General features: G+C 72.0%; 108 protein-coding genes and 2 pseudogenes (1 of these 110 cut by a window edge). 53 read left to right on the top strand and 57 right to left on the bottom strand.

Going from position 1 to position 111,607, the window contains the following annotated elements; translation table 11 throughout:
* The 3 genes from ACFV57_RS26870 to ACFV57_RS26860 form a co-directional block, all read left to right on the top strand.
* On the top strand, positions 1–43 hold the 3' portion of the coding sequence (locus ACFV57_RS26870) for a purine-nucleoside phosphorylase (protein WP_385237470.1). Its footprint begins 779 nt before the window's first position; only the last 43 of its 822 coding nucleotides appear in the window; the start codon falls outside the window, past its left edge; the stop codon is at positions 41–43.
* A 127-nt stretch (positions 44–170) separates the two neighbouring features.
* Positions 171–1,844, top strand: coding sequence for a phospho-sugar mutase (locus tag ACFV57_RS26865; RefSeq protein ID WP_385237468.1), 1,674 nt, complete (start codon positions 171–173; stop codon positions 1,842–1,844).
* Between the two features lie 187 nt (positions 1,845–2,031).
* Entirely contained in the window at positions 2,032–3,303 is a 1,272-nt protein-coding gene (locus ACFV57_RS26860; RefSeq protein ID WP_385237466.1) for a hypothetical protein, read from the top strand.
* Between the two features lie 19 nt (positions 3,304–3,322).
* On the opposite strand, the gene ACFV57_RS26855 is transcribed toward ACFV57_RS26860, so the two are convergent.
* From ACFV57_RS26855 to ACFV57_RS26845, 3 genes are all read right to left on the bottom strand, one after another.
* Positions 3,323–3,970: a PH domain-containing protein gene (locus ACFV57_RS26855; protein ID WP_385237464.1), complete on the bottom strand. Its 648-nt coding sequence runs from the start codon at positions 3,968–3,970 to the stop codon at positions 3,323–3,325.
* A 91-nt stretch (positions 3,971–4,061) separates the two neighbouring features.
* Complete coding sequence (locus ACFV57_RS26850; protein ID WP_385237459.1) at positions 4,062–4,715, bottom strand: class F sortase; 654 nt, start codon at positions 4,713–4,715, stop codon at positions 4,062–4,064.
* The gene (locus ACFV57_RS26845) at positions 4,706–5,812 is read right to left on the bottom strand and encodes a hypothetical protein (protein ID WP_385237456.1); all 1,107 of its coding nucleotides are present in this window, start codon (positions 5,810–5,812) and stop codon (positions 4,706–4,708) included. Before ACFV57_RS26845 ends, ACFV57_RS26850 begins: the two co-directional genes overlap by 10 nt.
* Positions 5,813–6,146: 334 nt before the next feature.
* On the opposite strand from ACFV57_RS26845, the gene deoC reads away from it, so the two are divergent.
* Genes deoC through ACFV57_RS26830 form a run of 3 tightly spaced genes read left to right on the top strand, consistent with a single transcriptional unit; the run spans position 6,147 to position 9,457 of the window.
* Positions 6,147–7,142, top strand: coding sequence for a deoxyribose-phosphate aldolase (deoC, locus tag ACFV57_RS26840; RefSeq protein WP_385237505.1), 996 nt, complete (start codon positions 6,147–6,149; stop codon positions 7,140–7,142).
* A gap of 4 nt (positions 7,143–7,146) precedes the next feature.
* Positions 7,147–8,583 (top strand): aldehyde dehydrogenase family protein, encoded by a 1,437-nt coding sequence (locus tag ACFV57_RS26835; RefSeq protein ID WP_385237453.1) that lies wholly within the window; start codon positions 7,147–7,149, stop codon positions 8,581–8,583.
* Complete coding sequence (locus ACFV57_RS26830; protein WP_385237450.1) at positions 8,576–9,457, top strand: aldehyde dehydrogenase family protein; 882 nt, start codon at positions 8,576–8,578, stop codon at positions 9,455–9,457. Before ACFV57_RS26835 ends, ACFV57_RS26830 begins: the two co-directional genes overlap by 8 nt.
* A gap of 101 nt (positions 9,458–9,558) precedes the next feature.
* On the opposite strand, the gene ACFV57_RS26825 is transcribed toward ACFV57_RS26830, so the two are convergent.
* Positions 9,559–9,906, bottom strand: coding sequence for a hypothetical protein (locus tag ACFV57_RS26825; protein WP_385237447.1), 348 nt, complete (start codon positions 9,904–9,906; stop codon positions 9,559–9,561).
* Positions 9,907–10,096: 190 nt separating this feature from the next.
* Between ACFV57_RS26825 and ACFV57_RS26820 the strand changes: the two genes are divergently transcribed.
* A complete protein-coding gene (locus ACFV57_RS26820) occupies positions 10,097–10,771 on the top strand; it encodes a uridine kinase (RefSeq protein WP_385237443.1) in 675 nt (224 codons plus the stop codon).
* 140 nt (positions 10,772–10,911) lie between these two features.
* Here ACFV57_RS26820 and ACFV57_RS26815 read toward each other — a convergent pair whose 3' ends face one another.
* Positions 10,912–11,712, bottom strand: a complete 801-nt coding sequence (locus tag ACFV57_RS26815) for a SigE family RNA polymerase sigma factor (RefSeq protein WP_385237439.1) — start codon at positions 11,710–11,712, stop codon at positions 10,912–10,914.
* 250 nt (positions 11,713–11,962) lie between these two features.
* Between ACFV57_RS26815 and afsQ1 the strand changes: the two genes are divergently transcribed.
* From afsQ1 to ACFV57_RS26790, 5 genes are all read left to right on the top strand, one after another.
* Complete coding sequence (gene afsQ1, locus ACFV57_RS26810; protein ID WP_004571966.1) at positions 11,963–12,640, top strand: two-component system response regulator AfsQ1; 678 nt, start codon at positions 11,963–11,965, stop codon at positions 12,638–12,640.
* Positions 12,637–14,433, top strand: coding sequence for an ATP-binding protein (locus ACFV57_RS26805; protein ID WP_385237435.1), 1,797 nt, complete (start codon positions 12,637–12,639; stop codon positions 14,431–14,433). Before afsQ1 ends, ACFV57_RS26805 begins: the two co-directional genes overlap by 4 nt.
* Positions 14,430–15,122, top strand: a complete 693-nt coding sequence (locus ACFV57_RS26800; RefSeq protein ID WP_385237432.1) for a hypothetical protein — start codon at positions 14,430–14,432, stop codon at positions 15,120–15,122. The genes ACFV57_RS26805 and ACFV57_RS26800 overlap by 4 nt, the downstream gene beginning before the upstream one ends.
* 119 nt (positions 15,123–15,241) lie before the next feature.
* Entirely contained in the window at positions 15,242–15,793 is a 552-nt protein-coding gene (locus ACFV57_RS26795; RefSeq protein ID WP_385237429.1) for a VanZ family protein, read from the top strand.
* 49 nt (positions 15,794–15,842) lie between these two features.
* Complete coding sequence (locus ACFV57_RS26790) at positions 15,843–16,049, top strand: PspC domain-containing protein (protein ID WP_385237426.1); 207 nt, start codon at positions 15,843–15,845, stop codon at positions 16,047–16,049.
* Between the two features lie 117 nt (positions 16,050–16,166).
* Here ACFV57_RS26790 and ACFV57_RS26785 read toward each other — a convergent pair whose 3' ends face one another.
* A complete protein-coding gene (locus tag ACFV57_RS26785) occupies positions 16,167–16,448 on the bottom strand; it encodes a hypothetical protein (RefSeq protein WP_385237423.1) in 282 nt (93 codons plus the stop codon).
* Between the two features lie 139 nt (positions 16,449–16,587).
* On the bottom strand, positions 16,588–17,748 hold the full coding sequence (locus ACFV57_RS26780) for an adenosine deaminase (RefSeq protein WP_385237420.1): 1,161 nt from the start codon (positions 17,746–17,748) through the stop codon (positions 16,588–16,590).
* 103 nt (positions 17,749–17,851) lie between these two features.
* On the opposite strand from ACFV57_RS26780, the gene ACFV57_RS26775 reads away from it, so the two are divergent.
* The gene (locus ACFV57_RS26775) at positions 17,852–18,619 is read left to right on the top strand and encodes an alpha/beta hydrolase (protein ID WP_385237417.1); all 768 of its coding nucleotides are present in this window, start codon (positions 17,852–17,854) and stop codon (positions 18,617–18,619) included.
* A 93-nt stretch (positions 18,620–18,712) separates the two neighbouring features.
* On the opposite strand, the gene ACFV57_RS26770 is transcribed toward ACFV57_RS26775, so the two are convergent.
* Positions 18,713–19,747: a LysR family transcriptional regulator gene (locus ACFV57_RS26770; RefSeq protein WP_385237414.1), complete on the bottom strand. Its 1,035-nt coding sequence runs from the start codon at positions 19,745–19,747 to the stop codon at positions 18,713–18,715.
* Positions 19,748–19,782: 35 nt separating this feature from the next.
* Here ACFV57_RS26770 and ACFV57_RS26765 point away from each other — a divergent pair, with 35 nt between their 5' ends.
* Positions 19,783–21,117 carry an MFS transporter gene (locus ACFV57_RS26765; protein WP_385237411.1) on the top strand — a complete coding sequence of 445 codons (1,335 nt, stop codon included), beginning with the start codon at positions 19,783–19,785 and terminating at the stop codon, positions 21,115–21,117.
* A 60-nt stretch (positions 21,118–21,177) separates the two neighbouring features.
* Here the strand turns inward: ACFV57_RS26765 and ACFV57_RS26760 are convergent, their stop codons facing one another.
* The 14 genes from ACFV57_RS26760 to ACFV57_RS26695 all read right to left on the bottom strand — a co-directional run bounded on the left by ACFV57_RS26760 (position 21,178) and on the right by ACFV57_RS26695 (position 36,905).
* Positions 21,178–21,771: a Uma2 family endonuclease gene (locus tag ACFV57_RS26760; protein WP_385237408.1), complete on the bottom strand. Its 594-nt coding sequence runs from the start codon at positions 21,769–21,771 to the stop codon at positions 21,178–21,180.
* A gap of 92 nt (positions 21,772–21,863) precedes the next feature.
* Complete coding sequence (locus ACFV57_RS26755; RefSeq protein WP_385237405.1) at positions 21,864–22,205, bottom strand: DUF3140 domain-containing protein; 342 nt, start codon at positions 22,203–22,205, stop codon at positions 21,864–21,866.
* Positions 22,206–22,210: 5 nt separating this feature from the next.
* On the bottom strand, positions 22,211–22,435 hold the full coding sequence (locus ACFV57_RS26750) for a DUF2945 domain-containing protein (RefSeq protein WP_385237403.1): 225 nt from the start codon (positions 22,433–22,435) through the stop codon (positions 22,211–22,213).
* 111 nt (positions 22,436–22,546) lie between these two features.
* Positions 22,547–23,824: a thymidine phosphorylase gene (locus tag ACFV57_RS26745; protein ID WP_385237400.1), complete on the bottom strand. Its 1,278-nt coding sequence runs from the start codon at positions 23,822–23,824 to the stop codon at positions 22,547–22,549.
* A 167-nt stretch (positions 23,825–23,991) separates the two neighbouring features.
* Positions 23,992–24,402 (bottom strand): cytidine deaminase, encoded by a 411-nt coding sequence (locus ACFV57_RS26740; RefSeq protein ID WP_385237397.1) that lies wholly within the window; start codon positions 24,400–24,402, stop codon positions 23,992–23,994.
* Complete coding sequence (locus ACFV57_RS26735; RefSeq protein WP_385237394.1) at positions 24,399–25,682, bottom strand: ABC transporter permease; 1,284 nt, start codon at positions 25,680–25,682, stop codon at positions 24,399–24,401. The genes ACFV57_RS26740 and ACFV57_RS26735 overlap by 4 nt, the downstream gene beginning before the upstream one ends.
* Positions 25,679–26,809 carry an ABC transporter permease gene (locus ACFV57_RS26730; RefSeq protein ID WP_385237391.1) on the bottom strand — a complete coding sequence of 377 codons (1,131 nt, stop codon included), beginning with the start codon at positions 26,807–26,809 and terminating at the stop codon, positions 25,679–25,681. The genes ACFV57_RS26735 and ACFV57_RS26730 overlap by 4 nt, the downstream gene beginning before the upstream one ends.
* On the bottom strand, positions 26,806–28,317 hold the full coding sequence (locus tag ACFV57_RS26725; protein WP_385237389.1) for an ABC transporter ATP-binding protein: 1,512 nt from the start codon (positions 28,315–28,317) through the stop codon (positions 26,806–26,808). The genes ACFV57_RS26730 and ACFV57_RS26725 overlap by 4 nt, the downstream gene beginning before the upstream one ends.
* Positions 28,318–28,643: 326 nt before the next feature.
* Positions 28,644–29,675, bottom strand: a complete 1,032-nt coding sequence (locus ACFV57_RS26720; RefSeq protein ID WP_385237386.1) for a BMP family protein — start codon at positions 29,673–29,675, stop codon at positions 28,644–28,646.
* Positions 29,676–30,506: 831 nt separating this feature from the next.
* The gene (locus tag ACFV57_RS26715; RefSeq protein WP_385237503.1) at positions 30,507–31,730 is read right to left on the bottom strand and encodes an amidohydrolase; all 1,224 of its coding nucleotides are present in this window, start codon (positions 31,728–31,730) and stop codon (positions 30,507–30,509) included.
* Positions 31,731–31,857: 127 nt separating this feature from the next.
* Positions 31,858–33,132 carry a hypothetical protein gene (locus ACFV57_RS26710; RefSeq protein ID WP_385237383.1) on the bottom strand — a complete coding sequence of 425 codons (1,275 nt, stop codon included), beginning with the start codon at positions 33,130–33,132 and terminating at the stop codon, positions 31,858–31,860.
* A 183-nt stretch (positions 33,133–33,315) separates the two neighbouring features.
* Complete coding sequence (locus ACFV57_RS26705; protein ID WP_385237380.1) at positions 33,316–34,248, bottom strand: N-acetylneuraminate synthase family protein; 933 nt, start codon at positions 34,246–34,248, stop codon at positions 33,316–33,318.
* 21 nt (positions 34,249–34,269) lie between these two features.
* Positions 34,270–35,523, bottom strand: coding sequence for a cytidylyltransferase domain-containing protein (locus ACFV57_RS26700; RefSeq protein WP_385237377.1), 1,254 nt, complete (start codon positions 35,521–35,523; stop codon positions 34,270–34,272).
* Between the two features lie 53 nt (positions 35,524–35,576).
* The gene (locus tag ACFV57_RS26695) at positions 35,577–36,905 is read right to left on the bottom strand and encodes a DUF6716 putative glycosyltransferase (RefSeq protein ID WP_385237374.1); all 1,329 of its coding nucleotides are present in this window, start codon (positions 36,903–36,905) and stop codon (positions 35,577–35,579) included.
* Between the two features lie 187 nt (positions 36,906–37,092).
* On the opposite strand from ACFV57_RS26695, the gene ACFV57_RS26690 reads away from it, so the two are divergent.
* The 3 genes from ACFV57_RS26690 to ACFV57_RS26680 are packed head-to-tail and all read left to right on the top strand — an operon-like array spanning position 37,093 to position 40,684.
* Positions 37,093–38,070: a glycosyltransferase family 2 protein gene (locus ACFV57_RS26690; RefSeq protein ID WP_385237372.1), complete on the top strand. Its 978-nt coding sequence runs from the start codon at positions 37,093–37,095 to the stop codon at positions 38,068–38,070.
* The gene (locus ACFV57_RS26685) at positions 38,070–39,464 is read left to right on the top strand and encodes an alpha-2,8-polysialyltransferase family protein (protein WP_385237369.1); all 1,395 of its coding nucleotides are present in this window, start codon (positions 38,070–38,072) and stop codon (positions 39,462–39,464) included. The genes ACFV57_RS26690 and ACFV57_RS26685 overlap by 1 nt, the downstream gene beginning before the upstream one ends.
* Entirely contained in the window at positions 39,461–40,684 is a 1,224-nt protein-coding gene (locus tag ACFV57_RS26680) for an acyltransferase family protein (RefSeq protein WP_385237366.1), read from the top strand. Before ACFV57_RS26685 ends, ACFV57_RS26680 begins: the two co-directional genes overlap by 4 nt.
* Positions 40,685–40,719: 35 nt before the next feature.
* Here the strand turns inward: ACFV57_RS26680 and ACFV57_RS26675 are convergent, their stop codons facing one another.
* The gene (locus ACFV57_RS26675; protein ID WP_385237363.1) at positions 40,720–41,394 is read right to left on the bottom strand and encodes a TetR/AcrR family transcriptional regulator C-terminal domain-containing protein; all 675 of its coding nucleotides are present in this window, start codon (positions 41,392–41,394) and stop codon (positions 40,720–40,722) included.
* A 68-nt stretch (positions 41,395–41,462) separates the two neighbouring features.
* Here ACFV57_RS26675 and ACFV57_RS26670 point away from each other — a divergent pair, with 68 nt between their 5' ends.
* Positions 41,463–42,983 carry an FAD-dependent monooxygenase gene (locus ACFV57_RS26670; protein ID WP_385237360.1) on the top strand — a complete coding sequence of 507 codons (1,521 nt, stop codon included), beginning with the start codon at positions 41,463–41,465 and terminating at the stop codon, positions 42,981–42,983.
* Here the strand turns inward: ACFV57_RS26670 and ACFV57_RS26665 are convergent.
* The gene (locus tag ACFV57_RS26665) at positions 42,964–44,178 is read right to left on the bottom strand and encodes an MFS transporter (RefSeq protein ID WP_385237357.1); all 1,215 of its coding nucleotides are present in this window, start codon (positions 44,176–44,178) and stop codon (positions 42,964–42,966) included. The two genes, ACFV57_RS26670 and ACFV57_RS26665, sit on opposite strands and share 20 nt — an antisense overlap.
* A 54-nt stretch (positions 44,179–44,232) precedes the next feature.
* Here ACFV57_RS26665 and ACFV57_RS26660 point away from each other — a divergent pair, with 54 nt between their 5' ends.
* Positions 44,233–45,057 (top strand): AraC family transcriptional regulator, encoded by an 825-nt coding sequence (locus tag ACFV57_RS26660; protein ID WP_385237354.1) that lies wholly within the window; start codon positions 44,233–44,235, stop codon positions 45,055–45,057.
* Here the strand turns inward: ACFV57_RS26660 and ACFV57_RS26655 are convergent.
* Together ACFV57_RS26655 and ACFV57_RS26650 are read right to left on the bottom strand one after the other, a co-directional pair.
* Positions 44,993–46,390, bottom strand: coding sequence for a gluconate:H+ symporter (locus ACFV57_RS26655; RefSeq protein WP_385237351.1), 1,398 nt, complete (start codon positions 46,388–46,390; stop codon positions 44,993–44,995). The two genes, ACFV57_RS26660 and ACFV57_RS26655, sit on opposite strands and share 65 nt — an antisense overlap.
* 91 nt (positions 46,391–46,481) lie before the next feature.
* Positions 46,482–47,006 (bottom strand): gluconokinase, encoded by a 525-nt coding sequence (locus tag ACFV57_RS26650; protein ID WP_385237348.1) that lies wholly within the window; start codon positions 47,004–47,006, stop codon positions 46,482–46,484.
* 135 nt (positions 47,007–47,141) lie between these two features.
* Between ACFV57_RS26650 and ACFV57_RS26645 the strand changes: the two genes are divergently transcribed.
* The gene (locus ACFV57_RS26645; RefSeq protein ID WP_385237345.1) at positions 47,142–47,849 is read left to right on the top strand and encodes a FadR/GntR family transcriptional regulator; all 708 of its coding nucleotides are present in this window, start codon (positions 47,142–47,144) and stop codon (positions 47,847–47,849) included.
* 91 nt (positions 47,850–47,940) lie between these two features.
* On the opposite strand, the gene ACFV57_RS26640 is transcribed toward ACFV57_RS26645, so the two are convergent.
* Positions 47,941–49,662, bottom strand: coding sequence for an alpha-keto acid decarboxylase family protein (locus tag ACFV57_RS26640; protein WP_385237342.1), 1,722 nt, complete (start codon positions 49,660–49,662; stop codon positions 47,941–47,943).
* 93 nt (positions 49,663–49,755) lie between these two features.
* Between ACFV57_RS26640 and ACFV57_RS26635 the strand changes: the two genes are divergently transcribed.
* On the top strand, positions 49,756–50,235 hold the full coding sequence (locus ACFV57_RS26635; RefSeq protein WP_385237339.1) for a MarR family winged helix-turn-helix transcriptional regulator: 480 nt from the start codon (positions 49,756–49,758) through the stop codon (positions 50,233–50,235).
* 16 nt (positions 50,236–50,251) lie between these two features.
* On the opposite strand, the gene ACFV57_RS26630 is transcribed toward ACFV57_RS26635, so the two are convergent.
* Entirely contained in the window at positions 50,252–50,461 is a 210-nt protein-coding gene (locus tag ACFV57_RS26630; protein ID WP_073758983.1) for a hypothetical protein, read from the bottom strand.
* A gap of 225 nt (positions 50,462–50,686) precedes the next feature.
* On the opposite strand from ACFV57_RS26630, the gene ACFV57_RS26625 reads away from it, so the two are divergent.
* On the top strand, positions 50,687–51,547 hold the full coding sequence (locus ACFV57_RS26625; protein WP_385237334.1) for a L,D-transpeptidase family protein: 861 nt from the start codon (positions 50,687–50,689) through the stop codon (positions 51,545–51,547).
* A 308-nt stretch (positions 51,548–51,855) separates the two neighbouring features.
* Here ACFV57_RS26625 and ACFV57_RS26620 read toward each other — a convergent pair whose 3' ends face one another.
* From ACFV57_RS26620 to ACFV57_RS26610, 3 genes are all read right to left on the bottom strand, one after another.
* Positions 51,856–52,947 (bottom strand): hypothetical protein, encoded by a 1,092-nt coding sequence (locus tag ACFV57_RS26620; protein ID WP_385237331.1) that lies wholly within the window; start codon positions 52,945–52,947, stop codon positions 51,856–51,858.
* On the bottom strand, positions 52,947–53,726 hold the full coding sequence (locus ACFV57_RS26615; protein WP_385237501.1) for an RNA polymerase sigma factor: 780 nt from the start codon (positions 53,724–53,726) through the stop codon (positions 52,947–52,949). The genes ACFV57_RS26620 and ACFV57_RS26615 overlap by 1 nt, the downstream gene beginning before the upstream one ends.
* Before the next feature lie 459 nt (positions 53,727–54,185).
* Complete coding sequence (locus ACFV57_RS26610) at positions 54,186–55,811, bottom strand: glycoside hydrolase family 20 protein (RefSeq protein WP_385237329.1); 1,626 nt, start codon at positions 55,809–55,811, stop codon at positions 54,186–54,188.
* Positions 55,812–56,049: 238 nt separating this feature from the next.
* Between ACFV57_RS26610 and ACFV57_RS26605 the strand changes: the two genes are divergently transcribed.
* The 5 genes from ACFV57_RS26605 (at position 56,050) to ACFV57_RS26585 (ending at position 60,295) form a co-directional block, all read left to right on the top strand.
* On the top strand, positions 56,050–56,652 hold the full coding sequence (locus tag ACFV57_RS26605) for a 2-oxo-4-hydroxy-4-carboxy-5-ureidoimidazoline decarboxylase (protein ID WP_385237326.1): 603 nt from the start codon (positions 56,050–56,052) through the stop codon (positions 56,650–56,652).
* 229 nt (positions 56,653–56,881) lie between these two features.
* Positions 56,882–57,262, top strand: a complete 381-nt coding sequence (gene sdhC, locus ACFV57_RS26600; RefSeq protein WP_003985924.1) for a succinate dehydrogenase, cytochrome b556 subunit — start codon at positions 56,882–56,884, stop codon at positions 57,260–57,262.
* Positions 57,263–57,271: 9 nt separating this feature from the next.
* On the top strand, positions 57,272–57,742 hold the full coding sequence (locus tag ACFV57_RS26595; protein WP_030181769.1) for a succinate dehydrogenase hydrophobic membrane anchor subunit: 471 nt from the start codon (positions 57,272–57,274) through the stop codon (positions 57,740–57,742).
* Between the two features lie 25 nt (positions 57,743–57,767).
* Positions 57,768–59,522, top strand: coding sequence for a succinate dehydrogenase flavoprotein subunit (gene sdhA, locus ACFV57_RS26590; protein ID WP_385237321.1), 1,755 nt, complete (start codon positions 57,768–57,770; stop codon positions 59,520–59,522).
* The gene (locus ACFV57_RS26585; protein WP_385237318.1) at positions 59,522–60,295 is read left to right on the top strand and encodes a succinate dehydrogenase iron-sulfur subunit; all 774 of its coding nucleotides are present in this window, start codon (positions 59,522–59,524) and stop codon (positions 60,293–60,295) included. Before sdhA ends, ACFV57_RS26585 begins: the two co-directional genes overlap by 1 nt.
* Before the next feature lie 65 nt (positions 60,296–60,360).
* On the opposite strand, the gene ACFV57_RS26580 is transcribed toward ACFV57_RS26585, so the two are convergent.
* Positions 60,361–61,242 carry a hypothetical protein gene (locus ACFV57_RS26580; protein WP_385237315.1) on the bottom strand — a complete coding sequence of 294 codons (882 nt, stop codon included), beginning with the start codon at positions 61,240–61,242 and terminating at the stop codon, positions 60,361–60,363.
* A 177-nt stretch (positions 61,243–61,419) separates the two neighbouring features.
* On the bottom strand, positions 61,420–61,866 hold the full coding sequence (locus ACFV57_RS26575; protein ID WP_385237313.1) for a MerR family transcriptional regulator: 447 nt from the start codon (positions 61,864–61,866) through the stop codon (positions 61,420–61,422).
* Between the two features lie 80 nt (positions 61,867–61,946).
* Here ACFV57_RS26575 and ACFV57_RS26570 point away from each other — a divergent pair, with 80 nt between their 5' ends.
* From ACFV57_RS26570 to ACFV57_RS26560, 3 genes are all read left to right on the top strand, one after another.
* On the top strand, positions 61,947–62,783 hold the full coding sequence (locus tag ACFV57_RS26570) for an alpha/beta fold hydrolase (protein ID WP_385237311.1): 837 nt from the start codon (positions 61,947–61,949) through the stop codon (positions 62,781–62,783).
* A gap of 176 nt (positions 62,784–62,959) precedes the next feature.
* Positions 62,960–63,988: a TetR family transcriptional regulator gene (locus ACFV57_RS26565; RefSeq protein ID WP_385237308.1), complete on the top strand. Its 1,029-nt coding sequence runs from the start codon at positions 62,960–62,962 to the stop codon at positions 63,986–63,988.
* 117 nt (positions 63,989–64,105) lie between these two features.
* Positions 64,106–65,494: an alpha/beta hydrolase family protein gene (locus ACFV57_RS26560; protein WP_385237305.1), complete on the top strand. Its 1,389-nt coding sequence runs from the start codon at positions 64,106–64,108 to the stop codon at positions 65,492–65,494.
* A 95-nt stretch (positions 65,495–65,589) separates the two neighbouring features.
* Here ACFV57_RS26560 and ACFV57_RS26555 read toward each other — a convergent pair whose 3' ends face one another.
* From ACFV57_RS26555 to ACFV57_RS26540, 4 genes are all read right to left on the bottom strand, one after another.
* Positions 65,590–66,093, bottom strand: a complete 504-nt coding sequence (locus ACFV57_RS26555; RefSeq protein WP_385237302.1) for an FBP domain-containing protein — start codon at positions 66,091–66,093, stop codon at positions 65,590–65,592.
* 74 nt (positions 66,094–66,167) lie between these two features.
* Positions 66,168–67,355, bottom strand: coding sequence for a S8 family serine peptidase (locus tag ACFV57_RS26550; RefSeq protein WP_385237299.1), 1,188 nt, complete (start codon positions 67,353–67,355; stop codon positions 66,168–66,170).
* A gap of 167 nt (positions 67,356–67,522) precedes the next feature.
* The gene (locus ACFV57_RS26545) at positions 67,523–68,989 is read right to left on the bottom strand and encodes a hypothetical protein (protein WP_385237296.1); all 1,467 of its coding nucleotides are present in this window, start codon (positions 68,987–68,989) and stop codon (positions 67,523–67,525) included.
* 51 nt (positions 68,990–69,040) lie between these two features.
* Complete coding sequence (locus ACFV57_RS26540) at positions 69,041–69,352, bottom strand: hypothetical protein (RefSeq protein WP_385237293.1); 312 nt, start codon at positions 69,350–69,352, stop codon at positions 69,041–69,043.
* A gap of 436 nt (positions 69,353–69,788) precedes the next feature.
* On the opposite strand from ACFV57_RS26540, the gene ACFV57_RS26535 reads away from it, so the two are divergent.
* From ACFV57_RS26535 to ACFV57_RS26520, 4 genes are all read left to right on the top strand, one after another.
* Complete coding sequence (locus ACFV57_RS26535; RefSeq protein ID WP_385237290.1) at positions 69,789–70,460, top strand: hypothetical protein; 672 nt, start codon at positions 69,789–69,791, stop codon at positions 70,458–70,460.
* 210 nt (positions 70,461–70,670) lie between these two features.
* Entirely contained in the window at positions 70,671–70,928 is a 258-nt protein-coding gene (locus ACFV57_RS26530) for a WXG100 family type VII secretion target (protein ID WP_385237287.1), read from the top strand.
* A 15-nt stretch (positions 70,929–70,943) separates the two neighbouring features.
* Positions 70,944–72,179, top strand: coding sequence for a putative T7SS-secreted protein (locus ACFV57_RS26525; protein ID WP_385237284.1), 1,236 nt, complete (start codon positions 70,944–70,946; stop codon positions 72,177–72,179).
* 119 nt (positions 72,180–72,298) lie between these two features.
* Entirely contained in the window at positions 72,299–73,348 is a 1,050-nt protein-coding gene (locus ACFV57_RS26520) for a hypothetical protein (RefSeq protein WP_385237281.1), read from the top strand.
* A 116-nt stretch (positions 73,349–73,464) separates the two neighbouring features.
* Here ACFV57_RS26520 and ACFV57_RS26515 read toward each other — a convergent pair whose 3' ends face one another.
* Positions 73,465–73,743 (bottom strand): SCO4848 family membrane protein, encoded by a 279-nt coding sequence (locus ACFV57_RS26515; RefSeq protein ID WP_385237278.1) that lies wholly within the window; start codon positions 73,741–73,743, stop codon positions 73,465–73,467.
* Here ACFV57_RS26515 and ACFV57_RS26510 point away from each other — a divergent pair.
* Positions 73,742–75,187, top strand: a complete 1,446-nt coding sequence (locus ACFV57_RS26510) for a D-alanyl-D-alanine carboxypeptidase family protein (RefSeq protein WP_385237275.1) — start codon at positions 73,742–73,744, stop codon at positions 75,185–75,187. The genes ACFV57_RS26515 and ACFV57_RS26510 overlap by 2 nt on opposite strands.
* A gap of 80 nt (positions 75,188–75,267) precedes the next feature.
* Here the strand turns inward: ACFV57_RS26510 and ACFV57_RS26505 are convergent, their stop codons facing one another.
* The 4 genes and pseudogenes from ACFV57_RS26505 to ACFV57_RS26490 all read right to left on the bottom strand — a co-directional run.
* Entirely contained in the window at positions 75,268–76,392 is a 1,125-nt protein-coding gene (locus tag ACFV57_RS26505) for a YihY/virulence factor BrkB family protein (protein ID WP_385237272.1), read from the bottom strand.
* Positions 76,393–76,401: 9 nt separating this feature from the next.
* Positions 76,402–76,977 carry a GtrA family protein gene (locus ACFV57_RS26500; protein ID WP_385237498.1) on the bottom strand — a complete coding sequence of 192 codons (576 nt, stop codon included), beginning with the start codon at positions 76,975–76,977 and terminating at the stop codon, positions 76,402–76,404.
* A gap of 20 nt (positions 76,978–76,997) precedes the next feature.
* Positions 76,998–77,972 carry a decaprenyl-phosphate phosphoribosyltransferase gene (locus ACFV57_RS26495; protein WP_385237269.1) on the bottom strand — a complete coding sequence of 325 codons (975 nt, stop codon included), beginning with the start codon at positions 77,970–77,972 and terminating at the stop codon, positions 76,998–77,000.
* Positions 77,973–78,163: 191 nt separating this feature from the next.
* Positions 78,164–78,634 (bottom strand): annotated as a pseudogene (locus ACFV57_RS26490) (phosphatase PAP2 family protein); the annotation flags it as partial.
* Positions 78,635–78,890: 256 nt separating this feature from the next.
* Here ACFV57_RS26490 and ACFV57_RS26485 point away from each other — a divergent pair.
* Both ACFV57_RS26485 and ACFV57_RS26480 read left to right on the top strand, forming a co-directional pair.
* Positions 78,891–80,318 (top strand): FAD-binding oxidoreductase, encoded by a 1,428-nt coding sequence (locus ACFV57_RS26485; protein ID WP_385237266.1) that lies wholly within the window; start codon positions 78,891–78,893, stop codon positions 80,316–80,318.
* 140 nt (positions 80,319–80,458) lie between these two features.
* Entirely contained in the window at positions 80,459–81,214 is a 756-nt protein-coding gene (locus tag ACFV57_RS26480; protein ID WP_385237263.1) for a decaprenylphospho-beta-D-erythro-pentofuranosid-2-ulose 2-reductase, read from the top strand.
* Between the two features lie 113 nt (positions 81,215–81,327).
* Here the strand turns inward: ACFV57_RS26480 and ACFV57_RS26475 are convergent, their stop codons facing one another.
* Together ACFV57_RS26475 and trpS are read right to left on the bottom strand one after the other, a co-directional pair.
* Positions 81,328–81,909 carry a 2'-5' RNA ligase family protein gene (locus ACFV57_RS26475; RefSeq protein WP_385237261.1) on the bottom strand — a complete coding sequence of 194 codons (582 nt, stop codon included), beginning with the start codon at positions 81,907–81,909 and terminating at the stop codon, positions 81,328–81,330.
* A 151-nt stretch (positions 81,910–82,060) separates the two neighbouring features.
* The gene (gene trpS / locus ACFV57_RS26470; RefSeq protein WP_385237258.1) at positions 82,061–83,074 is read right to left on the bottom strand and encodes a tryptophan--tRNA ligase; all 1,014 of its coding nucleotides are present in this window, start codon (positions 83,072–83,074) and stop codon (positions 82,061–82,063) included.
* Positions 83,075–83,264: 190 nt separating this feature from the next.
* On the opposite strand from trpS, the gene ACFV57_RS26465 reads away from it, so the two are divergent.
* Entirely contained in the window at positions 83,265–84,686 is a 1,422-nt protein-coding gene (locus ACFV57_RS26465; protein WP_385237255.1) for a cytochrome P450, read from the top strand.
* A gap of 35 nt (positions 84,687–84,721) precedes the next feature.
* Here the strand turns inward: ACFV57_RS26465 and glyA are convergent, their stop codons facing one another.
* Positions 84,722–85,999 carry a serine hydroxymethyltransferase gene (glyA, locus tag ACFV57_RS26460; protein WP_385237252.1) on the bottom strand — a complete coding sequence of 426 codons (1,278 nt, stop codon included), beginning with the start codon at positions 85,997–85,999 and terminating at the stop codon, positions 84,722–84,724.
* A 254-nt stretch (positions 86,000–86,253) separates the two neighbouring features.
* Between glyA and rocD the strand changes: the two genes are divergently transcribed.
* Complete coding sequence (gene rocD / locus ACFV57_RS26455) at positions 86,254–87,468, top strand: ornithine--oxo-acid transaminase (protein WP_385237249.1); 1,215 nt, start codon at positions 86,254–86,256, stop codon at positions 87,466–87,468.
* 96 nt (positions 87,469–87,564) lie between these two features.
* Here rocD and ACFV57_RS26450 read toward each other — a convergent pair whose 3' ends face one another.
* A complete protein-coding gene (locus ACFV57_RS26450; protein ID WP_385237246.1) occupies positions 87,565–88,749 on the bottom strand; it encodes a glutathionylspermidine synthase family protein in 1,185 nt (394 codons plus the stop codon).
* Between the two features lie 40 nt (positions 88,750–88,789).
* Positions 88,790–89,176 (bottom strand): hypothetical protein, encoded by a 387-nt coding sequence (locus tag ACFV57_RS26445; protein WP_385237243.1) that lies wholly within the window; start codon positions 89,174–89,176, stop codon positions 88,790–88,792.
* A gap of 126 nt (positions 89,177–89,302) precedes the next feature.
* On the opposite strand from ACFV57_RS26445, the gene ACFV57_RS26440 reads away from it, so the two are divergent.
* Positions 89,303–90,256, top strand: a complete 954-nt coding sequence (locus ACFV57_RS26440; protein ID WP_385237495.1) for a hypothetical protein — start codon at positions 89,303–89,305, stop codon at positions 90,254–90,256.
* Between the two features lie 582 nt (positions 90,257–90,838).
* Here the strand turns inward: ACFV57_RS26440 and ACFV57_RS26435 are convergent.
* Positions 90,839–91,402, bottom strand: coding sequence for a TetR/AcrR family transcriptional regulator (locus ACFV57_RS26435; RefSeq protein ID WP_385237240.1), 564 nt, complete (start codon positions 91,400–91,402; stop codon positions 90,839–90,841).
* A gap of 137 nt (positions 91,403–91,539) precedes the next feature.
* On the opposite strand from ACFV57_RS26435, the gene ACFV57_RS26430 reads away from it, so the two are divergent.
* From ACFV57_RS26430 to ACFV57_RS26420, 3 genes are all read left to right on the top strand, one after another.
* A complete protein-coding gene (locus tag ACFV57_RS26430; RefSeq protein WP_385237237.1) occupies positions 91,540–91,734 on the top strand; it encodes a hypothetical protein in 195 nt (64 codons plus the stop codon).
* A 69-nt stretch (positions 91,735–91,803) separates the two neighbouring features.
* Positions 91,804–92,874: an aldo/keto reductase gene (locus ACFV57_RS26425; protein WP_385237232.1), complete on the top strand. Its 1,071-nt coding sequence runs from the start codon at positions 91,804–91,806 to the stop codon at positions 92,872–92,874.
* Between the two features lie 69 nt (positions 92,875–92,943).
* A complete protein-coding gene (locus tag ACFV57_RS26420; protein ID WP_385237229.1) occupies positions 92,944–93,690 on the top strand; it encodes an SDR family oxidoreductase in 747 nt (248 codons plus the stop codon).
* Between the two features lie 38 nt (positions 93,691–93,728).
* Here the strand turns inward: ACFV57_RS26420 and ACFV57_RS26415 are convergent.
* Positions 93,729–93,911: pseudogene (locus tag ACFV57_RS26415) on the bottom strand (DUF4158 domain-containing protein); the annotation flags it as partial.
* Between the two features lie 82 nt (positions 93,912–93,993).
* Positions 93,994–95,430 carry a PLP-dependent aminotransferase family protein gene (locus ACFV57_RS26410; protein ID WP_385237226.1) on the bottom strand — a complete coding sequence of 479 codons (1,437 nt, stop codon included), beginning with the start codon at positions 95,428–95,430 and terminating at the stop codon, positions 93,994–93,996.
* Between the two features lie 47 nt (positions 95,431–95,477).
* Between ACFV57_RS26410 and ACFV57_RS26405 the strand changes: the two genes are divergently transcribed.
* From ACFV57_RS26405 to ACFV57_RS26395, 3 genes are read left to right on the top strand one after another with little or no spacing between them, the layout of a single operon-like run.
* Positions 95,478–95,948: a carboxymuconolactone decarboxylase family protein gene (locus ACFV57_RS26405; protein WP_385237223.1), complete on the top strand. Its 471-nt coding sequence runs from the start codon at positions 95,478–95,480 to the stop codon at positions 95,946–95,948.
* Positions 95,948–96,412: a carboxymuconolactone decarboxylase family protein gene (locus ACFV57_RS26400; protein WP_385237492.1), complete on the top strand. Its 465-nt coding sequence runs from the start codon at positions 95,948–95,950 to the stop codon at positions 96,410–96,412. Before ACFV57_RS26405 ends, ACFV57_RS26400 begins: the two co-directional genes overlap by 1 nt.
* Entirely contained in the window at positions 96,409–97,152 is a 744-nt protein-coding gene (locus ACFV57_RS26395) for an isocitrate lyase/phosphoenolpyruvate mutase family protein (RefSeq protein ID WP_385237220.1), read from the top strand. The genes ACFV57_RS26400 and ACFV57_RS26395 overlap by 4 nt, the downstream gene beginning before the upstream one ends.
* A 46-nt stretch (positions 97,153–97,198) precedes the next feature.
* On the opposite strand, the gene ACFV57_RS26390 is transcribed toward ACFV57_RS26395, so the two are convergent.
* Positions 97,199–97,942, bottom strand: a complete 744-nt coding sequence (locus ACFV57_RS26390; RefSeq protein ID WP_385237217.1) for a Clp protease N-terminal domain-containing protein — start codon at positions 97,940–97,942, stop codon at positions 97,199–97,201.
* A gap of 97 nt (positions 97,943–98,039) precedes the next feature.
* On the opposite strand from ACFV57_RS26390, the gene ACFV57_RS26385 reads away from it, so the two are divergent.
* From ACFV57_RS26385 to ACFV57_RS26375, 3 genes are all read left to right on the top strand, one after another.
* Complete coding sequence (locus ACFV57_RS26385) at positions 98,040–98,642, top strand: TetR/AcrR family transcriptional regulator (RefSeq protein WP_385237214.1); 603 nt, start codon at positions 98,040–98,042, stop codon at positions 98,640–98,642.
* Positions 98,643–98,678: 36 nt separating this feature from the next.
* Positions 98,679–99,461 (top strand): hypothetical protein, encoded by a 783-nt coding sequence (locus ACFV57_RS26380; protein ID WP_385237211.1) that lies wholly within the window; start codon positions 98,679–98,681, stop codon positions 99,459–99,461.
* A gap of 355 nt (positions 99,462–99,816) precedes the next feature.
* Positions 99,817–101,544, top strand: a complete 1,728-nt coding sequence (locus tag ACFV57_RS26375) for a mycolysin (RefSeq protein WP_385237209.1) — start codon at positions 99,817–99,819, stop codon at positions 101,542–101,544.
* Positions 101,545–102,168: 624 nt separating this feature from the next.
* Here the strand turns inward: ACFV57_RS26375 and ACFV57_RS26370 are convergent.
* Positions 102,169–102,534 (bottom strand): hypothetical protein, encoded by a 366-nt coding sequence (locus ACFV57_RS26370; protein ID WP_385237206.1) that lies wholly within the window; start codon positions 102,532–102,534, stop codon positions 102,169–102,171.
* A 96-nt stretch (positions 102,535–102,630) separates the two neighbouring features.
* Between ACFV57_RS26370 and ACFV57_RS26365 the strand changes: the two genes are divergently transcribed.
* Positions 102,631–103,467: a helix-turn-helix domain-containing protein gene (locus ACFV57_RS26365; protein ID WP_385237203.1), complete on the top strand. Its 837-nt coding sequence runs from the start codon at positions 102,631–102,633 to the stop codon at positions 103,465–103,467.
* A complete protein-coding gene (locus ACFV57_RS26360; protein ID WP_385237200.1) occupies positions 103,464–103,664 on the top strand; it encodes a DUF397 domain-containing protein in 201 nt (66 codons plus the stop codon). Before ACFV57_RS26365 ends, ACFV57_RS26360 begins: the two co-directional genes overlap by 4 nt.
* A gap of 308 nt (positions 103,665–103,972) precedes the next feature.
* Here the strand turns inward: ACFV57_RS26360 and ACFV57_RS26355 are convergent, their stop codons facing one another.
* On the bottom strand, positions 103,973–105,295 hold the full coding sequence (locus tag ACFV57_RS26355; RefSeq protein ID WP_385237197.1) for a tetratricopeptide repeat protein: 1,323 nt from the start codon (positions 105,293–105,295) through the stop codon (positions 103,973–103,975).
* Positions 105,296–105,432: 137 nt separating this feature from the next.
* Here ACFV57_RS26355 and ACFV57_RS26350 point away from each other — a divergent pair, with 137 nt between their 5' ends.
* Both ACFV57_RS26350 and ACFV57_RS26345 read left to right on the top strand, forming a co-directional pair.
* Entirely contained in the window at positions 105,433–106,005 is a 573-nt protein-coding gene (locus tag ACFV57_RS26350; protein ID WP_385237194.1) for a hypothetical protein, read from the top strand.
* A gap of 137 nt (positions 106,006–106,142) precedes the next feature.
* Positions 106,143–106,808 (top strand): class I SAM-dependent methyltransferase, encoded by a 666-nt coding sequence (locus ACFV57_RS26345; RefSeq protein ID WP_385237191.1) that lies wholly within the window; start codon positions 106,143–106,145, stop codon positions 106,806–106,808.
* Positions 106,809–106,894: 86 nt separating this feature from the next.
* On the opposite strand, the gene ACFV57_RS26340 is transcribed toward ACFV57_RS26345, so the two are convergent.
* From ACFV57_RS26340 to ACFV57_RS26325, 4 genes are all read right to left on the bottom strand, one after another.
* Positions 106,895–108,058, bottom strand: a complete 1,164-nt coding sequence (locus tag ACFV57_RS26340; RefSeq protein ID WP_385237188.1) for a trypsin-like serine peptidase — start codon at positions 108,056–108,058, stop codon at positions 106,895–106,897.
* A gap of 355 nt (positions 108,059–108,413) precedes the next feature.
* Complete coding sequence (locus ACFV57_RS26335) at positions 108,414–109,121, bottom strand: response regulator (protein WP_385237185.1); 708 nt, start codon at positions 109,119–109,121, stop codon at positions 108,414–108,416.
* A 13-nt stretch (positions 109,122–109,134) separates the two neighbouring features.
* Positions 109,135–109,656, bottom strand: coding sequence for a hypothetical protein (locus tag ACFV57_RS26330; RefSeq protein ID WP_385237182.1), 522 nt, complete (start codon positions 109,654–109,656; stop codon positions 109,135–109,137).
* A gap of 201 nt (positions 109,657–109,857) precedes the next feature.
* Positions 109,858–111,522, bottom strand: coding sequence for a sensor histidine kinase (locus tag ACFV57_RS26325; RefSeq protein ID WP_385237180.1), 1,665 nt, complete (start codon positions 111,520–111,522; stop codon positions 109,858–109,860).
* Between the last annotated feature and the right edge of the window lie 85 nt (positions 111,523–111,607).

Genomic DNA, 111,607 nt, shown 5'->3' with positions numbered 1-111,607 from the left:
CCGCATGGGCAGCCTGCTCGCCCAGGTGCTCGGCAAGCTCTGAGCAACCGCCCCGGCGCGGCGCGCGCGACCCGGTGCCCGCGCGCCCGCCGGTCGAACAACCACGCGGAATGGGTAAGCGTTAACGCGCCGAGCGCTTCCCCCACCGCAACCAGAGGCAGGAGCATCACGTGGCAACCGATTCCGCGGAGCTGATCAGCCGGGCGAAGGCATGGCTGGCCGAGGACCCCGACCCCGAAACCCGCGAGGAGCTGGGCAAGCTCATCGACGCCGAGGACCTGGACGAGCTGTCCGCCCGGTTCGCGGGCACCCTGCAGTTCGGCACCGCCGGGCTGCGCGGGGAACTGGGCGCGGGTCCGATGCGGATGAACCGCGCCGTCGTCATCCGGGCCGCGGCCGGGCTGGCCGCGTACCTGAAGGACCAGGGACAGGCGGACGGCCTCGTCGTCGTCGGATACGACGCCCGCTACAAGAGCGCGGACTTCGCGCGGGACACCGCGGCCGTGATGGTGGGAGCGGGCCTGCGCGCCGCGGTGCTGCCGCGCCCGCTGCCGACCCCTGTCCTGGCCTTCGCGATACGGCACCTGGGCGCCGTCGCGGGCGTCGAGGTCACCGCCAGCCACAACCCGCCGCGCGACAACGGCTACAAGGTGTACCTCGGTGAGGGCTCGCAGATCGTGCCGCCCGCCGACGGCCTGATCGCGGAGCGGATCGCGGCCGTGGGGCCGCTGGACGGCGTGCCGCGGCCCGAGGAGGGCTGGGAGGTGCTGGGCGAGGACGTCCTCCAGGCGTACCTGGCCCGTACGGACGCGGTGCTCACGCCGGGCTCGCCGCGCGACACCCAGGTGGTCTACACGCCGATGCACGGCGTCGGCCGGGACGTGCTGGTGGCCGCCTTCGCACGGGCCGGGTTCCCGGCGCCGACGGTGGTCGCCGAGCAGGCCGAGCCGGACCCGGACTTCCCGACCGTGGCCTTCCCCAACCCGGAGGAGCCGGGCGCGATGGACCTGTCCTTCGCGACGGCGCGCTCCGTGGGGCCGGACATCGTCGTCGCCAACGACCCGGACGCGGACCGCTGCGCCGTCGCCGTGCCGGCCCCCGGCACCGAGGACGGCTGGCGGATGCTGCGCGGCGACGAGGTCGGCGCGCTGCTGGCCGCGCACCTGGTCAGCAAGCAGGCGGCCGGCACCTTCGCCACCACGATCGTCTCGTCCACGCTGATGTCGCGGATCGCCGCCGGGGCGTCGCTGCCGTACGAGGAGACGCTGACCGGCTTCAAGTGGCTGGCCCGCGTGGACGGCCTGCGGTACGCGTACGAGGAGGCGCTGGGCTACTGCGTCGACCCCGAGGGCGTACGGGACAAGGACGGCATCACCGCCGCCCTGCTGATCACCGAGCTGGCGGCCGAGCTCAAGCAGTCCGGCCGCACGCTGACGGACCTGCTGGACGACCTGGCCCTGGAGTTCGGCCTGCACGCCACCGACCAACTGTCGGTCCGCGTCGAGGACCTGTCGCTGATCGCGTCGGCCATGCGCCGGCTGCGCGAGCAGCCGCCGGCCGCGCTGGCGGGCCTGGCCGTGTCGTCCTCCGACGACCTCTCCCAAGGGACGGACACGCTGCCGCCCACCGACGGTCTGCGCTACTACCTCGCGGGGTCGGAGCAGGACGGCGTCGAGGGCGGCCGGGTGGTGGTGCGGCCCAGCGGCACCGAGCCCAAGCTGAAGTGCTACCTGGAGGTCGTGGTGCCGGTCGCCGACGCCCAGGGGCTGGGCGCGGCGCGGGCCAAGGCCGACGCGGTGCTCGGCGCGATCAAGGCGGACCTGTCGGCGGCGGCCGGCATCTGACCCGATCGCGCACGGCTGTCACGTAGGAGTGGGCCCCGGGACCGCAAGGTTCCCGGGGCCCACTCCTTTCCCCCGTACGGGTGGCAGCCGTACTGCACCTGACGCAGCGCGCCCGCCCGGCCGGCCGCGCTCCGGGACAGTCTGATCTGGTCCGACAACCTGCCCAGCCCTCCCAGGAGTTGCCGCAGTGTTCCCGACCCCGACCGCGTCCGGCCCGGCCGCCGCGACCGCCGCGCCGACTGCGCCCTCCTCCTCCCGCGGCCCCGCCGTACGAGCGGCCGGGAACCTGCTGCGCCGCGCCGGCCCCGCACTCCTCGGCTACACCGCCGTACGGCTGCTGGGCACTCTCGTGCTGATGAAGTGGGCGCACCTCCAGCACCGCGGTCTGTGGCCGCTCCTGGCCAACCGGTGGGATTCCCGCTGGTACCTGGGCATCGCGGAGCACGGCTACTCGTACGCGTTCGACGAGAACGGCTTCAACGAGAGCAACCTCGCCTTCTTCCCGCTGTATCCGGTGGTGGTGAAGGCCGTCGCGGGGGTGACGCCCGGCTCCCGCGCGTCCGTGGGACTGGCCGTCGCGGCCGGCTGCGCGCTGCTGGCCGCCTGGGGGATCTTCGCGGTGGGTGAGCGGCTGTACGGGGCCCGGGTCGGCACCGTGCTGGCCGTGCTGTGGGGTGCCACGCCGGTCGCCGCCGTGCAGTGGATGGGCTATACGGAATCGCTGTTCACCGCGCTGGTGGCCTGGTCCCTGTATGCCGTGCTGTCCGACCGCTGGGTCGCGGCCGGCGCCCTCTGCCTGCTCGCCGGTCTCACCCGCCCCACCGGCCTCGCACTCGTCGCGGCGGTCTGTGTCAGCGCCGTCGTCGCCCTGTGGCGGGTGCGCCGCGCCGCCGCGCCTGAGCCGGTCACGCGTACGGCTACGACTACGGCCGCGCCCCTGCCCCCGGACCGCCGCCGGGTCCGCCGGATCGTCCTCGGCATGCTGCTGGCGCCGCTCGGCTGGCTCGCGTACGTCGGGTGGGTGGGCCTGCGCCTGGGGCGCGCCGACGGCTACTTCGCGGTCCAGCGGCAGTGGACGAACCAGTGGGACGGCGGTGAGCAGACGCTGCGCGCGTTCCGCGACACCTTCATCTACCCGTCACACCCGCAGTTCTTCCTGGTCGTGGTGGCCCTGGTGCTGCTGGTGTCGGTGGCGCTCTACCTGCTGTGCGTGTGCGACCGGCAGCCCCTGCCGCTGCTGGTGTTCAGCGGTGTCCTGCTGCTGGTCGTCCTGGGCAGCGGCGGTGTCTTCTTCCCCCGGGCCCGTTTCCTGCTGCCCGGATTCCCGCTGCTGCTCCCCCTGGCGCTGGCGATCGCCCGCGCGCACCGCCGTGTGGCCGTGCTGGCCCTGTCGGCGGCCGCGCTGGGCTCGGCGTACTTCGGCGCGTACATGACGCTGGTGTACGGAGGGCCGCCCTGACGGGCCGCCGCGCCCGCGCCTACAGCGCGACGAGCACCGCCAGCGCCACCGCGCCCACGACGCACGGCACCAGCACCTCGTACGCCCACTTGACCACCGGGCCGCCCTGCGCGCCTTCCCGCCCGGCGCCGCGCTCCCGGAGCTCCCGGAGTTCGTCGAGCGACCGGTCGGCGGTGGCGCGCGGCACCTCCGTCCCGCCTCCCGTGGAGGTGCCCGGGTGCAGCTCGTAGTGACGGCCGACCGCGCCGCCCGCCGCGCGCTGCGCCTTGCGGTTCGCCTTCTTGCGCTGCCGCAGCGACACCGGGATCGACCAGAGCTGGTACTTCGTGCCGTCCGCCGTGAAGACCTCGCTGGAGAACGACGCCCGCAGGTCCGCGACCGCCGCCCAGGGCAGCGTGATCGTACGGAACGGATTGCGCACCACCAGCCGGTCCGCGCCCGCCCGCACCAGCGGACGCAGCGTGAAGGCGACCACCAGCGGCACCACGAACAGCAGCCCGGCCACCGCCGTCAGCTTGGTGTGCGCCTCGCCGCGCACCACCGCGTCACCGCCCAGCCAGGCGGCCAGCGCGAGCAGCAGCACCCCGGCGGCGAGGGCGGCGGGCGAGCGGTAGCTGCGGTCCGCGTACTGCTCCTGTGGTGTGGAGGACTGTCCGGGCGTCGTCATGCTGCCGATTCTGCCTGAGCGTCCGGAAGCCGGACATTGCGTTACGGCATCATTCGTACGCCGGGGGCGCCGCCCGTACGGCGGTCCCGCGTCAGGCCGTCACCAGATCGGCGTAGAGCACGATGTTGTCCGGCCGGTGGCCGTCCACCAGGCCGCCGCCGCAGGTGACCAGGCGCAGCTCGGGCCGGTCGGTGTCGCCGTAGACCCGCTGGGTGGGGAACGCCTTCTTGTCGACCTGCTGGAGCGCGCGGACGGCGAAGACCGCGGTGCGGCCGTCCGCGCGGTCGACGTAGATCCTGTCGCCGGTCGCGATGCGGCCGACGTTCCTCAGTACGGCCGGGCCCTCAACGGTGTCGTAGTGGCCGATGAGGACGGCGGGGCCGGTCTCGCCGGGGGTGACGCCCCGGTCGTACCAGCCGATCCGGTCGGCCTGCGCGACGGACGGCACCTGGACCGTGCCGTCGGCGGCGAGGCCCAGGTCGAGGACCGGGCGGGTGTCCACGCCCGCGGCCGGTATGCGGACGCGCACGGGGCGGGCGGCGGGCAGGGCGGCCGGTGCCGTCGCGCGCGGGGCCGCGGTGGGGACACCGGCGTTCGCGACGTGTACGGACGGCGCGGCGCGTGAGGCGCCGCCGTCCAGGACACCCCGGGTGATCAGTGCGCCGCCGAGCACGAGGAGAAGCAGACAGGCCGCCGTCGGCAGACGGCCCGTCCGGCGCCGCTCGGGGCGGCGGCTCAGCACCACGTCCCCTCGGACTGCCGGCGGCGGCGCACCGCGAAGACGACGCCCGCGGCACCGGCCGCGGCGAACGCGCCGCCCGCGGCGAACAGCGGGGTGGTGTCCGGCTGCTCCGGGCCCTCGTAACCGGCGGCCACGGCGCCCTTGGGCAGAACCTTGGTCTGGCTGCCGGCCGGGGTGGCCTGCGCGCCGATGGCGCCCGCGGGCTTGCTGCCGGCCGGCTTGGCGGCGTGCGAGGGCTTGGCGGCGTGCGAGCCGCCGGCCGTGCCGCCCTTGCCGGCCGGAGCGGCCTGGGCGCAGCCCTTGGGCAGGGCGGGGTAGTTGGCGATGCCGGGCGGGTAGCTGCCGCCCTGCATCTTGAAGCGGAGCTTGGGGTGGGCGCCGTACGGGCTGATGATCTTCGCGCCGAAGCGGGCCAGGGTCGGGTGCGCACGGTCGAGGGAGGCGCCCGGCACCTTCTTGCCCGTACCGTCCTCGAACGTCGCCCCGGGCCCCTGGGGGCCGCGGGTCAGTACGGCGAGGCTGCCGCCGCCGATGGCCACGCGGCGGGTGACGGTGCAGCTCCGGTGGCCGCCGGGGGCCTTGCCGCCGGTGAGCTCGTGGGCGGAACCCGGCTGCCCGCCGCTCTCGCCCGCGGTCTTCTTCCCGCCGGTGACGAACCCGCCGGACTTCGGCAGCGCGTAGGTCCTCGGACCGCCGGTGCCGCCGCTGACGTGCAGCTTCGGGGCCGGGCCCGAGGCGCCGTCCAGCCGCAGGGACAGTCCCTTCAGGTGCGCGCTCGGGTGGGCGCGGTCGAGCAGGCCGAGCACCCGCACCAGATACCAGTCGCCCGGCTTCCACTGCGGGCCGACGTAACGGATCCACGCCTCGGGTCCGCCGGCGGACGGCACGTTGCGCAGCACGGCCACCATGCCGTTGCCGATGGCGACCGGCTGTCCCGCGTAGCGGGCGGCGCCGTCGGCTGCGGGCTTGCCGGTGACGGCCGTCACGGGGGAGGCGGGCGAGGCGGCGAGGGCACCGGAGGCGGAGCCGAGCACGGCGGCCCCCAGCGCGGCGGACGCGACGGCGGCGCGCAGCGTGCGGCGAGCGGACTGTGCGGTCATGGGGAACCCCCGTTGAATGGTCGGTCGTTCGGCGACGAGACCACATCCGCCGCCCTTCGTACGGAAGGCCGGAAAGTGCTGCGGTGCGGTGCGGCAGTAATGACGGTAGGGGACGGCCGTGACGACCCGTCCGCTGTTGTGTAACGGTCGCCGCACAGAAGCCCATCACTCCCCGGCGTACCTGTTACAGAAGGCCTGCGTACAGCTGTTGCACGGCCCCCGCGGACCGTTACAAAGGCAGGCGCCGGACGCCGGCGGGACGGGCGCCGCGCCCGTATCCGTCCACAGGGGGGTGACATGCAGCTACGCGCGTAGATATGCTCCCCTCGTGACCATGCCCACCACTGTTCCCGCATACGGCAAGGAAGCCGCGGGGCGTCTGGCGTCGATGGCGGACGTGACCGCCTCCGACGGTGCGCTGCGCCGCTTCCTGCACGGCCTCCCGGGCGTCGACGCGGTCGGCCTCCAGGCCCGCGCCGCGACCCTCGGCACCCGCTCGATCAAGACCACGGCGAAGGCGTACGCCATCGATCTCGCCATCTCGATGATCGACCTGACGACGCTCGAAGGAGCGGACACCCCGGGCAAGGTCCGGGCCCTGTGCGCCAAGGGGATCAACCCCGACCCCTCCGACCGCGGCACCCCCAAGGTCGCCGCGATCTGCGTCTACCCCGACATGGTGGCGACGGCCAAGGAGGCCCTGACCGGCTCCGGCATCTCCGTCGCCTCCGTCGCCACCGCCTTCCCGGCGGGGCGGGCCGCGCTGCCCGTCAAGCTGGCCGACACCCGTGACGCGGTCGCGGCCGGCGCCGACGAGATCGACATGGTGATCGACCGCGGCGCCTTCCTGTCCGGCCGGTACATGTCCGTCTTCGAAGAGATCAAGCAGGTCAAGGAGGCGTGCCGCCGCGAGGACGGCTCGTACGCCCACCTGAAGGTGATCTTCGAGACCGGCGAGCTGCAGACGTACGACAACGTGCGCCGGGTCTCCTGGCTCGCGATGCTCGCGGGCGCCGACTTCATCAAGACCTCGACGGGCAAGGTGGCCGTCAACGCCACCCCGCCGGTGACCCTGCTGATGCTGGAGGCCGTCCGCGACTTCCACGCCACGACCGGGGTACAGGTCGGTGTGAAGCCGGCCGGCGGCATCCGTACGACCAAGGACGCGATGAAGTACCTGGTCATGGTCAACGAGACGCTGGGCGAGGAGTGGCTGACCGCCGACTGGTTCCGCTTCGGCGCCTCCAGCCTGCTCAACGACCTGCTGATGCAGCGCCAGAAGCTCAGCACCGGCCGCTACTCCGGCCCCGACTACGTCACGGTGGACTGAACCGATGAGCTCAGCATTCGAATACGCACCGGCGCCCGAGTCGCGCGCCGTCGTCGACATCGCGCCGTCCTACGGCCTGTTCATCGACGGCGAGTTCACCGACGCGGCCGGCGGCAAGGTCTTCAAGACCGTCTCGCCCGCGAACGAGGAGGTCCTCTCCGAGGTCGCGCAGGCCGGCTCCGAGGACGTGGACCGGGCCGTCAAGGCCGCCCGCAAGGCGTTCGAGAAGTGGTCGGCGCTGCCCGGCGCCGAGCGCGCCAAGTACCTCTTCCGCATCGCGCGGATCATCCAGGAGCGCTCCCGCGAGCTGGCCGTCCTGGAGTCGCTGGACAACGGCAAGCCGATCCGCGAGTCCCGCGACTCCGACCTGCCGCTGGTCGCCGCGCACTTCTTCTACTACGCGGGCTGGGCCGACAAGCTGGGCCACGCGGGCTACGGCACCGACCCGAAGCCGCTGGGCGTGGCCGGCCAGGTCATCCCGTGGAACTTCCCGCTGCTGATGCTGGCGTGGAAGATCGCCCCGGCGCTGGCCTGCGGCAACACCGTCGTCCTCAAGCCCGCCGAGACCACGCCGCTGTCCGCGCTGTTCTTCGCGGACATCTGCCGCCAGGCGGGCCTGCCCAAGGGCGTCGTCAACATCCTCACCGGCGACGGCTCGACCGGCGCCGAGCTGGTCGCGCACCCGGACGTCAACAAGGTCGCCTTCACCGGCTCGACCGAGGTCGGCAAGGCGATCGCCCGTACCGTCGCCGGTACGGACAAGAAGCTCACCCTGGAGCTGGGCGGCAAGGCCGCGAACATCGTCTTCGACGACGCGCCGATCGACCAGGCCGTCGAGGGCATCGTCAACGGCATCTTCTTCAACCAGGGCCACGTCTGCTGCGCGGGCTCGCGCCTGCTGGTGCAGGAGTCCGTGCAGGACGAGCTGCTGGCGGCGCTCAAGCGCCGGATGAGCACGCTGCGCGTCGGCGACCCGCTCGACAAGAACACCGACATCGGCGCGATCAACTCCGCCGAGCAGCTGGCCCGCATCACGGAGCTGGCCGACGCGGGCGAGGCCGAGGGCGCCGAACGCTGGGCCCCGGCCTGCGAGCTGCCCGACGCGGGCTACTGGTTCGCGCCGACGCTGTTCACCGGCGTCACGCAGGCCCACCGCATCGCCCAGGAGGAGATCTTCGGGCCGGTGCTGTCGGTGCTCACCTTCCGTACGCCGGAAGAGGCGGTCGCCAAGGCCAACAACACCCCGTACGGCCTGTCGGCGGGCGTCTGGACGGAGAAGGGCTCGCGCATCCTGTGGATGGCGAGCAAGCTCCGGGCGGGCATCGTCTGGTCCAACACGTTCAACAAGTTCGACCCGGCCTCGCCGTTCGGCGGCTACAAGGAGTCGGGCTTCGGCCGCGAGGGCGGCCGGCACGGTCTGGAGGCGTACCTCGATGTCTGATCGCTTGAGCGTTCTCAAGACCTACAAGCTGTACGTCGGGGGCAAGTTCCCCCGGTCCGAGAGCGGGCGGGTGTACGAGGTGACCGACGCAAAGGGCAAGTGGCTCGCCAACGCCCCGCTGTCCTCCCGCAAGGACGCCCGGGACGCGGTCGTCGCGGCCCGTAAGGCGTTCGGCGGCTGGTCCGGCGCCACGGCCTACAACCGCGGCCAGATCCTCTACCGCGTCGCGGAGATGCTGGAGGGCCGCCGCGAGCAGTTCGCCGCCGAGGTCGCCGACGCCGAGGGCCTGTCGAAGGCCAAGGCCGCGGCGCAGGTGGACGCGGCGATCGACCGCTGGGTCTGGTACGCGGGCTGGTCCGACAAGGTCGCCCAGATCGCGGGCTCCGCGAACCCGGTCGCCGGGCCGTACTTCAACCTCTCCTCCCCGGAGCCGACCGGCGTGGTGGCCGTGCTGGCGCCGCAGGAGTCGTCGTTCCTCGGCCTGGTGTCGGTGATCGCCCCGGCGATCGTCACGGGCAACACGGTCGTGGTCGTCACGAGCGAGAAGTCCCCGCTGCCCGCGCTGTCGCTGGGCGAGGTGCTGGCCACCTCCGACCTGCCCGGCGGTGTGGTCAACGTACTGTCCGGGCGCGGGGGCGAACTGGGCGGGCCGCTGGCCGCGCACCAGGACGTCAACGCGATCGACCTGGCGGGCGCGGCGGCCGACGCCGAGCTGGTCAAGGCGCTGGAGACGGCCGCGGCCGACAACCTCAAGCGCGTCCTGCGCCCACAGGCTGTGGACGGCGCGTCCGCCGACTGGACCGCCGACCCCGGTACGGAACGGATGCTGGCCTTCCTGGAGACCAAGACGGTCTGGCACCCGATGGGGGTCTGACCCCCGGCCGCGGGCACCCTCGCCCGCGGGAACCCGCCGCCGCCCGCCCTCATCCGTCCATGGGGGCGGGCGGTCCGCGTTCCGCCGTGCGCCCGGCGTCCTCAACCGGGCAGCAGGCCCACGACCTTGCCGACCAGCGGCAGATCCTCCAGCGCGGCGCCGCCCGCGATCGGGTCCGTGACGATGCCCGTGGTCAGCGGCTTGAAGTCGGCGATCTGGGTGCCGATCTTGTTGGTCAGCGGGTCCGCCGCGGTGCCCGCCAGCGGGTCCAGCTTGAGCTTCTTGATCGGGCCGACGCCGCCCGCCACGGCGTGCAGCAGCGCTCCCGTCAGCGCCTGCCGCGCCTCCTTGTTCGGGTCGCCGTGGCCCGGTTCCGCCGCGCCCGCCGGTGCCGCGCCGGCCGCCGCGAGGGCCGCGGCGGCCACCGAGAGCGCCAGCCCTACGCGCATCGTGGAACGCGGTACGCGGCGCCGGTGCCGGGGACGTGCGTAAGAGGCCATGTGCCACCTGCCTGTGCGTTGTGACGTAACGTTATGTGCGTAATCGAACGATCGCTTAGCGTAGTTGAGGCAGGCCGGGGCTTTCCAGCGCGGGCGCGCCGCGTAACCCTCACGGCCCAATGCGCGACAATGGCTGCCCGTGAGCTCCCACACCGCCGCCCGGCCGCCCGCCGCCCGGGTCGTCCTGCTGACCGGCCCCTCCGGCTCCGGCAAGTCGTCCCTCGCCGCCCGCAGTGGCCTGCCCGTGCTCAACCTCGACGACTTCTACAAGGAGGGCACCGATCCGACGCTGCCGCTGCTGCCCGACGGCGGCGGCGCCGACTGGGACTCACCGCTGTCGTGGGACGCGTCCGCAGCCGTCGCCGCGATCGCGGAGCTGTGCCGTACGGGGCGCACGGCCGTACCGGTGTACGACATCTCCGCCAGCGCACGGACCGGCGAAACGGTTCTGGAGCGGGGCGACGCGCCCCTGTTCGTCGCCGAGGGCATCTTCGCGGCGGACATCGTCGAACGCTGCCGTGCGGCGGGCCTGCTGGCCGACGCGCTGTGCCTGCGCGGCCGCCCCACCACGACGTTCCGTCGGCGGCTGGCCCGCGACCTGCGCGAGGGCCGCAAGCCGGTCCTCTACCTGCTGCGCCGCGGCCTGCGCCTGCTGCGCGCCGAGCGCGCCATCGTCGCCCGGCACACCGCGCTGGGCGCCCACCCGTGCGCCAAGCCGGAGGCGCTGGCGCGGATAGCGGCGGCGCGGACTCCGGACGGCGGGGCCGCCCCGGCCCCGCGGATCACCGAGAGCCCCACGGAAGTCTGCGCCTGAACGGAGCGCGGGGCCCGCACACAGCGGGCCCCGATGGCGAAGGAGCGGATTCGCCCCGGACCCCCCGGCCGGCCGAACCCGCTCCTCATCCCCCCGTATCCCCCCTCGGTTCTCCCCCGTGTCCCCCGCTTTCCCCGCCCTCAGGCCACCAGCTCGCCGAAGGACTCCTGCTCGTCACGGCCGAAGCTGAGGACATCGTCCTCGCGCAGCCGGCGCAGCGAGCGCCAGATGCTGGACTTCACCGTGCCGACACTGATGTTGAGAATGTCCGCGATCTCCGGGTCCGTACGGCCCTCGTAGTAGCGCAGCACCAGCATCGTGCGCTGCGTCTCGGGCAGCCGGGCCAGCGCCTGCCACAGCACCGCGCGCAGCTCCGTGCCGCGCATCGCGTCCGCGTCCCCGGCCGTCTCCGGCAGCTCCTCGGTCGGGTACTCGTTCAGCTTGCGGCGGCGCCACGCGCTGATGTGCAGGTTGGTCATCGTGCGGCGCAGGTAGCCGCCCAGCGCCGCCTTGTCGCTGATCCGGTCCCACGCCCGGTAGGTCGAGAACAGCGCACTCTGCAGCAGGTCCTCGGCCTCGAAGCGGTCACCGGTCAGGTGGTAGGCGGTGGCGTACAGGGAAGCGCGGCGCTCCTGGACGTAGGCGGTGAACGCCGCGGCGGCGTCCCCCGTTTCCTCCGCCTGCGACGCGGAGCGCCGTTCCCCCGTGCCTTCCCTGTACGCCGGTCCGCCGGCGGAACCGCCGTCGCCCCCGTCGGTTCCCCCGTGCCCCCCGTCATGCTGCGTCATCGCGTCGATCGCGACCATGTAAGGGATGCGATGACGTCCGGTGCCGCGAGCGCACCCCCGCCCGCCCACGGCACCGGACTTCTCGGCGGCCCGGCCGACATCGTGCAGACGCGTGATGACTGCGCTGGTAGTGGTGCTGTGCAGTGTGTTCATCGCGCGCCCCCCGTCGGTAGACCCTGCTCTTGGTTCGTGATGGGAAAAGCCTGCCGGAGCAGTTTCATGACGCTGTCTGCCGTCTGTCACAGCCCTGTCACAGCGGGAGGGTCGGGGTGTGCGCACCGCCCGCACACTCCCCGGGCGCCGGGCGAGTCGGGGGCGGGGCCCGGTACGGGGCGGGGTACCGGCACCGCGCGGACACCGCGCCGGTCGAAGTCGTGGTCGCCCATGGGCCAGAATGGCCGGTGTGCCTTTCCTGTTGCTGATCGAGGACGACGACGCCATCCGCACGGCCCTCGAACTCTCCCTGTCACGCCAGGGTCACCGTGTGGTGACCGCGGCGACGGGCGAGGACGGCCTGAAGCTGCTGCGCGAGCAGCGCCCGGACCTGATCGTGCTGGACGTGATGCTGCCGGGCATCGACGGTTTCGAGGTGTGCCGGCGGATCAGGCGTACGGACCAGTTGCCCATCATCCTGCTGACCGCCCGCAACGACGACATCGACGTGGTCGTCGGGCTGGAGTCCGGCGCGGACGACTACGTGGTCAAGCCGGTGCAGGGCCGGGTGCTGGACGCCCGTATCCGGGCCGTGCTGCGGCGCGGGGAGCGCGAGTCCAACGACGCGGCGACGTTCGGTTCCCTGGTCATCGACCGATCGGCCATGACCGTCACCAAGAACGGCGAGGACCTCCAGCTGACCCCCACCGAACTGCGCCTGCTGCTGGAGCTGAGCCGCCGCCCCGGGCAGGCACTGTCCCGGCAGCAGCTGCTGCGGCTGGTGTGGGAGCACGACTACCTCGGTGACTCGCGCCTGGTGGACGCGTGTGTACAGCGGCTGCGGGCGAAGGTGGAGGACGTGCCGTCCTCGCCGACCCTGATCCGTACGGTCCGTGGTGTCGGCTACCGGCTGGACACCCCACAGTGACGAAGCGCTCGCCCGGTCCGGACACGGACCGTGAGGACGGCCCGCCGGGCGGGGCCCGGCAGGGCGCGGGCAGGAAGGACGAGGACGTGGCGGGCCGTACGGGCGCCGAAGCGGCCGGGGACGGCGAGGGCGCGCCGAGGCGCCCCTCCTTCGCCCGGCGGTGCGTGCGGGCGCTCGGCCTGCTGCGCTGGACCAGCCTGCGGTTGCGGCTGGTCGTCGTCTTCGCGCTGGTCGCGCTGACCGCGGCGGTCTCCGCCTCCGGCATCGCGTACTGGCTCAACCGCAACACCGTGCTGGACCGCACCCAGAACTCCGCCCTCAACGACTTCCGCAAGTCGCTGGAGGACAGCACCCGTTCGCTGCCGCTGCGCCCGCGCTGCGCGGAGCTGCAGGACGCCGCGCGGCAGATGGCGGGCGGGCCGCAGAACTACGCCGTCCTGCTCGTCGCGCAGGGCGAGGACGGCAAGCAGTGCGCCGCGTCCACCGACAAGGACCTCCTCACGCCCCGCACGGTGCCCAAGTCGCTGACGACGGCGGTCAACGAGAAGCGCGCGCTCGACGACGGCAACAGCGCCCCGTACCACATGTACTGGCAGCGCAAGGAGCTGCACGACACCCCGTACCTGGTCGCCGGGGCCCGGATGAACGGCGGCGGACCGACCGGCTACATGGTCAAGTCGCTGGCCACCGAGCGGCAGGACCTCAACTCGCTGGCGTGGTCGCTGGGCATCGCCACGGCGCTGGCCCTGGTCGGCTCGGCGCTGCTCGCGCAGGCCGCCGCGACCACCGTGCTGCGGCCCGTGCAGCGGCTGGGCCACGCGGCCCGGCAGCTGGGCGAGGGCCGGCTGGACACCCGGCTGCGGGTGACCGGCACCGACGAACTCGCCGACCTCTCGCGCACCTTCAACCGTACGGCCGAGCGCCTGGAACAGCGGGTGGCGGAGCTGAGCGGACGCGAGGCGTCCTCCCGCCGGTTCGTCGCCGACATGTCGCACGAGCTGCGCACGCCGCTGACGGCGATCACCGCGGTCACCGAGGTGCTGGAGGAAGAGGAGGACTCCCTCGACCCGATGATCGCGCCCGCGGTGAAGCTGGTGGTCGGCGAGACCCGGCGGCTGAACGACCTGGTGGAGAATCTGATGGAGGTGACCCGCTTCGACGCGGGGACGGCGCGCCTGGTGCAGGACGACGTGGACGTCGCGGACCAGGTGACCGCGTGCATCGACGCGCGGGCGTGGCTGGACGCGGTGGAGCTGGACGCCGAGCGCGGCATCGTGGCCCGCCTGGACCCGCGCCGCCTCGACGTCATCCTCGCCAACCTCATCGGCAACGCGCTCAAGCACGGCGGCTCGCCGGTCCGGGTGTCCATCCGCACCGAGACCACGCCGGACGGCAAGGATCTGCTGATCCGGGTACGGGACCACGGGCCCGGCATCCCGGAGGAGGTCCTGCCGCACGTCTTCGACCGCTTCTACAAGGCCAGCGCGTCCCGGCCGCGGTCGGAGGGCAGCGGCCTGGGCCTGTCGATCGCACTGGAGAACGCCCATATCCACGGCGGCGAGATCACGGCGGCGAACTCGCCGGAGGGCGGCGCGGTCTTCACCCTGCGGCTGCCGGTGGGGACCTCCGACCCGCTGACGGACCCGGCCCAGGACGCGGGCACCGACGCGGACGCCGGTCCCAGTGGCACGGGGCCCGGGGAATCCAAGGAGTCAAGGGAGCCCAAGGAGTCGAGGGAGCCCGGGGAGCCCAGGGAGCCCCGCGGCGACGCGGAAGGCGGTGACGGCCGATGACACGGCACATCCGTACCCGTATCCCCAGCCGTACGCGCACCCGCACCCCGTCCGGCACCCGGACCCGGCTCCGCCCCCGGCGCCGGGCCGCCGCGCTGACGGCCGTGGCCCTGGCCGCCCTCGTGCCGGCCCTCGCGAGCTGCGGCATCCGCGGTACGTCGGTCCCGGTCGACGCCGGGAACGCGCCCTCACGCGTCAGCTGCAAGGTTCCTGCAGGCTCCGTGGCCCCCGCGCAGCCCGACAGCTCCCCCGTCACGGTCTACCTGGTGTGCAGTTCGACACTGGCGCCGGTGGAACGGGCCGTGACGTATCCCAAGCAGAAGCCCGCCGACCGCCTCCAGACGGCCCGCGCCCTGCTGGACGAGTTGCAGGAGCAGCCGGGGCCGGTCGAGGAAGAGGCCGGGTTCAGTACGGCGGTGCCCGAGGACCTGGAGGTCGGCGGGCCGCGCGCGGGCGATCCGCAGGGGACGCTGCGGCTCAGTGCCCGGCCGGAGGATCTGCCGTCGTACGCGCTGGCCCAGATCGCCTGCACCTTCGGCGAGAGCGCGGCTCTGGGCCGGACGCACGCCGCGGTGCTGGGCGGCCCCGGGGACGCCCGTCCGCAGCGCTTCGCCTGCACGGCGGACGTGCGGACCGATCCGGAGAGCGCGCAGAGCGCCGGCTGGGGCAGCCCCGTACCGTCCGGCTGACACCGCGCGGGGGCGGCGGAACCGGCAGCGATACGCGGCGGTACGGACGGCGGAACCGGCTGCGGTACGGGCGGCGGCCTTACGGAACCACGGCTGCCGGTCGGTGCGTCCTGCCCTGTGTGCAGGGTCTTGGTCGCGGCGGTACCGCCGCCCTCCGTATACGCGCAGCGGGAGCCGTCCTCCTCGTCGCGCATCTGCTGATCGTCGGCTGGCTGACGCTGCGCCCCCGTACGGTCCCGTGGGTGCCCGCCGCGAACCTCCGGCCGCTGGCGACGATCCGCGCCGAGCTGGCGCACGGCCCGTGGGAGGCCGTGCAGAGCCTGGGGGGCGCGGTGCTGCTGCTGGCGCCGCTGGGCATCCTGCTGCCGATGGCAGCGGGGCGCCTGAACGTTTCTCCGCTGGGCTCCCTGACGCGTACGGTCTTCACCGGCGCGATGGTCTCGCTGGGCATCGAGCTGCTGCAGGCCGGGGTGCCCGGCCGGGTCTTCGACGTGGACATGGTGCTGCTCAACACCACCGGGGTAGTACTCGCGCACCTGCTGGTCGTACCAGGGTGGCGGTCCCGGCTCCGCCGCAGGGAGGACACCCCCGCCCGGCCCACCCCCACGATGGCCAGGGTGCATATCGCACCGCAGGCCGACGCCCTGTCGGGCTCCCGGACCTACCTTTGAGACATCGGGGCACACGGTCCCGAACCCGGTCGAGAAGGAGTCGAGACCCATGGCCGCCGCACTGGTCCGCCCGCGTAACAACAGGATGATCGCCGGAGTGTGCTCGGGGCTGGCGCGGCGCTTCGGCACCACACCCGCCACGATGCGCGTGATCTTCCTTCTCTCGTGTCTGCTGCCCGGCCCGCAGTTCCTGCTCTACCTGGGCCTGTGGCTGTTCATACCGTCGGAGGACAAGGCCCGCAGCACCGCCTGGTAGCCGGCCAGGGCACCGCACCCGGGCCGGGAAGCCCGGGGCGCCCGCACACATGGCCGTGCCCCGGACCGTACGCGCAGTACGGTCCGGGGCACGGCCATGTCCCGCTCCGGGACGGGCTCAGCCGATGGGCAGGGCCTTGGTGATGCCGCCGGCGGGCAGGCCGCCGAGCAGGTTGCCCTTGTTGTTGGCCTTCAGGTTGTGCTCGGGGCCACCGTGGTCGCCGGTGATGCCCTTGGTGGTCTGCTCGACCGGCAGGCTCTGCAGCGCTCCCGAGACGTTGCCCGGCACGCTGCCCGGCACGTCGGCCGTCGCGGCGGCGGAGGCCGTACCGGCAGCGGAGGCGGCGAAGGCGACACCGAGAGCGGCGGCACCGAGGGTCTTGACGGTTCCCTGCTTCATGGAAAGACATCCTTGTGATGGGAGTTCGACCGGCATCGGAATCTAGTGACGCCACCGACACGCCGCAAACACCCGCGGGGAACGGAAAACGGCCGACACTTGACACGCCGGCCGTTCGTTTTTCCCGTTCCCGCACCCGTTACTCGGAGCGATAGTCGCTGATCACCGCGGGCTCGGTGTCCACCTGCCGGAACAGCCACTCGGACCGCAGTTCCGCGTATCCGGGCTTGATGACATCGTTGATCATCGCCAGGCGTTCATCGAAAGGAATGAACGCGCTCTTCATCGCATTGACGGTGAACCACTGCATGTCGTCGAGCGTGTATCGAAATGTCGTGACCAGGTGCTCGAATTCCCGGGACATGCTCGTACCGCTCATCAGACGGTTGTCGGTGTTGACCGTCAGCCGGAACTGGAGCCGGCGCAGCAGGCCGATCGGGTGCTCCGCGTACGAGGTCGCGGCGCCGGTCTGGAGGTTGGAGGTGGGGCACATCTCCAGCGGGACGCGCTTGTCCCGTACGTAGGAGGCGAGGCGGCCCAGCTTGACCGTGCCGTCGTCCGCCACCTCCATGTCGTCGGTGATACGCACGCCGTGGCCCAGGCGGTCGGCGCCGCACCACTGGAGCGCCTGCCAGATCGACGGCAGGCCGAACGCCTCGCCCGCGTGGATCGTGAAGTGGTTGTTCTCCCGCTTGAGGTACTCGAAGGCGTCGAGGTGGCGGGTGGGCGGGAAGCCGGCCTCCGCGCCCGCGATGTCGAAGCCGACGACGCCCAGGTCGCGGTAGCGGTTGGCGAGTTCGGCGATCTCCAGGGCGCGGGCCGCGTGCCGCATGGCGGTCAGCAGCGCGCCGACGCGGATGCGGTGGCCGGCCGCGCGGGCGCGCCGTTCGCCCTCACGGAAGCCCTCGTTGACCGCCTCGACGACCTCTTCGAGGCTCAGGCCCTGCTCCAGGTGCTGCTCGGGCGCGTACCGGACCTCGGCGTACACGACGCCGTCGGCGGCCAGGTCCTCGGCGCACTCGGCCGCCACCCGCGTCAGGGCCTCGCGGGTCTGCATGACGGCACAGGTGTGCGCGAAGGTCTCCAGATAGCGTTCCAGCGAACCGGAGTCGGCGGCCTCGCGGAACCAGACGCCGAGCTTTTCGGGGTCGGTCTCGGGCAGGCTCTTGTAGCCGGTCTGGCTGGCCAGCTCGACGATGGTGGCCGGGCGCAGGCCGCCGTCGAGGTGGTCGTGCAGGAGCACCTTGGGCGCGCGGCGGATCTGGTCACCGGTCGGAAGGGTGGTGGTCTCGCTCGTCATCTCGGCACTGTAGCGCCTACGCGCGTAGAGCTTCACGAACGATACGCAACGGTGACCCGTACACGGGGTGGCCCGCACGCCGCCTTCTGCCATCGTTTCGGTCATGGCTCAGCAAGCGTTGCCGGTGCGCGGTGCCCGGCTCGGGAAACCGCGGGGAGCGGCCGGAGCGGGACAGGCGGTGTGCGGCGTCGCGCTGTTACTGCCCGAGGGCGGCCCTTCGGGTACCCGGCGGCCCTCCCCCTTGACCACCCTGGCGGCCCGGCCGCTGGCCGCCCGGCTGGCCCGCGCGGGACGGCACGAGGGCCTGGTGGCCCATGTCGTGCACTACCGCTGCCGTGGCTGGAACGGCGCGGCGGCCCACCCGGCGGCGGACGCCGCCTGGGCGCTGGAGGAAGTGGTGCGGCGCTACGGGGACGTCCCGGTCTGCCTGGTCGGTACGGGCATGGGCGCGCGCGCCGCGCTGCACGCCGCGGGCCATCCGGCGGTCAACTCCGTACTGGCGCTGGCCCCGTGGATTCCCGACCTGGGCCCGGAGGGGGTCGACTCCGTTCCGGTGAAACAGCTCGTCGGCCGGCATGTGCTGCTCGTACACGGCACGAACGACGAGCGGACCGACCCGGACCTGTCCTATCGCTACGCGGAGCGCGCCAAGAAGATCAACCGGGACGTCTGCCGCTTCGAGGTCCACTCGGACGGCCACGCCCTGTACCAGCACCGCTCCGAAGTCCTGTCCCTGGCCGCCGACTTCATGATGGGCTCGCTCTTCGCCCACGGCTACGCCCGGCCGGTGGCGGACGCGCTGGCGGCGCCGCCGCCGCTGGGGCTGCGGATGCCGCTGGCGGCGGGCTTCGGGGAGTCGCTGAAGCACTGAGGGCGGCCGGCTCGGGGCTGTCCCTTCCGGGGCAGTGGGTCCGTACGCGCTCCCCTTGCGCGGCGGTGCGTCCGTACGTGTTCCCCTCCCCGCTCACCGGGGAATCAACTGCCCCCGCCGCCCCAGCAGGAACTTCTTGAACGCCGCCACCGGAGGCGTGTCCGGGTGGCCCTCCAGCCAGGCCAGGCCGATCTCGCGGACCGCCCGCGGGGCCGTGACCGTCAGCTCGGCGACCCCCGGGCGCGGCACGGCCGGCGGCGGCAGCAGCGCCACCCCGAGACCGGCGGCGACCAGCCCGCGCAGCGTCTCGGCCTCCTCCCCCTCGAACGCGATCTTCGGGGTGAACCCGGCCTCGGCGCACAGCGCGTCGGTGATCCGGCGCAGCCCGTACCCCGGCTCCAGGGTGACGAACAGCTCCCCCGCGGCCTCGGCCAGCCGTATCCGCTTCCGGCCCGCCAGCGGATGGTCGTCCGGCACCACCAGCCGCAGCTTCTGCTCGTCCAGCCGGCGGGCGACCAGGTCGGGATAGTCCGGCACGGGCGAGGTCAGGCACAGGTCCAGATCACCCGCGCGCAGCCGCTCGATCATCGCCTCGCCGTAGTTCTGGACGAGCTGGAAGCGCACCCGCGGATGGTCGGCGCGGAAGGTGCGGATCAGACCCGGTACGGTCTCCGAGCCCATGGTGTGCAGGAAGCCGAAGGCGACCTTGCCCGCTGTGGGGTCGGTGTCGGCCCGTACGGACTCCGTGGCACGCTCGACGTCCAGCAGCGCGCGCTCGGTGGAGGCCAGGAAGGCGCGGCCCGCGGGTGTCAGGGAGAGCGTCCGGCCGTGCCGGGCGAAGAGCGCCACGCCGAGGTCGCCCTCCAGGCGGACGATGGCGCGGCTGAGCGTGGACTGCGGCATCCCCAGTTCGTGCGCGGCGCGCGTGACGTGCTCGTGGCGCGCGACGGCGGCGAACTGCGCGAGCCGGGGCGTCAGGGCCAGCGCCCAGGAGTCGGCCCCGAGATCCGCGGTCTCCGTCGGCTCGCCCGACCGCCCCCGCGTGTCTTTTCTGTTTCCGGCGTGCGTCAGAGACCGCCCTGAACTGCTGTCATGTGCCACAGCATCGATTATGGCGTTTCTATGCATTGGACGCATGAGACAGGTGAGCTTACGTTCGGATCATGCCTCCCGCTGATACCGGGGCGTCGGCAACCGTGCGCGCCGACGCCTCCGCACAGTCGTCCCCCGCTCCCTCCGCGCCGCCCGCCGCCGACGCGCGCCCGGCCGCCGACCCCGAGGCCGCCAAGCTGCACCCGGGCGGCCCCGGCTACCGCCGGATGAGCTTCGCCCTCTTCGCCGCCGGCGTCGCCACCTTCGCGCTCCTGTACTCGACGCAGGCGCTGCTCCCCGCGATCTCCGCCGACCTCGCCGTCACGCCCGACCAGGCCAGCTGGACCGTGTCGGCCGCGACCTTCGGCCTGGCCCTGGCCGTCATCCCGCTCAGCGCGCTGTCCGAACGCTTCGGCCGCCGCACGATGATGACCGCCTCCCTGTCGGTCGCCGCGGTGATCGCGATGCTGGTGCCGTTCGCCCCCGACCTGGGCTGGCTGGTCGCCCTGCGCGCCGTCCAGGGCGTGGCGCTGGCCGGGCTGCCGGCCTCCGCGATGGCGTTCCTCGCCGAGGAGGTACGGGCCAAGGCGCTGGTCGCCGCGATCGGCCTGTTCGTGGCGGGCAACAGCATCGGCGGCATGTCGGGCCGGATCGTCACCGGCTGGGTGGCCCAGGCCTGGGGCTGGCGCGCCGCGCTCGGCGCGGTCGGGCTGATGGCCGTGGTGTGCGCGGTGGCCTTCCGCCTGCTCGTCCCCAAGGCCCGGCACTTCAGCGCCCGCAAGGTCGGCCCGCGCGCGCTGGCCCGCACGCTCGGCGGCCACCTGTCCGACCCGCTGCTGCGCCGCCTGTACGGCATCGGCGCGCTCTTCATGACCGTCTTCGGCGCGGTCTACACGGTCATCGGCTACCGCCTGGTCGACGAGCCCTTCAACCTGCCCCAGGGCATCGTCGGCTCGATCTTCCTGATCTACCTCGTCGGTACGGTCTCCTCCGCCGCCGCGGGCCGCCTGGTCGGCCGCGTCGGCCGGCGCGGGGCGCTGTACCTCGCGGTCGGCACCACGGCGACGGGCCTGCTGCTCACCCTCACCGCGTCGCTCGCCGCGGTCCTGCTCGGCCTGGTCCTGATCACCGCGGGCTTCTTCGCGGGCCACGCGGTCGCGTCGTCCTCGGTCAGCCGCGCCGCGAAGACCGCTCGCGCGCAGGCGTCGGCGCTGTACCAGTGCGCGTACTACATCGGCAGCAGCATCGGCGGCGCGCTGGGCGCGATGGCGTTTTACGCGGGCGGCTGGGAGGCCACCGTGGCGCTCGGCCTGGCCGCGATGGTCGGCGCCGCGTCGATCACGCTGTACGCGACGCGGAAGGCGGCGGCGGAGCGCCGCGTACCGCACGTACAGAAGGCCGCGTAACGGCCACCCGGAACCCGAAGGGCCCGCTCTGCCACCTGTCCTGGTGGGGCGGGCCCTTCGTCATCCGACGGGGAACAGTGAGGTGTCGACGGTGACGTCGAACGGCGCGGGCAGGCGCAGTTCGTCGCCGTATTTCACCATCTCCAGCACCCGGTACGAGCCGCCCTCCGGCTCGCCGTACAGGGTCGCGGTCGGCCTGCCGGAGTGCCAGGGGTCCAGGAGGAGGTAGCGGGGGACGCCGGTGGTGGCGTAGGCGTGGAGCTTTTCTACGCGGTCGTGGTTCGCGTTGGACCGAGAGGTGATCTCGACGATGAGCTGAGCCACGTCGGCGGTCTGGCGCTCGCGCGGACGTGGCAGCAGCTTCTTCGGAATGACGGCGAGGTCGGGGATGAACAGGCCCTGTTTGCCGGGCGCCGCGAGCCCTTGGGTCTGGTAGATCCCCCAGTCCCTCGGGATGACGGTGTACAGCAGCCGCTGAAGCTCGTCCGCGGTGTCGTTGTGGTCGCTCTCCGGCGGTGGTGCCACGGTGACGATCCCCTCGATGATCTCCACCTTGCAGCCCTCCGGAGCATTGGTCTGCTCCCAGGTGCGAAGCGCCTCGTCCCAACCGGGCGTGCCGGTATGTTGGGGGCGCTCGGCGATGACTGCTGCCATGGTGTGCTCCTCTATCGGTACGTCACCGATCCCAGCATGCCGAATGGACGGGGCCTGGTCCATCGACATCGTTCATCCGAACGGGAAGATCGCTACCCCTTAAGCGGATCACGCCCCCAGTTCATCAACGAATACCGCCACGTCGACTCCTTCACATCCCCCGAAGGCTTCTGCGCGAGATGGCGGTGCACGTACCCCGTCACCTTGCGCATGTGGGCGTAATCGTCGTCCGAGAGGTCCGCGCGCTTGGTGCGCAGCAGTGAAACGATCCGGCGGCCGGACTCGTGGCCCACCGACTCGCCGCCGCCCTTGTGCTGCCCGGCTTCCTTGGACTCGTCCTTCTTCAGCCACGTCTCCAGCTCGGACGGGGACATGTTCACCGCGTCCTTGAAGTCCTGCCAGACGGTGTCCTGGTCGTCCTTCGTCACGGCCATGGCCGTCAGGAGTCCTTCTTCTTCAGGGCGCCGGGCTTGTGCACGGCGGAGCCGCCGGACTTCTCGCTGCGGACCTTGTACTGCGGTTCGTCCGGCGACGCGTCCACCGTCCGCCCCGCCTCCTCCGTACGCCCCGTGATCTTCTTCTCCACCTTGCCCACGGCTTCGCCGCCGTGGCTCTTCCAGGTGACCTTGTCGCCCTTGCCGAAGCCGTCCTTCTTCTTCGCCATCGCCGGTCTCCTCCCGGTCAGGTCCTTCCAGGACATCACCGGACGGGGCGCGGCGCGCGTCGGGCGCGCCCCGGAGAGGAGCGCGCCCGACGGCAGCGGTGGGGTGCGGTATCAGCCGATGCGGTCCAGGACGACCGGGCGCGGGGTGAAGTCCGTGCCCGGCGGGGCGATGAGGACGCCGCCGTCGAGGGCCTCCAGGGCGTACGGGAGCTTTTCGGGGGTGTCGGTGTGGAGGGTGAGCAGGGGCTGGCCCTCCTTGACCTCGTCGCCGGGCTTGGCGTGGAGTTCGATGCCCGCGCCCGCCTGGACCGGGTCCTCCTTGCGGGCGCGGCCGGCGCCCAGGCGCCAGGCGGAGACGCCCACGGCGTACGCGTCGAGGGTGGTGAGGACGCCGGACGCGGAGGCGTTGACGGTGTGCTGTTCGCGGGCGACCGGGAGCGGGGCGTCGGGGTCGCCGCCCTGGGCCTGGATCATGCGGCGCCAGTGGTCCATGGCGGAGCCGTCGGCGAGGGCCTTGGCCGGGTCGGCGTCCTTCAGGCCGGCCGCGTCGAGCATTTCGCGGGCGAGCGCGAGGGTGAGTTCGACGACGTCGCGCGGGCCGCCGCCGGCCAGCACCTCCACCGACTCGCGGACTTCGAGGGCGTTGCCGGCGGTCAGGCCGAGCGGGGTGGACATGTCGGTGAGCAGCGCGGAGGTCCGTACGCCGTGGTCGGTGCCGAGTTCGACCATGGTGGTGGCCAGTTCGCGGGCGTCCTCGATGTTCTTCATGAAGGCGCCGGAGCCGACCTTGACGTCCAGGACGAGCGAGCCGGTGCCCTCGGCGATCTTCTTGGACATGATCGAGGAGGCGATGAGCGGGATGGCCTCGACGGTGCCGGTGACGTCGCGCAGCGCGTACAGCTTCTTGTCGGCGGGGGCCAGGCCGTCGCCCGCCGCGCAGATGACGGAGCCGACCCGGTCCAGTACGTCCATCATCTCGGCGTTGGACAGCAGGGCGCGCCAGCCGGGGATGGCCTCCAGCTTGTCGAGGGTGCCGCCGGTGTGGCCGAGGCCGCGGCCGGAGAGCTGGGGTACGGCCGCGCCGCAGGCGGCGACCAGGGGCGCGAGCGGCAGGGTGATCTTGTCGCCGACGCCGCCGGTGGAGTGCTTGTCGGCGGTGGGGCGGGCCAGGGCGGAGAAGTCCATCCGCTCACCGGAGTCGATCATGGCGGCGGTCCAGCGGGCGATCTCCGTACGGTTCATGCCGTTGAGGAAGACGGCCATCGCCAGGGCCGACATCTGCTCGTGGGCGACCTCGCCGCGCGTATAGGCGTCGATGACCCAGTCGATCTGCTCCGGGGTCAGCTCCTGCTTGTCGCGCTTCGCGCGGATGACCGAGATGACGTCCATCTGGGCTTCCTTTCGTGGAACGGCCGGCTCAGCCCGTCCCTGTACCCGGGAACGACGCGGCGAGCGGGCCTGAACAGTTCTACACGCATAGAGCCCGGAGATCGAGGGTCCCGGACGGTCCCGCACACCCGTACGGCGGTACGGGACCAAGGTCCCCGGAGAGGCCGCTAACGGCCCAGGTGCTGGGGGCCGAACGCGTCGGGGAGCAGGGTGTCCAGGCGCCGGACGCCCGCCTCCCCCGCGTCGACCAGCAGGTCGGGCCCGCCGTGCTCGTACAGCAGCTGGCGGCAGCGGCCGCACGGCACCAGCAGCTCGCCCCGGCCGTCCACGCAGGTGAACGCGGTCAGCCGGCCGCCGCCGGTCGCGACCAGCGCGGAGACCAGGCCGCATTCGGCGCACAGGCCGAGTCCGTACGAGGCGTTCTCGACGTTGCAGCCGACGACCGTACGGCCGTCGTCGACCAGGGCCGCCGCGCCGACCGGGTAGCCGGAGTACGGGGCGTACGCCCGGGACATCGCGTCCCGGGCCGCCTCGCGGAGCTCGTCCCAGTCGACCGGCACCTGTCCATCGTGCGTCATGTGCCCTGCCCCCGCCGGTACGGCCTGCCATTGGCCTTCGGGGGCCGCAGCCGCTGCGCGAACAGGGCCAGCACCAGCAGCGTGGCGATGTACGGGCTGGCCTCGACCAGCTCCAGCGGCACCGCGTCGGTCGCGAAGTACCAGAGCACGAGGAGCACGGCCGCGGCGCCGGAGACCGCCGCCTGCGCGCGCTTGGCGGCACGCAGCCGGAACAGCGCCAGGACGGCGAGCAGCGCCGCCAGGCCGAGCAGCAGCGCGTGCACGGTCGGGCCGCCGCTGCGCAGCTGCATGGCGTCCATGAAGCCGAACAGTCCCGCGCCCATCGCGACGCCGCCGGGCCGCCAGTTGCCGAAGATCATCGTGGCGAGGCCGATGTAGCCGCGGCCGCCGGTCTGGCCGTCCTGGTAGAAGTGCGTGCTGATGGAGAGGAACGCGCCGCCGAGCCCGGCCAGCGCGCCGGAGACCAGCACGGCCGCGTACTTGTACGTGTAGACGTTGACGCCCAGCGACTCGGCCGAGACCGGCGCCTCGCCGCAGGAGCGCAGCCGCAGGCCGAAGGACGAGCGCCACAGCAGGTAGAAGGTGCCGACGAAGAGCAGGACGGCCAGCACGGTCAGCCAGGAGACGTTGGTGACCAGGCCGCCGAGGATGCCGGCCACGTCCGAGACGAGGAACCAGTGGTGGTTCTCGACCGTCTGGAGCCAGTCCGAGAGGCCCGGGATGCTGAACGTCGGCATGTCGGCCATCGGCGGCGACTGCTTGTCGTTGCCGCCCGCCCGCATCGCCGCGCTGCCCTCCGCGCCGAACCACAGCGTGGCCAGGTACTGCGTCGCGCCGAGCGCCAGGATGTTGACCGCGACGCCGGAGACGATGTGGTCGACGCCGAAGCCGACGGTGGCGATCGCATGGATCAGACCGCCGAGCGCGCCGCCGAGGATGCCGACGGCCGCGGCGGCCCACGGGCCGTGCTGCCAGCCGACCCAGCCGGCCGCGAACGAGCCGAGCATCATCATGCCTTCGAGGCCGATGTTGACCACGCCGGCCCGCTCGGCCCACAGGCCGCCGAGACCGGCCAGGCCGATCGAGGTGGCGGCGGCGAGCGCCGCGCTGAACTGACCCGCCGAGGTCAGGTCGTCGGTGCCGGTGACCGCGCGCAGCAGGGACACCGCGACGATCGCCCCGGCGATGATCAGCAGGATGACCGGGTAGGTCAGCTTGCGGCGACTGCCGCCGGACGCACCGGCGCCGGGCCGGGCCGCGGGCTTGAGTTCGGTGCTCACGCGGTCGCCTCCGCCTTGTCGTTCTCACCTGGGTTGGTACGGGCCTGGGCGGCCAGTTCCTCGCCGACCTTGCGCTGCTGGGCGCGCAGCCCGTACCGGCGCACGATCTCGTACGCGATGACCACGCACAGCACGATCACGCCCTGGATCACGCCGACGATCTCCTGCGCGTACCCCTCGAACTCCAGTCGGGAGCCGGTGCGGTCGAGGAACGCCCACAGCAGCGCGCCGAAGGCCATGCCCACCGGGTGGTTGCGGCCCAGCAGCGCGATGGCGATGCCGGTGAAGCCGATGCCGGCCGGGAAGTCGGTGCCGTAGTTGAAGGACTCGCCGAGCAGCGTCGGCATGCCGACCAGGCCCGCGGCGGCGCCCGACAGCAGCATGGAGATGACGATCATCCGCTTGACGCTGACGCCGCTCGCCTCGGCGGCCGGCTCGGAGGTGCCCACCGCGCGCAGGTCGAAGCCGAAGCGGGTGCGGTTGAGCACGAACCAGTAGACGAAGCCGGCCAGCGCCGCGATCACCACGAAGCCGTACACCGGCTTGGGGTCGGTCGGGAAGGTGAAGAAGTGGCTGGACTCCGGCAGGAACCTGGTGTGCAGGAGGTTGCCGTCCTTGATGGCGAGGCGGCCGTCCTGGAGGAAGTAGCCGATCACCGAGGCCGCGATGGCGTTCAGCATGATCGTGGTGATCACCTCGCTGACGCCGCGCGAGGTCTTCAGTACGCCGGCGATGCCCGCCCACAGCGCGCCCACCAGCATCGCGATCACGATGAGCAGGATGATCTGGAGCGCGCCGGGCAGCGCGATCGCGCCGCCGACCGCGGCGGCCGCGAAGGCCGCCAGCCGGTACTGCCCGTCCACACCGATGTTGAACAGGTTCATCCGGAAGCCGATGGCGACCGCCAGCGCCGACAGGTAGTACGGCACCGCCTTGTTGACGATCCAGACCTGGCTGTCGCTGTAGTGGCCGTAGTCGGCCATGATCCCGTAGGCGCGCAGCGGGTTCTCGCCCGAGGCCAGGAAGACCAGCGAACTGATGACGAACGCGGCGGCGATGGCCAGCAGCGGCGCCGCGAGCGCCAGCAGCACCTTGTCCTTGGTGAACGACCTGGTCAGCGTCTTCACTCCCGGTCACCACCCTCGCGCGTGTCAGCGTCTTCAGCGGTGAGGTGACCGCTGGCGGCACCGGTCATGGCCGAGCCCAACTCCTCCGGGGTGATGGTCGCGGGGTCGGCGTCCGCGACCAGCCGGCCCCGGTACATCACCCGCAGGGTGTCGGAGAGCCCGATCAGCTCGTCCAGGTCAGCAGAGATCAACAGGACCGCCAGGCCCTCCCGGCGCGCCGCGCGGATCTGCTCCCAGATCTGCGCCTGCGCGCCGACGTCCACGCCGCGCGTGGGGTGGGCGGCGATCAGCAGCTTGGGGTGGTGGCTCATCTCCCGGCCGACGATCAGCTTCTGCTGGTTGCCGCCGGACAGCGAGGCCGCCGTCACCTCGATACCGGGCGTCCGTACGTCGTACTCGGCGACGATCCGCTCGGTGTCCTTGCGCGCCCCGGCCAGATCCAGCAGCCGGCCCTTGCTGTTGGGCCGCTCGGTGACGTGGCCCAGGATGCGGTTCTCCCACAGGGGCGCCTCCAGGAGCAGGGCGTGCCGGTGGCGGTCCTCGGGCACGTAGCCGATGCCGCCCTCGCGGCGCCTGCGCGTACTGGCCCCGGACAGGTCCTGTCCGTCCAGCGTCACCGCGCCGCCGTCCAGGGCGCGGGTGCCCATGATCGCCTCGACCAGTTCGGCCTGGCCGTTGCCCTCGACGCCGGCGACGCCGAGCACCTCGCCCTTGTGGATGGTGAAGGTGATCCCGTCCAGCACGGTCCGTACGACCCCGTCGGAGTCGGTGGCCGTCAGCCGCAGGTCCTCGACGCCCAGCATCGGCGTGTCCGTCACCGTCGACTCGCGCGTCTCCGGCGACGGCAGCTCGCTGCCCACCATCAGCTCGGCGAGCTGCTTGGGCGTGGTCTTCGACGGCTCCACGGACGCGACGGTGGTGCCGCGGCGGATGACCGTGATGTCGTCCGCGACGGACAGCACCTCGCCCAGCTTGTGCGAGATGAAGATGACGGTCAGGCCCTCGGACTTCAGCTCCCGCAGGTTGTCGAAGAGCGCGTCCACCTCCTGCGGGACGAGGACCGCGGTCGGCTCGTCGAGGATGAGCGTACGGGCGCCGCGGTAGAGGACCTTGAGGATCTCCACCCGCTGGCGGTCCGCGACACCGAGGTCCTCTACGAGGACGTCGGGCCGTACGCCGAGCCCGTACGCGTCGGAGATCTCCATGATCTTGGCGCGGGCCCTGGCGGCGATGCCGTGCAGCTTCTCCGCGCCGAGGACGACGTTCTCCAGGACGGTGAGGTTGTCGGCCAGCATGAAGTGCTGGTGCACCATGCCGATGCCGCGGGCGATGGCGTCCGCGGGGGTGCTGAGCGCCGCCTGCTCGCCGTCGAGCGTGATGGTGCCCTCGTCCGGCTTCTGCATGCCGTAAAGGATCTTCATCAGCGTGGACTTGCCCGCGCCGTTCTCGCCGCACAGGGCGTGCACGGTGCCGCGGCGCACGGTCAGATCGATGTCATGGTTGGCCACGACACCGGGGAAACGCTTGGTGATACCGCGGAGTTCGACGGCTACGGGGCTCGGCTGGGCCGAGCGGCTGATCGTGGGTGCTGCGTTGATGGCGCACTCCCCTCGGGGATTTGTGTCCTGGACATGTCCTGGGCGGACGGCGTGTTCCGGGCGGACGGCGGTGGCGGTCGCCGGTCGCGGTCGCCGTCGTCGCCGAGGACGCGGGCGCGGGTACGGGTACGGGTACGGTACGGCCGCGGGTGGTTCGGCCGTGGTACGGGGCCGCGGCCGCGGTGGGGGCAGGCCGGTGCCGGGCCGCGGTGCGGTCCGGCACGGTCGGCGCCCTGCTACGGCGTCTCCTTGACCTTCACCTTGCCCTCGACGATCTTCTGCCGGGCGGCGTCGATCTGCGGCTGGATATCCTTGATGAAGCCGCCCGACGTGGCGAGCGTGACGCCCTTCTTCTTCATGTCGTACGCGTGCACGCCCGTCAGCGGCTTCTTGTCCTCGACGCTCTTGATCAGGTCGTAGACCGCCACGTCGACGTTCTTGACGACGGACGTCAGGATGCAGTCCTTGTACTTCGCCAGCCCCGGCTGCAGATACTGATCGGAGTCCACGCCGATCGCCCAGGCGCCCTTGCGCTTGCTGATCGCCTCGATGGCGCCCGCGCCCGACTGGCCGGCCGCGGAGTAGATCACGTCGATCCCGCTGTCCAGCATGCCGCCGGCCTTCGCCTTGGCCGCGGCCGGGTCGTTGAACCCCTTGTCGTTGTTCGGGTACAGGTACTGCGAGGTGACCTTGGTCTTCGGGTCGGTGTCCCGTACACCTTGCTCGAACCCGGCCTGGAACTTCTGGATCAGCGCGTTGTTCACGCCGCCGATGAAGCCGACCTTGTGGTTCTTGCTCTTGAGCGCGGCGGCGACGCCCGCCAGGTACGAGCCCTCGTGCTCCGCGAAGACCATCGCGTCCACGTTCTTGCCCTGCGGCACCGCGTCGACGACCCCGAACGTGGTCTCCGGGAAGTCCTTGGCGACGTTCTCGATCGACCGGCTGTAGGCGAAACCGACGCCTATGACCGGGTTGTACCCGGCCTCGGCGAACGATGTGAGCCGCTGCTCACGGTCCGCCTCCGTCTCGCCGTTCTTCGCGGTGAGCATCTTGACGTTGACGCCCAGCTTCTTCCTGGCGTTCTCGGTGCCGCGGGCGGCCGCTTCGTTGAAGGAGTGGTCGTCCCGCCCGCCGATGTCGAACGCGAGCCCGACACCGGCGTGGCTGGCCCGGTTCGCCTCGGCGAAGCTCTGGCCGCAGGCGGTGGCGGTGACCGCGAGAAACGCGGAGGCGCTGGCCGCGGCGGCAAACCTGGTGACGCGACGCAAGGCCTGTCCCTTCGCTGATAGCGCCCACGGTGGCGCTGGCTTGACGGGAGATTAACGCGCGTAGACCTGGCGCAAAACCCTTCGCCATGTGGCCGTTATCTGATTGTTCCTCCCCGGGGGCGGGGGCCCGGTTCATGGGTTCACGTTGTGGGGGTGTGCGGTTTGCGCTTCGCGCGGGGGTTGCGCTGTCGCGCGGGTCGCGTTGGATTCGTTCTGGGGGCGGGGGTGCGCAGGGGGCCAACTCCTCGACACCGTGCACGGCGACGGGGACGTAGTAGTGAACCCAGATACCCGGCTGCTCTGCGGGGATGGCCCCCTACGCACCCCCTCCGGCCGGTTTGGCGCGTGCGGGACAGCTGGGGGGGAAGATTTCGATCACCCTGGTCGGCGCCCCACCATGCGGTGAGGCTCGCGGTGCGAGAGGGGCGGGAGGCCTGCCCACCAGCCGGGGAGGGGGACGGGCCCCTGGGGCTCCCCACCCCGCCCGCCCCGCTCCGCGCGGCGAGCCCACCCACTGCGCTCCGCGCAGCGGAACCGCCCCTGTGCTCCGCGCAGGGGCCCCGGGCCCGGTCCAGCGCTCCGCGCCGGACCGGGCTGTGTGGTTCCCAGCCACGTCGTACGGATAGTCGCCCACGGCGCGGGGCTCGGGTCCACGCAGGGGTCTCCCCGCAGAGCAGCCGGGTATCTGGGTTCACAATTACGTCCCGGATGACGTACACGGTGTCGAGGAGTGACCCCTGCGGGGACCCGAGCCCCCCACCCACCGGGCAGACAGCGCACAACGCGCACCCCCACACGGCAACCCGAACAACCGCGCCAAAGGCGCGACCGCTAAGCCAACATCACCGCCGCCGTAAACAGCTCCACCCCCGCGCGCACAGCGCTCTCGTCCGCGTCGAAGTCGCCCCGGTGGAGGTCGTAGCGGACGGTGCTGCCCGGTGGCCGTACGCCGAGGCGGGCCATCGCGCCGGGGACGCGCTCCAGGTACCAGGAGAAGTCCTCGCCGCCGAGGGACTGCTCGGTGCCCTCGACCGCATCCGCCCCCCGCCGCGCAGCCATCGCATCGCGGAGGAGCTGGGTGGAGACCGGTTCGTTCACCACCGGCGGCACTCCCCGTACGTACGTGATCTGGCACTTCGCCCCGTGCAGCGCCGCCACCTCGTCGATCGCCGCGTGCACCAGGTCCGGCGCCTCGCGCCACGCGTCCAGGTCCAGGCAGCGCACCGTACCGGCGAGCTCCGCGTGCTGCGGGATGACGTTGCAGGCGTGGCCGACGTCCAGGCGGCCCCAGGTCACCGCGAGCCCGGACCGGGTGTCGACGCGACGGGACAGCAGTGCGGGTACGTCGACGGCGACCCGGGCGGCGGCCGTGACCAGGTCGGTGGTCAGGTGGGGCCGGGCCGTGTGGCCGCCGGGGCCGTCGAGGGAGACTTCCAGGCGGTCGCAGGCGGAGGTGATCGCGCCCGTGCGCAGGCCGATGCGCCCGGCGTCCACGCGCGGGTCGCAGTGCACGGCGAGGATGCGCCCGACGCCGTCCAGCGCCCCGGCGCCGATCGCGTCGGTGGCGCCGCCGGGCAGCACTTCCTCGGCGGGCTGGAAGAGCAGCCGTACGGGGCGCGGCAGCCGCCCTTCGCGTGCCAGCTCGGCGAGGACCAGGCCCGCGCCGAGGACGACGGTGGTGTGCACGTCGTGGCCGCAGGCGTGTGCGCGGTTGGGGACCGTGGAGCGGTAGGGCACCGTCTTCACGTCGGGGATCGGCAGCGCGTCGATGTCGGCGCGCAGCGCGAGAAACGGACACGCGCCGTCCCATGGTGCGAGGCCGGGCGTGATGTCACAGATCAGGCCGGTGCCGGTGGACAGTACGCGTGGCGAGAGGCCGGCCTGCTCCAGACGCGCCTTGAGGGCGGCGGTGGTGCGGAATTCCTGGTTGCCCAGTTCGGGGTGCATGTGCAAGTCGCGTCGGAACGCGATGAGTTCGGCGCACAGCTCTTCCGGCAGCGCGCCGGGCAACGGTTCCCCGTCAGGGGCGTCATCGGTTTCGGCCTCGCGGGACATCAAGTGGCTCACCCGTTGAAGGGTACGGGGGCAGATGGGACAACTGTCCCTCGATCAACAAAAGTTCAGCCCGTTAGGGGAAGAATATCTAGGCCGCCCGGCGCATGGAGCGTTCATCACAGGGGTATCAGTACCGGTTCCACTTCTTTCCGGAACCAGAAGTACCGGAACCGGAGGTACCGGAGTCGGGAGGGTTCGGGGCGGGGCCGGCGGAGTCCGGTGGGGCCGGTGCGGGACCGCCCGACGCGGGAGCCATGTCGCCGGGCGCCGCCTCCCGGACCTCCGGCGCCACAGGCGCCGTCGGCAGGCGCCGTACTCCCCGTGCCGTGCCGGTCACCCCGGACAGGAAGTCCTCGGCGCGTGGCGATGCCTTGCCGGTCAGCCAGGACGGGTCGATGTCGCAGACGGCTACGCCGACGCCGGTTCCGGCGAGGGCGAGTGGCAGCGTGTGGACGACGGTGGACGGGAAGCTGAGGATCTGGCGGCCGACGGGGCCGCGGCGGGCGATGAGTTCCAGTGGGAGGTCGGGCCGGACGACTTCCAGGCGGGTCTCGGTGGCGATCCGGTGGAGTTTGGCCGCGGACTCGCGCCGGTGGGCGAAGTAGCGGGTGGCGCCGTGGTCGCGGGCGAGCGCGCCGACGGCTTCCAGGTAGCGGTCGGCGTCGACGACGCCGGTCTCGACGAGGGAGGTGCCGACGATGTCGGTGCCGCGGGTGAGGCGTGGCGGCCCGAACCGCCGTCTGGTCCAGGCGAATTCGTTCGAGAGGATGCGGATGCCGGGTGGTGGCGCGACGGGCATGGAGGTGAAGAGGGCGACGGTGCGCCGTCCGCCTTCGGGGGCGGGGGTGAGGCGGCGGCGGGCGGCGGCGGAGAACGGTGCGAAGATCAGGTCGCGCGGTCCGCGTCCGCCGCCGTGGCGGTGCCACCGTACGAGGCGTTCGCCGTTGGCCAGTTGGGTGATGAACTCCATCGTGGCGGTGCCGTCGTCCACCACGACCAGGTCGCGGGCGCGGGTGAGGGTGAGCAGCAGCTGGACGTAGCGCGAGAAGGGGTCGCCGATGACGACGCGGCCGGCCCGCCGCAGCCGGGGGGTGAGGCCGCCGATGGTGCGCAGGGGCGCGCCCGCTCCGCCGCGCGCCTCCTCCCACCGTACGGAGAAGCCCTCTTCGCGGGCCAGTTCGGCCATGCGCCGGAGCTGGCCGCGGGTCATCGGGTCGTGCGGGGCCAGGACGACGACGGTGAGGGCCGTGGCCTGTTCGCCGTACGCCCATTCCAGGACGTTCAGCAGCTGTACGGGGCTCTCGACGAAGGCGAGGGTGCCGGCGGCGGCGCGCCGGGCCGCCCGTTTGGCCGCCCGCCCGACAGCGCGGGGGCCCGGTGCCGCGGCCTCGCCCCCGGTCACGGTCCGGTTCGCGGCGGATCTGCGGCGCTGCCGGGGTACCCCCAGGAGGCGGCGGGCGGGAGTTCCCGCCGCCTCCTGGGGCGGGCCACAGGCCCCGTCTGGATGGCTCACGGTGTGTACGTCCCGTCCGTCAGGCGTCAGGAGCAGTCGTGCGGGGCAGGCGCGGCCGTACGGGTACGGGCGTCAGGCCGAGACGGGCTCGCGGCCGGCGGCCTCCACCTCGGCGACGACGCCGGCCACCCGGCGCAGCTTCTTCATCGGGCCGAGCTCGCTCTCGTAGACCTTCTTGACGCCGTCGCCGAGGGAGTCCTCGATGGTGCGGATGTCGCGGACGAGCCGGGTCAGGCCCTGCGGTTCGACGGAGGCGGCCTGGTCGGAGCCCCACATGGCGCGGTCGAGGGTGATGTGGCGCTCGACGAAGGCGGCGCCGAGGGCGACGGCGGCGAGGGTGGTCTGCAGGCCGGTCTCGTGGCCGCTGTAGCCGATCGGGACGTTGGGGTACTCGGCCTGGAGGGTGTGGATCATGCGGAGGTTCAGCTCTTCGGCCTTGGCGGGGTAGGTCGAAGTGGCGTGGCACAGGACGATGTTGTCGCTGCCCAGGACCTCGACGGCGTGCCGGATCTGCCGGGGGGTGGACATGCCGGTGGAGAGGATGACCGCACGGCCGGTGGCGCGCATGGCGCGCAGCAGTTCGTCGTCGGTCAGCGAGGCGGAGGCGACCTTGTAGGCGGGGACGTCGAACTTCTCCAGGAAGGCGACGGACTCGACGTCCCAGGGGGAGGCGAACCAGGCGATGCCGCGCTTCTTGCAGTACTCGTCGATGGCGCGGTAGCCGTCCTCGTCGAACTCCACGCGGTGGCGGTAGTCGATGTAGGTCATCCGGCCCCAGGGGGTGTCGCGCTCGATGTCCCACTGGTCGCGCGGGGTGCAGATCTCGGGGGTGCGCTTCTGGAACTTCACGGCGTCGCAGCCGGCGTCCGCGGCGGCGTCGATCAGCGCGAAGGCGTTCTCCAGGTCGCCGTTGTGGTTGATGCCGATCTCACCGGTGACGTAGACGGGGCGGCCGGGGCCGACGAGCCGGTCGCCGAGGGTGCGCAGGCGGGAGTTGCTGGTCATCGTGGGAAGTTCCTTACTTCGTTAGAGGGTCGGGCCGAGAATCCACGAGGCGATCTCGCGGATCGCGCCGCTGCCTCCGGGGGTGGAGGTGACGGCGCGGGCGGCGCCGCGTACGACGTCGTGGGCGCCGGCGACCGCCACGGGCCAGCCGACGAGGCCGAAGCACGGGAGGTCGTTGACGTCGTTGCCGACGTAGAGCACGCGCTCGGGCGCGATGCCCTGTTCCTCGCACCACTGCTTGAGCGCGAGGTCTTTGCGGTCGATGCCGTGGAGCACGGGCAGGCGCAGCTTCCGGGCCCGTGCGGCGACGACCGGGTTCACTTCCGTGGACAGGATGAGCAGCTTCAGCTCCGCCTTGCGCAGGGCGGCGATGCCGAGGCCGTCGCCGCGGTGCACGGCGACCATCTCCCGTCCGTCGGAGTCGACGAGCACCCGGTCGTCGGTCTGGGTGCCGTCGAAGTCGAGTACGACCGCGTCGATGTCGTCGCGGGTCGGCAGGGCGCCGGGGCGCGCGGTGTCGAGCAGCGGCGCGAGGGCGCGGGCGCGGGCCAGGTCGTGCGGGTCGTCGACCTCCAGCACGCGGGCGGGGTCGGTGTGGACGAGTTCCGTACGGCCGAAGAAGCGGTGTCCCGCGCTGCGGAAGCCGGCGGCGTCCATGGCGTAGGCGGCGCCGGTCTCCAGGAAGTCCTGGGGGCGGTCCTGGCGGCGGGGGCGGAAGGACTTGTCGTGGTTGACGCCGGTGCCGGAGCTGGTGCCGGACGGTCCGGGTCCGGCGCCCGGGGCCGCTGCCTCGACCGCGGCGTCCGCCCCTTCCCGCCACACGAAGCCGTGGAACGGCGCCACCGTCAGCGCGCTGTCCGCGCCGGACTCGACGACCGCGGCGGCGACCGCGTCGATGTCCTCGCGGACGAGGAAGGGGCTGGTGCACTGGACGAGCAGGACCGCGTCGACGGGTTTGCCGTGCTCGGCCTCGTACGCGTCCATGGCGTGCAGCACGGCGGCCTCGCTGGTGGCGGTGTCGCCCGCGATGTCGCCGGGGCGGCGTACGACGACGGCGCCCGCGCCGCGGGCCGCGCCGGCGATCGCCGCGTCGTCCGTCGAGACGACGACGTCGGTGACCAGCCGGGCCGCGCGGCATTCGCGGACCGCGCGGGCGATCAGCGGGACGCCGCCGACCGCGGCGAGGTTCTTGGCGGGTACGCCCTTGGAGCCGCCGCGGGCGGGGATGACGGCGACGACGGTGGGCGTGGCCGTACGGCTCGGTGAGGTCGGCATTGCGGGCTCCTTCCGGGGGCCGTGCGGGCTCCGGGGGCGGGCGGGTGGACTGCTCACAGCTGCCCCCAGCGGCGGATGGCGGGGGCGACGCGCTGGACGCCGTGGCGGTAGGCGCCGCGGGCGGCGTCGCGCACGGTGTCGCGGGCCAGCCGGCGCAGTCCGCCGGGCTCGGCGGTGTCGGCGGTCTGGCCGGGCAGCGGGGTGCCCTGGGGGTCGAGGCCGTAGCGGGCGAGGATGCCGAGGAGGTAGCCGGGGGCGGTGCGGGGTGTGTAGTACGGGGTGAGGGACGGCAGGCGGTCGGCGGCGCGCAGCGCGGTGACGCGGTCGCGGGCGGCGTCGAAGGCGGTGGCGTATTCGGCCCCGGGCGCGACGCCCTGGCGGGCCAGCCAGTCCGGGTCGGGTGCGGGGCGGTGTCCGGCGTCGAGTTCGTCCCAGGAGGCGAGGCAGCCGGAGCCGAGGAAGTGGTGGTTGCCGAGGGCTTCGCGGATGCCGAGGTCGGTGAGGACGGCGGTGGGGATGCCGCGGTGCAGGGATTCCAGGGCGGCGGTCGAGCTGACGGTCACCAGGAGGTCGGTACGGTCCAGGACCTCCCCCATGTTCCCGTAGGCCAGGCGGCAGTTGGGGGGCAGGCCGCCGGGGAGGCGGGCCGCCAGTTTCTGGTACGGGAGTTCCTCGATGTGCGTGGTGTGTTCGCCGGGTTTGCTGCGCAGCTTGACCAGCACCTCGCGGCCGGGGTTGCGGCGGGCGTGGTCGGCGGCGCGGCGCAGGAGGTACGTACGGTCATCGCGGCGGTCCGGTACGGAGGGCTGGGCGGCGAAGACGACCGTGTAGGGGCGGTCGCCGTCGGCGGGCTCGTAGGGGGCGCCGCCGAGGAAGGGCAGGGCGCATTCGACGACGCTGCCGCCGTCGGCGCCGACGCCTTCGTACACCGCGCGGAAACGGTCCGCGTCGTGCCGGGAGTTGGCGAGGACGACGTCCGCGCCGTGCCGCAGGAGCAGGCCGTCGGCCAGCTTCTCGTAGACGACGCCGACGTAGCCGGTGACGACGGCGGGCCGCCGGGCGGCGCCGTGCCAGGCGCGGGCGAGGCCGTGGAGCATGGCCTGTACGGCGCCGCCGACGCAGGCGAGGACGACCACGTCGTACCGCGTGGTGTCCTTCATCAGCTCCAGGAAGTCCGCGCCGCGGATCTCGCGCAGCGTTTCCGCACGGGCGCCGACCTCGTCGAGCTGGCGGACCGTGGGGGTGGCGCGGCCGCGGAGCAGATATCCGTCCAGACGAATGTCCGATTGAATGCGGTACGCTGTCAAAGCGCCCCATTTCCAGCGGGTATCCGAATCCGCGAGCACCGCGACGCGCGGCTGGGAAGTGGTACGAGTGGGCACGACGAAAACGCTAGGAAGGCGTTCCGTTCAGCGGGCCAACTGCATCGCAACAACGGGTTAACAGCGCATCGCCGGACGGCGAACCGGCAGGCCGAATTACCGGGTTAACCATCCCGCCATTCTTCGTTCACCCTGGGGTCCGCGTCCCGTCAAGACGAATGCCGGGACCGCGCCTAACGTCACCCGGGTGGTTAAGCTCTCCGTCGTCGTGCCGTTCTACAACGTGCAGACATATGCGCCCGACACCCTGCGAAGCCTGGCGGCCAACGCCCGTGAGGACTTCGAATTCCTGCTCGTGGACGACTGCTCGCGTGATGAGACACCGCAGATCCTGGCGCGCGCCGAGGGCGAGCTGCCGGGCGCCCGGGTGCTGCGGCACGAGCAGAACGGCGGTCTGGCCACCGCCCGCAACACCGGCCTGGACGCGGCCAACGGCGAGTACGTGACCTTCCTGGACGGTGACGACTGGCTGGCTCCCGGGTACTACGGGCAACTCCTCGACACGATCGAGGGGTTGGGGTGCGACTTCGTGCGCACGGACCATGTGCAGTGCACCGCGCGGGCCCGCTCGGTGCACCGCGTCCCGTACGGCCGCCGGGGTGTCGTCCTGGACCCGCGCGAGCTGATACTGCCCGCCGACCGCTCCACCTCCGTCGACTACGCCTTCGCCTGGGCCGGCATCTACCACCGGCGGCTGCTGGACGACGGGCTGCTGCACTTCCGGCACGGGCTGCGCACCGCGGAGGACCGGCCGTGGATCTGGCGGCTGCACCGCGAGGCGCGGTCGATGGCGGTGGCCGGGCCGCTCGGTGTTTTCTACCGGCGCGGGGTGGCGTCGTCGCTCACACAGATCGGCGACGTACGCCAGCTCGATTTCATCCGGGCATTTGACCAGGTCATCGAAGAGACGGCGCAGGACCGGGACGCGGACCGATTGCTGCCGAAGGCGGTACGCACCTATTGCGCCATCATTTCCCACCACTTGGGCTCGATCGAACGATTCGAGCCGCAGGTCGCCCGTAAATTGCGCGCGATGAGCGCGGCGGCACTGAAAAGAATGCCGCAGGACGTACTGAAGGAAGCACTGGATTCGATGGACATGCAGCGCGCCTCCCGTCTGCGACGGCTGCGCCGGCGTCCGGTACCGGCGGAGGTGGCCGCCTGATGGCCACCCGTGACGACGACGCGCGCCGGCCGGACCGGCCGCGTACGCAGATCTTCCTGGCGTCCACCCTGTACGGCGCCGCCACGCTCGCCGCCGCGCTGGACACCGGCCGCTTCGCGCCGGCCGCCCGCCGGCTGCTGCTGGTCAGCAACAACGCGGCGATCCCGGAGACCTCCACGCCGGTGGACCGGATGCCCGGCTTCGAGCGGCTGCGCGGCCGCTTCGACCGGGTGCTGTCGTGGAACGAGACCATCAGCCCGTTCCACCCCGGCGGCTGGTCCCCGCGCCCGGACGACGTCCCGCTGTGGGAGCGGCACCTGCGGCTGCTGTGGGACCTGGGCGAGGACGAGATCGAGCTGATCGTGGAGTCCATCCAGGTCCACCCGGCGCTCGCGCTGGCCCAGCTCTTCCCGGACGCGCCGGTCGACGTGTACGCGGACGGGCTGATGAGCTACGGCCCGACCCGCAACAAGCTGGACCCGCTGGTCGGCACCCGGGTCCGCCGCCTGCTGCACCTGGACCTCGTGCCGGGCCTGAAGCCGCTGCTGCTCACCGAGTTCGGGGTGGGCGCGGAGACCGTACCGACCGACGCCTTCCGGGAGGTGCTCGCGGAGCTGGCCGCGGACTTCGACGACCCGGCACTGCGCGACGTACCGGAGGGCGCCGCGCTGCTCCTCGGGCAGTACCTGTCGTCGCTGGGCATCCTCACGCCCGAGGAAGAGGAGGAGCTGCACGCCCGGATGCTGCGCGGCGCGGTCCGGCGCGGGCACCGCGAGGTGGTGTTCAAGCCGCATCCGTCGGCGCCGGCCCGCTGGTCCCGGGCGCTGGAACAGGAGGCGGAACGGCTCGGCGCCGAACTGACCGTGCTGGACACGCCGGTCCTCGCCGAGGTGCTGTACCGGCGCAGGCGGCCCGCGCTCGTCGTCGGCTGCTTCTCGACCGCGCTGCTGACGGCCTCCGCCTTCTACGGCCTGCCGGCCGCCCGCGTCGGCACGGACCTGCTGCTGGAGCGCCTGACCCCGTACCAGAACAGCAACCGCGTCCCGGTCACCCTCGTCGACGCGCTGGTGCCCGACCTGGCGGACGAGCCGGGTACGAAGCCGGTGCCGACCCATCTCAACGGGCTGGTCGGCGCGGTCGGTTACGCGATGCAGAACCAGATCTACCCGGATCTGCGCTCGGTCGCCGAGCGCTATCTGGCCGCCCACCTGAACGAGCGCACCTGGCGCTACTTCAAGCGCCGCCGGCTGACCGCACTGGCGCTGCCGGGCGCGATCCCGTCCCAGCTGTCGTTCATTCCGCGCAACGCGGCCCTGCGCCGGGTCGCGCGGCGCGCGCGGGCGGTGCAGCGGCGGATGCAGCGGCGCCTGAAGAAGCGGGCCGCGTTCGGATGACCGCGCAGCTCCCGGCCGAGGCGCCGCCGCCCGCGGCGGTTCCCGGTCCGTCCTCGACGCCCGCGTCCGCGCTGATCACGCGGCCCGCACCTGCCGCGCCTGCCACACCTGCCGTACGGAACGGCGAAGCGCCGCCGCCCGGCAAGCGGCCCGGTGGCCCGCCGCGCCTGCGCGCCCTGGACGGGCTGCGGCTGCTGGCCGCCCTCATGGTCGCCGCGTACCACCTCGGCGGCCGGGGCGGCGAGATCGCCCATGCGTGGGGCAGTTCACCGGCCCGCCAGTTCCCCTCGCTGCACGGCGTGTTCGCGTACGGCTGTCTCGGCGTGCAGATCTTCTTCGTCATCAGCGGCTTCGTCATCTGCATGAGCGGCTGGGGGCGTTCGCTGCGCGCCTTCATCGCCTCCCGTGTCTCGCGGCTGTATCCGGCGTACTGGGTGGCGGTCCTGCTGGTCACGGCGGTGTTCGCGCTGCCGTGGGTGGCGTTCGAGGCGCTGGGTCCGAGCGATGTGCTGACGAACCTGACGATGCTCCAGCAGCCGCTGGGCGCGAAGCGGGTGCTGGGCGTGTGCTGGACGCTGTGGGCGGAGATGCGGTTCTACGCGCTGTTCGCGCTGTGCGTCGTGCTGCCGGGCGCGACCCGCCGCCGGGTGGTGCTGTTCTGCGCGGGCTGGACGCTGGCGGCGGCGCTGGCGCAGGCCTCGCACGTCCCGGCGCTGGATGTCGTCCTGATGCCGCAGTACGCGCCGTTCTTCATCGGCGGCATCGGCTGCTACCTGCTGCACCGCTACGGCGGGCGGGACCCGGTGGCGTGGGCGGTGGTGGGCGTCAGCTGGCTGGCCGGCCAGCACTTCGCGGTGGCCGGGCTGTGGCACCCGCCGTCCCCGGGCGCCTTCTCCTACCGTTCGGCGCTCGTCATCATCGGCGTCGTCACGGTGGGCTTCGCTCTGGTGGCGGCCATTGCGCTGGGCCGGATGCGGTGGGCGAACTGGCGCTGGCTGACGGTCGCCGGGGCGCTGACGTACCCGTTCTACCTCGTGCACGAGCACCTGGGCTGGGTGGTCGTACAGGGCCTGCACGGCGGCCTGCGACTGCCTTCGTACGCGACGTTCGTCCTGACGCTGGCGCTGATGCTGGCGCTGGCGTGGGTGCTGCACCGCTGGGTGGAGCGCCCGCTGACGCCCGTGCTGAAGCAGGCGATCGATCCGCGGCCACGGCGCTGAGGCCGGGGCGCCCGCACTCCCCTGGGCGCCCCGGTCTACCGGCCGTGCAGCAGCGTGGCCTCGATGCCCGCGACGACGGCCCGCACTCCGTCGTCGAAGCCGCGCCCGGTGTCGCCGAACAGCTCCACTCCGGCCGCGGCGGTGAGCGGGTGGTCGGCGCCCACGCTCCGCTCCCGCTCCGCTTGTTCGTACGCCGGGTCGCGCCGCGGGTCGCCGGGTACCGGGAAGACGGACTGCTCCTCGATCACGTAGCCGATGGTGTAGGCGTACGCGGTGAACCAGGCGCGCGCGGACCCCTCCAGCGTGAACCCGGCGTCCCGCATGGCGACCAGCAAGGTCTCCATCGGCCGCAGCAGCGCCTGGTCGCGCAGCCGGGTGCCGCCGAAGACCTTGCCGCCGTCGCGGTAGCCGAGCAGCGTGCGCCGAATCTGCCGGCACGTCTCGGCGAGCATGGCCCGCCAGTCGCCGCCCCCGGAGCCGTCACCGGAGCCGTCACCGGCCTCGGCGACCGGCGCGGTCATCCGCCCGAGCAGCACGGTGGCCATCTCGTCCAGCAGCTCCTGCTTGTTCTTGAAGTGCCAGTACAGGGCGGGCGCCTGGACATCCAGTTCCTTGGCGATGCGGCGCAGTGTGAGCCCTTCGAGGCCGACCTCGTTCAGCAGCCCCAGGGCGGTCTCCGCCACCAGTTTCCGGTCGAGTCTCGTAGCCATGTTGACAACTTAACACCGTTAAGCGCACCCTCGGAAGCAGCCCGACTTAACGACGTTAAGGAGACACCATGGCCAGCCCCGACGCCCTGCCCGGACACGTGGACGTACTGATCTCCGGCGCCGGCCCCACCGGCCTGGCCCTCGGCCTCGACCTCGCCCGGCGTGGTGTGCGCGCCCTCGTCCTGGAGCGCCAGGACCGGCTGGCGCCCGGGACCCGCGGCAGCGGCATCCAGCCCCGCACCCAGGAGGTGTACGAGGACTTCGGCGTGCTCGACGCCGTCCGGGAGTCCTGCGGGACATATCCGCCGAGGGGAATCTGGGAGAACGGCCGCATGGTCGACGAGCGCGTGATGGTCGAGTCCACCGAACCGACCCCGGCCACTCCGTACGGCACCATGGTGATGCTCCCGCAGTGGCGGAACCTGGAGATCCAGTACGCCCGGCTGACCGAGCTCGGCGGCACGGTGGCGTTCGGCACAGGCCTGGATTCCTTCACCCAGGACGCGGACGGCGTCGAGGCCCGCGTCACGGGCGCGGACGGCACCACCCGTACGGTGCGCGCCTCCTACCTCGTCGCGGCCGACGGCGGGCGCAGCCCGGTACGCAAGGCGCTCGGCGTCACCATGACCGGCCAGTCCGTCGCGCCGTACCCGCTGCTCCTCGCCGACATCCGGCTCGACGGGCTGGACCGGCAGCACTGGCACATGTGGGGCGAGTTCCGGGCCACCGACTTCGTCTCGCTGATCTCGCCGGCGAAGTACGACTACTTCCTGCTCATGGCGGGCTTCATGGACCCCGGCACCGTGCCGGACACCTCGCCCGACGGCGTGCGCAAGCTCATCGCGGAGCGCACCCACCTCTCCCTCGACCAGCTGGGCGAGGTGCTGTGGTCGTCCTCCTTCCGCCCGAACGCCGCCCTGGCCGACCGGTTCCGGATAGGCCGGGTCTTCCTCGCGGGCGACGCGGCTCATGTGCACTCCCCCGCCGGCGGCCAGGGCCTGAACACCAGCGTCCAGGACGCCTACAACCTCGGCTGGAAGCTGGGCCAGGTCATCCGGCACGGCGCGCCGGACTCCCTGCTCGACAGCTACGAGGCCGAGCGCCTGCCGGTCGCCGCGAGCATCCTGGACATCAGCACCCGGCTGCACCGGTCGGGCGACATGCGGCGCGGCAGCGACCTGCACCAGATGGGCGTCGGGTACCCGGACGGACCGCTGACCTCCGAGCGGCGCACCGGCCTCGCCGACGGCGCGCTGCGCGCCGGCAACCGGGCGCCCGACGCGCCCTGCACCACCCCCGACGGCACCCCGCGCCGCCTCTTCGACGTCTTCCAGGGCCCGCACTTCACCGTGCTGGCCGTCGGTGACGTCGAACTCCCGGCGCTGGACGGCGAGATGATCCGTACGTGCCGGGTCGGCGGCCGGGCCCCCGACCTGCTCGACTCCGCGGGCCACGCCCGGGACGCGTACGGCGAGGGCCTGTTCCTCGTCCGGCCCGACGGCTACGTGGCGTACGCCGCCGACGACGCCTCCGGCCTCCCGGACGAGCTGGCCCGCTACGGCGTCCTCCTCACGGCCGCGGCGCGCTAGCGGCGGACTGCCCGGCGTCCTTCTGCGAGGGCGCCGGGGCCCGCTCCCCCGGCTCGGTCAGCGTCCGCGCGACGAGCCAGGCCACGACACACAGCGCGATCAGCGGCAGCAGCGCGGTCCGCAGGTCCGTGGTGTCGGCGAGGGCGCCGATGGCCGGGGTGGCGACGCCGCCGACGCTGACGGCGAGGCCCAGGGTGACGCCGCTCGCGGTGCCCATGCGGTTGGGCAGCAGGTCCTGGCCGAGCGTGATGTGCAGGGAGAACGGTACGTACAGGGCCGTGGCGGTCAGCGCGGCGAAGACGTACAGCGCGGGGCCGGGGACCAGGACCAGCCCGGCGACGGCCGGGACGGTGGCCGCGTAGGCGATCCGTATCGTACGGACCCGGCCCCACCGGGACGCCAGTCGGCCGCCGAGCACGGTGCCCACCGCGCCGCCCGCGAACAGCACGAACAGGGCCACCGAACCCGCGGTGGCACCGCCGCCCACCCGCTGCTCGGCGTAGACGGCGATGAAGGCGCTCAGGCCCACGAAGACGACGGACCGGCAGACGATGACGGCCGTCAGCCGCAGGAACTCCGGCCAGTTGTCGCGGCCCGCCGACCGCGCCGCGGCCTTGGCCACGGCCGCCCGCGGCGCCAGGGCGCGGATCACCGGAGCGGTGAGCAGGACGCCGGCCACCGCGGGCACCACCAGCCACGGTGTGGCGCTCATCGACCCGGCGGACAGCACCGGGCCGACGGCGGCCGGGGCGAGGGCGAAGCCGATGTTGCCGCCGAGGGAGTACCAGCCCATGGCGACATGGCTGCCGCCGCTCGCGACGCGGGCCAGCCGCGCGGACTCCGGGTGGTAGGCGGCCACCCCGATCCCCGAGAGGGCGACCGCGGCGCAGGTCGGGCCGTACGAGTCGGCGAGCCCGGACAGGGCGATGCCCAGGCCCGCGCACAGCGTGCTCACCGGGATCAGCCAGGGCATCGTCCAGCGGTCGGTGAGCGAGCCGAACAGGGGCTGCACGATGGAGGAGAGGAGGGTGGCGGCCAGCACGATGCCGGAGGCGGCGGCGTAGCCGTAGTGCCGCTCGGCGACCAGGAACGGCACCAGGGCCGGGACCGCGCCCTGGTAGAAGTCCACCGCCGCGTGTCCGACGGACATCATCGTGACCGGCCGCCGGGGAGCGGCGGCCTGCTTCGTTGTCATGTCCCGATCTTTGCGGGCGCGCCCGGTGGCGGACTTCTCATAAGCTGCCACGTCATGCCGGTTTTCCGCCATCACCCGCCGCATGTCACGACCATCACCCGCTTCCTGCCGCAGGGCGCGGAGGTGACGGCCCACCACCACGACATCCACCAGATCGTCTACGCGGGGCGCGGAGTGCTCACCGTGACGACGGACGCCGGGAGCTGGGTCGCCCCGGCCACCCGCGCGATCTGGATTCCGGCCGGGACGGTGCACGAGCACCGGGCGCACGGGGACACCGATCTGCACACCGTCGGCGTGCCGGTGGACACCAACCCGCTGGGGCTGGACCGGCCCGCCGTCCTGGCGGTCGGCCCGCTGCTGCGCGAGCTGATCATCGCGTACAGCGGTCCGGGCAGCCGCCGTACGGCCGAGGCGCGGCGCCTGCTGGCCGTACTCCTCGACCAGTTGCGCCACGCCCCGCTCCAGGCACTGCACCTGCCCACCGCCCGCGACCCGCGCCTGACGGCGGTCTGCGCGGCGCTGCGGGCGGACCCCGCCGACGGGCGGCCGCTCGCCGCGCTGGGCACGGCGGCCGGGGCGAGCGAACGCACCCTCGCCCGCCTCTTCCGGGCCGAGCTGGGCATGACCTTCCCCCAGTGGCGTACGCAACTGCGCCTGCACCACGCCCTGGTGCTGCTGACGCAGGAGCGCCCGGCGCTGTCCGTGACCGCGATCGCGCACCGCTGCGGCTGGGCCTCGGCCAGCGCCTTCATCGATGCCTTCCGCCGGTCGTTCGGACACACGCCGGGCGCCCACCGGGCTCTCGGCAGCGCTACAACACCAGGGACAGCAGCAGCACGCACACGATCCCGACGACGGAGATCAGCGTCTCCATGAGCGACCAGGTCTTGAGCGTCTGGCCGACGTTCATGCCGAAGTACTCCTTCACCATCCAAAAGCCCGCGTCGTTGACGTGGCTGAAGAACAGCGAACCGGCGCCGACGGCGAGGACGAGCAGGGCGGTGTGGGTGGTGGACATGTCGGCGGCGAGCGGTGCCACCAGGCCCGCGGCGGAGATGGTGGCGACCGTCGCGGAGCCGGTCGCGAGCCGGATCGCGACCGCGATCAGCCAGGCCAGCAGCAGCGTGGAGATGTTCCAGTCCTTGGACAGCTCCAGGATCATCTGGCCGACGCCCGCGTCCACCAGGGTCTGCTTGAAGCCGCCGCCCGCGCCCACGATCAGCAGCACACCGGCGATCGGCGCGAGGGACTTCTCGACGGTGGAGGCGATCCGGCCCTTGGTGAAACCGGCCGACCGGCCCAGCGTGAACATGCCGACGAGCACGGCGGTGAGCAGCGCGATCAGCGGCGAGCCGACCACGTCGAAGACCCGCTGGATCGTCGTGCCCTTGTCGTCGACGACGACGTCCACCAGGGCCTTGGCCAGCATCATCACGACGGGCAGCAGCACGGTGGCGACGGTGATGCCGAAGCCGGGACGCTTGTCCAGCTCGCCCGAGGCGCGCTCGGGCACCATCTTCTCCGGCGGGCGGATGTCCACCCAGCGCGCGGCGTAGCGGGAGAACAGCGGACCGGCGACGATCGCGGTGGGAATCGCGACGATCACGCCGAGCGCCAGGGTGACGCCCAGGTTGGCGTGCAGCGCGTCGATGGCGGCCAGCGGGCCGGGGTGCGGCGGGATCAGGCCGTGCATCACGGACAGGCCGGCCAGCGCCGGGATGCCGATGCGCATCAGGGAGAAGTTGCCGCGCTTGACGACCAGCAGCACGACGGGGATCAGCAGCACGATGCCGACCTCGAAGAAGATCGGCAGGCCGACGATGCCCGCGATCAGCACCATCGCCCAGGGCATCACCCGCCCGCTCGCCTTCGCCAGGATCGTGTCGACGATCTGGTCGGCGCCCCCGGAGTCGGCGAGCAGCTTGCCGAGGATCGCGCCCAGCGCGATCAGGATGCCGGTGCCCGCGACCGTACTGCCCAGGCCCGACGAGAAGCTGGCGATGGCCTTGTCCAGCGGTGCGCCCGCCACGGCGCCCAGCACCAGCGAACCGATGATCAGGGACAGGAAGGCGTGCAGCTTGAACTTGGTGATGAGCAGGACGATGACGGCGATGCCCGCGAGGACGGCGATGCCGAGCTGCGCGTGACCGGCCGAGGTGATCGGCTCGGTCGCGTCCGCTGCCAGCATCTCGACGCTGAGATGTGTCACGGCTGTTCCCTAAGGGGTGCTGTTGCTGATGGTGGTGGTGGCCCCGGGGCGGTCGCGCGGGGACGTACGGGCCCGGGCCCGCTTCAGACGGTCAGGCGGGGGTGGGCCGACCGGTGTCGTAGCGGCGCAGCGCGGCGACGGCGCGCGCGGCGATCTCCTGCGGGGTGCCGGACACGTCCACGGCGACGCCCGCCTCGTCCGGGCCGAGCGGTTCCAGGGTGGCGAACTGCGAGTCCAGCAGCGCGGTGGGCATGAAGTGGCCCTTGCGCTCGGCCATCCGGGACTCGATCAGCGACCGGTCGCCCGTCAGGTGCAGGAAGACGACGCCGGGCGCGGCGGCCCGCAGGCGGTCGCGGTAGGCACGCTTGAGCGCGGAGCTGCTGACGACGCCGCCCCGGCCGTGCCGGTCGTGGGCCCAGGCGCCGATGGCGTCGAGCCACGGCCACCGGTCGGCGTCGTCGAGCGGGGTGCCCGCCGACATCTTGGCGATGTTGGCCGGGGGGTGGAAGTCGTCGCCCTCCGCGTAGGGGACACCGAGGTCGGCGGCCACCAGCGGCCCGATCGTCGTCTTGCCGGTGCCGGCCACGCCCATCACGACGATGACGTGGGTGCTCATCCCGTGTACCTCGCTGTCCTCTTTGACCTCGGTCTGTGGTCCCACTGAAACCCATGGGATACGACGTATTCAAGCCTCTGTGATGTAAAAGTCATACTTAAAAGCGGACCTTCCCCGGGAACGTAGGCTGATCCCATGGAGAACCAGGGGGCGGGGCAGGGACTGCACGCGCGGGTACTGGAGTCCCTGGGACCCGCCATCACCGCGGGTGAGTACCCACCGGGCACGATCTTGCGCACGGACGAGCTGGAAGAGCGCTTCGACGTGTCCCGTACGGTCATCCGCGAAGCCATACGGGTCCTGGAATCCATGCATCTGGTCGCCTCGCGGCGCCGGGTCGGCGTGACCGTGCGCCCCGCCGAGGAGTGGAACGTCTACGACCCGCGCGTCATCGGCTGGCGCCTGGCCGGGCCGGACCGCCCCCGGCAGCTGCGCTCCCTGACCGTGCTGCGCTCCGCCGTCGAGCCGGCCGCCGCCGGCCTGGCCGCCCGGCACGCCACGCCCGCGCAGTGCGCCGAGCTGACCGGGCACGCGCTCGGCATGGTCGCCACCTCGCGCGGCCAGCAGCTCGACGCGTACCTGGTGCACGACACGGCCTTCCACCGCGTCGTCCTGACCGCCTCCGGCAACGAGATGTTCGCCCGGCTGGGCGACGTGGTGGCCGCCGTGCTCACCGGCCGCACCCACCACCACGTCATGTTCACCGACCCCGACCCGGCCGCCGTGACCCTGCACGTCCAGGTCGCCGAGGCGGTACGGGTCGGCGACGCGGAGCGGGCCGAGGCGCTGACCCGTGAGATCACGGTGGGGGCCATGGCCGAGCTGGACGTGCTCGCGCCGTAACCGCGCCCGGCCCCGCGTACGACCGCGCCAGGCCCCGCAGACGTCAGGCCCCGCAGACGTCAGACCTCGCAGATGTCAGGACCCGCAAACGTCAGGCCCCGTAGGCGTTCTGCTCCGCGAACCGCCGCGCCAGAGCCGTGAGCAGTTCCGGCGCGTCCTCGCGCGGCAGCACCGCCTCGATCAGCACCAGCTCGTCCGGCGTACGGGCGGCCAGCGCGAGCGCGTCGGCCAGCTCGGCAGGGGTCCGCACCCGCACCGCGACCGTGCCGGGGCCCGCGCCGAAGGCGGCGGGCAGTGCGGTGTAGTCCCAGGCGGCGATGTCGTTGTACGCGGCGGTGGCGCCGTGGATGGCCCGCTCGACCGTGTAGCCGTCGTTGTTGACGACGACGACCACCGGGGCCGCGCCGTACCGGGTCATGGTGCCCAGCTCCTGCGCGGTGAGCTGGAGGGAGCCGTCCCCGATCACCAGCACCGAACGCCGGTCCGGCGCGGCCAGCTCGGTACCGAGGGTGGCCGGCAGGGTGTAGCCGATCGACCCCCACAGCGGCTGGCCGACGAAGCGCCCGTCCGCGGGCAGCGGCACCTCCTGGGCGCCGTAGAACGCGGTGCCCTGCTCGGCGACCAGCACACTGCCCTCCGGCAGGAACTCCCCTACAGCCGACCACAGATGACGCTGCGTCAACAGCTCCGCGGGGGCGACGTCCGGGTAAGCGGCGGGCTCGCCGTACCCGTCCGGCACCGGCAGCTCCGCCTCCCGCAGCAGCCCGGCCAGCCCGGCGACGGCGTCCGCCATGGCTATCCCGTCGTACACTCCACGGCCCGCGGCGGCCTGCCGGGGCCGCAGCGCGATGGTGCGCTCCGGGGTGAAGTGGTGGCTGAAGCCGCCGGTCACACTGTCCGAGACCGGGGCACCGACCAGGATCAGGCAGTCCGCGTCCTCGACGGCCGCCCGGGCGCGCTTGTCACTGATCTCCCCGGTGTAGGCGCCGGCGAAGCCGGGCGCGGTCTCGTCCAGCACCCCCTTCCCGCTGGAGAACGCGGCGGCCCGGACCGGCGCGGCGGCGAGCAGGCCGCGCAGCGGTTCACGCAGCCCGAACCGCTCGGCCTCGTGCCCGGCCAGCACGGTGACGCTGCGCGCCCCGTCCAGCATCCGCGCGCAGCCCGCGAGGAAGTCGCGCAGCAGCCCGGGGTCGGCCGGCCCGTCCGGCACGGCCAGCGGACCGGCGGGCGCCGGCACCCGGGCCAGTACGACATCCGTGGGCAGGTTCAGATGGACCGGCTTGCTGTGCCGGGTCATGGCCCGCAGGACGCGGTCGATCTCCGCCGGAGCGTTGTCCGCGGTCAGGTCGGCGCGGGCCACCGTGACCTCGGCGAACATCCGGCCGAAGTGCCCGTAGTCGCCGTCCATCAGGGTGTGGTGGACAGGACGGCCGGCCGTGGCGACCGCGGTGGCGGGCATGCCGGTGACGGCGACGACCGGTACGGATTCGGCGTACGCGCCGGCGATTCCGTTGACGGCCGACAGCTCGCCGACGCCGAAGGTCGTCACGAGGGCGGCGGCGCCGCGCAGCCGGGCGTAGCCGTCGGCGGCGTAGGCGGCGTCCAGCTCGTTGCAGGTGCCGGCCCAGGCGAGGCCGGGGAAGGCGGTCACCTGGTCGAGGAAGCCGAGGTTGTAGTCGCCCGGCACGCCGAAGAGGTGCTCGACGTCCAGCTCGCGCAGACGGCGCAGGAGGTAGTCGGCGACGGTGATACGAGGGGTCGCGGCCTGGGGGGTGGTGGCCTGCGGGCCGATGTCCGAGGGGGTGTCCGACATGGCGGTTACCGGCTTTCTTCACGCGTGAACGGTTTAGGTCAAGGTTGTTGACCCAAGTCGCGAGCGTACGGACCTCCGGGATAAAATGTCAACATGCTTGACCCTAATCGTCCGGACGCCTTCGACCGCGATTTCACCCTCTTCTACTTCGCCTACCGCGCCTTCACCGGCGCGGCCGACGAAGCGCTGACCGAACAGGGCATGGGCCGCGCCCACCACCGCATCCTGACGTTCCTCGCGTACTCCCCCGGCATGAGCGTCGGCGAGCTGTGCCAGGCGCTCCAGCTGACCAAGCAGGCCATCAACGGCCCGCTGCGCAAGCTCACCGACGAGCGGATGGTGCACATGACGCCGGGCGCGCGGGACCGCCGCCGCAAGGAACTCCACCTCACCGAAAGCGGCGCCGACCTGGAACGCAAGCTCCACGAGCGCCAGCGCGCGCTGTTCGCGGCGGCGCTGGAAGAAGCCGGGCCGGAGGCGGCGGAGGGGTGGCGCCGGATGCTGGGGCCCCTGGCCGGGCGGGAGTGGGAGAGGTTCACGGCATCCGTGGCGGAGCGGCAGGCGCGGCCGTGACGGTGCGGCGCCCCTTTCAGAACAGCGGCTGCTGACCCGGGAACGGCGGCTCCTCCGGGTCGAACAGCCGCTCCGCCGGGGCCATCATCGGCGCGATGCGGCGCGAGCCGGGGCAGGACACCAGTTCCAGCACGGTCCGGCGGCCCGGCGGGTCGTGGCGGGCGTAGCGTCCGCCGACGACGGCGATCTCGCGATTGCATACGGGGCAGGGGCGGCGCGGTGACATTTCCTCATTGTCCCCCGGGGGCGCGGCCGGCACCGCGCTCGGGGTTGCCGGGTGCGCTGGAGCGTGGTCGGGGGCGCGCGCCGCGGGTGCACGCCTGCCGGTGTCCCCGTGCCCCCTCACCCCCGCGTGTCCCCAGGTTCGTGTCGTGGTGGCTTCGGGAATCCAGGAAGGGACCGGTGACACCACAGGGGTGACGTCGTGACACGGATGCGGAAGGGATGCGGGGTGCGCAAGAGACAGGCGGTGGCCGCAGGGCTGCTGGTGCTGGCCGTGGCGACCGGCTGCAAGACCGTGACGATCTCCCCGAACGGCGGGCTGTCGCCGTCGGCCTCGAATCCGCAGCCCCCCACGCCGGGGCGCGCGGAGGCGTTCCCCGCGCAGACGGCCGACAAGGCGCCCCCCAAACGGGCCAGTGCCAAAAAGCCCCCGCGCCGGGCCGCGAAGCCCGTCCTCGCGAGGGGCGCCCGGGGGCCGCGGGTGCGCGAACTACAGGCCCGTCTGGCTCAGTTGTCACTCTTCCGCCGTAAGCCCACGGGTTTCTACGGGCGGCAGACGGCCGCGTCCGTCTCGGCGTTCCAGCGTCGGCAGAGCCTGCGGCGTACGGGCACCGTCGACCGTACGACCTGGACCGCGCTGCGCTCGCGCACCCGCCCGCCGACCCGCGCCCAGCTGTATCCGCCCACCCGCAAACCGGCCGCCAGGAAGCCCGCGGCCAAGGCCGATCCCCGCTGCCTTCGGGGCCGCGTCCTGTGCATCAGCAAGCGGAGCAACTCGCTCGCGTGGATGGTGGACGGCAAGGTCCGCTCGGCGATGGACGTCCGCTTCGGCGCGCAGTACACGCCGACGCGGGAGGGCACGTTCCGGATCACGTTCAAGAGCCGCCGCCACATCTCGACGATCTACCGCACGCCGATGCCGTACGCGATGTTCTTCAGCGGCGGCCAGGCCGTCCACTACTCCGCCGACTTCGCCGCCCACGGCTACCGGGGCGCCTCCCACGGCTGCGTCAACGTCCGCGACAGAACCAAGCTGGCCACCCTGTTCCAACAGGTAAAACCAGGCGACAAGGTAGTCATCTACAAGTAGAGCCCCAACTCCCGCCCCGCCCCGCCCCACCCACACCCGCCCACACCCGCCCACACCCCCGCAGTAACCCCAACCATCAATTGAGCACCCCCCACCCACAGCAACCACTCCCGCGAGAGCGGCGCCGGTTTAGGCGCAAAAAGGGGCGGCGCCGGCTTAGGCGCAAAAAGCAGCGCGGGCAGGGCCGGGGGAACGTGCCCCGCCCGCGCCGGGTGCGACGAGCCGTTGGTACGGGGGGAACCCCGGCTCGCGCGAAAGCCGATGACCAGTCGGCTTCACTACGTACTGCGCCGGGCGGCCGGAAAACGTCACACGGGCGCGACGGGGGGCGCTCCGGGCAGGCGCAGTTCGTCGGGCGCGGCGGGGGTGGTGGTGACGGTGCCGGCGGGGTCGGGGGCGAAGGGGGCGGCGCGGCCGGCCGACGGGGCGTATCGGTGGCTGTCGTCGTCCTCGTCGTCGTTCTTGCCGCCCTTGCCGCCGTGGCCGGCTCCGTGGCCGCCCTGTCCGTGGCCGCCGTGGCCGCCCCGGCCGTCGCCGTCGTAGCGCCCGCCTTCCTGGGTGTGGGAGAGGTACTGGCGGCAGAACGCGTGCACCTTTTCCGGGCCGCCGGCGGCGCGCTCCAGGCGGCGCAGGGTGTCCTGGTCCAGGACGGAGCGCTTGCCGGATTCGTACGTACGGCAGAACGTGACGCCGAGCCGGCGCTTCTCCTTGGCGTCGGGCTTGCCCTTGGGGTCGTCGGGCCGGTTGCCGCGGTCGCCGGTGGTGCCGCCGCCGGTCGCGTCGGGGCCGGGGGTGCCGCGTCCGGGGTCGGGGGTCGGTGTGCTGTTGCCGCCGTCGCTTCCGTTGTCGGTGATCAGCGGGTCGGGCCGGTCCGCGCCGTGGGTGGGGTCCGGCATCCGGGTGGCGCCGTCGGTGGCCGTGCCGGTGGTGTCGGTGGCGAGCGGGCCGGGGGATTCGGCGGCGGAGACGCTGGTGGCCGGGTCCGGGCCGGTGCCGCCGCGGAAGGGGGTCGGCAGGACGCCCGCGCCGGCGGCGACGGCGACGCCGCCGAGCGCGCAGCCGGCGAGGGCCACCATGAATCCGCGGCGCAGGGGCCGTCCGAGGCGGCGGGTGGCCGGTCCGGCGCCGCGTGGGGTGCGTACGGCGGCCATGCCGTCGGTTGCCGTCGGGGCCGCGGCGGGCGCCGGGGCGTCGCCGCGCGCCTGTCTGAAGGCGGCGACGGCGGCTTCCTCGCCGGGGAGGGCCGCGTCCCCTGAGGTGCCGCGGCCTGCCGCGGCGGCGGTGTCCAGCAGTGCGGTGAGTTCCGCGGCGCCGACGCCGTCCGGGGAACCGGCCGGTTCGCCGCGCAGCAGTCGCTCCGCGGCCTCCTCGTCGAGCCAGTCGTACCGGTCGTCGGCCATCACATGTCCTTCTGCGTTCGTGCGGCCGTTTCCGTCACACCCGGTACGTACGATTCCGCCGCGCCGTCGCCCCGTCCGGTGCCCTGTGCGGGCACTGCTCCCATGGGCCCTGTCCCGGGCTCCCCCACGGGCCCTGCCGCGGTTCCGCCCCGGCTGCCGCCCTGTCCGGTGCCCTGTCCCGAGCCCTGTCCTGGGCCCTGTCCGGGGCCGGTGTCGCCGCCGTCCTCGCCGCCCGCGCCGAGCAGGTCGGCCAGTCGCCGCAGCCCCCGGTGGGCGGCGGTCCGTACCGCGCCGGGCCGTTTGCCCAGCACTCCGGCGGCGCTCTTCGCGTCCAGGCCCACGACCACGCGCAGCACGACGGCTTCGGCCTGGTCCTGCGGGAGCCGGGAGATGAGGCGGAAGGTGCGGCCGGTGCCGAGGGCTTCCATGGCCTCGTCGGCGGTGTCGGATATCCCCGGCCTGTCGTTCAGTTCGCTCTCGTCGCCGCCGACCGCGGGGCGGCGGCCGCGCATCCGGATGTGGTCCAGGGCCCGGTTGCGGGCTATCCGCGCGGCCCAGCCCCGGAAGCGGTCGGCGTCGCCGCTGAAGCGGGACAGGTCGCGGGTGATCTGCAGCCATGCCTCGGAGGCCACGTCTTCGGCATCCGCTTCGCCCACCAAGGTCCGCACATATCCGATAAGCCGGGGATGTACGGCGCGGTAGACGGTACGGAACGCCGCCTCGTCGCCGCCCTGCGCCGCCTGTACGGCGACCGTCAGCCGGCCGTCGTCCGGCTGAATGTCGTCCCCTCGCACGGGTCCATCCTGTCGCACGCGGAAAGTCCGCCGCCCGGTCCTCGCTGATTCGCTGTTGTCGGGCACCGCGGGTACTCCTGGTAACCCGGGTGTCCCCGCTGACGGTAACCCGGCCGCCCGCGCACCGGGCACCCGGGCCGCCTGCTGACCTGCCCCTCCGCGCCGACCGGGACGGGCGCGCGGCCACCGCGCCGGGCGGCGCGGACCCGCACGCTACGGCCCGTGCGCACCCCGCGTCCAGAGCGCGCCCGCGGCAGACCGGGCGCCGGGTCCACGGTGCGCGCCGCGCCGCGGGCCCCACCCCCCGTGTGACGCTTTCGCGGCGTGTGGCGCTGTAAGGAACAGGGGCCCGTAACGGGCTCTCCTGGAACGACGGCCGGGGCCTCTCCTGTGGGGGGTGGCGGCCCCGGTCGTCCCCTTCTCGCCGCGTCCGGCCCTGGCCGCTCAGACCTGGTTGGCCAGTTTCTTGAAGTCCTCCCAGGACAGGGCCGGATCGCGGCGGTCCCAGACCTTCTGCGCCAGCGCGCGCAGCGGCATCCTGATGCCGTCCGCCACCTGCCGCTGCGTCTGTTCGTCCGCCAGGTCGCACCACACCGCGAAGCGCGCCCCGAGCACCCGGTCGGGCCCGGACCGCGACGAGGGCACGGCCTTGGTGCCGCGCAGCACCCCCGGGGTCCACTGTTTGTAGATCCGCTCGCCGGTCGGGTACGGCATGTTGTTGGGCTCGCCGAGGACGTAGTACAGGTACTCGTCGTTGAGGTTGATCACCTTTCGGTTCTCGCGCAGGTACTCGTCCGGCTCACGGGCGCCGATCTCCTTGCCCGTCCAGTAGGCGACGGTGCGGCCGGGGTCCGGGGCGACGTCCGTGCCGGGGAAGTAGCCGTCGTTCCAGGCCTCGACCTGCTTGGCGCCGGCCGCGCGCACGGTCTTGTCCCGGTCGTTGAGCCAGCCGGTGGCCAGGTCCTCGATGGTGGCGCCGTCCCCGTACTTGTCCCGGGCGGCACGGGCCAGCTGCGGGTAGTTCCCGGCGGGGTTCCGGTCGGCCAGCGCGCGGTATTCGTCGCCGCCCAGGTGCCAGTGCTTGCCGGGAAACAGCGGGGCGTACTCGCGCAGCAGGTCGTCCACGATCTCGGCGGCGCCGGGCTTGGAGATGTCCATCGCGCCGCGCTGGGTCCGGCCGTCGGCGGAGCGCAGCTGGAGGTCCGGGTGAGCTTTCAGCACGGCGCCCAAGTGGCCGGGCGAGTCGATCTCCGGGATGACGGTGATGTGCAGGCCCCGGGCAAGGTCGACGAGGTGGCGCACCTGGTCCTTGGTCAGGTGGTCCTCGGAGACGATCTCGGGGTGCTGCTCGCTCTCGATGCGGAAGGCCTGGTCGTCGGAGAAGTGCAGCTGGAGCTGGTTGAGCTTGAGGCCTGCCAGGTCGCGGATGCGGTCCTCGATCCACTTCACGTCGAAGTGCTTGCGCGCGATGTCCAGCATGAAGCCGCGCTGCGCCCGGTCGGGGCGGTCCTCGACGGTCCCTTCGGGGACGCCGCCGGAGGCCCGTACGGATTGCAGGACGGTGCGGGTGCCGTTGAAGATCCCGGCGTCGGTGGGGGCGGTGAGGGTCAGGCGGGTGCCGCGGGCGGTGAGGGTGTAGGCCTCCTCGGCGGTGTCGTACACGGGCGCGTTGTCCTCGCGCCGGGTGGCGTCCTCGCCGCCGGACAGCCGCAGCTCGACGTCGCCCGGCCGGACGGGCTGCTTGCCCCAGACCGTGCGCAGGCCGCCCAGCTCCCGGGCGAAGCGCCGGGCCTCGTCGGCGACCGGGCTCTTCTCGCCCGCGGGCACCACGACGCGGGCCTGCTTGGCGGGCCGCCAGCCGCGCCCGTCGGCCGCGCCGAACTTCTGCACGGCGGGCACGGTGCGCGGCGGGCCCTGTACGGGGTCCCAGGTGGGGGTGGGCGCGGCGGAGGGACTGCCGCCGTCCCCCTTGGGCGGGGTGCCGCCGTCCGAGCAGCCCGCGACGGTCAGCGCTGTGAGGGCGGCCGTCACCCCCAGGCCGATCGTCGCGGTCAGTTTTCCGGTCCTCATATACGCAAAACCTCCCTTTCCGGGGCGAAGGTATTGCCAGGTGACAGACGTTTACGTCTACTACGCGCGCGAAAGCTCTCTCAAACGGGTGAAATTCGTACATCCGCCGGACAGTGGTCGACACTCGTCGTTACGGTGGCGTCTCACCCGTTCACCCCTCCCGGCGCCCACGGCCCCCGCGCATCCGCCGCGGCCGCGTACTGCGCCCACCCTGATCCAGCGTTGCCCCGAGGAGCCCATGCAGCCCAGCGATATCCCGGCCGCCCCGCCGACAACGCTGCGCACTCCCCGGCCCGCCACACCCTCCCAGAAGCTCCGGCCGCCGCCGCCACCGCCTCCCGGCAGCGCCCCCGCGGTCCATGCGGCCGCCCTGGCCCGGCTGAACGACGCCGCGCCCGGCGACGCCGAGGCCACCCTGCTGGTCTGCTGCGACAGCCGGCGCTGGGCCCGCCGCCTGGTCGCGCACCGCCCGTATCCCGACCTGGAGTCCCTGCTGGCCGCCGCCGACGAGGCGAGCTACGACCTGACCCCGGACGACCTGGACGAGGCGCTGGCCGGGGAGACCGTCTCGCCGCGGCCGCTCGTCGGGGCGCGCGGACCGGGCACGCTCGCGGCGCACACCGCCCTGCGCGCCGCGCACGCCGAGTACGAGCGCCGGTTCCGGCACGCCTTCGTCATCTGCCTGGACGATTTTCGCGACTGCGAACAGTTGAACGTGGTGCTCACCGCGATCCACGACCGGCTCGGCAACGAGCCCGAGGAGGAGCGGGCCATCGCCGCGGACGAGCTGCGCCGGATCGCCCGCGGGCGCCTCGCCCGGCTCGCGGCCTCCCGGGCCTGAGGACCCGGGCCGCCCGGCCCGCCCCTACCCCGTTCCCCCGCCCGGCGTACAGGGCTGGTCCGCCCCGGAAGGTAGCCCGTACGTGCCTGTTTGATCACACCTGAGGACCCCGGCGGGAGGAACCGACAGTCCGTCGCTACGATGGCCGGGGCCGGTGGACCGTACCCGGCCGGGCCAGACCGACAGAGAAGCCGGCAGGCCCCGATCCCCGCTCCCGGAGGGTTTTTCCGTGCCGGCTGGAACGCTGTACCGCGGCCGGGAAGGCATGTGGTCCTGGGTGGCTCACCGAGTCACCGGCGTCCTCATTTTCTTCTTCCTGTTCGTGCACGTCCTCGACACCGCACTCGTCCGCGTCTCCCCCGAGGCCTATGACGACGTCGTTGCCACGTACAAGACGCCACTCGTCAACGTGATGGAGTACGGCCTCGTCGCCGCCATCCTCTTCCACGCGCTCAACGGCCTCCGTGTGATCGCCGTCGACTTCTGGTCCAAGGGACCGAAGTACCAGAAGCAGCTGCTGTGGACCGTTGTCGGTGTGTGGGCCGTCCTGATGGCCGGCGCTTTCTATCCCGTGCTGCAGCACACGCTGCGCACGCTGTTCGGGAGCTGATGACGCGCGATGTCTGCTGAAACGACTCCTGCTGTGAACGACTCCGTGTCCCTGTACGACGTGGACAACCCGGCTCCCGTGATCGAGCCGCCCCGCAAGCGTACGAAGAAGACGCCCAAGACGACCCGTACGAACTTCGAGATGTACGGCTGGCTCTTCATGCGCCTGTCCGGCATCGTGCTGGTCGTCCTGGTCCTCGGCCACCTGCTGCTCCAGCTCGTGCTGGACGGCGGCGTATCCAAGATCGGCTTCGCCTTCGTGGCGGGCCGCTGGGCCTCGCCGTTCTGGCAGGTCTGGGACCTGGTGATGCTGTGGCTGGCGATGCTGCACGGCGCGAACGGCCTGCGCACGGTCATCAACGACTACGCGCAGCGGGACAACACCCGCTTCTGGCTGAAGATGCTCCTGTACACCGCCACGGTGTTCACCGTCCTTCTGGGCACGCTGGTGATCTTCACCTTCGACCCGAACATCCGCTAGGCCCCGGGGCTGAGGTAACCGACTCATGAAGATCCACAAGTACGACACGGTCATCGTCGGCGCCGGTGGCGCGGGCATGCGCGCGGCCATCGAGTCGACCAAGCGCAGCCGCACCGCGGTCCTGACGAAGCTGTACCCCACCCGCTCCCACACCGGCGCGGCGCAGGGCGGCATGGCCGCCGCCCTCGCCAACGTCGAGGAGGACAACTGGGAGTGGCACACCTTCGACACGATCAAGGGCGGCGACTACCTGGTCGACCAGGACGCCGCCGAGATCCTGGCGAAGGAGGCCATCGACTCGGTCCTGGACCTGGAGCGGATGGGCCTGCCGTTCAACCGCACGCCGAACGGCACCATCGACCAGCGCCGCTTCGGCGGCCACTCCCGTAACCACGGTGAGGCCCCGGTCCGCCGGTCCTGCTACGCCTCGGACCGCACCGGCCACATGATCCTCCAGACGCTGTACCAGAACTGCGTCAAGGAGGGCGTCGAGTTCTTCAACGAGTTCTACGTCCTGGACCTGCTGCTCCAGGACGTCGACGGGGTGAAGAAGTCGGCCGGCGTCGTCGCGTACGAGCTGGCGACCGGCGAGATCCACGTCTTCCAGGCGAAGGCCGTGATCTTCGCCTCCGGCGGCACCGGCAAGTTCTTCAAGGTGACCTCCAACGCGCACACCCTGACCGGTGACGGCCAGGCCGCCGCGTACCGGCGCGGGCTGCCGCTGGAGGACATGGAGTTCTTCCAGTTCCACCCGACCGGCATCTGGCGGATGGGCATCCTGCTGACGGAGGGCGCCCGAGGTGAGGGCGGCATCCTCCGCAACAAGGACGGCGAGCGCTTCATGGAGAAGTACGCGCCCGTCATGAAGGACCTCGCCTCGCGTGACGTCGTCTCGCGCTCGATCTACACCGAGATCCGCGAGGGCCGCGGCTGCGGTCCCGAGGGCGACCACGTCTACCTGGACCTGACCCACCTGCCGCCGGAGCAGCTGGACGCCAAGCTGCCGGACATCACCGAGTTCGCGCGGACCTACCTCGGTATCGAGCCCTACACGGACCCGATCCCGATCCAGCCGACCGCGCACTACGCGATGGGCGGCATCCCGACCAACGTCGAGGGCGAGGTGCTGGCCGACAACTCCACCGTCGTGCCGGGCCTGTACGCCGCCGGCGAGGTCGCCTGCGTGTCCGTGCACGGCGCCAACCGCCTGGGCACCAACTCGCTGCTGGACATCAACGTCTTCGGCCGCCGGGCCGGCATCGCCGCGGCGGAGTACGCGGTCGGCGCGGACTTCGTCGAGCTGCCGGAGGACCCGGCCAAGCTGGTCGAGGACCAGGTCGAGCGGCTGCGCTCCGCCTCGGGCAACGAGCGGGTCACCGAGATCCGCAAGGAGCTCCAGGAGACCATGGACGCCAACGTCATGGTCTTCCGCACCGAGCAGACGATCAAGACCGCGGTCGAGAAGATCGGCGAGCTGCGCGAGCGCTACCTGAACGTGTCCATCCAGGACAAGGGCAAGCGGTTCAACACCGACCTGCTGGAGGCCGTGGAGCTGGGCAACCTGCTCGACCTGGCCGAGGTGATGGCCGTGTCCGCGCTGGCCCGCAAGGAGTCCCGCGGCGGTCACTACCGCGAGGACTACCCCAACCGCGACGACGTCAACTTCATGCGGCACACCATGGCGTACCGCGAGGTGGCGGCAGACGGCGCCGAGTCGATCCGCCTCGACTACAAGCCGGTCGTCCAGACCCGCTACCAGCCGATGGAGCGTAAGTACTGATGAGCACCTCCACCCTCGAAAAGCACTCCAAGGCCCTGGACGCGGCCGAGGACGGCGCCTCGCACACCATCACCATCACGCTGAGGGTCCGCCGGTTCAACCCGGAGGTCTCCGAGGACGCGAGCTGGCAGGACTTCCAGCTGGAGATGGACCCGAAGGAGCGCGTCCTGGACGCCCTCCACAAGGTCAAGTGGGAGCAGGACGGCACGCTGACCTTCCGCCGTTCCTGCGCGCACGGCATCTGCGGCTCCGACGCCATGCGGATCAACGGCAAGAACCGCCTGGCGTGCAAGACGCTGCTCAAGGACATCAACCCGGAGAAGCCCATCACGGTCGAGGCCATCAAGGGCCTGACGGTCCTCAAGGACCTCGTGGTGGACATGGAGCCGTTCTTCCAGGCGTACCGGGACGTGATGCCGTTCCTGATCACCAACGGCAACGAGCCGACGCGTGAGCGCCTGCAGACCGCCGAGGACCGCGAGCGCTTCGACGACACCACCAAGTGCATCCTGTGCGCCGCGTGCACGTCCTCGTGCCCGGTGTTCTGGAACGACGGCCAGTACTTCGGCCCGGCGGCGATCGTCAACGCGCACCGCTTCATCTTCGACAGCCGGGACGAGGGCGGCGAGCAGCGGCTCGAAATCCTCAACGACAAGGACGGCGTCTGGCGCTGCCGTACGACCTTCAACTGCACGGACGCCTGCCCGCGCGGTATCGAGGTCACCAAGGCGATCCAGGAGGTCAAGCGCGCGCTGATCACGCGTCGCTTCTGATCCCGGGGCGCTGCTGATCCCGCGGCGCGACCGCGTGGGCGACGCCGCGTGGGCGGCGCCGCGTCTCAGAACCTGGTTCCGGTCAGCGACCCGAACCTGGTCTGGAAGCCGCGAAGGGCTCCGCTTCCGTACGTACGGAGGCGGAGCCCTTCGGCATGTCCGGCCCCGGCACGCCGCCCGGCCCGCCCGGTGTCCGCCGCCCTTTCCGGCGCGGCCTCGGCGGGCGGCGCGGCGGGGTAGACGAGGACCGGCGGCAGCTCGGTGTCGACGAAGGTGACCGGGTGGGCGCAGAAGTACGACGGCACGAGCAGCAGGCCGCGCCCCTCCAGGCGCAGGTCGCCGTCGCGCGGGTAGGCCACCTCCAGGACGGGGCGCCGCCAGCGCATCGCCGGGCCGAGGGTCCGCAGCATGGCCTCGGCGCCGTCCTGGCGCAGCGCGTGCAGCCGCAGCGTGCGGTCGGCCTCGACGCGCTGCCCGATGAGCGGCCAGCCGGGTCCGAGGGCGGTGTGGTGGTACGTGCGCAGGCTGCGGGCGAGGGTGCGCAGGGCGGCCGGTTCGCCGTCCGCGAGGGAGCGCATCCAGGAGGGCGGGGCGGCGTGCTGACCGTGCCCCGTGCGGTGCGCCTGCCCGGCCAGCAGGCCGATCTCGGCGCGCAGCCGGCGCCGCGGCGTCGTCATCACGGCTTCGAGGCCCGGCTCCACACCGGCCGAACCGGCGGCCGGCGTGAGGAAGTCCGGGAAGTAGCCGCGCGGCGGGACGAGCGGCAGCAGCATCCGCAGCGGGCCGGTGCCGTGCCGCGCGGCGTGCTGCCGCCAGGCGGCCAGGGCCGGTTCGGTACGGCTCTCCCGCAGGCGGTGCAGGCTCAGCACGGTCTCCCACAGGGGGTCGGCCCCCTCGGCGATCCGCGTACGGTGCAGATCCCTCGCCGTGAAATGGACACGTAACACTTGGATCCCCCGATGCCGTGAGCACACCGCTGTTCCCCCGAACAGCGGTGCACCCGAGGATCCGACCCGCGGGCCGCTTTTCGCAACCCGTACACGCCATTGACCCCAACTTCGTTCAATGAAAAACGAATGAGAGAACATCTTTGCCGGTCACGGCGGTGGGCCCGCAGGCCCGGATCAGGCGGAGCGCAGCGCCATCTCCGCCAACGCCCGGTCCTGGTCCCGGCGTTGACGCATGACATGGGTGAACGTCGCCAACGCCGCGCGTTTACGGGCCAGTTCGGCGATCTCCGCGTCCAGCTGCGCCATCTGCCGCTCCACCACGCCGCAGGAGAAGTCGCAGAAGACCAGCCCGGGGCCGCCCTGCGCGCACGGCAGCAGGTCGCGGATGGTGTCGGTGCTCAGGCCGATGGCGAGCAGCTCGCGGATGCGCCCGACGGTGTCCAGCGCGCCGGGGCCGTAGCGGCGGTAGCCGTTGGCGTCCCGGTCCGCGCGCAGCAGGCCCTGCTGCTCGTAGTAGCGCAGCGAGCGGGCGCTGACTCCGGTCCGCTCGGCCAGCTCACCGATCCGCAGGGAGCCTCCCGCGTCCGCATCGGCCCCGAAATCCCCCACCGAACATGCCATCGTCTGCCTCCCCAGGGCGACCGGACCCGCGCACCGCCGATTTGACCTTCACACCGGTGTCAAGCGTCAACCTGTTGCCCATGACGAAGATTCCCGCGGCCGGACCGCGTCTTCCCGCCCTGTCCACCACCGTCACCCCCGCCGAGCCCGGCACCGTCCCCGCCACCGGCGCCGCCCCCGGCATCCTGCTCGCGCACGGCGCGACCGGCACCATCGCCGACAACTACGGCGCGCTGATCCCCGCACTCGCGGCCACGGGCCACACCGTCGTCGCGCCCGACTACCCCGGCTCCGGCCGCACCCCGCGCGCGGACGGCCCGCTGGCGCTCGACGCCCTGGCCGACGCCGTCGTCGCCGAGGCCGTCACGGCGGGCGTCGAGACGTTCACGCTGATCGGCTTCTCCCTCGGCACGGCAGTGTCCGTACGGGCTGCCGCACGCCACCCCGAGCGCGTACGCGGCCTCGTCCTGACCGCCGGGCTCGCCCGGCCCGACCACCGGACGGACATCTGGATCGACCTGTGGCTGCGCCTGCTGGAGCGCGGCGACTACGCGGGCTTCGCCCAGGCCCGCGCCCTCAGCGGCCTCTCCCCGCAGGCCCTGAACACCCTGCCGCCCGCCGAACTGGCCGCCGCGCTCGACGCCGACCCGGACGGCCCGCCGGCCGGTTCGGCGGAACAGGCCGCGCTGGTGAAGGAGGTGGACACCACCGGCGACCTGGCCGGCATCACCGTACCGACGCTGGTCATCGCCACCACCGAGGACCAGCTGATCCACCCCTCCCACTCGCGCTACCTGGCCGAGCACATACCCGGCGCCGAGTACGCGGAGATCGCGACCGGACATGTGCCGATGGCGGAGCGGGAGGAGGAGTGGGAGGGGATGATCCTGAAGTTCTTGGGGGAGCGGGGGTTGTAGGGGGAGCGGGGGTGGGGCGGTCGGGGTTCGGTGGGGCCGGGGGCCGGGGGCCGCGGGGGGGGGGACGGTGGGGGCGGGGTCCCGGTGGGGCGGGAAGCGGGGCGGGCTCGGGTGCCTGCCCGGCGGGCGGTGGGGGTGGCCCGGATGCGGGAACCGGCCGCATTAGGGTCGGTGACGTGGACGAAACGGCTAGGGCGGATACGGACGGGACGCGGGGCATGGCGGGCGGCGAGGCACAGGGCGTGGCGGGCGGCGAGGCGGGCGACGGCCGCGCGGCCGACGGCGGGGCGGCCGACGGCGAGGCGGCAGGTGGGACGGGCGACAGAGGCGCGGGCGACAGCGAGGCGGCAGGCGGGACGGGCGGCGCGGGCGACAGCGGCGCGGGCGACGGCGAGGCGGCAGCCCGCAACCGCGCGGCCGGCGGCGGCGCGGACCGGAGCCCGGCGACGGCCCGCCCGGCGGAGCCCGCCCGCGAACGGACCTCCCACGGCTCCCGCACCCGCACCCTCATCCTCGAAACCGCCCTGCGCCTCTTCCAGGAGCGCGGCTACGACAAGACCACCATGCGGGCCATCGCCCAGGAGGCCGGCGTCTCGGTCGGCAACGCGTACTACTACTTCGCCTCGAAGGAGCACCTGATCCAGGGCTTCTACGACCGCATCGCCACCGAGCACGCGTCCGCCGTCGCCGACGTCCTGGCGACCGAGCGGGACCTCGCGGGACGGCTGCGCGGCGTACTGCTCACCTGGCTCGACATCGCCGCCCCGTACCACCGCTTCGCCGCCCAGTTCTTCAAGAACGCCGCCGACCCGGACAGCCCGCTCAGCCCCTTCTCGGACGCCTCCGAAGGCCCCCGCGAGGCCGCCATCGCCCTGCACCGGCAGGTACTGGCCGGCGCGGACACCAAGATCGACCCCGAACTGGCGGACCAGCTGCCGCAGTTGCTGTGGCTCCAGCAGATGGGCCTGGTCCTGTACTGGGTCCACGACCGCTCGGAGAACTGCGAACGCAGCCGCCGCCTGGTCGAACGGACCTCCCCCCTGGTCGCGCGAGCGGTCGCCGCCTCCCGCTTCCGGGTACTGCGACCGCTGGTACGCGAAGTCACCGACGTCCTGAGCGAGTTCGTCCTCCCGGCAGCAGCGGGCACGGCAGCCCGCCCGGCCGCCCGCACGGCCGCGAAACCCCCGCCCGCCGCACGCGACTGACCCGCCCCGGCGCCCGCCCGCCGCGCACGACCACCTCGCCCCGGCTCCCTCCCGGCCTCACCTCAGCCCTGTACGGCCTGTCCCTGCGCGCAGCCCGTCCCCCCGTACGGTAAGACCATGATCCGCATACGACGCGGCGCCTTAGCCGCGCTGCTCGCACTCGCCCTGCCCCTGCCGCTCGCCTCGGCGGGCAGCGCCTCGGTGGCCGGCTCCGACGCCCCGGCCACCACCACGAAGGCGGCGCGGGCTGCGAAGTCGGCGTGGGCCGCGAAGACCGCGAACGCCACGCCCACCGCACCCGCCGCATCCGCCACGCCCACCGCCCTCCAGGGCGCTCCGAGCCCCCAGCCGTCTCTGCCTCCGGCTACGGCTACGGCTCCGTCTCCTCTGGCTCTCCCCCGCCCCACCGGCCCGTACGCGGTCGGGCGGGACAGCCTCCACCTCGTCGACCCCCGCCGTAAGGACCCCTGGGAGCCGTCCTCCCACGGGCGCGAGCTGATGGTGTCCCTCTACTACCCGGCCCGTACCGGCACCGGCCGCCCCGCCCCGTACATGACCACGGCGGAGGCCGCGACCTTCCTGGACCGCCAGCGGCAGACCGGGCAGCTCCCGCCCGAAGCCGGGCAGCTCCCGCCCGAGGTGTTCAGCGGCACCCGCACCAACACGCACACCGGCGCACTCCCCGCGCACGGCGGCGCACTCCCGGTGCGCGGCAAGGCGGGCGGCAAGCACCCCCTGGTCGTGCTCTCCCCCGGCTTCGGCCTGAACCGCGCCACGCTCAGCGTGCTCGCCGAGGACCTGACCAGCCGCGGCTACGTCGTGGCGCTCGTCGACCACGCCTACGAGGCCGACGCGTCCTTCCCCGGCGGACGCGTCCTGCGCTGCGTCGCCTGCGAGAAGCTGGACCCGAAGGCGTCGCCGGACGCGGTGGAGGCATTCATGGCCACCGTCGCCCGCAACCGCGCCAAGGACGTCGGCTTCCTCCTCGACCGCATCCTGCCCGGCCACCATCCGGCCTGGAAATACAGCAGCCTCATCGACCCGAAGCGCGTCGGCATGGCAGGCCACTCCATCGGCGGCGCCACAGCGGGCACCGCCATGGCGGGCGACTCCCGGATACGCGCCGGGGTGAACCTGGACGGCAGCATGTCGGACCCCCTCCCCGAGCAAGGCCTGAACGGGCGCCCCTTCCTGCTGTTCGGCGGCCAGGAGACGGGCCACTCCGGCACGGACAAGACCTGGGACACGTCGTGGCCCCGCCTGAACGGCTGGAAGCGCTGGCTGACCGTGACCGGCGCCACCCACCTCACCTTCACCGACATCCCGGCCCTCGCCCAGCAGGCGGGCCTCCCCACCCCGCAGGGGACGGTCCCCGGCCCGCGTGGCAGCGATCTCACCCGCACCTACGTGAGCGCCTTCTTCGACCGGCACCTCCGCGGCATCCCGCACCCCCTGCTGGACGGCCCGGCCCCCGCCACCCCGGAGATCCTCTTCCACCACCCCTGACCCCGAACCACGCCTTGGTCACCGGGCCGGCACCAAGCCGAAAGCCCTCCCACCGGCCCGCTTCCACCACCCCTACGGCGCGCTCCCCCGTGCTCTCACTCCCCCTCGAAAACCTTCTCCAGAAACGCGTCGAGGTTCGTCACCATCCGGGCGATACGGTCCTCCACCGGCAACGTCTCCTCATGCCGCCCGGCGAGCTCGGACTTCTTCTTCCCCCGCACGTAGAGCGAGCACGCCAGATCGGCACAGACATACGTCCCGACGGTATTCCCCTGCCGCCCCAGAGCCCCGGCCTTGCGCGCGGCGAGCAGGCTCACCCCGGACCCCGGATGCCCGGTCACACACAGCGAACACACGGTCGTCTTGGTGAAACTCCGCCGCACCCCCTGCGGCACCCGCAACGTCACCCCGACGATGCCGTTCCCCCGGGGCGCCACCAGATAACACCGGTCCGGCGCCCCGGGGTCCCGCCACCCCAGAAAGTCCAAATCCCCCCACGCCACCCCGGAAAGCCCCGCAGGCAGATTGATCCGACTCGCCTCCCCCTTCGAACAATTGACGAAGGAGGCACGTATCTCTTTTTCACCCAACGGGTCCATGACTGGGGAAACTAACAGCCGGGACGGGAGGGCGTCGCCCGAATTACCGGCAGGTCCCGGCGGGCGCCGGCGCGTCAGTGCCAGGCCTGCGGGCCGGACTTGTTGCGGCGGCGTACCAGGACGATGACCATCACGACGAGCCCGATCAGCAGGAGCCCGCCCACCGCCATGCCGCCGTACATCATCATCTTCTTCCCGCCGATCGGCGGGTTGGGGTCCTGCCCCTTCTCGGCACCCGCGACCACGGGGTCCTTCGACGCCTTGCCCTGCGGCATGGGCAGCGGACCTTCGGCGGGTCCGGCGGGGATGTCACGGGTGAGTGCCGGGAGAGGCTGGATGTAGCCGTAACCGTAGTGCTCGTCGGGCAGCTTGAGATGCTTCGCCTTCACCGACTTGGCGAGCCCTGCCGTTTTCACCATGCGGTTGGCGATCTGGCCGGGGGTGAGGTCGGGGTACTTTTCCAGCAGCAGGGCTGCGGTGGCGGAGGCGTAGGCGGTGGCCATCGAGGTGCCGTCGGAAGTGAGGTAGCTCGTGTCACTCCGGCCCCCCGGGAACGGCAGTTTCACACCGGGCGCCAGGACATCGACGGACTTGTTGTAGTTCCCGCCTTCCCAGACCTTGCCAAACTCGTCCACGGCTCCGACACCGATGGCCCCGGGGCAGGCGGCCGGGATGCGTTCATCCGGCAGAGCATCATTGCCGACACCGGCGAGAACGACGACGCCCTTCTCCACCGCGTAGTGGACAGACGCACACATGTCTGGAGTGCCGGGGTCCGCGACGAACGACATGTTGATCACATCGGCGCCGTGATCCACCGCGTACCGGGTCGCGTCCGGGGTGTTGCTGTCGGCGGTCAGCGGCAGGATCTTCGCATCGGGAGCGAGTCCCTTGACGCCCTGGCTGCCTCCCGGACCGTGGCCACGCCCCGCGATGAGCCCCGCCATGCCGGTGCCGTGGTCACGGATGTCCATACCGGGTGGTGCAGTCTCCGGCTTGCCCACAGAGGGATTGGGAAAGTCCTTGCCGGGCAGGAAGGCTCCGGTCAGGTCCTGATGAGTCGTGCGGAAGCCTGAGTCGATGACAGCGACGGTGATGCCCTTGCCGGTCGCCTCCTTCCAGACACTCTGCACGTCGAACGCCGGGAACGGCCACATCGCACTCCGCGTCTGGTCCGCCGAAGCCGTACCCGTCGCGGTGAGGAGCAACGCTCCGGCCAGCGCGGCACCGGCGGCCGCGCGCAGAGTTCGGGTGACCTTCATGCTCTGATCCTCACTGCTTCCGTTCGGGCGGACAGGGCCGGGCGGTGGCCACTGCGCGGGACACCCCTTCAGGCAGGCGTCCCGGTTTGCAGAAGTGCCCCGCACTGCGCGCGCGGGGCACTTCTTCGTACCACTTCATACAGCCGAAGCCGACGGCACGTACATCCCTACTCGATCACGCGAGGGGATACGTTGCGCTGCGGCGTCCACGTCTCCTCGTCCTCGACAAGGTAGTCGGGGCGCTCCTTCTTAGTCTTCTCCTTGTCCTTGGGTCGGCCGTTCGCCGCCGCGCCGCCCATCGCCTGGCTTCCGCCGGCGCTGCGGTGCAGCCCGGCGCCGCCCTGCTTGGCTCCCGCTCCCGGGGTACCCGGGGCGCCGACGACTCCCCCAGGCTTACGGGCCTGGCCACCACCACGGCCCACCGCGCCGCGTACCGCGCCGCTCCCCACGGCGCCAGCGCCGCCGCCGATGCCGCCGGGAATGCCGGTTCGTCCGGCGCCCGCGCCGCCGGACCGGCTGCCGCCCAGGACACCACCACGACCGCCGGAGACCGAACGCGAGCCCCCGCCAGCGGTGCCACCCGTTTTGCCGTACGGCAGCGGAGCGATGAAGCCACCCGTCGAGCCGCCTCCGCCCGAGCCACCGCCCGATCCGCCGGCAGGCGGGGTGACTCCGCCTCCAGTGATTCCGGGGCCCACCGGGGTGACCGTGCCGCCCTGAAGGCTGTCCAGGCCGGTCCGTACCGGCCCGTTGGACGGCTGGATGTTCACACCGTCGCCGAGGCCGTTGTAGCCGCTGCCCCCGTTCGATCCGTGCGGAGTGACGGAGGTGGGCTTGGGCCGGGTACCACCGACGAGCGGCATGTTGACGGGCGGGGCCTGCGGGTAAACACCCGGCTCGGACGGCCAGTTGCCCTTGCCCGGCGGATCGCCCTTGGGCGGGTCGACGACCTTCCCCTCCTGCAGCCGGTAGTGGTTGGCCAGCTCTTCCATGACGATGACCGCCTCGACCTGACGCTCCTTGCTCAGGGAGAGCTTGTCGCGGTTGGCCTCCAGCGCCATCTTGGCGTCCATCTTCGGGTTCGCCATGTCCTTGTGGAACTGGGAGTCGTCGCCCGAGGAGTTGAAAGCACTCTCGACCTTGCCCGGGTCCTTGATCCCGGCCATGGTCTTCTTGGCCTTGCGCAGGTTGTGCGCGACACCGGACTCCGGACCGGAGGACCGTGTGCCGATCAGCATCGACTCGACGTTACGGGCGTGCCCGTAGGTACGGTCGATCTTCTTGAGAACCTCTGCCGCCTCACGCCGGAACGCGTCGGCGGCCTTGCCCTGCCAGTGGGCCGAGGCGTGATCGACGGCGTCCATGAACGCCTTGCGGATGCCGCCGTAGCCGTCCTGGCCGCCCAGCCGGTCGGCGGACGCCCGCCAGTGGTCACCGGAGGTCTCCAGCGCGTCCGGGGCGGCGTTCTCGATCATCGCGCGCAGCGCGTCGATCCCGTGGTGATGGAAGTCCGAGTCCGATTTCTTGAGGGGCTTGTAGTTCTCGAACTGCTTGAGGTTCTCTTTTCGGTGCTTTTCGTCGATCTGCTTGGCGTACGCCTTGTTACCCTCGGCGTCCATCGGCCCGCCGGCCATGACCGTCCCCCTTGGTCGTCGTTCTCCTGATTCACACCTGCCGCCGGGACCTCAGCCGGACATCGTCGAGCGGGTCTCCTGCTCGCGGTCCTCGTACGCGCCGCGGCTGCGCTCCGCCTTCTCCCCGAAGTCCTTGATGAGGTCCTGGAGGGCATCGACGACCTGCGACATGTAGTTCTGCATCTTGTCGTGCGCCACGCCCAGGCGCTCAGCCTCTCCGAAGTTGACCCCGAACGCCGACTTCGGGATGCTCGTGCTGTATTTGACCTTCTGGCTCGGCTCGTCCATATCGCCCTGCAAGCTCTTGAGCTTGCGCACGACGCTGTCCAGCTCGTGCAGATCGACCCGGTACTGCTCGCCCATCGAAGTCCTTCCCCGTTACTCCGCACCGCCGCCGCGCGGACGACGTGGCCGGCGCCGTGAGGCGGTCCGGCCCGCGCGCGCTGGCAACGCAAAGAGTGTAAAAAATAGGGGCTCGGGAGGGGGAACCGCAAGATCAGAAGTCATGATTTGCCCGATTTCGCACCAAACATGACCGCACTTTGCGACTGCGTCGCTGCAATGCCCCACCCACCCCGCAGCACACCCCATCTCACCTGCACGTCATACCCGTGCACCACCCTCTCGACACCCCGTGGGCACCGACCGATTCCGGCTTCCCTGGACCGACCGACCACACGTCAGGACGCATCACGGGACGCATTCAGCACAGACCGCCCTCCGCAGCCACCCCCTCCCTGGACCGGGCACAATGCCGTCCGCAGCCCTTTCGACTGAGCGACCATGACGAGGTGGCACCGTGTCCAGGACCGTCTTCAATATCTCGCGGGCGCAGGATTGCCGGCAATTCGCCGCGCCGCCCGGATACCAGGCTTGGGGCACCCTGTTCTCCGGGGAGTTCATCGACGGAGAGGTTCTGGCGCACGTTCACCGCTCCGAGGGGGAAGCAGTCACGGCGCCGCTGTTTCTTCTCACCTCGCCTCCCGGGTCTTCCTCCGGGCCTCCCCGGACGATCTGCACGATCAGCCGGGCGGCCGGTGGCACCGGGCAGCAGAAGGAGCGGGAACACACCGTCCACGGACCTGCCGGTGACTACGCGGGGCGTATCGTCCACGGGCGCTCGCCGAGCGGGATTCGCCAGGCGTGGCGGATGCACACTCCGACGGGAACCCAGGCCGTCGCTGGTTACAAGGGCACCTTGCGCGGATGGTTCACGTACTGGGCCGCATTGCCGCTGTGGCCCCTGTTTGTCGTGATGGGACTCCTTCACGACGGCGGCGGCCCCTCCACCTGGATGTGGGACAAGCCCAAGCGCATCGACTGGCGGTCCCGACCGAGAGGGCTGGGCGGCATCCTGATGAGGTTCACCTCGGGCTACAGTTCGTTCACCTGGAACGCGGAGCGACTGGACGCGTCACTGACCCACGCGCAAGCGGTCCTGTACTTCGCTTCGGTGTCGAAGGACAGCTGACACATCAAAAGATGGCAAAATCCCCTGCCGTCCTTCCGCCGACGAGCATTGATATATGCCGAAGTTTCGGGCATTACTTCACCCGCGCCGCTAGTTATTTTCTTCTCTGCCCTTCACGGGGCCTTGACATGTCCAGCAGGGCTGACCAGCCGACCATGAACGGGGTGCAGCGAGTTGGGGAACTCAGACTTCCGGATAGATGTGACCCGGATGAAGGACATGCTGCGCAAGCTGAACGAATGCGACGACCGTATGCGTGGCGCGAGCAAGAAGCTCAAGAAGGTGGGCCCCAAAGGGCTGGGGACCGGCGGGCTCGACGGCGCCTGTGACGAGTTCCAGTCCGAATGGGACGACGGCATCACGCGCATCGCCGACGCAGCGAAGAAGATTCATGAACAGCTGTCGTTGACGCTGGAGGCCTACACGGCCACCGACGACGACAACGCCAAGGGCTTCAGTCGAAAGTAACGGGGGGGGATCGCCATGGATTTCAAAGGACTGACCGCCGAAGCCTCCGACTGGCCGGGCTTGCTCCTCAACCCGGCCAAAGGTGACCTTCATACCATCCAGTCCCTCGCTGCGGACGTGAAGACGGTCGGTGACGAACTTGAGGAGTTACACCAACTCCTCAAGAGCATCGGAAGGACCGACGGCGTCTGGGAGGGCGAGGCCGCTGAAAAGTTCAAGACGAAGCTCGGAGAACTGCCGAAGTTCTTGCAGCAAGGCACGGATTCCATGCACGATTGCGCGAAGGCCCTGCGCACGTGGCACTCTCAGCTCGAGCCGATGCAGCAGCGCGCCAAAGGTCTGGAGGCTGACGCACTCGAAGCGCGCAAGCATGCCAAAGAGAAGCGGAACAGTTACAACGCCCTCATTGACAAGTACGACGGGCTGGCCGGCGTACGCATGGAGCAGTCCGAAGTCGACCGCATCAACAACGAGTTGGACACCGCGAAATCCGCTGATGAAAAGGCGCAGCACGCGTTGGAAGACATCATGAAGAAGGCGGAGGACCTGCGTTCCCAGTGGGACGACCGCGCGGGAGAGGCCGAGCGCGCGATCCTCAAGGCGTCGGAGAACCACCCGCCGGATCTGCACTGGTGGGACCGCGCGCTCGACGGCATGAAGAAGGCGTGGCGCGGCTTCAAGGACTGGCTGGCCGAACACGCCGACCTGTTGTCCAACATCAGCGCGGTGCTGTCGATCCTCTCGCTCGCCACGATGGCCATCCCGCCGGTCGGCGCCATCCTGGGTGGCCTGGCCATCGGAACGAGTGCCCTCGCCCTGGCCGGTTACGGCATCAAAGCCTCCCGAGGGGGCAAGGTCGGGATCATGGACTGGGTCGGGGCTGGCCTTGGAGTGCTGCCGGGCATCGGCGCTGTGAAGGGCTTCAAAGCCGCGAGCAAACTGGCCGGGGGTGAGAAAATCGTTGCGGATGGCGGGAAAATCGCGAACACCTTCAAGAATGCCCAGAGTCTGGCCCGGTCGGAGAACGTCGCACGAGGTATGGCTGACGGAGTCTTCCACAAGGGAATTCAGAAGGCCTTCAAAATCTTCCAGGGCGAAAGAGTGTCCCCACTCGGTGTCGACGTGGCCCACTGGGGCGCCCGCGGCACCCAGATGGGCGTGAAGGGCATCGGTGTCGGTCACCGTATCGAGTCCAACTGGCCCGAGGACAAGCCGCTGGGCAGGGCATTTCTGAGCGCGGCGGGGGCCTGACACCGGTGAGTACGTATACGCCCGAGGCGACCGGCACGACGGAGCCGGAGTTTCCGGTCACCTTCCGTGTCCCGCCCGCGTTTCATGAGATCCCGCTGATAGACGATGTCGACATCCTCGTGGAAGAGCTGCGTTTCCTCGCGATCGAGGTCTATCCCGAGGGCAGCGACGAACTGTGGTTCGCCTATGTCGCCATGCAACTCCAGGCGGTGGAGGACATGCTGGCGGCCGGGGTGAGTTATGCGGGCTTCTGTATTCTGGACATCGAGGGGCAGCGGAGCACCGCCTCGGTCATCGCCTCCTTGATCGACGGCGGGCCTCAGACCCGAGTGGTGGACTGCAAGGAGCTGGCGACCCAGCTCGCGGAGGAGTCTCCGCGGAGCGAGGTGGAGGTCGTCAAGCTGGCGGCCGGGGAAGCGGTCGTGCGGATCACTCCGGAGACGGTGGACCTGCCGGGGGAGATGACGGATTCCGGGCAGCCGGAGTCCGTAACGATCGGGAAGATCGCGGTCTTCTTCCCGGTTCCCGGGCAGCGGCAGGTCTGTCTGTTCGAGCTCAGTACGCCGTGCATGGACGACTGGAATCTGTATTCCGAGTTGTTCTTCAACATCGTGAACACGGTCGAGGTGACCGGCGCGCCGGGCGGCGGGTCCGCGCCCGTTCCGGTTCACGACGGTGGCGTACAGCCCGCTGCCGTATCGCTCGCGGCCGTACCGGAAAAGGTCTCGCCCGAGCCTCCGTCCCTGGAACTCACGAAGAAGCTGTACTGGAATTCCAGCAGGCTTCTCGACGCTCTCGCCCTGCGCGGGCGCATGGAGCAGAATGCCCAGCCCTTCACCGTCACCTGCGACGCGTGCACGGGAAAGGGGCTGCATTCCTCATGTTCGGCGCAGCATGACTGGCGTATCGAGGAATGTGATCCCGCGTCGCTGCCGACAGCTCTTGCGCGGCTGGGGGCTTACTTGGGCGACGGTGGCTGGTCCGTGGAGGCGCCCGCCGAAGAGGAAACGCAGACCCTTCGGGCGGCGGCGGGCGCCGGAGCGTTCGCCGAGGTCGCGGGCTATTCGGTCTCCGTGACGGGGCACCTCGCCGAGCGGCGGCTCGAAGTGCGGCTCATCTCACCGTGTGTTCGCAGTGCGCCGGCGCCCGAGGGTTCGACGTTCGGCTGAGCCGGAGGTCGACGACCGGCTGATCCCGGGCCGGTCCGTGCATACCGGCGGCCTCGTCCGAGCATGTGTGAGATGGCGCACTGACGACGGGGCGTCGGGGTGTGCGGGGGCCGGAGTCAGGGGGCTGTGGTGGAGGTCTCTGCGGTGGGCTCGGTAGTGGGCCTGTGCAGGGCTCGGACGCCGCGGAACCCGAGCACTCCGATTGCCGTCCCCAAAAGAAAGGACGTCACCGCGAGCGCGAGGTGGACCCAGAAGTAGGCGGTCGGGTCGCCCGCGTCGTCGAAGGCGAGGCCGCTCCCGTCCTTCCAGAGGTTTTTGGCGAAAGTGATCCAGATGAACCAGCTCCATACCCCGAAGGCGAGCAGGAACCAGGAAACGGGGCGCGAGAGCTTCATGGAATCCAGTATGGGCAGCGGCTCCATCCGGCGGGCGGCCGGGGCACTCTTCCGTGGGGTGGTGTCCGGGGCGCCCGCGCCGACGGGTACGTTCACCGACGTGCCGATCACTTCAGCCGTTCATCCGACCGCCGCGGCGTCCGGGCCCGTGCCCGCCGTACGGGGCGGTGCGGGCCGTACCGTCACCGCGCGGTACGCGCTCACCCGTACGGCCGCCGCCCTGGCCGGCACCGCCGTACTGCTGCCGCCGCTCCTGCTCGCCGCTCCCGCGCACGCCGACGAGAAGCCCAAGGACGGCAAGGGCGGGCAGCACGTGCCGAAGGCTCCGGCGCCGCCCGCGGAGATGTCGAAGGTCGGGGGCGGGCTGCTGGGGCAGGCCGGTACGCAGGTGCGGCTCAAGGCGGGGGCGCCCAAGCTGCCGGACGACCTCACGGCGCGGTCCTGGATCGTCTCGGACGCCGAGAGCGGCAAGGTGCTGGCCTCGCACAACGCGCACTGGCAGCTGCCGCCGGCCAGCACGCTGAAGATGCTGTTCGCCGACACGGTGCTGCCGAAGTTCCCCAAGAACCAGAAGTACACGGTCAAGCCGGCCGACCTGGCGGGCATGGGCGACGGCAGCAGCCTGGTGGGGATAAAGGAAAATCTGAGCTACACGGTCCATGACCTGTGGCTGGGGGTGTTCCTGCGCTCCGGGAACGACGCCGTGCACACGCTGTCCGCGATGAACGGCGGTACGGCCAAGACCGTCCAGGAGATGCAGAAGCAGGCCGAGGCGCTGAACGCGACGGACACCCACGTCGTGACGCCGGACGGCTACGACGCTCCGGGGCAGGTCTCCAGCGCGTACGACCTGAGCCTGTTCGCGCGCGCGGGGCTGCAGAACGCGGACTTCCGGGAGTACTGCTCCACGGCGAGCGCGCAGTTCCCGGGTGAGGTGAAGGACGGCAAGCGCGGGTCGTTCGGTATTCAGAACACGAACCGGCTGCTCAGCGGTGATTACGACGTCAAGCCGTACCCGGGCATCGCGGGCGTGAAGAACGGCTCCACCACCAACGCCGGTTCGACCTTCACCGGGGTCGCGCAGCGTGGCGAGCGCAAGCTGCTCGTCACGGTCATGAACCCGGAGAAGAAGGAACACAACGAGGCGTACAAGGAGACGGCCAAGCTCTTCGACTGGGGCTTCGCGGCGGCGGACAAGGTCGAGCCGGTCGGCAGGCTGGTCGGGCCGAAGAGCGAGGAGGGCGACGCGCGCGCGGGCGGCGCCAAGCTGGACGGCGACAAGGCGCGGGCCGGGATGCAGGACGCGTCCGGCGGGTCCGGCGGCGCGTGGACCGCACTGGCGATCACCGGTGGCGCGCTGGTGCTGCTGGGCGGGCTGGCTCTTGCGGTGCATCGCCGCTGGCCGCTCCCGGAGCTGATGCGGCGGCGTGGGGGACGGCACTGAGGTACTGAGGTACTGAGGTACAGCCTTACGGGGTGAGGGGTCGGGGGCGGGGCGTTCGCGCGGCCCGCCCCCGGCCCGTGTCAGGACGCCGATGCGCCCGAGTCGGGGGGTGGTGTCTTCCGGGCGGACGGGGACGGCGGCTTCGACCCGGCCCCCTCGGGCTCCGCGGCCTCACCGGCCGTCCCGGGCTTCGCAGCCGCCCCGTCGGCCGTCCCGGACTTCACACCCGCCCCAGCCGCCCCGTCGGCCTCCGCAGCCTCACCGGCCGCCCCGTCGGCCTCCCCGGCCGCCCCGCCCGGGTGCCCCTTCGTCGCGGCCCCCTCGTCGCAGTCCAGCGACCTGCGGACCGACTCCGGGTCGCACCGCTCGGTCGCTGTCCACGCCGAGCAGAAGACCAGCAGTTTCGCCGTGAAGTTGATCCACAGGAGCAGGGCGATCGGGGTGCCGAAGGCGCCGTACATGCTCTTGGCCGCGACGCCCTTGAGGTAGCCGCTGAGCAGGAGTTTCAGGAGTTCGAAGCCGACGGCGCCGATGAAGCCCGCGATGACGACGGCGCGGCGCGGCGGGTGGACGCCGGGGAGTTTGGTCAGGACGTAGGCGAAGAGGAGGAAGTCGGCGAGTACGGCGATGCAGAAGCCGGCGGCGGTGAGCAGCACGCTGCCCACGCCGCCCTCCGCCAGGCCGAGGGCTCCGGCCGCCTTGCCGACGGCGGCCGTGGCGAAGGCGGAGCAGGCCAGCGAGACCAGGGCGGTGCCGCCCAGGCCGAGGAGCAGGGCGACGTCCTTGAGTTTGGCGACGAAGAAGTTGGTGTCCTCGTCGTCTTTCTCCCAGACGGCGCGCAGACAGTCGCGCAGCGACTCGACCCAGCCGGCGCCGGTGAACAGCAGGGCGACGGCGGCGATGGTGCCGACGGTGGCGGCGTTCTCGACGAGTGAGCCGAAGTCGAGCTGGCCGGAGATGCCGGGGATCTGTTCGGCGATCTTCTTCTGCAGGTCGTGCAGCTGCTGCTCGCTGAGCAGGGCGGCGCCGATCGCGGCGGCCACCGTCAGCAGTGGGAAGATCGCCACGAAGCTGGTGAACGTGATCGCGGCGGCCAGCCGGGTCCAGTGCACGAGCGACATCCGTTCGTACGCCCGCCACAGGTGCGTCGTCATCAGCCAGGACACGGCCGGGCCGATGACCGGCAGCTTGCTCAACCATTCCATGGGCCCCGCCTACCCTTCATCGGCTTTCGACACCATCTGTGCGGGTATGCCGCCCGCGTGGCGGAACACTAGCGTCCGCGTACCCCAGAAACGCAGGCACGTCGCCAGCGCCATGCCGACGCCCGCGCCCGAGACGGTGTCGGCCGCCGCGGAGGTGCGGCCGAGGACGTGGTGCGAGACGCCGAGGCAGGCCAGTTGGACCAGGGCGCCGGCGAGATTCACGGCGAGGAAGGCGGCGTAGCGGCGGAGGCGTACGGAGGCGGGGGTGCGGGCGCCGGGTCCGCCGTGCGGGGGTGGTACCGGGCGCGTACGGGCGCGGTAGGTGCCGATCGCGTTCCCGGCGTACGCGACGGTGCAGCCGGCCAGGAAGGAGAGGGATTTCGCGGTGAACGGATCGAGGCCGGCCGGTCCGCGCAGCCAGACGAAGAGGGCCAGGTCGGCGGCGTACGCGAAGCTGCCGGCCACCGCGAAGCCGAGCAGTTCGGGAGCGAGGGCGCGCAGGCGTGACCGGCCCCGCCGCCGGTCCGGGCCGCCCTGACGGGCGGTGTGCGCCGGGTGGGCGGGGCGGTCGGGGCCCTGGGGCATGGCGGCGGCGCTCGCTGCGTTCATACGTCCGCGACGGCCATCGCGTACAGCCCGACCCAGGCCAGCGCGATGACGGCCAGCGGACGGTCGCGCAGCACGACGTCCTCCGGGGCGCCCGCCGTGCCCCGGTCGGCGAAGACCGCGTAGCGCAGGACCGCGAGGATGAACGGGATCATGGACAGCTGGCGCCACGGCAGGGCGCCCGCGGCCGTGCCGCCGCTCTCCAGTGCCCACAGGCAGTAGGCGAGGACGGCGCCGCCCGCCGCGAGCTGCCATACGAAGCGCAGGTAGCCGTCGCTGTACTCGCGCAGCAGGGGCCGGGTCTCGCCCCGGTCCTCCGGTGTCTTCGCCGCCACCCGGAGCGCCTCGGAGTAGCGCTTGGCGGCGACCATGAACAGCGCGCCGAAGCCCGCGGTGATCAGGAACCAGCGGGACAGCGGGATGCCGAGCGCGGGGCCGCCGGTCATGGCCCGCAGCAGGAAGCCGGTGGTGACCACGGCGAGGTCGACGACCAGGACGTTCTTCAGGCTGACGCAGTAGGCGAGCTGCATCAGGAGGTACGCGGCGAGCAGGGCGGCGGTGGCGGGGTTGCACAGCACGGCGGCCGCGGCCGGTACGAGGACGGCGAGCAGCCCGCCGGCCACGTAGGCGACGGGTACGGGGACCTCTCCCGCGGCGACCGGGCGGCGGCACTTGTCGGGGTGGGCGCGGTCGGCGGCGGCGTCCCGCGCGTCGTTGACGAGGTAAACGGCGGACGCGGCGCCGGTGAAGAGGGCGAAGAGGAGGGGCAGCTGGAGGAGGGTCCGGTGCAGGAAGAGTTCGCCGGCGGCGGCCGGCGCGGCGGCCACCAGGACGTTCTTGACCCATTGGCGCGGGCGGGCGGTGCGCAGCAGGCCCAGGGGCAGGCCGAGCGCTCGGGCCCGCAGGCCGGGCGGTGCGGCGGGGGCCGCTCCGGGGCCGGGCGGTTCGTCCAGGACGGCGGTGCGTTCAGTCACGGGCGCCGCCTTCGGAGGGGTGGGGGGCGCCTGGAGCCGTGTCCGGTGCTGTATCCGGAGCCGTATCCGCTGCCGCTGGACGGGCGGGGGCACCCCGGACCGGAGCCGTCGCCGCTGGACGGGTGGCTGCGCCCGGTGTCGTAGCCGTAGCCGCCGTCTCCGTACGCGCGGTTGCGCTTGGAGCCGTAGTCGCCCGCGCGCGCCGTGAGGGCGCCGAGTGCCGCGCCCGCCACCACGTCGGACGGGTAGTGCACGCCCGCCACCAGCCGCGACAGGCACATCGCGGCGGCCAGGACGGTCAGGGCCGTGCCCGCGGGCCGCAGCGCGCCGAGTGCCACGGCGGCGGCGGTGGCGGAGGCGGCGTGGGCGCTGGGGAAGGAGTGCGGGCCCAGGGTCCGTACGAGGGGGGCGTGACCGGTCAGCCGGGGGCGCGGGCGGCGCACGACGCGCTTGAGGCCCACGCTCAGCACGTGGGCGCCGCAGCTCAGGGCCGTACCGCGGAGCCAGGCGGGGCGCCGGGGCCGGTCGGCCGCGGCGCCCGCCAGACCGGCGGCGAGCCAGAGCGCTCCGTGCTCACCGCCGTGCGAGAGGGCGCGGGCCACGGCGGCCACCCGCGGGTCGGAGCCGCAGGCACGCAGCGCGGCGAGCAGGCGGTGATCCATCTCTTGCGGGGACAGCTGGGTCACCTCGATCCGGGTCGTGCCGGCCCGCCGGGCGGACCGCCCGCTTCGTGCGGTCCGCCCGGCGCCTATCCCTCAAGCCCCTCGGGGGCTCCGTCTCCGACTCTCGGGGGCCTCGTGCGCCGTGTCGTCGCGATTAGCCCATCCACCGCACCGCCCGGCGCATTAATCACTCTTTTCGCGCGTGAGGGGGCCGGAAAGCGGCAATCCGCGCGAGAGCCGCATTACGGTCGCTGGCATGTCGACGCCCGCCGGCCCGGCCGGCCCCCGACCCGCTCCCGTCACCGGCCCGGACCGCACCGCCCCGGACCGCACCACCCCGGACCGCGCCGTCTCCGTCACCGGCTGGGGCCGCACCGCCCCCACCACCGCCCGGCTGGTCCGCCCCGGCTCGTACGGAGAAGCCGTGGCGGCGGTGCGGGGGTGCGGGCCGCGCGGCGGCATCGCCCGGGGACTGGGGCGGGCTTACGGGGACGCGGCGCAGAACGCGGGCGGCGCGGTCTGGGACATGACCGGCCTGGACCGCGTCCGGGCCGTCGACGCCGATGCGGGCGTCGTGGTGTGCGACGCGGGGGTCAGCCTGCACCGGCTGATGGAGGTGCTGCTGCCGCTGGGCTGGTTCGTGCCGGTCACGCCGGGCACCCGGTACGTGACGGTCGGCGGCGCGATCGGCGCGGACATCCACGGCAAGAACCACCACGTCGCGGGCGCCTTCACCCGGCACGTACGGTCCTTCGAACTCCTCACGGCGGACGGCACGGTGCGTACCGTACGGCCGGGCAGCGACCTCTTCGACGCGACCGCCGGCGGCATGGGGCTGACCGGGGTGGTCCTCGCCGCGACGCTCCGCCTGGTGCCCGTACGGACGTCGTTGATGACGGTGGACACCGAACGCGCGGCGGACCTGGACGACTTGCTGGCGCGGCTGACCGCCACCGATCACCGCTACCGCTACTCCGTCGCCTGGATCGACCTCCTCGCGCGCGGCGCGGCGACCGGCCGCGCGGTGCTGACCCGCGGCGACCACGCGCCGCTGGAGGCGCTGACCGGCCGGGCCCGCCGCGCTCCGCTCGCCTTCCGGCCCGGACAGCTGCCGCCCGCTCCCCGCGGCCTGCCGGAGGGGCTGCTCGGGCGCCGGTCGGTGGGGCTGTTCAACGCGTTCTGGTACCGCAGGGCGCCCCGGCGCCGGACCGGGGAGCTCCAGCGGATCTCCGCGTTCTTCCATCCGCTGGACGGGGTGCCGCACTGGAACCGGGTATACGGGCGCGGCGGTTTCGTGCAGTACCAGTTCGTGGTCGGTCTCGGGGCCGAGGAGACGCTGCGGCGCATCGTGGAGCGGATCGCGGCGCGCGGCTGTCCGTCGTTCCTGGCCGTGCTCAAACGGTTCGGCGCGGGCGGTCCCGGGTGGCTGTCGTTTCCCGCCGAGGGCTGGACGCTGGCCCTGGACATCCCGGCCGGGCTGCCCGGACTCGGCCCCTTCCTCGACGAGCTGGACGAGGCGGTGGCGGCGGCGGGCGGCCGGGTCTACCTGGCCAAGGACGCTCGGCTGCGGCCGGAGCTGGTCGACGCCATGTATCCCCGCGCGGACGCGTTCCGCGCGCTGCGGGCCCGCCTCGATCCGCACGGGGTCTTCACCTCGGACCTCTCGCGACGCCTCGCCCTGTGACCCGGCCCCGGCGCCACGCCGACGCCACGCCCCGCAATCCGGCCTCCCCCGCGCCCGGCCCCTCCCCCGCACGCGCCCCCACGCCCGAACCCCACGCCCGAACCCCCGCCCGGAAACCCCATCCCTCCCCAAGGACCCCCATGAAGGACGCCTTCGGCTCCCCCCAGTCCCTCCTGATCCTCGGCGGCACCTCCGAGATCGCCCTGGCCACCGCCCGTCGCCTGGTCGCCCGCCGCACCCGTACGGTCCGGCTGGCGGGCCGCCCCTCCCCCGCCCTGGAGGAAGCGGCCGGGCGGCTGCGCCGGCTGGGCGCCGAGGTCCGTACGGTGCCCTTCGACGCGCTGGACACCGGCGCCCACGAGGAGGCCCTCGGCAAGGTCTTCGCGGAGGGCGACATCGACATGGTGCTGCTGGCCTTCGGTGTCCTGGGCGGCCAGGAGCGCGCGGAGGCCGACCCGGCCGCGGCGGTCCGTGTCGCGCAGACCAACTACACCGGCGCGGTCTGTGCGGGCCTGGTCTGCGCGCGGTCGCTGCGGGTGCAGGGGCACGGTTCGCTGGTGGTGCTGTCCTCGGTCGCGGGCGAGCGGGCGCGGCGCTCGAACTTCGTCTACGGCTCCAGCAAGGCCGGTCTGGACGCGTTCGCGCAGGGGCTGGGGGACGCGCTGTACGGCACGGGTGTGCACGTGATGGTGGTGCGGCCCGGTTTCGTACGGACGAGGATGACGGCGGGGCTGGAGCCCGCGCCGCTGGCCACGACGCCGGAGGCGGTCGCGGAGGCGGTCGAGGCGGGGCTGCGGCGGCGGAGCGAGGTGGTGTGGGTGCCGGGGGCGCTGCGGCCGGTGATGTCCGTACTTCGGCATATGCCGCGGGCAATCTTCCGGAAACTGCCGGTGTGAGGGCCGCCGGACCGGGGAACTGCTGAGCGGGAGCCGGCGTCCCGGCGTACTACAGGACCGGCGCGCTACCGCTCCGGCGCGCCGCCGGACCCTCGTACGTCCGCCCCGCAGACCTACCGCGTCGGCGTAGGCGGCCGGGAAAGGTCCGCCTGGCGCGGCACGCCGGACGCGGGCGCCCCGAACGGATACTTCCGCTCCAGCCGCCACACGCCGTCCGCCCCCTGCTCGTAGAGCGCGAACCCGTCGATCGTCCAGGCGGCCTCGAAGTCCTTCAGCGCCACGAACGCCCGGTCCATGGCCTCTTCGGAGATCCCGTGCGCGACGGTCACGTGCGGGTGGTACGGGAACTGCAGTTCACGGGCGCAGGGACCGGACGCGGCGCGTACCGCCTCCTGGAGGGCGGTGCACTCGGCCTCGCCCTCGGTGAGCTTGACGAAAACCACCGGCGACAACGGCCGGAAGGTGTCCGTGCCCGCCAGGCGCAGCCGGAAGGGGCCGAAGCCCGCGGCGACCTCCGCGAGGTGCTCCTCGATGGCGGGCAGGTCCTCGGCGCGGGCCTCCGTGGGCGGCAGGAGGGTGATATGCGTGGGAATGCCGTGTGCGTGCGGGTCCCCGAAGCCCGCACGCCGCTCCTGGAGGAAGCTGCCGTACGGCTCCGGGACCGCGATCGAAACGCCGAGCGTTACGGTCCCCACTGCGTTCTCCCTCCTGAAGCTGTCGTTGTCCCCGGATGCCAGTGTGCCGGGTGGGCCGTCGTCGCGGCGACCGCCCTTGGTCCCGCCGCACCCGGGCCCGACGGCCCCTTACGGCGGCGGGCCGGGGCGTGGTGGGCCCCGGCCCGGCCGGTCAGTGCTTGGCGGGCAGGAACCCGATCCGGTCGTACGCCGAGGCCAGCGTCTCGGCGGCCACCGCGCGGGCCTTCTCGGCACCCTTGGCCAGGATCGAGTCCAGCGTCTCGGGGTCGTCCAGATATTCCTGCGTACGGTCCCGGAAGGGTGTGACGAACTCGACCATGATCTCCGCGAGGTCGGTCTTGAGGGCGCCGTACATCTTGCCCTCGTACTTCTTCTCCAGGTCGGCGATCGACTCGCCGGTGAGCGTCGAGTAGATCGTCAGCAGGTTGGAGACGCCCGGCTTGGCCTCGGCGTCGTAGCGGATCACCGTGTCGGTGTCCGTGACCGCGCTCTTGATCTTCTTGGCGGAGGACTTGGGCTCGTCCAGGAGGTTGATGATCCCCTTGACCGACGAGGCCGACTTGCTCATCTTGACCGCCGGGTCCTGGAGGTCGTAGACCTTGCCGGTCTCCTTGAGGATGTACGGCGCCGGGACGGTGAAGGTGTCGCCGTAGCGGCCGTTGAAACGCTCGGCGAGGTCGCGGGTCAGCTCGATGTGCTGGCGCTGGTCCTCGCCCACCGGGACCTGGTTGGCCTGGTAGAGCAGGATGTCGGCGATCTGCAGGATCGGGTACGTGAACAGGCCGACGCTGGTGCGGTCGGCGCCCTGCTTGGCGGACTTGTCCTTGAACTGCGTCATCCGGCTGGCCTCGCCGAAGCCGGTCAGGCAGTTCATGACCCAGGCGAGCTGGGCGTGCTCGGGGACGTGGCTCTGGACGAAGAGCGTGCAGCGCTCCGGGTCGAGACCGGCGGCCAGCAGCTGGGCGGCGGCGAGCCGGGTGTTCGCGCGGAGGGCCGTCGGGTCCTGCGGCACGGTGATCGCGTGCAGGTCCACCACCATGTAGAAGGCGTCGTGGGACTCCTGGAGGGCCACCCACTGGCGGACGGCGCCGAGGTAGTTGCCGAGGTGGAAGGAACCGGCGGTGGGCTGGATGCCGGAGAGTACACGCGGACGATCAGAGGCCATGACGCTTATTGTCTCAGGTCCGCGGACACGGGCGGCGCGCGGCCGGGGAGCGGTGGGAGCGCGGGGGTGACGGGCCGGGTGTACGGGGTGGCGCGAGCCGGGGCGGGGCGGCCCCCGAGCCGTACGCGCCCCCGGATGCGCCCCCGTATGCGCCCTGGTTCCGGCCGGCCGGAGCTGGGACGGTGGAAACATGGCCGAAGCCGACACCTCCTCCTCCGGCATGGCGATCAGCGGCTCCCCGGAGCCGACCGGCACGAAGCCGTCCGGCGCAGGTCCGACCGGCACGAAGCCGTCCGGCACAGGTCCGACCGGTACGAAGCCGTCCGGCGCCGGTCCGTCCGATACAGGTCCCGCCTGCCCGCCGCCCGCGTCGGCCCCGTACCCGCTCGATCCCACCGGCACCGGCCGGCACGCGGACAGTGAGCGGCTGCGGGCCCTCGGCGCCGCCGCGCCGGTGCTGCTGCCCGGCGGCATCGTCGGCTACGCCGTGACCCGCCACCACACCCTGCGCGACTTCCTCACCCACCCGGAAGTGGCCAAGAGCGCCTGCCACTTCGCCGCCCTGAGCGAGGGCCGTATCCCGCCCGGCTGGCCGCTCACCACCTTCGCGACCGTGGAGGGGATGACCACGGCCGACGGGGCGGACCACCGGCGGCTGCGGGAGCCGGTCGTCAAGGCGCTCTCGCCCCGGCGGGTGGCGGCGCTGCGGCCGCGGGTGGAGCGGCTGACCGCCGGGCTGCTCGACGAGCTGCCCGCCCAGGCCGCACGGGGCGGCGGGACGGTCGATCTGCGGAGCGCCTTCGCCTATCCGCTGCCCATGCGGGTGATCAGTGAACTCCTCGGCGTGGACGAGGAGTTCCGGGACCGGCTGCACGAGCTGTCCGGGCTGGTCGTGAACACCACCATCGACCCGGAGGCGGCGGTGGCGGCCAACCGGGAGCTGGTCGAGGTCCTCGGCCAGGTCGTGACGGCCCGTCGCGCGAAGCCGGGCGACGATCTGACCAGCGCGCTCATCGCGGCATGTGCCGAGGAGGACGCCCGGCTGAGCGAACGGGAGCTGATCGGCACCCTGTTGCTGACGATCGCCGCGGGGCACCAGACCACGCTGGACCTGATCACCAACGCGGTACGGGCCCTGTGCGCCGACCGCGGCCAGCTGGACCTGGTCCGCTCCGGGCGGGCGGCCTGGGCGGACGTGGTCGAGGAGACGCTGCGCCACGACAGCCCGGTGGCCAACTTCCCGTTCCGCTACCCGACCCGGGACCTGGACATCGACGGCACGACCATCCCGCTGGGAGCGCCGGTGCTCGCCTCGTACGCGGCGGCCGGGCGCGATCCGCAGGCGTACGGGCCGGACGCGGACCGCTTCGACGTGACGCGGCGGCCCGCCGTGCGGCACCTGTCCTTCGGACACGGGCCGCACGTCTGTCCGGGCGCGCCGCTGGCCCGTCTGGAGGCCGGTGTCGCGCTGCGGGCGCTGTTCGACCGCTTCCCGGACCTGGCCCTGGCCGTGCCGGAGGCGGACCTGTCGCCGCTGCCCACGTTCGTGGGCAACAGCGTCGTGGAGCTTCCGGTACGGCTGGGCCGGGACCTGGGCGCGGACCAGGGCTGAGCGGCCGGCCCGCCCCAGCCCCCCGCCGCCACCGGTCAGGACGGGCCGGCGGCCAGCCCCGGCGCCGGGTAGGCGCTCATCAGCTCGGCGACCTCGGCGCGGATCGTGGCGATGGCCGCCTCGTCGCCCGCGCCCGCGGCGGTCACGCCCCGCGTGATCCAGTCGGCGATCTGCGGCATGTGCCCGGTGTCCAGGCCGCGCGAGGTCAGCGAGGGGGTGCCGACACGGATGCCGGACGGGTCGAACGGCTTGCGGGTGTCGTACGGGACGGTGTTGTGGTTGACGACGATCCCGGCCCGGTCCAGGGCCTTGGCGGCGATCTTGCCGGGGACCTCCTTGGGGGTGAGGTCGATCAGGATCAGGTGGTTGTCCGTACCGCCGGAGACCAGGTCGAAGCCGCGGGCCAGCAGCTGTTCGGCGAGGGCCCTGGCGTTGGCGACGACGGCGTGCGCGTAGTCGCGGAAGGACGGCTGCGCGGCCTCGTGGAGGCAGACCGCGATGGCGGCGGTGGTGTGGTTGTGCGGCCCTCCCTGGAGGCCCGGGAAGACCGCCTTGTCCAGGGGCTTCGCGTACTGCTCGCGGGACATCAGCATGGCGCCGCGCGGGCCGCGCAGCGTCTTGTGGGTGGTGGTGGAGACGACGTCGGCGTGCGGCACCGGTGAGGGGTGGGCGCCGCCCGCGACCAGCCCGGCGATGTGCGCGATGTCGGCGACCAGGACGGCGTCCACCTCGCGGGCGATCTCGGCGAAGGCGGCGAAGTCGATGGTGCGGGGCACGGCCGTACCGCCGCAGAAGATCAGCTTCGGGCGCTCCTTGCGGGCGAGGTCGCGCACCTCGTCGAAGTCGATACGGGCGGTGTCGGCCCGTACGCCGTACTGGACGCCGCGGAACCACCGGCCGGTGGCCGAGACGCCCCAGCCGTGCGTGAGGTGGCCGCCCATCGGCAGCGACATGCCCATGACCGTGTCGCCGGGTTCGGCGAAGGCGAGGTAGACGGCGAGGTTGGCGGGCGAGCCGGAGTACGGCTGGACGTTGGCGTGCTCGACGCCGAAGACGGCCTTGGCCCGGTCGATGGCCAGCCGCTCGACAAGATCGATGTTCTGCTGGCCTTCGTAGTAGCGACGGCCCGCGTATCCCTCGCTGTACTTGTTCTGCAGGACGGTGCCGGTGGCTTCGAGGACCGCGGTGGAGACGTAGTTCTCGGACGGGATCAAGCGCAGCGTCTCGGTCTGGAGCCGCTCCTCGGCACCGACCAGGGCGGCCAGCTCGGGGTCGGCCGTGGCGAGAGCGGGATGGGGCAGGAGATGACTCATGAGGTCCTCCGGGGCGATCGGGTGCGGTTCGGCTTACCGGTCGTGCTCCCGGGGTGCCCAGGCGGGGCGACACCTCGTGGTGGGCCGTGGCTGAACGGCCGCGCGCCGCTCCCTCGGGGTCGCTTCCCCGTGCGCCAGTCGCGGTGCGCGAGGCCAGTCTATCGGGGGGTGTGCGGCGCAACCTTTCTTCGCATACCGTCCGCTCAACGGGAATTTCGTGCCCGCAATCGCCCGTATACCGAACGGAGTCAATGGTGACCCCCACGACATCCACGGAACGCAGCATCGCCGTCGCCGAAGCCCACAGCGCGCACAACTACCACCCGCTCCCCGTCGTCGTGGCCTCCGCCGAGGGGGCCTGGATGACGGACGTGGAGGGCAGGCGCTACCTGGACATGCTCGCCGGGTACTCGGCGCTCAACTTCGGCCACGGCAACCGCCGCCTGATCGAGGCGGCCAAGGCGCAGCTGGAGCGGGTCACGCTCACCTCCCGCGCCTTCCACCACGACCGGTTCGCCGAGTTCTGTACGCGGCTCGCCGAGTTCTGCGGCATGGAGATGGTGCTGCCGATGAACACCGGCGCGGAGGCCGTCGAGACGGCGGTCAAGACCGCCCGCAAGTGGGGCTACCGGGTCAAGGGCGTCCCGGACGGCCGGGCGAAGATCGTCGTGGCGGACAACAACTTCCACGGCCGGACGACCACCATCGTCTCCTTCTCCACCGACCCGGAGGCGCGCGCCGACTACGGCCCGTTCACGCCGGGCTTCGAGATCGTCCCGTACGGCGATCTGCGGGCGCTGGCGGACGCGGTGGACGAGGACACCGTGGCGGTGCTGATCGAGCCGATCCAGGGTGAGGCGGGGGTGCTGATGCCGCCGCCGGGATACCTGCCGGGTGTACGGGAGTTGACCCGCGAGCGCAATGTGCTGTTCATCGCGGACGAGATCCAGTCCGGCCTCGGCCGTACCGGCGCGGACTTCGCCTGTCAGCACGAGGACGTGGTGCCGGACGTGTATGTGCTCGGCAAGGCGCTGGGCGGCGGCATCGTGCCGGTGTCGGCGGTGGTGTCCTCGCGCGAGGTGCTGGGCGTGTTCCGGCCGGGCGAGCACGGTTCGACGTTCGGCGGCAATCCGCTGGCCTGCGCGGTGGGGCTGGAGGTCCTCGCGATGCTGCGGACCGGGGAGTACCAGCAGCGCGCCACGGAGCTGGGCGAGCACCTGCACCACGAGCTGGGGCCGCTGGTGGGCGGCGGCGCGGTGGAGGCGGTGCGCGGGCGCGGGCTGTGGGCCGGGATCGACATCGCCCCGGCCCTCGGGACGGGCCGGGAGATCTCGGAGCGGCTGATGGAGCGCGGCGTGCTGGTCAAGGACACCCACGGCAGCACGATCCGGCTGGCGCCCCCGCTGGTCATCACCAAGGAGGACCTGGACTGGGGGCTGGACCAGCTGCGGACGGTACTGGCCGGGTGACCGGGGGCCGCGCTCCCCTTCAGGCCGCGCGGCCGTGCCCCCTCCGGGCCGCGCGGCCGTGCCCCTTCCGGGCCGCGTGGCCGCAGGGGGCGCGCCTCACAGGATCACGTGGGGCAGGAAGCGGGCGTACTCGTCCGTGACCAGCCCCGCCGACTCCCGGATGCCGAGCCCCGCCGCCTCGTCCTCGACGACCCACGCGCCGAGCACCACCCGGTTGCCGTCGAAGTCGGGCAGCGGGGCCAGCTCCTGGTAGCAGCACGGCTCGTCGCGTACGACCGGGGCGGCGCCTGGCTCGTGGACGGTGACGCCGGCGCCTTCGCGGCCGAGCAGCGGCTTGGCCACGTACCCGGGCCCTTCGGCCAGTTCGCGCGGCCCGTCGAGGTGGGCGGGCAGCAGGTTCGGGTGGCCCGGGTACAGCTCCCAGAGGATCGCCAGGAGCGCCTTGTTGGACAGCAGCATCTTCCAGGCGGGCTCGATCCAGAGGGTGCTGCCGGTGCCGCCGCCGTTGTCGAGGGTGTCCAGGACGTGCGGGCCGAACTCGTCGGTGGCCAGCCACTCCCACGGGTAGAGCTTGAAGCAGGCCCGCATGAAGCGCAGCCGCTGGTCGACGAAGCGGCCCGCCAGGTGGTCCCAGCCGATGTCCTCGACCGGGATGGAGACCGTCTCCAGCCCGGCCTGGCGTGCCGTCTCCTCCAGGTAGGCGACGGTCATCAGGTCCTCGCCCAGCTCGTCGCCCGCGGAGTGGGCGAAGTGCACGGGCGCGCCCGGAGGCAGCAGTTTCGCCTGCTTGCGCCAGGCCTCGACCAGCCGTTCGTGGAGCGAGTTCCACTGGTCGGCGCCGGGGAACCGTTCCTCCATCCAGAACCACTGCGGGCCCGCCGCCTCGACGAGCGAGGTCGGCGTGTCCGCGTTGTACTCCAGCATCTTGGCGGGCCCGGTGCCGTCGTAGCGCAGGTCGAACCGGCCGTAGAGACTGGGCAGTTCGGCGCGCCGGTGCCAGGACTCGGCGACCAGGTCCGCCAGCCGCGGGTCGTCGATGCCGAGGTCGGCGAAGCGCCGGTGCTCGACGATGTGCGCGGCGGCGGCCAGGCACATGCCGTGCAGTTCCTCGACGGCCTCCTCCAGCGCCTCGACCTCGGGCAGCGTGAAGGAGTAGTAGGCGCTCTCGTCCCAGTACGGGCGCAGCGAGTCGTCCGGGTAGCGGGTCAGCGGGTAGATCAGGCCTTGCGCCTCGACGGTCTGCTGCCAGCCGGGGCGCGGCTGTATGGTGTGCCGCTTCACGTGCGGGCCCCCGCGGAGTCCGTTTCCTGCCGCACCGCCGTCACCCGCCGCTGGAGCCGGAGCAGCCGAAGCCGCCGCGGTTGACGGCCGTGCTGTGGCTGAACGTGCCGGAGTCGGCGTAGCGGCCGTTGACGTCGGAGCCGTAGTACCACTGGCCGTCGGTCTTCTTGCCGCCCCCGCCGGTGCCCTTGTTCTTGCCGGACGACGACCCCGTGCCGCCCGTACTGCCGCTGGACCCGCTGCCGCTCTTGCAGGACTTGGAGTCGATGACCCGGTAGCCCTTGACCGCGTCGTAGCTGTTCCGGTCGACGCAGCGCTTGTCCGGTTCCGAGCCGCAGGAGGTGAGCGCTGCCGCCAGCGCCCCCATGCTGCCCAGGACCACCGTGCTCGACCGCAGCCTCCGCCGCGCCTTCGTGTGCTCTGCCATCCCTTGCCTTCCCCCGTACATCCGTGGCAACAGTTTTCAGCCACGTCAGCCTAAGGGCCATGGCCCGTGCCGCCGCAACGGGCCCGCGTCGAACACCGCGCCTACAGTCGATGTGTGCTGCTTGGGATGATCTGTGCGCTCGGTTCGGCGGTCTGCTTCGGTACGGCCTCGGTTCTCCAGGCGGTGGCAGCCCGCGCCACCGCCCCCGGGACCGGCACGGGTTCCGGGGTGGATCCCAGACTTCTCCTGCGCGTCCTCGGCCAGTGGCGTTACCTGCTCGGCCTCGCCCTGGACGGCTGCGGCTTCCTCCTCGAACTGGTGGCGCTGCGCTCGCTGCCGATCTACGCGGTGGGCGCGGCCCTCGCCGCCAGCCTGGCCGTGACCGCGGTCGTCGCCGTGCCGCTGCTGCGGGTGCGGCTGAGCCGGGCGGAGTGGGCGGCCGTGGCGGTGGTCTGCGGCGGGCTGGCCCTGCTGGGGCTGGCCTCGGGCGCGGAGGGGAAGGGCACGGGCTCCACCGCGCTGCGCTTCGGGACGCTGGCCGTCGCACTGGCGATCCTGGCCAGTGGCGCGCTGGCCGGGCGGCTGCCCGACCGGGCGCGGGCGGCGGCGCTGGGGCTGGGCGCCGGGTTCGGTTTCGGCGTCGTGGAGGTAGCCGTACGCCTGATCCCCGACCTCTCACCGGCGTCGCTGGTGTCCAACCCCGCCACGTACGCCCTGCTCGTCGGCGGCGGCGCGGCCTTCCTGCTGCTGACCTCGGCCCTCCAGCGCGGCTCGGTGACGGCGGCCACGGCGGGCATGGTCATCGGTGAGACGCTCGGGCCCGCGCTGGTCGGCGTGGTCTGGCTCGGCGACCGGACCCGTGCCGGACTGGCGCCCCTGGGCATCGCGGGGTTCGCGCTGGCGGTGGTGGGCGCGCTGGCGCTGGCCCGGTTCGGGGAGGCGCCGGAGGAGGCTGGGGCGGAGGGGCCGGGAACGGCGGAGGAGCCCGGAGCGGCGGACAGGCCGGGAACGGCGGTAGCGTCCGGGCCCGTCGGCATGACGGCCGGGGCGCCGGAAGCCGAGGAGCCCGGGTGTGAGTAGTTGCGGTACAGGAAGTGCCACTGAGATTGATCATGGTCCGGTTCGCTCTGCACTCGCCCAGTACTTCGCCCGTGACGACGTTCAAGGCGGCGAACAGGTTCGTGGTGCCGTGCCGCACGTAATCGGATGTGCGCTTCTCGCCGGCCGCGAAGGCCACCGGCAGCAGCGGCTGGGTGCGGTCCAGTGCCTGCATCTGGGTCTTCTCGTCCACCGACAGCACCACAGCATCGCCGGCTGGGCCCAGATACAGTCCGACGACGTCGGCGGCCTTGTCCGCGAATGCGGGGTCCTTCGACAGCTTGAAGGTGCCGATGCGGTGCGGCTGGAGGTGCTCCTCGCGCCAGACGCGGGCGACGTAATGCCAGGACACCGAGATGCCCTCGCACCGTTTGAGGTGGCCGGCCAGTGCCCGCGTCGACCAGGGGGACAGGCCCGTGCCGGCCGGCGGCGACATCCGCGTCAGCGCGAACGTACGCAACCATCCCGACGGTCCTCACCAAGGTCTGGGGCGCCACGACCGCCGCGGCCGCAGCCAAGCCGTCCGGCGTCGGCCGACGCCCCGCCGAACCGTTGGCGTATCGCTCAGCGGGGCCTGAGTCCGTCGACGACGACGTCCAGCATTCGGTTCAGCTGGGGGCGCTGGTCGGGCGCGCCGGCTACGGAGAGCAGACCGGCGAGGATGCCGCCTACCTCGACCGGGTCGATGTCGCTGCGCAGTTCTCCTGCTGTGGCACCGGCCTCAAGCACCATCGCCAGGACCTGCTGGACCTCGTCGCAGACCGGTCCGGTGCCGAAGCGGCCGGAAGCGCTCATGGCGACCAGGGCCTCGCAGATTCCGCGTCGTTCACCGGCCCAGTCGGCGAATCGGAGCATCCACGCGTGGAGGGCCTGCGCGGGCGGCTTGGTGGCCAGCAGGGTGCGGGCATCTTCGCGCAAGGGCCGGATCTGGTCCCGGTAGACCTCTTCGACCAGATCCTCTCGGGTGGGGAAGTGCCGGTACAGGGTGGCGTTCCCCACTCCCGCGCGTTTGGCGATCGCGTCCAGCGAGATCGCGCGTCCGGACGCGAAGGCTTCGGTGGCCGTGGCGATCAGATGCTCGCGGTTGCGCTGCGCGTCGGCGCGCAGGGTGCTGCGTGGAGGTGTCATGACCTTCGCGATCGTGAGTGGCGGATGAGGCTCGGGAACGATTCGGGGACTCCCCCGTTTAGTGTACGGTGAGACAACCGGGGAGGTCCCCGATTACGGGTGGTCCCACCCATCGCTTCAGCGACGGAGGGTTTGCCATGCCTGCAGCTCCCATCGCCGGGGGAACGACCGCGATCGGCAGAGCGACGGCCGAGCCGCTGCCCGCCCGCCGCTACCAAGGCGCGGCCACGGACAGCGAGTCCCTCGCGCGAGCGCAGTCCGCCTCGGACGCCGCCGGCTGCATCACCGGCCAGGACATCACCGGGGCCGGCGGCCACGGGCCCGGCGCCTGAAACCCGGGCGAGCCGACCGCCGATCCGCGCCTCTCGAACGCCACGACCCGCACCTCACAGGAGAACACGATGGCACTCACTCTCGACACCTATCGGCTGCTGGGCCGTTCCGGACTCCGGGTCTCACCGCTGGCGCTGGGCACGGCGACCTTCGGCACCGAGTGGGGCTGGGGCGCCGAGCGCGACGAGGCGCGCAAGCTCTTCGACCGCTACACCGAGCTCGGCGGCAACTTCTTCGACACCGCCAGCACCTACACCAACGGCAGCTCCGAGCGGCTGCTCGGCGAATTCGCCCGCACCAACCGCGACAAGATGGTGCTGGCGACGAAGTACTCGACGCTGCGTCAGCCCGGTGACCCGAATTCCGGGGGTACCCACCGCAAGAGCATGCTGGCGTCGGTGGAAGCCAGTCTGCGGCAGCTGAACACCGACTACATCGATCTGCTCTACGTGAACGTATGGGACTTCAGGACGCCGGTGGAGGAGATACTGCGGGGCCTGGACGACCTGGTGAGGCAGGGCAAGGTGCTGTACGTGGCGATCTCCAGCGCCCCGGCCTGGCAGGTGTCGCGTATGCAGGCGATCGCCGACCTGCGCGGCTGGTCGCCACTGGTCGCACTGGAGACCGAGTACAGCCTGGTCGCGCGCACCGCGGAGCGTGACCTGATCCCGATGGCACGCGAGATGGGACTCGGCGTGGTCCCCTTCTCCCCGTTGGGCGGCGGGGTACTCACCGGCAAGTACAGCCGGGAGGACCAGAACCAGGCGGGCTCCGTGGTCGGCGAAACCGCCAGCAGCCGCAAGAGCCTCAACGTCGCCCTGGGGTGGGTCACCGACCGCAACCTTGCCATTGCCGACGCGGTGAAGGAGGTGGCCTCGGAGCTGGGCCGCACACCCGCCCAGGTCGCGCTGGCCTGGGCCCTGAACGCCCCGGGCGTGACGGCACCCATCATCGGCGCCCGCACCATCGCGCAGTTGGAGGACAACCTGGGTGCCCTCCAGGTCGATCTCGCTCCTTCCCAGCTGGCCCGCCTCGACGAGGTCAGCGCCATCGACCTCGGCAATCCGCACGACCTGCTCGCCAGCGATCACATCCGCACGGTCACCACAGGCGGCCTGAAGATCAAAACCATCGGCTGATTCGCTTCACGCTCAGCGGCATCCGGATATATCGACACCCTTTTGATGACGGAACGGAGCAATCTCGTTATGGGTGAGTACAGCGAGAAGAATGTAGTGATCACGGGGGGCAGCAGCGGCATGGGGCTCGCGCTGGCGGAGCGGCTGGTGCGAGGCGGAGCCCGCGTGGTGATCACCGGCCGTTCTCAGGACAAGCTCGACGCGGCACGCGAGCGGCTCGGCGAGAATGCCGTGGCCGTCCGGGCGAATGCGGCCTCGCTGTCCGACCTGGATATGCTCGCCGGCCGTGTAGAGAGCGAGCTCGGCTCGATCGAGGCTCTGTTCGTCAATGCCGGCATCTCCCCCCTCACGCCCCTCAAGACGACGACCGAGGACGTGTACGACGAGCTGTTCGCGATCAACGTCAAGGGCGCCTTTTTCACTGTGCAGAAGCTCGCTCCGCTGCTGAGCGCGAACGCCGGCATCGTCCTCACCACCTCGATCGCGAACGTCATCGGCATGGTGGACACCAGCGTCTATGCGGCCGGCAAGGCGGCGCTGCGCTCGATGGCTCGCACCTTCTCCCGCGAGCTGCTTCCGCGGGGAATCCGTGTCAATGCGATCAGCCCGGGTCCCATCGACTCGGGGATTCTGGAAACGATGAACTTGTCCAAAGAGGCCGCCGACCAGTTCAGGGCGGAGCGGACCGCGAGCAACCCCATGAAGCGCTACGGCACCGTCGAAGAGTTCGCCAAGGCGGCCGCATTCCTCGCCTTCGATGCCACGTACACCACCGGCATCGAGCTGGCCGTGGACGGCGGCGAAACCCAGCTCTGAGCTCGTCTGCCGTCCCGCCACGGGCGTAAGGCCCGCTACCGTTCGGCCGCCGTACGGGCCTCCGGCACCTGCCGGGCCGGCACCGACACCCCCGGCAGCAGCACCCGGTTCTTCCGTAGCCATGTCACCGCGTGGTCGAACAGCGCCACCGGCGCCTCGGCGTGGGTCCACGCCCGCCCGTACAGAAACCCGCGGAACTCCCGCCCCCACGCAGCCGTATCCCGTGCGCTGGCCGACCATGATCAATCTCAGTGGCACTTCCTGTACCGCGACTACTCACGCCCGGGGCCCACCGCGAGCGGTCTACGGCGCGGGCGGCAGGACCCGTAGCAGCGCCTCCAGGACCCCCGCGAAGGCGTGGTCGGGCGGCCTGCCGTACGTCACGACCAGCCCGTCCCGCGCCCCGGCGCCACCCGCCCCTCCCTGGCCCCCGGAGTGCGCGAACGTACTCAACCCCTCCAACGCCAGCCCCTGCCACCGGGCTGCCTGAACAACCGACTGCTCGGTGCCGGGCGGCAGTTCGAGGACGACGTGCAGCCCCGCCGCGATGCCGCTGACCCGGATGTGCGGGGCCTGTTCGGCCAGCGCGGTGACGAGCTGGTCGCGGCGGCGCCGGTAGCGCAGCCGCATACCGCGGACGTGCCGGTCGTACGCGCCGGAGGCCATGAACTCGGCGAGCGTCAGCTGTTCCAGCGCGCTGGTCTGCCACTCCCCCTGGCTCTTGAGGGCCAGCACGGGATCGACGAGGTGGTCGGGCAACACCATCCAGGCCAGCCGCAGTGCGGGGGCGAGGCTCTTGCTCGCGGTGCCGAGGTAGGCGACGCGGTCCGGGTCGAGTCCTTGCAGGGCCCCGACCGGCTGCCGGTCGTACCGGAACTCCCCGTCGTAATCGTCTTCCAGCACCAGTCCGCCGCCCGCGCGCGCCCAGTCGATGACGGCGGCGCGGCGGTCGGGGTGCAGCGGTACGCCGGTGGGGAACTGGTGCGCCGGGGTGAGCAGCGCCGCCCGTACGCCGGGCAGGTCCGCCAGCCGTCCGGTGTCCGCGCCCTGCCCGTCGACCGGGAGCGGGGTGGCGCGCAAGCCGGCGCGCGTCAGCACGTCGCGGTGGAAGGGAAGGCCGTACGCCTCGGTGCCGACCTCGCGCGCCCCCGAGTCCCGCAGGACGCGGGCGAGCAGGCCCAGGCCCTGCATGAAGCCGGTGCAGACGACCACGTGCTCGGGGTCGGTCCGCACGCCGCGGGCGCGCGCCAGGTAGTCCGCGAGCACCTTACGCAGTTCGGGGCGGCCGAGGGGCGGGCCGTAGCCGAACGCGTCGTTGGGGGCGGTGGTGAGCGCGCGGCGGGACGCGGCGAGCCAGGCGGCGCGGGGGAAGCCGGAGACGTCCGGGGTGCCGGGCCGCAGGTCGTAGCGTGGGCGGTCGGGCACCGGGGTCCGGGCGGAGCGCCGGGCGGGCGGTGCGGAGCGGGACGGTTCGGCGCGCCGGGCGACCCGGGTGCCGGACCCCTGCCGGGCGCTCAGCCAGCCCTCGGCGACCAGCTCGGCGTACGCGTCGGCGACGGTGTTGCGGGCGATGCCGAGGTCGGCGGCGAGCGTACGGGAGGACGGCAGCCGGGTGCCGGGCGTCAGGCGGCCCGTACGGACGGCTTCGCGCAGGGACCGCATCAGGCAGACGCGCAGCCCGCCGGGACCGGTGAGGTCCAGGTGCAGGTCACGGCCGAAAGTGGCCCAGGAATCGTCCATACGAATGGACCATACCCGTGCGCCAATGTCGGCGTAGCGTCACTGTCATGACGACGAATCCCCAGCACGGACACCATCAACCCCGGATCGCCATCGCGCGGAACGCGCCCGAGGTCTACAAGGCGATGGTCGCGCTCGACGCGGCCGCCAAGAAGGGCCTGGACCCGGCGCTGGTCCACCTGGTGAAGATCCGCGCCTCGCAGATCAACCACTGCGCCTTCTGCATCGACATGCACATCAAGGAGGCCCGCAAGGAGGGCGAGACCGAGGAGCGCGTGTACCTCCTCAACGCCTGGGAGGAGGCCGGCGCCCACTACACCCCGAAGGAGCAGGCCGCCCTCGCCCTGACCGAGGCTGTCACCGTCCTCACCGACGGCTTCGTGCCGGACGCGGTCTACGAGCGCGCCGCCGCCCACTTCGACGAGGCCGAACTGGCCCAGCTGATCGCCCTGATCACCACCATCAACGCGTGGAACCGCTTCGGCGTGACCACCCGCATGACTCCCGGGCAGGCATGATGACGACCACCACCGACTCCCCCCGCCTCGACTTCTACAAGCGCGCCCCGGGCGTCTACCAGCCCCTGCTGAACGCGCACCTCGCCGCGAAGAAGGGCCTGGGCGACGACGTCCTGGCCGAGCTGGTCCTGATCCGCGCCTCGCAGATCAACCACTGCGCCTTCTGCCTCGACATGCACATCAAGGACGCGCAGAAGGCCGGAGTCTCCGAGGAGCGCATCCACCTCCTCAACGCCTGGGAGGAGGCCACCGGCCACTACTCCGCCAAGGAGCAGGCCGCCCTCGCCCTCACCGAGGCCGTCACCGTCCTGACCGACGGATTCGTCCCGGACGCGGTCTACGAGCGCGCCGCCGCCCACTTCGACGAGCCCGAACTCGCCCACCTGATCTCCCTGATCACCACCATCAACATGTGGAACCGCATCAACGTCGCGGTCCGCCAGCCCATCGGCGGCGGGGCGTGACCGCAGCCGCCCTGCGTGCCCTGCACCACGGCCGGGCGGCGGACGACCCGCTCGTCCTGCCCGGCCCGTGGGACGCGGAGAGCGCGCGGATCTTCGCGGCGGCCGGTTTCCCGGCCCTGGCGACGCCGAGCGCGGGCATCGCGGCGTCGCTCGGGTACGAGGACGGGAGCACGCCGCCGGACGAGATGTTCGCGGCGGTCGCCCGGATCGTGCGGGCCGTGGACGTACCGGTGACGGCGGACCTGGAGGCCGGGTACGGGCTGCCCGCGCGGGAGCTGGTGGAACGTATCGCCGCGACCGGCGCCGTCGGCTGCAACATCGAGGACAGCGAGCGGGGGCAGCTCACCGGCGCGGCGCGGCAGGCGGACCGGATCGCGGAGATCCGGGCCGCTGCGGGCGACGAGCTGGTGATCAACGCCCGTACCGATGTGTTCCTGCGCGCGGCAGGCGATCCGGGCGGGACGGACCTGGCGGCGCAGGTGGCGGAGGCGGTCGACCGCGGGCTGCGGTACGCCGCCGCGGGCGCCGACTGCGTCTACCCGATCCTCGCCCCGCCGGAAGTCCTGCGGGAACTGGCGGACCGGATCAAGCTGCCGGTCAACGCCATTGCCATACCGGGCGGCCCGTCCCCGCGCGAGCTGGGTGTGGCGGGCGCGTCCCGGGTCACCTTCGGCGGCGGGCTGCACCGCCGCGCGATGGACTCGGTGCGGGCGACGGCGGAGGCGCTCCGTAACGGCTGACCCGGCGAACGGGGGCGGCGGCGCACCGGCCGCCGCCCCCGCGCGGTCACGGCCGCTTCGACCTGGCCGCGACGATCTCCGCCAGGGCCGCGACGACGTCGGCCTCGGACGCCTCCTTGGTGATGCCGAGGCCGTTCAGCAGGCCCTTGCCGTCCTCCAGTTCCAGCAGCGCGAGCAGGATGTGCTCGGTGCCGACATAGTTGTGGCCCAGGCGCAGCGCCTCGCGGAAGGTGAGTTCAAGCGCCTTCTTCGCCTGCGCGTCGAACGGGATCAGCGCGGGCATCTCGCCGGCCGCGGCCGGGAGTGACTCGGCGACACGCTGCCGTACGGCGTCCAGCGTCACGCCCTGCGCCACGATCGCCCGCGCCGCGAGGCCGTCCGGCTCGGCCAGCAGGCCCAGCACCAGGTGCGGCGGGCCGATCTCGGGGTTGCCGGCGGCGTGGGCCTCGTTCTGCGAGGTGACCACCACGTTCCGGGCCCGGTCCGTGTACCGGCTGAAGCCCTGGCTGGGGTCGAGGTCGGAGGCCTCGCCGGGCGTCTTGGGCACGAACCGCTTCTGGGCGGCCTGCTTGGTGACACCCATGCTCTTGCCGATGTCCGTCCAGGAGGCGCCCGAGCGGCGGGCCTGGTCCACGAAGTGGCCGATCAGGTGGTCGGCGACCTCACCGAGGTGCTCGGCGGCGAGTACCGCGTCGGTCAGCTGGTCCAGCGCGTCGGGGTGGACCTTCTTGATGGTCTCGATCAGGTCGTCGAGACGGATCGGAGGGGTGCTCCCAGTGGGTTGCGTCATGCGTCAACCGTAAGTTGACGCCCTCAAGTCGTCAACCCCCGGTTGACGATCTCGTCTCGCTCGCTTTAACAGAGTGCCCGCTCTACTATTGGCGGCGATGCGTACCGTCAACCCCGAAGAGCACGCCCGCAAGCGGGCCCACATCCTCGACGCCGCCGCCCAGGAATTCGCCGCGTACGGCGTCGACGGCACCTCCACCGCGCGCATCTGCCGCGCCGCCGGGATCAGCTCCGGCACGCTCTTCCACTACTTCGCCACCAAACGCGACATCTTCCACGCCCTGTTCGCCGACGACCTGCCGCGCAACGCCGAGGCGTGCGCCCGCGCGACCGCGCAGCAGCGGCCGGAGGACGGCATCCGCCTCCTCGTGGACCACCTCCTCACCGACCTCGCCGACCCGCTCGTGCCGGGACTCGCCGCAGCGGTCGTCTTCCAGGTCAACCGGGACGAGGAGTTCGCCCGGCTGATCATGTCCGACACCGCGCAAGTACGGGCCGCGCTGGAGACGTTGACGGCCCGGCTCGCCCAGGAGGGGCGACCGCTCCCCTTCCCGCCCGAACGGGTCGCCGCTTGGATCCAGGGACTGCTGGACGCCGCGTATCTCTCCGCCGGGGAACCGGACTTCGACGCCGCGACGCACGCGGCGGAACTGCAACGCATCGTTGCCTGGCTGACCGGCGCCGATGCGTCCGACGCCTGAACGCGACTCACATCTCACCACAGGGGGAACCAGCCGATGACCTACGACGAGACTCCGGAGACCGTGCCACCCGCACCGAAGGTTCCGCTCTCCAAGGGGCCGTTGACAGCGCACGACCGGACGACCGTCGGCCCCACCGCCGGCGAACGCGCCGTACTGTGGGCGGGCTTCCCCGCTCTGGGTGCGGTGGCGTTGTGGCTGGTCAGCAGGGCGGCGGGCTGGGTGGCGTCACTCCCGTGGGCCCCGATGCAGGGGCCGTTCAAGCTGATCGCGTCCGCGCCGGAGCCGCTGCTGTCGATCGGTTCCGTGGTCGTCGGTGTCCTCGTCGGCCTGGCCGTCGCGTTCTTCGCCGAGCGTGAGTACGTGACCGCCGACATCGGGCCGGACCAGGCCGCCCTGACCGTCGACGGAGTCACCCGGACGGTGCCGCGCGCGGCGACCGCCGCGGTTTTCCGGGACGGCAAGAACCTGGTACTCCTCGGCCACGACTCCGCCGAACTCGCGCGCCTGCGCGGCGACTTCGACGCGGACCGCTTCGCGGCCGCCTTCGAGCGGCACGGCTACCCGTGGCGCCCGGAGGGCGATCCGTACGCCGCCGACTTCCGCCGCTGGGTCGCGGCACAGCCCGACCTTTCCAGCACCGCCCACGCCCTGTTCAAGGCCCGCGCGCACGCCCTGAAGAAGGGCGAGAAGAAGGACGCCGAGCAGCTCCGGGAGGAACTCGCCAGGGTGGGCGTCGTCGTACGGGACGGCAAGGACAAGGCGCAGCACTGGAGGGCCGTCCGGCCGGCTCAGGAGACCGACACCCCCGCCGAATGAAAGCACCGCCCCCGAATCACACTAATCACTGTGTGTAGCCACCCCACCCGACTTTCACCGCCTCCCGAAGCAAGTGATTCCTGACACCGAAGATTTTTGTTATACCGCAACACCGCTGGTCAGGCGCACAGTTCGCGCCTGGCCGACGTTTTTCCGCACGTCATGACATGTGCAGGGCATCGTGTAGGGTTTCGATCTCTGTCACCCAGGGTGTTGTTCTGGCCAGCGATCGGGTCCCCTCGTCGCACGCCTCGGCACCCCGGTGGACAGCGCGCAACTCCCGCACAGCGGTGCCCGCGTGGACCGGACCTGGTCGGCCAGGTCCTGGCCGTAGGCGCCGCGGAAAGGTTTGCCCATGTCCCCGAAACGGGCCTTGAAGAGACGCGTCCTGCGGCCGGTCCCCCTCGTCGCGCTGGCCGGCGCCGGCGCCTGTCTGGCCGTCGTCGTCGTACCGTCCGCGTTCGGTACGACCGCCCCGGCCACCGCGTCCGGACCGGCCGCGAAGAGCGGCACCTGCACCATCCGCTCCACGGGCCAGCACTCCGAAGCTCCCCCCAGCTGCCTCGGCGTCACCGCCTCCCTCGACCACCTGCCCGCCGTCGGCGAACAGGCCACGCTCACCGTGGACGTGAAGGCGCAGGCGGACGTCAAGAACGCCGGCCTGGCCGTACAGCTGCCGCCCTCGCTGCGAATAGCCGACAAGGACTCCGGCCTCACCACGCCCACGGCGGACGCCTTCGGCCAGCGCACCAGCCAGAAACTGGCCCTCACGCCGGGCACGCGCTCCGTGGAGATCAAGGTCAAGGCCGTCGCAGCCGGGCCCGCGCAGATCCAGGCGGACATCAGCGACATCGACCGCCCCGACCCGCGCCGCGCCGGGCACGACTCGGTGGAACTCACCGTCGGCACCGCCAAGGGCTCGACGGACGAGGGCCTGTCGGTGATCAAGGGCCGCGCGACCAAGGTCAACGGCCCCGGCCCCGGCCAGCGCAAGCCGCGCAAGGTCACGCCCAAGACCCCCGCCCCGGCACGCGCCTCGACTGCCACCGCACCGGCCGCACGCGCGCAGGTCTGCGTCGGCGGCACCTTCCGCAACCGCTTCCAGTCCGCCGAGGGCGGCAACTGGAACGCCAAGGCCAACCGCGACGAACCGGTCAGCAACGCCAACGTCACGCTTTGGGGCAAGGCGACCGCCAACGGCGCCACGCAGAAGCTCGCCACGGGCATGACCGGAAACGGCAACGGTCAGTTCAATCTCTGCTACACGCCCAGCACCGCTGCCACCTCCACGGCCTGGGTGGAGTTCCAGACGCAGGCCGGCGGCATGTGGTCGGTAGTCGACCGCAACGGCAGCCGCTACGCGACCACCTCGTACGCGCTGAACAACGTCTCTCGCAGCACCAGCCTGGGCAACGTGTACGCCAACCAGGGACAGAGCCGCGCCTGGCACGTCCTGGACACGCTCAACAAGCTCTGGTGGAACCGCGGTTCCACCACCAACTGCTGGGCGTCCAGCCAGCAGAACGGCCACTGCACCCCGATCACCGTGCAGTGGTACCCCGGCTCCACCGACGGTACGTACTGGATGTCGGGCGAGGACAAGATCCACCTCGCGGACGACGACCCGGACTCCGAGCACACAACCGTCCACGAAGCGGGCCACGCCCTGATGGGCAAGCTCTACCGGGGCTGGTGGCCGCAGGTCACCAACTGCTCGCCCCACTACGTCAGCCGCACCTCCTCCGCCAGCTGCGGCTGGACCGAGGGCTTCGCGGACGCGGTGGCGTTCCACACGTTCAACGACACCACGTTCTACTGGGGCAACGGCGCCTCCCAGAACCTCGCCAACGACCGCTCCACCAGCGGCATCGACCCGGGGGACGCCTGCGAGGCCCGCGTCGCCACCACGCTGGTCGACCTGTGGTCCCAGGTCGACGGCGACTGGACGAAGAGCAACACGATGATGGCCCAGAACCCGCAGTCCAGCTTCCGCGAGTACTTCGTCACCGACCGTCCCGCCCACGGCCTGGACACCGGTACGACGGCGCGCAACATCCTGTGGAAGCACACCATCTCGTACTGACGCCTACTGACTGATGTCAGCCGCACGAAGCGATACGTGGGCCGGGCCGATCGTCGGCCCGGCCCACGGTCGTCGCGGTTACGGCGGCCCGTGCCGTGCCTCACCGACGCTGTTCCCCCTCTCCTCATCGTGGACATCTGCTCGCGATCCGTCACACCCCGATACGAGGCACGGCCCGTTCCCTGCTGGTGCGGGCGTGATCGACCTCGGCGCTCAGCACCTGTCCGCACTGCCGGCACGGGGCCCGCGTCACGCGGCAGAGCCTGCCTTTCGGGTCGTAATCGAATACGTCGCGTACCACCCCCGTACATCGATGGGTACGACACGGAGCAGTCCCGATCGCCTGCCTTTCCGGCGGGGCCGGGTAGACGGCGTTCTTGTCGCAATGCAGACAAGGGAACGGGTCAGTCCGTCTTCGTTGGCCACATAGGCGATCCTCTCAGCACGATTGCAGCGTGGGCAGATCCAAGCCATGAGCGCGCCCTCCAGTAGGTGCGCGGCGCAGTATTCCGCGCCTGCACCGCCGATTCGGCCCTGCCGCCCAAGCCATCACCTGCACAGGGGACATGAACCCGCCCGACCGGCGCGGCGGCGCGCCCGCCGTTGCCGACGCGCCGCGGAATTTCATTCCCCCCGCTCCCCGACAGGCCTGGAAAAGACACTGACGGGCTCCTCCGTATGCTTCTCGAACTGCCGGTGCCCGGTCTTGGCCGCATGCTCCCGCATCCAGCCGTTGGTCTGCATAGGGGTGTCCCAGGCGCAAGAACGCGCGCCACACTCCGTGCCGCCGATTTCGGTGACACATTCGGCGACGTGTTTCCGGATGCCGGTGATCTGGATCTCCAGGTGGGGCGGCGCGGGGGTGGGGGTTGTCATGAGATGACCCTCGGTTCGGGGGGAGTTGGGGGCGTCGTCGCCGCCACTGGTGCGCACGAGGAGCACGCCGTCGTGCCCGCATGAGCACATGAGCCGGTTGAGGTGTTCGGACAAGTTTGACTCCTCTCCGTAGTGGTTCCACTACCGGAGGGGTTCAGCGTGGCCTAGAGTCATCGTGTCTTCAACGTTCCGCAAGCGGAGGGCACATTGGTGAACCGCAAGGAGTTGAATCCCGAAGCAAGTCCGGTAGCAGCCTTCGGCGCGCGTCTACGCAGCTCACGCGAGGCGCATCGTTGGACGCAAGACGACCTCGCTGCACGGGTCGGCTACTCCGGCCGACACATTTCGGCAGTCGAAACCGGCCGCAAACCGCCAACTCTTCGGTTCTCGCGCGGCCTAGATGCCACCTTCGGATTCGCCGGAACCGCAGAATCTTTCGAGCGCGCACTGGGGGAGATCCGCAACGGCAGCCTGTTGGAGGGCTTCCCGGAGTACCTGGGGCATGAGGCTCGGGCAGCAGAGATCCGCCTGTTCGAAGTCGGGGTGATCCCCGGGCTGCTCCAGACACCGGAATACTCGACAGCCATAGAGGAGTGCAGCGCCAGGCGGGGAACGATCACCCCTGAACAAGCCGCAGAGCGGGTAGAGAGCCTCGCAGAACGGCAGGCCACACTGGTCAGGCGCCTCCCACCCATCGTGATCGTGGTTCTCGACGAGAGCTGCATCCGGCGACCGATCGGAGGGGCCGGGGTCATGGGCCGGCAGTTGGATCGGCTGATCGAGTTTGCGGATCAGCCCGACACCCTCCTCCAGTTGGCTCCGTACACCATGGGCGAACGCCGCCCGTTCAATCGACTCGTGAACCTGCTGACGCTGCCGGACCGTTCTCTGATGTCTTACGTTGAGTCCCAGACGCACGGGAAACTAGATCGGGAGCCCACATCTGTACTGCCGCTGATGAGGGCCTACCATCAACTACAGGCTGAAGCGCTGTCCCAAGCGGAATCCGTAGTCCTGATCCAGCAGTTGCGAAAGGGCATCCCGTGACCATCGAATCCCCCCGTTGGTTCAAGTCCTCCTACAGTGGCAGCGGCGGGTCATGCATTGAGGTCGCCACCAACCTCGTTGCCACACACGGCGTAGTCCCTGTCCGCGACTCCAAGAGCCCCAACGGCCCGCACCTGACGTTCAGCGCTGGCGCCTGGTCCGGATTGGTCGAGTTCGCCCGGCACGCCGCCGTCTGAGCTCAGCAGAACGGTCCCAGCCCCGTCACTCCCCCACCGGAGCGGCGGGGCTCTCGCATGTGTGCGCCGCGTTCCCGGCCTCGGAGAACAAGGAAACAGCCCGTCGCAACGGGCGAGAGGCCGTCGGCAGCCTTGCCGGGCATGCCCAGGGTGACCGGCAGCTCCGGGGCCGGCACGCCCTCGTGCTCGATGGTGGTGCGATCGGGCATGAGGTCGGCGACGGTGGATGCACGATCACGGGCGTTACGGCCATCCCCTCAGCGTGCGGATGCCCTGTTCACAGCGCACGTCACCCATGCCCGGACGGGTCAAGCAAGGAGCTGGGCAGCCGTCTGCCTGAGCTGCTGGGCTTCGCTCATTCCCTCGAAACGTCGCAGCCGTACCCGCATGTCCCGCACCGCGGCCTGAACTTTCACCGAGCGGATGCCGTCGGCGCAGTCGAGGAAAGTGCCCCAGGAGGTGAGGGCTCCGTCGAGGTTGCCGCGACGCAGTCGTACGCCGGCGAGGTCGGCGTGGACGATGGCGCGGGTGCGGCGGCGGTCGAGGCCGTGGATGTCGAGGGCGAGGTGGAGGTGTTCTTCGGCGGCGGGCAGGTCGCCGAGGCGGGAGAGGATCATGCCGGATTCGTGGGCCCAGCGGCCGGGCGAGTAGTGCGCCGCCCAGGAGTCGCCGGGGGTGGCGGCCGGGCGGCCGATGGCCGCTTCGGACGCGGCGAGGTGCTTGGTCGCCAGGGGCCGGTCGTCGTCCTGGGCTGCGGCGGTGGCGAGGGTCGCCTCGTAGTAGGCGATGGCGCGGGCGTTGCCGAGGTGCTTGCCGTGTTCGACGCAGGCTTCGCCGAGTTGGACGGCTTCGGCCCGGAAGCCGAGGTCGACGCACTGGACGGCCAGGCCGCGCAGCGCGGTGGCCGACAGCTCGGGGTCGCCGGCTTCGTCGGCGAGGCGGAAGGCGTGCGCGTAGTAGCCCTGGGCCAGTCCCCGCAGTTCGGGGGTGTCGCCTTCGTCCTGGGCCATCCATCCGGCCAGGTGCATGAGCTGGGACGCGGCGGCGAACAGGGCGCGTCCGGTCGCTTCGGTGAAGGAGCCGTTGAGCCAGGGTGCGACGTCGTCGGTGAGGTAGCGCACGGCGAGGTGGCGGGCGTGGCCGCCGCCGAGTTCGGCGGCGGAGTCGCCGAGCGAGATGACCATGCGCTGCACGGCGGCGACCTCGCCCTTGCCGACGCGTACCGCGCCGACGGGCGGGTTCTTGGTGCGGCGGGTGATGCTGTCCGGGTCGGGCAGGCCGAGGGCGGCGAGGGCATATCCGCTGGACGCGGTGACGAAGTTCCGGCGGTCCACGTCGCTCCTTCCCAACTCCAGGGCTGAGGTCACGGTATCGGTGCCGGCGTCCGCTGGAGGCTGCGTGTGCGGCGCGTCGATCACGCGGACGTCCAGATTCAACACCTGGGCGATGTAGGGCCACCAGTAGGCGGGCGTCCGGTCGCTCTTGAGCCAGCGCAGCGCGTACTGACGCTGGAGCCGGGTCGGGTCGCCGCATTCGGCCCGGCCCACCGCGCGGGCCAGGTCGGTCGGGCCCCACCCGCGCGCGGTACAGGCGTGCCGGATGAGCTGCGCCACCTCGGGGTTCTTCGGCATCCCGGCCTCTTCCTGGACTACGCGGGCCTACACGGGACTACGCCCTGGCCTCTCCCCCGGCGGTCTACCCACGCCTTCACTGAACTGCACGCCTAAACAGTGGAGTTGTCGGCACACGGACACGGGAGCGACAGAATATGGACTCGGCATTGAAGCGCCCGTCGGAGTCGGCCGGGCAGCGGGCTGCGGTCAGCCACGTTGCTCCTGCCGACCGCGACCTGGCCTACGACGCGGACGCCGGGCAGATCAGGCTCCCGGTCACCGTGCACTTCACCGACGGCACCACCGAGGAGACCGTACTGCGCCTGGGGCCGTGGCCGGCTGGAACTGTTCGCCGTCCAGATCGAGCAGGCCATCGCGATCACCCGGTGGACGAGGTGCTGGCGAACCGGCTGTTCGGGGCCGCGGTCTCGTACCTGATCACCGCGATGGAGATGTGGGGCCGGCACCTGGAGCTGTGCTGCGGCCGCCTCGTCGACCTGGCTGTCCACGTGTTCATCCTGGACACGAAGAATTACCGCGACTTCTGCCACCAGCACTTCGGCGGGAAGTTCCTGGAGCACATCCCGGAGATCGCGTTCAAGTACGACGGCAGTGTGGAGCGCACTGCCAAGGTGATCGCCGACGCCGGCTTCGAGGTGGACTGGAAGCTGTGGGAGCGCGATTACGCGGCGTGCGGCCCGTGCCGTCCAGGGGAGGAGTGCCACTGACCGCCTGCACGCTGACGGCCCGGGAACGCCTGGCGTTTCCGGGCCGACGGCTGTTCGGGTGGCTTCGGGGCGAACCGCCGCGAGGAGCAGGGCGGGCCGGTACGGTGCCAGGTCCCGTCGATCTCCCGAGGAGCCGTATGCCCCGTGCACCACGAACCCCGGCCGAATACTGGGACACGTACAAGCCGTACCGGGGCGACGGGCCTCAGCCGCGGCCTGACACCGGCCGGTTCGCATGGACGCAATACCCCGGCCACGGCCCCGGAGCCGAACTCCTCGGCTCGCCCCGCCGGGCTCTGGACCTCGGGGCTGCTGAAGGCAAGGAAGCCGCGTACCTGGCCGAACGCGGCGTGCGGGTGACCGGCGTCGACCTCTCCACCGTCCAGATCGCCCGTGCCCGCGCCTGGTGGCAGGGCCTGCCGAACCTGGACTTCGTCCACGGTGAGGCGTGCTCTTATCTCACCGAGGCCCCGGAGACGTACGACGCGATCTACTCGGTATGGGGAGCTGTCTGGTTCACCGACCCCGATCAGCTCCTCCCGCTCATCGCGGCCCGGCTGGCTCCCGGCGGCGTGTTCGCGTTCTCCCAGGCCGAGCCGTCACCGCACGCGTACGGTCCAGAGGCCTTGCGGGGCAAGTGGCTGGAGGGCCGTGAGCGAGAGCTGACCGTACCGCGCTGGCAGTACCCGCCCTGGACCTGGGCCGAGCACCTCAAGCGGGCCGGCTTCGCCCATGTGGACGCATGCACCCTGCCGGCACCGGACAAAGAGCGGTCGGGCACGCTGTTGGTCGTTGCCCGCTGAGCTCGTTCTTGATGGTCCGACCTGGACCCCGGCGATCTCGGGCGGGAGGGGAGCCTGCCGGGCCCGGGAGGGTTCTCCCAGGAACGTCACGCGAATTTGCGGCTGATCCCCTCGAAGACCCGCTTCGCCTCCGCGCCCAGGTGCGGGCCTGCCAGCCAGGTGTGGTTCAGGGAGCCGATGGAGCTGTTGGAGACCAGGTAGGTGCGGCCGCCGAAGTTGGTGAACCAGCCGCCGCCCGAAGTGCCGCCGGTCATCGTGCAGCCGATGCGGTACATGGCGGGGGTGCCCTGGGCCATGGTGAGGCGGCCGGGGCGGGCCGGGCAGTTCATCATCCGGGCGCCGTCGTACGGGGGCGCGGCCGGGTAGCCGAAGGCCTGGAGTCCGCTGACGCGGTCGGCGGAGGGGGCGCCGAACCACACCGGCAGCGCCGCGCCGACGGTTTCCTGGAGCGACTTGCCGCCGCCCCGCTCCGGCTTGACGTGCAGGACGGCGAAGTCGTACGCGGAACCGGCGTTGCCGGACTGTGTGCTGCCCATGTCGATCCACTCCCCGGACGTGGTGATCCAGTTCGCCCACCACACCCCGTACGGCGCGACCTCCTGCGCCGGGGCCCGGCCGACCTGGCTCATGGGCAGGCCCTGGTCGTTGTAGGACGGCACGAAGACGATGTTGCGCATCCAGCCGCCGCGCTTGCCGGCGTGCACGCAGTGGCCCGCGGTCCACACCAGGTTCGACTTGCCGGGGTGCGCCGGGTCCTCGACGACGGTGCCGGAGCAGACCATCGGGCCCTGCGGACTGTCGAACATGATCTTGCCTATGGGGGCCATGTGCTGGTGGTAGGGGCGGGCCACCTGCCGGGCCTGGACCGGGCGCGGTTCGGGGTCGGTGCCGCCTGCCGCCACGTCGGCGCTGTTGGTGGTGACGTCCGGCGTATTCCTGGCCTCGGCCATCCGGGACGGGTTCCACAGGTCCTCGATGACGGGGTTGACGAACTCGGAGGCCTTGCGGGCCCACTGGTCCCAGTCCTTCCAGCCGCCCTTCTGCCACTTCTTGACGTCGTCGAGGCTGCTGGGCATCCCGCTGGGCAGGTCGGGGCCGCCCGCGTCCGCGCCGCCGCCCTGCCGGTCCGCGATGGCCGAACCGCCCGGCGCGGGCGCGGCCTTGTCGTCGCTCGGACCGCAGGCGGTGGCGGTGGCGAGCAGTGCGACCGCCGCGGCGGCGGCCACGACGGTACGGCGTATGGCAGGCATGGAGCGGTTTCCCCCTGGTACGTCCGGCGAGGCGGCATTGCTTGACATGCCCCCGGCCGGGGGCGCCTCTACTATGCCTGTGCTTCACGCAGGTCCGGTGACCAGGGGTTGCGCTCACACCGGAGATTTTTACCGAACGTGATCTTGCGGACGCGCCGGATGCGGTGGCGGTGCCGGATGCGGTCACGGTCGTGGTGGCGGCGGCGGTGCCGGATGCGCTCACGGATGCGCTCGCGCTCGCGGTGGCGCGCCGGGGCCGGCGCGCGCCGTCTCGTCGCGCCGTCCCGGCGGGACGCCGGCCGCCGCTCGGTGATCGGCCCCCGCCCGGTGCCCGGTCCGCCGCCCGCCGCCCCCTTCAGCCCGCCAGACCCGCCTGATGCGCCAGCAGCGCCGCCTGTACCCGGCTCTCCGTGCCGGTCTTGTCGAGGATGCGTCCCACGTGCGTCTTGACCGTGCCCAGGCCGATCTCCAGACGACGGCCGATGTCCATGTTCGACAGGCCCTCGCCGAGCATCGCCAGCACCTCCCGCTCCCGGTCGGTCAGCGCGGCGAGCCGCTGGCCGGGGCCGTCAGGACCGCCTGCGCCGTTGGCGGCGCCGATCCGGCCGCCGCCCTGGAGCATCCGTCGGACGACGTGGCCGGTGACGCCGGGCGAGAGCACCGCGTCGCCGGCCGCCGCGGCCCGTACGGCGCTGATCAGCTCCTGCGGCCCCTCGTCCTTGAGGAGGAAGCCGCTGGCACCGGCCTGGAGGGCGCGGGTGACGTTCTCCTCGTCGCCGAAGGTGGTGAGCATGACGACCTGCGGCTTGGGGTCGAGCCGTACGAGCTGCTCGATGGCGGCGAGGCCGTCGAGGACCGGCATCCGGATGTCCACGAGGGCGACGTCGACCGGCTGCCGGGCGGCCAGTTCGACGGCTTCGGCGCCGTTGGCGGCCTCGGCGACCACGTCGATGTCCTCGGCGTGCCGCAGGATGAGCCGGACGCCGTGGCGGATCATCTCCTCGTCGTCGGCGAGGAGGACTCGTACAGGCTGTCTGGCACGCTCGACGTGGAGATCGTTCATGGGCCCAGGCTAATCATGAGTCCGTGCTGACGGGGCGGACCGGCGATCCGTCCTCCTTCGCGTCCATCGCCACACCGAAGCTGAATTCCCCGCCCGGCTCCTCGCGCAGCGAGCCGGGCACCCCGCCCACGCCGGTCAGCAACGCCTCGGCCATGCCCCGCGTCAGCCGCGCGTCCGGCCGCGGCGCGGGTTCCGGCGCGGGCGGGGCGCCCTTGGTGACCCACTCGCCGCCCCAGGCCGTGAACCGGGGCAGCGCGACGTCACCGGTGCCCGGCCCCATGAAGGCCGCGGTGCCCGCGGCGACGACCACCCGGGCCCAGGTCTTGCCGCGCTCGGGGACGTACTCGCTGAAGACGGTCAGCCGCACCAGGCCGTTGCCGTCGTCCATCCCCCACGGCAGGGTCCACTCCAGCGCCCCCGGCACCGGGTTGATCCGGGTACCGGCGCGCCACTCGCGCCGGTGCACGTCCCGGCACACCTCAAGCACCGGCTCCAGGTACCGGACCACGTACGCGTGCCAGATCTCCACAGCCATGTCGCTCCCCTCGACGGCGGACAGCCGACGACCGGCGGCTGACAGCCGGCGGTCTGGCCGAACGGTAGCCGGAGCGGGGCCCGTCGGCCCGGCCGTACGGAGAATGCGGCTTCTGGTGCGGCACCCCTCGGCGGCCCGAGCGCAGCCCGGCCCCAGCTCACGCCCCCGCCCACGCCCCCGTCTCCGCCTCCGCCCGTCGGCTCAGCGAGCGACCGGCACCGAGAACGTGTCGATGTCGGTCAGGACGTCGGCGCGGAAGCAGTACCGGGTGATCTCCAGGCGTCCGTCGAGGGCCTCGTCGCCGGTGAACGGAAAGATGCAGTCGGTACCGCCGGGCCGGGGCGGCTCGCGGCCCGCGGCGGCGGCGCGGGCCAGGTCGCTGTCGTACAGGTACGCGGCCTCGACGTCGTGCCTGCCCATGCCGACGTGGATGCTGTCCGGGGAAAGCGGCTCCTGGACCGGCCGGGAGCTCTGCACCAGGCCCAGCCCGAACGCCAGCATCGCCCCCACCCCCGCCAGCCCGAGGACGCCGGTCGCGAGGCCGGGCAGGTGGCGCAGGAAGCCGGGCAGCGCGCCGGACTGCCGGTCCTCCTCGGCGGCCAGGTAGGCGGGCTCCGGCCGGGTGGCGGACGCCGACGAGGAGGCGGGGTGCGCGGGGACCGTCGCCTCCACGAGGTAGCCGCCGGGCCCGGTCGGCCCGGTCCGCAGTTCGCCGCCGAGCAGGCCGACCCGCTCGCGCAGGCCGGTCAGCCCGCGGCCGGTGCCGAGGCCGGTGGTGGCCTCGGGGGGTGTCGGCGGCGCGCCGTTGCGGACGGTGACGCGTACGCGGTCGTCGGTGTGCTCCACGGTCAGTTCGACGGACGCGCCGGTCGCGTACCGGTGGACGTTGGTCAGCGACTCGCGGACGACGCGGTGCACCGCGCGCCGTACCCGCGGTTCCAGGGCGTCGAGGTCGGGGCCCTGCCAGCGGACGGTGATGGTGATGCCGGCGGCGCGGGACTCCTCGGCCAGCGCGTCGATGTCCGCGCGGGTGCCGGTGGCGTCGGTGAGGGCCTCGGTGCCGGTGTCGCGGCCGAGCGGGCCGAGGACGCCGAGGACCGCGCGCAGTTCGTTCATGGCGTCCCGGGTGACCGCGCGGACCTGCGCGGCCTCGTCCTTCAGCTCGGGCGCCTTGGTGGCGAGGGCCATCTCCAGGCCGCCGCTGTGCAGGGAGATCAGACTGAGGCGGTGGCCCACCAGGTCGTGCATCTCGGCGGCGATACGGGAGCGCTCCTCGACGCGGGACGCGCTGTCGATCAGGCGGCGGGCCTCCTCCGCGGCTGCCGCGCGCTCCCGCAGGGCCACCATCAGGCGGTCCTGCTGCCCGCGTGAGCTGCCGACCAGGCCGGGGACGAGGACGCCGACACCGCCGACCACGATCCCCTGGGCCAGGCCGTAGCGCCAGCTCCCGTAGTGGGTGCCGGCCGTGCCGACGATCGCGGTGAGGACGGGGAGCACCGTGGCGGTGAGGAGGACGACCGTACGGCGGCGGGGGTCGTCGACGCGGCGTATCGCGTCGTAGGCGGCGAGGGCGGTGAGCATCCCGCAGATCGGCAGGGCGCCCGCGAGCAGGGCGAGGATCAGCAGGCTGGTGACGGGGAAGCGCCTGCGGAACGGCAGCAGCGCCGCCGCCCCGGCGCACAGGGCCAGTTTCGCCTCGGTCGGCAGCAGCTCGAAGTAGCCCATCGCGTAAGGCCCCAGAGCGCCCAGGACGCCCAGGTAGCCGAACGCCGTGCCGGCCTCCAGGAGGGCGGCCAGGCGGCGCCGCTTGCGCCGGCGCGGCGGGGCGGCCGGATGCGGCCGGGTCGTCGGCGGCGTGAGGGGCATGCCCTCGATTATCCGTACGGCGGTGGCGGAATCGCTGGACCCTGGGAAGGAGGCGGGGCCGGGCGGGTCTGTCCGAAGACAGACC

Source organism: Streptomyces sp. NPDC059788 (genome assembly GCF_042732265.1).
In the GTDB taxonomy this organism is placed as follows: Bacteria; Actinomycetota; Actinomycetes; order Streptomycetales; family Streptomycetaceae; genus Streptomyces.
The sequence above is the reverse complement of the archived record's forward strand: the minus strand, read 5'-3'. Positions and strand labels throughout refer to the sequence as shown.

Bases quoted from the DNA above. Each gene is read 5' to 3' on its own strand.
- ACFV57_RS26855 (WP_385237464.1), bottom strand. From the start codon at position 3,970: ATGACGACGCCCGGACAGTCCTCCACACCACAGGAGCAGTACGCGGAC.
- ACFV57_RS26845 (WP_385237456.1), bottom strand. From the start codon at position 5,812: ATGACCGCACAGTCCGCTCGCCGCACGCTGCGCGCCGCCGTCGCGTCC.
- deoC (WP_385237505.1), top strand. From the start codon at position 6,147: ATGCCCACCACTGTTCCCGCATACGGCAAGGAAGCCGCGGGGCGTCTG.
- ACFV57_RS26835 (WP_385237453.1), top strand. From the start codon at position 7,147: ATGAGCTCAGCATTCGAATACGCACCGGCGCCCGAGTCGCGCGCCGTC.
- ACFV57_RS26830 (WP_385237450.1), top strand. From the start codon at position 8,576: ATGTCTGATCGCTTGAGCGTTCTCAAGACCTACAAGCTGTACGTCGGG.
- ACFV57_RS26825 (WP_385237447.1), bottom strand. From the start codon at position 9,906: ATGCGCGTAGGGCTGGCGCTCTCGGTGGCCGCCGCGGCCCTCGCGGCG.
- ACFV57_RS26815 (WP_385237439.1), bottom strand. From the start codon at position 11,712: ATGAACACACTGCACAGCACCACTACCAGCGCAGTCATCACGCGTCTG.
- ACFV57_RS26800 (WP_385237432.1), top strand. From the start codon at position 14,430: ATGACACGGCACATCCGTACCCGTATCCCCAGCCGTACGCGCACCCGC.
- ACFV57_RS26790 (WP_385237426.1), top strand. From the start codon at position 15,843: ATGGCCGCCGCACTGGTCCGCCCGCGTAACAACAGGATGATCGCCGGA.
- ACFV57_RS26785 (WP_385237423.1), bottom strand. From the start codon at position 16,448: ATGAAGCAGGGAACCGTCAAGACCCTCGGTGCCGCCGCTCTCGGTGTC.
- ACFV57_RS26780 (WP_385237420.1), bottom strand. From the start codon at position 17,748: ATGACGAGCGAGACCACCACCCTTCCGACCGGTGACCAGATCCGCCGC.
- ACFV57_RS26775 (WP_385237417.1), top strand. From the start codon at position 17,852: ATGGCTCAGCAAGCGTTGCCGGTGCGCGGTGCCCGGCTCGGGAAACCG.
- ACFV57_RS26770 (WP_385237414.1), bottom strand. From the start codon at position 19,747: ATGCATAGAAACGCCATAATCGATGCTGTGGCACATGACAGCAGTTCA.
- ACFV57_RS26765 (WP_385237411.1), top strand. From the start codon at position 19,783: ATGCCTCCCGCTGATACCGGGGCGTCGGCAACCGTGCGCGCCGACGCC.
- ACFV57_RS26760 (WP_385237408.1), bottom strand. From the start codon at position 21,771: ATGGCAGCAGTCATCGCCGAGCGCCCCCAACATACCGGCACGCCCGGT.
- ACFV57_RS26755 (WP_385237405.1), bottom strand. From the start codon at position 22,205: ATGGCCGTGACGAAGGACGACCAGGACACCGTCTGGCAGGACTTCAAG.
- ACFV57_RS26750 (WP_385237403.1), bottom strand. From the start codon at position 22,435: ATGGCGAAGAAGAAGGACGGCTTCGGCAAGGGCGACAAGGTCACCTGG.
- ACFV57_RS26745 (WP_385237400.1), bottom strand. From the start codon at position 23,824: ATGGACGTCATCTCGGTCATCCGCGCGAAGCGCGACAAGCAGGAGCTG.
- ACFV57_RS26740 (WP_385237397.1), bottom strand. From the start codon at position 24,402: ATGACGCACGATGGACAGGTGCCGGTCGACTGGGACGAGCTCCGCGAG.
- ACFV57_RS26715 (WP_385237503.1), bottom strand. From the start codon at position 31,730: ATGTCCCGCGAGGCCGAAACCGATGACGCCCCTGACGGGGAACCGTTG.
- ACFV57_RS26705 (WP_385237380.1), bottom strand. From the start codon at position 34,248: ATGACCAGCAACTCCCGCCTGCGCACCCTCGGCGACCGGCTCGTCGGC.
- ACFV57_RS26700 (WP_385237377.1), bottom strand. From the start codon at position 35,523: ATGCCGACCTCACCGAGCCGTACGGCCACGCCCACCGTCGTCGCCGTC.
- ACFV57_RS26685 (WP_385237369.1), top strand. From the start codon at position 38,070: ATGGCCACCCGTGACGACGACGCGCGCCGGCCGGACCGGCCGCGTACG.
- ACFV57_RS26680 (WP_385237366.1), top strand. From the start codon at position 39,461: ATGACCGCGCAGCTCCCGGCCGAGGCGCCGCCGCCCGCGGCGGTTCCC.
- ACFV57_RS26675 (WP_385237363.1), bottom strand. From the start codon at position 41,394: ATGGCTACGAGACTCGACCGGAAACTGGTGGCGGAGACCGCCCTGGGG.
- ACFV57_RS26670 (WP_385237360.1), top strand. From the start codon at position 41,463: ATGGCCAGCCCCGACGCCCTGCCCGGACACGTGGACGTACTGATCTCC.
- ACFV57_RS26665 (WP_385237357.1), bottom strand. From the start codon at position 44,178: ATGACAACGAAGCAGGCCGCCGCTCCCCGGCGGCCGGTCACGATGATG.
- ACFV57_RS26660 (WP_385237354.1), top strand. From the start codon at position 44,233: ATGCCGGTTTTCCGCCATCACCCGCCGCATGTCACGACCATCACCCGC.
- ACFV57_RS26650 (WP_385237348.1), bottom strand. From the start codon at position 47,006: ATGAGCACCCACGTCATCGTCGTGATGGGCGTGGCCGGCACCGGCAAG.
- ACFV57_RS26645 (WP_385237345.1), top strand. From the start codon at position 47,142: ATGGAGAACCAGGGGGCGGGGCAGGGACTGCACGCGCGGGTACTGGAG.
- ACFV57_RS26640 (WP_385237342.1), bottom strand. From the start codon at position 49,662: ATGTCGGACACCCCCTCGGACATCGGCCCGCAGGCCACCACCCCCCAG.
- ACFV57_RS26635 (WP_385237339.1), top strand. From the start codon at position 49,756: ATGCTTGACCCTAATCGTCCGGACGCCTTCGACCGCGATTTCACCCTC.
- ACFV57_RS26630 (WP_073758983.1), bottom strand. From the start codon at position 50,461: ATGTCACCGCGCCGCCCCTGCCCCGTATGCAATCGCGAGATCGCCGTC.
- ACFV57_RS26620 (WP_385237331.1), bottom strand. From the start codon at position 52,947: ATGGCCGACGACCGGTACGACTGGCTCGACGAGGAGGCCGCGGAGCGA.
- ACFV57_RS26610 (WP_385237329.1), bottom strand. From the start codon at position 55,811: ATGAGGACCGGAAAACTGACCGCGACGATCGGCCTGGGGGTGACGGCC.
- ACFV57_RS26605 (WP_385237326.1), top strand. From the start codon at position 56,050: ATGCAGCCCAGCGATATCCCGGCCGCCCCGCCGACAACGCTGCGCACT.
- ACFV57_RS26595 (WP_030181769.1), top strand. From the start codon at position 57,272: ATGTCTGCTGAAACGACTCCTGCTGTGAACGACTCCGTGTCCCTGTAC.
- sdhA (WP_385237321.1), top strand. From the start codon at position 57,768: ATGAAGATCCACAAGTACGACACGGTCATCGTCGGCGCCGGTGGCGCG.
- ACFV57_RS26585 (WP_385237318.1), top strand. From the start codon at position 59,522: ATGAGCACCTCCACCCTCGAAAAGCACTCCAAGGCCCTGGACGCGGCC.
- ACFV57_RS26575 (WP_385237313.1), bottom strand. From the start codon at position 61,866: ATGGCATGTTCGGTGGGGGATTTCGGGGCCGATGCGGACGCGGGAGGC.
- ACFV57_RS26570 (WP_385237311.1), top strand. From the start codon at position 61,947: ATGACGAAGATTCCCGCGGCCGGACCGCGTCTTCCCGCCCTGTCCACC.
- ACFV57_RS26560 (WP_385237305.1), top strand. From the start codon at position 64,106: ATGATCCGCATACGACGCGGCGCCTTAGCCGCGCTGCTCGCACTCGCC.
- ACFV57_RS26555 (WP_385237302.1), bottom strand. From the start codon at position 66,093: ATGGACCCGTTGGGTGAAAAAGAGATACGTGCCTCCTTCGTCAATTGT.
- ACFV57_RS26550 (WP_385237299.1), bottom strand. From the start codon at position 67,355: ATGAAGGTCACCCGAACTCTGCGCGCGGCCGCCGGTGCCGCGCTGGCC.
- ACFV57_RS26545 (WP_385237296.1), bottom strand. From the start codon at position 68,989: ATGGCCGGCGGGCCGATGGACGCCGAGGGTAACAAGGCGTACGCCAAG.
- ACFV57_RS26540 (WP_385237293.1), bottom strand. From the start codon at position 69,352: ATGGGCGAGCAGTACCGGGTCGATCTGCACGAGCTGGACAGCGTCGTG.
- ACFV57_RS26530 (WP_385237287.1), top strand. From the start codon at position 70,671: ATGAAGGACATGCTGCGCAAGCTGAACGAATGCGACGACCGTATGCGT.
- ACFV57_RS26525 (WP_385237284.1), top strand. From the start codon at position 70,944: ATGGATTTCAAAGGACTGACCGCCGAAGCCTCCGACTGGCCGGGCTTG.
- ACFV57_RS26510 (WP_385237275.1), top strand. From the start codon at position 73,742: ATGGAATCCAGTATGGGCAGCGGCTCCATCCGGCGGGCGGCCGGGGCA.
- ACFV57_RS26515 (WP_385237278.1), bottom strand. From the start codon at position 73,743: ATGAAGCTCTCGCGCCCCGTTTCCTGGTTCCTGCTCGCCTTCGGGGTA.
- ACFV57_RS26505 (WP_385237272.1), bottom strand. From the start codon at position 76,392: ATGGAATGGTTGAGCAAGCTGCCGGTCATCGGCCCGGCCGTGTCCTGG.
- ACFV57_RS26500 (WP_385237498.1), bottom strand. From the start codon at position 76,977: ATGCCCCAGGGCCCCGACCGCCCCGCCCACCCGGCGCACACCGCCCGT.
- ACFV57_RS26485 (WP_385237266.1), top strand. From the start codon at position 78,891: ATGTCGACGCCCGCCGGCCCGGCCGGCCCCCGACCCGCTCCCGTCACC.
- ACFV57_RS26480 (WP_385237263.1), top strand. From the start codon at position 80,459: ATGAAGGACGCCTTCGGCTCCCCCCAGTCCCTCCTGATCCTCGGCGGC.
- trpS (WP_385237258.1), bottom strand. From the start codon at position 83,074: ATGGCCTCTGATCGTCCGCGTGTACTCTCCGGCATCCAGCCCACCGCC.
- ACFV57_RS26465 (WP_385237255.1), top strand. From the start codon at position 83,265: ATGGCCGAAGCCGACACCTCCTCCTCCGGCATGGCGATCAGCGGCTCC.
- glyA (WP_385237252.1), bottom strand. From the start codon at position 85,999: ATGAGTCATCTCCTGCCCCATCCCGCTCTCGCCACGGCCGACCCCGAG.
- ACFV57_RS26445 (WP_385237243.1), bottom strand. From the start codon at position 89,176: ATGGCAGAGCACACGAAGGCGCGGCGGAGGCTGCGGTCGAGCACGGTG.
- ACFV57_RS26440 (WP_385237495.1), top strand. From the start codon at position 89,303: ATGATCTGTGCGCTCGGTTCGGCGGTCTGCTTCGGTACGGCCTCGGTT.
- ACFV57_RS26435 (WP_385237240.1), bottom strand. From the start codon at position 91,402: ATGACACCTCCACGCAGCACCCTGCGCGCCGACGCGCAGCGCAACCGC.
- ACFV57_RS26430 (WP_385237237.1), top strand. From the start codon at position 91,540: ATGCCTGCAGCTCCCATCGCCGGGGGAACGACCGCGATCGGCAGAGCG.
- ACFV57_RS26425 (WP_385237232.1), top strand. From the start codon at position 91,804: ATGGCACTCACTCTCGACACCTATCGGCTGCTGGGCCGTTCCGGACTC.
- ACFV57_RS26420 (WP_385237229.1), top strand. From the start codon at position 92,944: ATGGGTGAGTACAGCGAGAAGAATGTAGTGATCACGGGGGGCAGCAGC.
- ACFV57_RS26410 (WP_385237226.1), bottom strand. From the start codon at position 95,430: ATGGACGATTCCTGGGCCACTTTCGGCCGTGACCTGCACCTGGACCTC.
- ACFV57_RS26405 (WP_385237223.1), top strand. From the start codon at position 95,478: ATGACGACGAATCCCCAGCACGGACACCATCAACCCCGGATCGCCATC.
- ACFV57_RS26400 (WP_385237492.1), top strand. From the start codon at position 95,948: ATGACGACCACCACCGACTCCCCCCGCCTCGACTTCTACAAGCGCGCC.
- ACFV57_RS26390 (WP_385237217.1), bottom strand. From the start codon at position 97,942: ATGACGCAACCCACTGGGAGCACCCCTCCGATCCGTCTCGACGACCTG.
- ACFV57_RS26385 (WP_385237214.1), top strand. From the start codon at position 98,040: ATGCGTACCGTCAACCCCGAAGAGCACGCCCGCAAGCGGGCCCACATC.
- ACFV57_RS26380 (WP_385237211.1), top strand. From the start codon at position 98,679: ATGACCTACGACGAGACTCCGGAGACCGTGCCACCCGCACCGAAGGTT.
- ACFV57_RS26375 (WP_385237209.1), top strand. From the start codon at position 99,817: ATGTCCCCGAAACGGGCCTTGAAGAGACGCGTCCTGCGGCCGGTCCCC.
- ACFV57_RS26355 (WP_385237197.1), bottom strand. From the start codon at position 105,295: ATGCCGAAGAACCCCGAGGTGGCGCAGCTCATCCGGCACGCCTGTACC.
- ACFV57_RS26350 (WP_385237194.1), top strand. From the start codon at position 105,433: ATGGACTCGGCATTGAAGCGCCCGTCGGAGTCGGCCGGGCAGCGGGCT.
- ACFV57_RS26345 (WP_385237191.1), top strand. From the start codon at position 106,143: ATGCCCCGTGCACCACGAACCCCGGCCGAATACTGGGACACGTACAAG.
- ACFV57_RS26340 (WP_385237188.1), bottom strand. From the start codon at position 108,058: ATGCCTGCCATACGCCGTACCGTCGTGGCCGCCGCCGCGGCGGTCGCA.
- ACFV57_RS26335 (WP_385237185.1), bottom strand. From the start codon at position 109,121: ATGAACGATCTCCACGTCGAGCGTGCCAGACAGCCTGTACGAGTCCTC.
- ACFV57_RS26330 (WP_385237182.1), bottom strand. From the start codon at position 109,656: ATGGCTGTGGAGATCTGGCACGCGTACGTGGTCCGGTACCTGGAGCCG.
- ACFV57_RS26325 (WP_385237180.1), bottom strand. From the start codon at position 111,522: ATGCCCCTCACGCCGCCGACGACCCGGCCGCATCCGGCCGCCCCGCCG.